This is a genomic window from Terriglobus sp. TAA 43 (genome assembly GCF_000800015.1).
In the GTDB taxonomy this organism is placed as follows: Bacteria; Acidobacteriota; Terriglobia; order Terriglobales; family Acidobacteriaceae; genus Terriglobus.
Genome location: NZ_JUGR01000002.1, coordinates 1 through 115343, shown reverse-complemented (window position 1 = coordinate 115343; position 115343 = coordinate 1). Strand labels below are relative to the sequence as shown.

79 protein-coding genes and 1 tRNA gene (1 of these 80 running past the window's edge) are annotated in these 115343 nt (G+C 56.6%); 27 read left to right on the top strand and 53 right to left on the bottom strand.

Annotation, left to right across the window (positions count from 1 at the left end; translation table 11 throughout):
* Window positions 1-728, top strand: partial view of an NmrA family NAD(P)-binding protein gene (locus tag M504_RS15120; protein ID WP_047495296.1) — the 3' portion only. Its footprint begins 139 nt before the window's first position; 728 of the gene's 867 nt are visible here — the last part of the coding sequence; the start codon falls outside the window, past its left edge; it ends in the stop codon at window positions 726-728.
* A gap of 171 nt (window positions 729-899) precedes the next feature.
* On the opposite strand, the gene M504_RS15115 is transcribed toward M504_RS15120, so the two are convergent.
* The 9 genes from M504_RS15115 to aroE form a co-directional block, all read right to left on the bottom strand.
* Window positions 900-1790, bottom strand: coding sequence for a PASTA domain-containing protein (locus M504_RS15115; RefSeq protein WP_047496563.1), 891 nt, complete (start codon window positions 1788-1790; stop codon window positions 900-902).
* Between the two features lie 155 nt (window positions 1791-1945).
* Window positions 1946-3400, bottom strand: coding sequence for a cation-efflux pump (locus M504_RS15110; protein WP_052200888.1), 1455 nt, complete (start codon window positions 3398-3400; stop codon window positions 1946-1948).
* A gap of 180 nt (window positions 3401-3580) precedes the next feature.
* Window positions 3581-5053, bottom strand: coding sequence for a D-alanyl-D-alanine-carboxypeptidase/endopeptidase AmpH (gene ampH, locus M504_RS15105; protein ID WP_052200887.1), 1473 nt, complete (start codon window positions 5051-5053; stop codon window positions 3581-3583).
* 167 nt (window positions 5054-5220) lie between these two features.
* Complete coding sequence (locus M504_RS15100; RefSeq protein ID WP_047495292.1) at window positions 5221-6201, bottom strand: outer membrane beta-barrel protein; 981 nt, start codon at window positions 6199-6201, stop codon at window positions 5221-5223.
* Between the two features lie 221 nt (window positions 6202-6422).
* Window positions 6423-7469 (bottom strand): cyclic dehypoxanthinyl futalosine synthase, encoded by a 1047-nt coding sequence (mqnC, locus tag M504_RS15095; RefSeq protein WP_047495287.1) that lies wholly within the window; start codon window positions 7467-7469, stop codon window positions 6423-6425.
* Window positions 7470-7474: 5 nt separating this feature from the next.
* Window positions 7475-7621 (bottom strand): DUF3565 domain-containing protein, encoded by a 147-nt coding sequence (locus M504_RS21850; protein WP_232296350.1) that lies wholly within the window; start codon window positions 7619-7621, stop codon window positions 7475-7477.
* Window positions 7622-7668: 47 nt separating this feature from the next.
* Entirely contained in the window at window positions 7669-8067 is a 399-nt protein-coding gene (locus tag M504_RS15090) for a hypothetical protein (protein WP_047495283.1), read from the bottom strand.
* Window positions 8068-8074: 7 nt separating this feature from the next.
* Window positions 8075-8554, bottom strand: coding sequence for a vitamin K epoxide reductase family protein (locus M504_RS15085; protein ID WP_047495280.1), 480 nt, complete (start codon window positions 8552-8554; stop codon window positions 8075-8077).
* 104 nt (window positions 8555-8658) lie between these two features.
* Complete coding sequence (gene aroE, locus M504_RS15080; RefSeq protein ID WP_047495277.1) at window positions 8659-10176, bottom strand: shikimate dehydrogenase; 1518 nt, start codon at window positions 10174-10176, stop codon at window positions 8659-8661.
* Between the two features lie 81 nt (window positions 10177-10257).
* Here aroE and M504_RS15075 point away from each other — a divergent pair, with 81 nt between their 5' ends.
* A complete protein-coding gene (locus M504_RS15075) occupies window positions 10258-10761 on the top strand; it encodes a single-stranded DNA-binding protein (protein WP_047495274.1) in 504 nt (167 codons plus the stop codon).
* Window positions 10762-10848: 87 nt separating this feature from the next.
* On the top strand, window positions 10849-11175 hold the full coding sequence (gene cyaY / locus M504_RS15070) for an iron donor protein CyaY (RefSeq protein ID WP_047495271.1): 327 nt from the start codon (window positions 10849-10851) through the stop codon (window positions 11173-11175).
* A 72-nt stretch (window positions 11176-11247) separates the two neighbouring features.
* Here cyaY and pgeF read toward each other — a convergent pair whose 3' ends face one another.
* The 8 genes from pgeF to M504_RS15030 form a co-directional block, all read right to left on the bottom strand.
* Window positions 11248-12351: a peptidoglycan editing factor PgeF gene (pgeF, locus tag M504_RS15065; protein ID WP_232296313.1), complete on the bottom strand. Its 1104-nt coding sequence runs from the start codon at window positions 12349-12351 to the stop codon at window positions 11248-11250.
* A 12-nt stretch (window positions 12352-12363) separates the two neighbouring features.
* Window positions 12364-12618 carry a hypothetical protein gene (locus M504_RS15060; RefSeq protein WP_047495268.1) on the bottom strand — a complete coding sequence of 85 codons (255 nt, stop codon included), beginning with the start codon at window positions 12616-12618 and terminating at the stop codon, window positions 12364-12366.
* Entirely contained in the window at window positions 12615-13187 is a 573-nt protein-coding gene (locus tag M504_RS15055; protein ID WP_047495265.1) for a DUF420 domain-containing protein, read from the bottom strand. Before M504_RS15055 ends, M504_RS15060 begins: the two co-directional genes overlap by 4 nt.
* A 10-nt stretch (window positions 13188-13197) precedes the next feature.
* Window positions 13198-14142, bottom strand: coding sequence for a heme o synthase (gene cyoE, locus M504_RS15050; protein ID WP_047495263.1), 945 nt, complete (start codon window positions 14140-14142; stop codon window positions 13198-13200).
* Between the two features lie 121 nt (window positions 14143-14263).
* Entirely contained in the window at window positions 14264-15376 is a 1113-nt protein-coding gene (locus tag M504_RS15045; protein ID WP_369792916.1) for an AI-2E family transporter, read from the bottom strand.
* Window positions 15377-15449: 73 nt separating this feature from the next.
* Window positions 15450-16013, bottom strand: coding sequence for a shikimate kinase (locus M504_RS15040; RefSeq protein WP_052200886.1), 564 nt, complete (start codon window positions 16011-16013; stop codon window positions 15450-15452).
* Between the two features lie 310 nt (window positions 16014-16323).
* A complete protein-coding gene (locus M504_RS15035; RefSeq protein ID WP_047495257.1) occupies window positions 16324-16596 on the bottom strand; it encodes a hypothetical protein in 273 nt (90 codons plus the stop codon).
* Entirely contained in the window at window positions 16596-17252 is a 657-nt protein-coding gene (locus M504_RS15030; protein ID WP_047495254.1) for an RNA polymerase sigma factor, read from the bottom strand. The genes M504_RS15035 and M504_RS15030 overlap by 1 nt, the downstream gene beginning before the upstream one ends.
* A gap of 265 nt (window positions 17253-17517) precedes the next feature.
* Here M504_RS15030 and M504_RS15025 point away from each other — a divergent pair, with 265 nt between their 5' ends.
* Window positions 17518-17913, top strand: coding sequence for a putative quinol monooxygenase (locus M504_RS15025; RefSeq protein ID WP_047495251.1), 396 nt, complete (start codon window positions 17518-17520; stop codon window positions 17911-17913).
* A gap of 2 nt (window positions 17914-17915) precedes the next feature.
* Here M504_RS15025 and M504_RS15020 read toward each other — a convergent pair whose 3' ends face one another.
* Window positions 17916-18965, bottom strand: coding sequence for a ThiF family adenylyltransferase (locus M504_RS15020; RefSeq protein ID WP_047495248.1), 1050 nt, complete (start codon window positions 18963-18965; stop codon window positions 17916-17918).
* A gap of 162 nt (window positions 18966-19127) precedes the next feature.
* On the opposite strand from M504_RS15020, the gene M504_RS15015 reads away from it, so the two are divergent.
* The 6 genes from M504_RS15015 (at window position 19128) to M504_RS14990 (ending at window position 30262) form a co-directional block, all read left to right on the top strand.
* Window positions 19128-22592, top strand: coding sequence for a POTRA domain-containing protein (locus tag M504_RS15015; RefSeq protein WP_232296312.1), 3465 nt, complete (start codon window positions 19128-19130; stop codon window positions 22590-22592).
* The gene (locus M504_RS15010) at window positions 22592-23386 is read left to right on the top strand and encodes a peptidylprolyl isomerase (protein WP_052200885.1); all 795 of its coding nucleotides are present in this window, start codon (window positions 22592-22594) and stop codon (window positions 23384-23386) included. Before M504_RS15015 ends, M504_RS15010 begins: the two co-directional genes overlap by 1 nt.
* Window positions 23386-27759, top strand: coding sequence for a translocation/assembly module TamB domain-containing protein (locus M504_RS15005; protein ID WP_047495243.1), 4374 nt, complete (start codon window positions 23386-23388; stop codon window positions 27757-27759). The genes M504_RS15010 and M504_RS15005 overlap by 1 nt, the downstream gene beginning before the upstream one ends.
* Before the next feature lie 45 nt (window positions 27760-27804).
* Entirely contained in the window at window positions 27805-28572 is a 768-nt protein-coding gene (locus M504_RS15000; RefSeq protein ID WP_047495240.1) for a BON domain-containing protein, read from the top strand.
* Window positions 28573-28616: 44 nt separating this feature from the next.
* Window positions 28617-29507: a UbiA-like polyprenyltransferase gene (locus M504_RS14995; RefSeq protein ID WP_047495238.1), complete on the top strand. Its 891-nt coding sequence runs from the start codon at window positions 28617-28619 to the stop codon at window positions 29505-29507.
* 77 nt (window positions 29508-29584) lie between these two features.
* Window positions 29585-30262, top strand: a complete 678-nt coding sequence (locus M504_RS14990; RefSeq protein ID WP_052200884.1) for a GDSL-type esterase/lipase family protein — start codon at window positions 29585-29587, stop codon at window positions 30260-30262.
* A 64-nt stretch (window positions 30263-30326) separates the two neighbouring features.
* Here the strand turns inward: M504_RS14990 and M504_RS14985 are convergent, their stop codons facing one another.
* Together M504_RS14985 and M504_RS22120 are read right to left on the bottom strand one after the other, a co-directional pair.
* Window positions 30327-30665 (bottom strand): CsbD family protein, encoded by a 339-nt coding sequence (locus M504_RS14985; RefSeq protein WP_047495234.1) that lies wholly within the window; start codon window positions 30663-30665, stop codon window positions 30327-30329.
* A 133-nt stretch (window positions 30666-30798) separates the two neighbouring features.
* Window positions 30799-30948 (bottom strand): lmo0937 family membrane protein, encoded by a 150-nt coding sequence (locus M504_RS22120; RefSeq protein WP_156784997.1) that lies wholly within the window; start codon window positions 30946-30948, stop codon window positions 30799-30801.
* Between the two features lie 180 nt (window positions 30949-31128).
* Here M504_RS22120 and M504_RS14980 point away from each other — a divergent pair, with 180 nt between their 5' ends.
* The 3 genes from M504_RS14980 to M504_RS14970 all read left to right on the top strand — a co-directional run bounded on the left by M504_RS14980 (window position 31129) and on the right by M504_RS14970 (window position 35428).
* On the top strand, window positions 31129-31974 hold the full coding sequence (locus M504_RS14980) for a prephenate dehydratase domain-containing protein (RefSeq protein ID WP_052200883.1): 846 nt from the start codon (window positions 31129-31131) through the stop codon (window positions 31972-31974).
* Window positions 31975-32201: 227 nt separating this feature from the next.
* Window positions 32202-34802: an endopeptidase La gene (gene lon / locus M504_RS14975; RefSeq protein ID WP_047495231.1), complete on the top strand. Its 2601-nt coding sequence runs from the start codon at window positions 32202-32204 to the stop codon at window positions 34800-34802.
* Between the two features lie 134 nt (window positions 34803-34936).
* Window positions 34937-35428: a DUF6321 domain-containing protein gene (locus tag M504_RS14970; protein ID WP_198137647.1), complete on the top strand. Its 492-nt coding sequence runs from the start codon at window positions 34937-34939 to the stop codon at window positions 35426-35428.
* Between the two features lie 75 nt (window positions 35429-35503).
* Here M504_RS14970 and M504_RS14965 read toward each other — a convergent pair whose 3' ends face one another.
* Together M504_RS14965 and M504_RS14960 are read right to left on the bottom strand one after the other, a co-directional pair.
* A complete protein-coding gene (locus M504_RS14965) occupies window positions 35504-36325 on the bottom strand; it encodes a fumarylacetoacetate hydrolase family protein (RefSeq protein ID WP_047495229.1) in 822 nt (273 codons plus the stop codon).
* Between the two features lie 4 nt (window positions 36326-36329).
* Window positions 36330-38405, bottom strand: coding sequence for a YjhG/YagF family D-xylonate dehydratase (locus M504_RS14960; protein WP_304413297.1), 2076 nt, complete (start codon window positions 38403-38405; stop codon window positions 36330-36332).
* Window positions 38406-38426: 21 nt separating this feature from the next.
* Here M504_RS14960 and M504_RS14955 point away from each other — a divergent pair, with 21 nt between their 5' ends.
* Both M504_RS14955 and M504_RS14950 read left to right on the top strand, forming a co-directional pair.
* Window positions 38427-39566: a glycoside hydrolase family protein gene (locus tag M504_RS14955; RefSeq protein ID WP_198137646.1), complete on the top strand. Its 1140-nt coding sequence runs from the start codon at window positions 38427-38429 to the stop codon at window positions 39564-39566.
* 139 nt (window positions 39567-39705) lie between these two features.
* Window positions 39706-40356, top strand: a complete 651-nt coding sequence (locus M504_RS14950) for a GntR family transcriptional regulator (protein ID WP_047495227.1) — start codon at window positions 39706-39708, stop codon at window positions 40354-40356.
* On the opposite strand, the gene trpS is transcribed toward M504_RS14950, so the two are convergent.
* Window positions 40357-41436 (bottom strand): tryptophan--tRNA ligase, encoded by a 1080-nt coding sequence (gene trpS / locus M504_RS14945; protein ID WP_047495224.1) that lies wholly within the window; start codon window positions 41434-41436, stop codon window positions 40357-40359.
* A 43-nt stretch (window positions 41437-41479) separates the two neighbouring features.
* Window positions 41480-42184 carry a site-2 protease family protein gene (locus M504_RS14940; RefSeq protein WP_047495222.1) on the bottom strand — a complete coding sequence of 235 codons (705 nt, stop codon included), beginning with the start codon at window positions 42182-42184 and terminating at the stop codon, window positions 41480-41482.
* A 74-nt stretch (window positions 42185-42258) separates the two neighbouring features.
* On the opposite strand from M504_RS14940, the gene M504_RS14935 reads away from it, so the two are divergent.
* On the top strand, window positions 42259-43479 hold the full coding sequence (locus M504_RS14935) for a tetratricopeptide repeat protein (protein WP_047495219.1): 1221 nt from the start codon (window positions 42259-42261) through the stop codon (window positions 43477-43479).
* A gap of 18 nt (window positions 43480-43497) precedes the next feature.
* Here M504_RS14935 and M504_RS14930 read toward each other — a convergent pair whose 3' ends face one another.
* A complete protein-coding gene (locus tag M504_RS14930; protein WP_047495216.1) occupies window positions 43498-44133 on the bottom strand; it encodes a lysophospholipid acyltransferase family protein in 636 nt (211 codons plus the stop codon).
* Window positions 44134-44240: 107 nt separating this feature from the next.
* On the opposite strand from M504_RS14930, the gene M504_RS14925 reads away from it, so the two are divergent.
* Complete coding sequence (locus M504_RS14925; RefSeq protein ID WP_052200881.1) at window positions 44241-46133, top strand: PAS domain-containing protein; 1893 nt, start codon at window positions 44241-44243, stop codon at window positions 46131-46133.
* A 51-nt stretch (window positions 46134-46184) separates the two neighbouring features.
* The gene (locus M504_RS14920) at window positions 46185-46949 is read left to right on the top strand and encodes a glycosyltransferase (RefSeq protein WP_047495213.1); all 765 of its coding nucleotides are present in this window, start codon (window positions 46185-46187) and stop codon (window positions 46947-46949) included.
* On the opposite strand, the gene M504_RS14915 is transcribed toward M504_RS14920, so the two are convergent.
* Both M504_RS14915 and M504_RS14910 read right to left on the bottom strand, forming a co-directional pair.
* Window positions 46946-47695, bottom strand: a complete 750-nt coding sequence (locus M504_RS14915; protein WP_047495210.1) for an ABC transporter ATP-binding protein — start codon at window positions 47693-47695, stop codon at window positions 46946-46948. The genes M504_RS14920 and M504_RS14915 overlap by 4 nt on opposite strands.
* 20 nt (window positions 47696-47715) lie before the next feature.
* A complete protein-coding gene (locus M504_RS14910) occupies window positions 47716-49119 on the bottom strand; it encodes an efflux RND transporter periplasmic adaptor subunit (RefSeq protein ID WP_047495208.1) in 1404 nt (467 codons plus the stop codon).
* Between the two features lie 263 nt (window positions 49120-49382).
* Between M504_RS14910 and M504_RS14905 the strand changes: the two genes are divergently transcribed.
* The 3 genes from M504_RS14905 to M504_RS14895 all read left to right on the top strand — a co-directional run bounded on the left by M504_RS14905 (window position 49383) and on the right by M504_RS14895 (window position 53328).
* Window positions 49383-51149 carry a GWxTD domain-containing protein gene (locus tag M504_RS14905; RefSeq protein WP_047495205.1) on the top strand — a complete coding sequence of 589 codons (1767 nt, stop codon included), beginning with the start codon at window positions 49383-49385 and terminating at the stop codon, window positions 51147-51149.
* 204 nt (window positions 51150-51353) lie between these two features.
* Complete coding sequence (locus M504_RS14900) at window positions 51354-53117, top strand: carboxypeptidase-like regulatory domain-containing protein (RefSeq protein WP_156993888.1); 1764 nt, start codon at window positions 51354-51356, stop codon at window positions 53115-53117.
* Window positions 53118-53252: 135 nt separating this feature from the next.
* Window positions 53253-53328: transfer RNA gene (locus tag M504_RS14895), tRNA-Lys, on the top strand.
* Window positions 53329-53580: 252 nt separating this feature from the next.
* Here M504_RS14895 and tal read toward each other — a convergent pair.
* From tal to kaiC, 9 genes are all read right to left on the bottom strand, one after another.
* Complete coding sequence (gene tal, locus M504_RS14890; protein WP_047495199.1) at window positions 53581-54666, bottom strand: transaldolase; 1086 nt, start codon at window positions 54664-54666, stop codon at window positions 53581-53583.
* A gap of 204 nt (window positions 54667-54870) precedes the next feature.
* Window positions 54871-56640 (bottom strand): FecR family protein, encoded by a 1770-nt coding sequence (locus tag M504_RS14885; RefSeq protein WP_047495195.1) that lies wholly within the window; start codon window positions 56638-56640, stop codon window positions 54871-54873.
* Between the two features lie 206 nt (window positions 56641-56846).
* Window positions 56847-57029, bottom strand: coding sequence for a hypothetical protein (locus M504_RS14880; protein WP_047495191.1), 183 nt, complete (start codon window positions 57027-57029; stop codon window positions 56847-56849).
* Window positions 57030-57271: 242 nt separating this feature from the next.
* The gene (locus M504_RS14875) at window positions 57272-57763 is read right to left on the bottom strand and encodes a hypothetical protein (RefSeq protein WP_156993886.1); all 492 of its coding nucleotides are present in this window, start codon (window positions 57761-57763) and stop codon (window positions 57272-57274) included.
* 33 nt (window positions 57764-57796) lie between these two features.
* Window positions 57797-58222: a hypothetical protein gene (locus tag M504_RS14870; protein WP_156993884.1), complete on the bottom strand. Its 426-nt coding sequence runs from the start codon at window positions 58220-58222 to the stop codon at window positions 57797-57799.
* A gap of 427 nt (window positions 58223-58649) precedes the next feature.
* On the bottom strand, window positions 58650-60650 hold the full coding sequence (locus M504_RS21460) for a PAS domain-containing sensor histidine kinase (RefSeq protein WP_052200880.1): 2001 nt from the start codon (window positions 60648-60650) through the stop codon (window positions 58650-58652).
* Between the two features lie 7 nt (window positions 60651-60657).
* Window positions 60658-61029 (bottom strand): circadian clock KaiB family protein, encoded by a 372-nt coding sequence (locus M504_RS14860; protein WP_084214443.1) that lies wholly within the window; start codon window positions 61027-61029, stop codon window positions 60658-60660.
* A gap of 2 nt (window positions 61030-61031) precedes the next feature.
* Window positions 61032-61379 (bottom strand): circadian clock protein KaiB, encoded by a 348-nt coding sequence (gene kaiB, locus M504_RS14855; protein ID WP_047495184.1) that lies wholly within the window; start codon window positions 61377-61379, stop codon window positions 61032-61034.
* A gap of 26 nt (window positions 61380-61405) precedes the next feature.
* Window positions 61406-62842 carry a circadian clock protein KaiC gene (gene kaiC / locus M504_RS14850; RefSeq protein ID WP_052200879.1) on the bottom strand — a complete coding sequence of 479 codons (1437 nt, stop codon included), beginning with the start codon at window positions 62840-62842 and terminating at the stop codon, window positions 61406-61408.
* 951 nt (window positions 62843-63793) lie between these two features.
* On the opposite strand from kaiC, the gene M504_RS14845 reads away from it, so the two are divergent.
* Both M504_RS14845 and M504_RS14840 read left to right on the top strand, forming a co-directional pair.
* A complete protein-coding gene (locus M504_RS14845; RefSeq protein ID WP_232296311.1) occupies window positions 63794-67246 on the top strand; it encodes a TonB-dependent receptor in 3453 nt (1150 codons plus the stop codon).
* Between the two features lie 131 nt (window positions 67247-67377).
* Complete coding sequence (locus M504_RS14840) at window positions 67378-69387, top strand: glycoside hydrolase family 97 protein (protein ID WP_047495176.1); 2010 nt, start codon at window positions 67378-67380, stop codon at window positions 69385-69387.
* A gap of 50 nt (window positions 69388-69437) precedes the next feature.
* Here the strand turns inward: M504_RS14840 and M504_RS14835 are convergent, their stop codons facing one another.
* The 8 genes from M504_RS14835 to M504_RS14800 all read right to left on the bottom strand — a co-directional run bounded on the left by M504_RS14835 (window position 69438) and on the right by M504_RS14800 (window position 86344).
* A complete protein-coding gene (locus M504_RS14835) occupies window positions 69438-71810 on the bottom strand; it encodes a glycoside hydrolase N-terminal domain-containing protein (RefSeq protein WP_084214440.1) in 2373 nt (790 codons plus the stop codon).
* The gene (locus tag M504_RS14830; RefSeq protein WP_047495172.1) at window positions 71807-74032 is read right to left on the bottom strand and encodes an alpha-galactosidase; all 2226 of its coding nucleotides are present in this window, start codon (window positions 74030-74032) and stop codon (window positions 71807-71809) included. Before M504_RS14830 ends, M504_RS14835 begins: the two co-directional genes overlap by 4 nt.
* 251 nt (window positions 74033-74283) lie before the next feature.
* Entirely contained in the window at window positions 74284-75231 is a 948-nt protein-coding gene (locus M504_RS14825) for a hypothetical protein (protein WP_047495170.1), read from the bottom strand.
* A gap of 57 nt (window positions 75232-75288) precedes the next feature.
* The gene (locus tag M504_RS14820) at window positions 75289-76377 is read right to left on the bottom strand and encodes a LacI family DNA-binding transcriptional regulator (protein WP_047495167.1); all 1089 of its coding nucleotides are present in this window, start codon (window positions 76375-76377) and stop codon (window positions 75289-75291) included.
* 110 nt (window positions 76378-76487) lie between these two features.
* Window positions 76488-77921 (bottom strand): sugar porter family MFS transporter, encoded by a 1434-nt coding sequence (locus tag M504_RS14815; RefSeq protein ID WP_052200877.1) that lies wholly within the window; start codon window positions 77919-77921, stop codon window positions 76488-76490.
* Window positions 77922-77923: 2 nt separating this feature from the next.
* Window positions 77924-81334, bottom strand: a complete 3411-nt coding sequence (locus M504_RS14810; protein WP_052200876.1) for a DUF5107 domain-containing protein — start codon at window positions 81332-81334, stop codon at window positions 77924-77926.
* A 245-nt stretch (window positions 81335-81579) separates the two neighbouring features.
* Window positions 81580-83052 (bottom strand): sulfatase-like hydrolase/transferase, encoded by a 1473-nt coding sequence (locus M504_RS14805; RefSeq protein ID WP_052200875.1) that lies wholly within the window; start codon window positions 83050-83052, stop codon window positions 81580-81582.
* Window positions 83053-83128: 76 nt separating this feature from the next.
* Window positions 83129-86344 carry a TonB-dependent receptor gene (locus M504_RS14800; RefSeq protein ID WP_047495164.1) on the bottom strand — a complete coding sequence of 1072 codons (3216 nt, stop codon included), beginning with the start codon at window positions 86342-86344 and terminating at the stop codon, window positions 83129-83131.
* A 376-nt stretch (window positions 86345-86720) separates the two neighbouring features.
* Here M504_RS14800 and M504_RS14795 point away from each other — a divergent pair, with 376 nt between their 5' ends.
* Window positions 86721-87971: a hypothetical protein gene (locus M504_RS14795; RefSeq protein ID WP_156993880.1), complete on the top strand. Its 1251-nt coding sequence runs from the start codon at window positions 86721-86723 to the stop codon at window positions 87969-87971.
* Window positions 87972-88175: 204 nt separating this feature from the next.
* Here M504_RS14795 and M504_RS14790 read toward each other — a convergent pair whose 3' ends face one another.
* The 3 genes from M504_RS14790 to M504_RS14780 all read right to left on the bottom strand — a co-directional run bounded on the left by M504_RS14790 (window position 88176) and on the right by M504_RS14780 (window position 96298).
* Window positions 88176-91091, bottom strand: a complete 2916-nt coding sequence (locus M504_RS14790; protein WP_047495159.1) for a glycosyl hydrolase family 28-related protein — start codon at window positions 91089-91091, stop codon at window positions 88176-88178.
* A gap of 1072 nt (window positions 91092-92163) precedes the next feature.
* On the bottom strand, window positions 92164-92928 hold the full coding sequence (locus M504_RS14785; protein WP_047495156.1) for an SGNH/GDSL hydrolase family protein: 765 nt from the start codon (window positions 92926-92928) through the stop codon (window positions 92164-92166).
* Window positions 92929-93046: 118 nt separating this feature from the next.
* Window positions 93047-96298 (bottom strand): TonB-dependent receptor, encoded by a 3252-nt coding sequence (locus M504_RS14780; RefSeq protein ID WP_047495153.1) that lies wholly within the window; start codon window positions 96296-96298, stop codon window positions 93047-93049.
* Window positions 96299-96591: 293 nt separating this feature from the next.
* On the opposite strand from M504_RS14780, the gene M504_RS14775 reads away from it, so the two are divergent.
* Window positions 96592-97962 carry a hypothetical protein gene (locus M504_RS14775; RefSeq protein ID WP_047495149.1) on the top strand — a complete coding sequence of 457 codons (1371 nt, stop codon included), beginning with the start codon at window positions 96592-96594 and terminating at the stop codon, window positions 97960-97962.
* 79 nt (window positions 97963-98041) lie between these two features.
* On the opposite strand, the gene M504_RS22745 is transcribed toward M504_RS14775, so the two are convergent.
* The 5 genes from M504_RS22745 to M504_RS14750 form a co-directional block, all read right to left on the bottom strand.
* Window positions 98042-98557, bottom strand: coding sequence for a DAK2 domain-containing protein (locus M504_RS22745; protein ID WP_369792912.1), 516 nt, complete (start codon window positions 98555-98557; stop codon window positions 98042-98044).
* An 8-nt stretch (window positions 98558-98565) separates the two neighbouring features.
* Window positions 98566-102114 carry a choice-of-anchor tandem repeat GloVer-containing protein gene (locus M504_RS14765; RefSeq protein WP_047495143.1) on the bottom strand — a complete coding sequence of 1183 codons (3549 nt, stop codon included), beginning with the start codon at window positions 102112-102114 and terminating at the stop codon, window positions 98566-98568.
* A 133-nt stretch (window positions 102115-102247) separates the two neighbouring features.
* The gene (locus tag M504_RS14760) at window positions 102248-104977 is read right to left on the bottom strand and encodes a serine/threonine-protein kinase (protein ID WP_047495140.1); all 2730 of its coding nucleotides are present in this window, start codon (window positions 104975-104977) and stop codon (window positions 102248-102250) included.
* 69 nt (window positions 104978-105046) lie between these two features.
* Window positions 105047-105637, bottom strand: a complete 591-nt coding sequence (locus M504_RS14755) for an ECF-type sigma factor (RefSeq protein WP_047495137.1) — start codon at window positions 105635-105637, stop codon at window positions 105047-105049.
* Window positions 105638-105754: 117 nt separating this feature from the next.
* Window positions 105755-109564 carry an FG-GAP-like repeat-containing protein gene (locus M504_RS14750; RefSeq protein WP_047495134.1) on the bottom strand — a complete coding sequence of 1270 codons (3810 nt, stop codon included), beginning with the start codon at window positions 109562-109564 and terminating at the stop codon, window positions 105755-105757.
* 195 nt (window positions 109565-109759) lie between these two features.
* On the opposite strand from M504_RS14750, the gene M504_RS14745 reads away from it, so the two are divergent.
* Window positions 109760-112882 (top strand): CHAT domain-containing tetratricopeptide repeat protein, encoded by a 3123-nt coding sequence (locus M504_RS14745; protein WP_052200874.1) that lies wholly within the window; start codon window positions 109760-109762, stop codon window positions 112880-112882.
* 3 nt (window positions 112883-112885) lie between these two features.
* Window positions 112886-113449, top strand: a complete 564-nt coding sequence (locus M504_RS14740; RefSeq protein ID WP_047495128.1) for an RNA polymerase sigma factor — start codon at window positions 112886-112888, stop codon at window positions 113447-113449.
* Window positions 113450-114349: 900 nt separating this feature from the next.
* Here M504_RS14740 and M504_RS14730 read toward each other — a convergent pair.
* Window positions 114350-115343 (bottom strand): PLP-dependent aminotransferase family protein (locus tag M504_RS14730; RefSeq protein ID WP_047495122.1); only part of this gene is annotated, 994 nt, incomplete at its 5' end.

Below are 115343 nucleotides of genomic sequence, written 5' to 3'. Positions count from 1 at the left end.
TGGAGTCTGCGTATGACGACGCGCAGGGATTAGCGAAGGCATTTGCAGGTGCCGAGGGCGTGTTTGCGATGATTCCGCCGGACTTTGCGCCTGATCCTGCGTTGCCAGATCAGAAGCGCACGATTGCTGCGATTCGTGCGGGGCTGGAGATAGCGAAGCCTGGTAAGGCTGTGTTTCTTTCTTCGATTGGTTCAGAACAGCCGAGTGGTTTGGGATTGATTACGTCGACGTACCTGATGGAAGAGGCGACGCGGACGCTATCGATCCCAGTGGCGTTTCTGCGCGCGGGCAGCTTCATGGAGAACTGGATGGGTGCACTGGATCACATTCGTGCGACGGGCGAGATGCCGTTCTTTTATGCGCCTCTGGATCGCAAGTATCCGTTGGTGGCGACGCGTGACATTGGGCTGGCCGGTGCGCAGGTGTTGCAGGAGAGCTGGAGTGGAGAGCGCGTGCTGGAGGTGGATGGACCGAAGGGTGGAACGGATCTGTACGAGGTGGCCGCTGCGTTCGGCAAGGCGCTGGGGCGCGATGTGAAGGCTGTGCAATTGCCTGAGGCCGCATGGCAGGGTGTGCTGGTGGCGATGGGTACGCCTGCGGATCGGACGGGACTTTATATCGAGATGGTGAAGAGTTTTAACTCAGGCTGGATTCACTTTGGAAATCCTGACACTGAGAAGTTCTATGGGCCGACTACGATTGAGGCGTTTGCGTACGGGATTAAGTAGTGGGCGGTCTTCGACCGCCTGAGCTTCGCGTTGTGAAGCTGGTCCCACATCTCAGAATCGAGATGTGGGGCACCCGTTTCTACGGCTGAAGTGTGTTTGCAGTTGTGCTGCTGCGATGGTTCGTCGGGATTCTTCGCTTCGCTCAGAATGACAGACCGGGTGCCTTGTGGATTAGCGCGGCTTCACTGCGGGTGGAGTCGCGTTAGCTGCGGGCGTTGGTGTGATGAGCGTCGTGGGGTCGGAGATGGCGGCTGCTGCGCTCATCTTGACCTTGGCTATGTCTGCTGCGGTGACTCGGGCGCCTGCGGTTGGTGTTTGCGAGAGGACGTAACCTGCCGGGGCCATTGGGACTGGCGGTGGCGCGGGGATGCTGGGGTCGGTCGAAGCGGGGGGCGCGGGGATTGGGACGATGGCGTAGACGCGGAGTTCGATCTCGCGCATTTTTGCGGAGGCAGCGGAGTAGCTCATGCCGACGAGGTTGGGCATGACCCATGCCTTGGGTTGCGCGGTGTAGGGCTCGGTGAGCAGGAGGCTGACTTCGGGTTTGTCGACGCCTTCAGCGTTGGCCGGCGGGGTTTGCGCGAGAACGGTGTCGGACAGGCCGGGTGAGGGAATGTGGGCCATCGCTCCGGGGTCGAGCGAGGCGCGGCGGATGGCCATGCCTGCGTCGTGCTCGTTCATGCCGACGGTGTCAGGGATGGTGGCGCGTTGGGGGCCGAGGCTCTCGGTGATCCGCATGTGCCAGCCCTTACGTACGTTGGCGCCTGCGGCGGGGGATTGTGAGAGGACGCGTCCAGCGGGGACGGTGGTGGAGTAGAAGCGGTTCTCCACGGTGAGATTGAGTTTGCGATTGTTGGAGGCGTTTGCAGCTTCTTCGAGCGTCATGCCGGTGAGACTGGGCGTTTCTACTTCGCCGGTGTGGATGGCGAGGCGCATGGTGATGAGCGCGGAGAACAGGGCCACGGTGGACATGGCGAGGACGGTGGTGCCGATGCGGAAGGCGCGGGCGGCACCAGCGGAGAGTTCGCCTGAGTTGTCGTGGTAGCGGATGCGAATCTTCACTGTGGGTATCTTAGTACTTCGTACCGTTCTCGAGTACTTCGTAACCGTTCTCGACGCTACGCGGTACTTCGTACTGTTCTCGACGCTACGCGTGGACGAACTGCGTTCGTATGAGCTTCGCGTTGCGAAGCCTGGTCCTGCGTCTCAAACGCGAGCTATCGGTCGTTGTCCGTGGCTGGTTCGGGGTGGATGAGGAGGCGGTCGACCTCAGGGCGCTCGCGGAGGAAGGCGGCTTCCATCTGCGTGATGACGCGGTGGACGATGCCCATGGGCAGGTCGTCGTCCATGGAGCAGTGGCAGCTCATCTGGAGGTGGTCGCCGCTGCGGAGGGTGACGATGTTGTGGACATCGAGGACCTCAGGGAAGCCTTCGGCGGCGCGGCGTACGGCGTCTTCCAGATCGCGGTCGTGCTGCAGGCGGACCGCGGGTTCGATGGTGCTTTCTTCGGACTCGATGTGCGTGATGACGGAACGGATTTCGGGAACTTCCTGCTTCATTTCCGACTCGACTCGGGTGACGGTGTCGTGTGCGTCGCGTAGTGGCATGTGCTCGGGAAGTTCGAGGTGGAGTTCGACGGCGAGGCCGCCTTCGACATCCTGCACGGAGACGTCGTGGATGGAGAGGTTGTTGCGCAGGGCGACAGCGCGGACGCGGTCGAAGACGCTTTCGCTGCGGCCCGCGTAGGGGATGGTGCGGATCACGACGTCGGTGCCGGGCATGGTTTGTTGCACGGCTTCGGTGGCGGCTGCGACGATCTGTTGCGAGCGCTGGAGTGTGGTATTGCGACGGATGCCGATGGCGACGTCGGCGAAGTAACGCGTGCCGGCGCGGCGCATGCGGAGGTCGTTGACGGAGGCGACGCCTTCGACGTGACGGATGGCGTCGACGAGTTGCTTGCGCATCTCCGGGGTGGTGGCGTCGAGCAGGGCATCGACCGTTTCGCGCGCGAGTGTATACGTGACTTTGAGGATGATGAGCGAGACGATCAGGGCGGCGATGGGGTCAGCGAGTTCCAGCGCGGGGATGCCGAGACGTTTGCCGAGGAATGCGGCAAGCAGGCCGATGAGGACCGCGGTGCTTGACCAAATGTCGGTGCCGAAGTGCAGGGCTTCCGCTTCGAGTGCCTGGGAGTGGGCTTCTTTCGCGACTTTGGCGAGGGCGCGAGAGCGCGTGTAGTCGACCGCGATGGAGAGCAGGAGGACGACGACGGGCCAGATGGAGGTCTGCAGGTCGAGGCTTTGGCCGTGGGCGTAGCGCAGGATGCGGTGGACTGCCTCGTAGATGATCCAGATGGACGAGGCGAGCATGAAGCCGGTTTCGATGAAGGCGGAGAGGCTTTCCACGCGGCCGTGGCCGTAGGTGTGGTCCTCGTCGGCGGGGCGGTCGGAGAGGCGAAGGCTGAAGAGTGTGAGGCAGGAGGCGACGAGGTCGATGGCGGAGTGGGCTGCCTCGCTGAGCATGCCGAGTGAGCCGGTGGATAGGCCGGTGATGATCTTGAGCAGCGTGATGCCGCTGGCGGCGAGGACGCTGCGCAGAGCCGTGTTGCGCTTCAGCTCTGAGGTCTCGGCCAGGCTTGGCTCCACTTCGGGATTGGTCTGGCCGGGACGCATGGAGTATCAGTGTACTTCGTACCGTTCTCGAGTACTTCGTACTGCTCTCGACGCTGCGCGTGGACGAACTTCGTTCGTATGAGCTTCGCGTTGCGAAGCTGGCCCCACGTCTCAGAAGCGAGACTTGGGCACCCTCCATGAGGTTTTCACCATGCTTCGGTCTGACACTGCTTTGTTCGTCTATCGCTGTTTGTGATGGACGGTGTGCGGCTTTGGTTTTGCGGTTCGAGTGCTGGCGGTGGTTCGCTTGGCCGTTGTCGACTTTGCCGGTTTTGCTGCGGGCTTTGCTGCTGCGGCGGCGTGTGTTGGTTTCGCGGACTTTGCGGTTTTGGCCGGGGCTTTGCCGTGGCGGATGCCGCGGAGTTTCGCGTTGGCGGCGCGGAGTTCTTCGGCGGAGAGTTCACGCTCGGGATCGTTCGTGTCCTCTGGGACTGGCGGCAGGCCGACCATGGCGAGGAGCATGTCGTTTGCTTCGCGGAACATGTTGCCGGCGGGGCGTCGTCCCTCGGTGCGGGCGAAGAAGATGCCTGTGTGGCGCGCGGGGTTGAGTGCGATGTAGGTCTGGAAGCCAGCGCCGCCGCCGGTCTTCTGAACGATGCGCGAGGGACCGTAGTCCTTGTTGATTTCGATCCAGCCGAGACCGAGGCCGTCGGGCAGGCCAGCGTGGCCAAGGCCCTGGATGCTGTGGAGATTGGCGGGGTCAATGACGGTTTGCGTGGCGAGTTCGTTGGCGTGGATGGGGACGCCGGGCAGGTTGAGGAAGTAGCGCAGCACCTTCGCCATGTCGTTGGCGGTGGAGTACATGCCTCCGGAGCCTGCTGCGGCCTGCGTGTCGGTGCATTCAATGGGTTCGTGCATGCCTCCCATCAGGCGGGCGCATTCGTCCGGCGTGGGGGTGAGGGTGGTGTCTTTCAGGCCCAGCGGCTGCGCTGTCTGCTGCTGGAAGAACTGGAGGTAGCTCATGCCGCTGGCGGAGGCGACAGCATCACCCAGAAGGTCAAAGCCGATGTTGGAGTAATGCGCAGCGGTGCCGGGCTGCGAACGCATGCGGTACTGCGGCAGCCACTGCCAGCGGTAGTCGTAGTCGGGGAAGGTGAAGTGGGCCGCGCCCTGCGGTGGGTATGCAATTTCGCGCGGCATGCCTGCAGTGTGTGTGGCGAGATCGACCAGTTCCACCGGTCGATCGGCGGGTCCGCGCGCTGTCATGGTGGGTACAGTCACGTTCTGCGGTGCGTATTTTTGCAGCGGGTCGTCGAGGGAGACCTTCTTCATGGCGACGAGCTTCGAGAGCAGGTCCGTCGCAAGAATCTTGGAGATGGAGCAGAGGCGGAAGAGCGTGTCGGCCTGCGGCGTGTCGTGATTTGCGGGGGAGACATGGCCGTAGCCTGCCATCCATGTTTCATCGCCACGGACGACAACGGCGATCATGCCGGTGGATGCAGTGCGCTGAAAGATGCGATAGGCGTAGTCGTTCGCGATGTCGATGGGAGGGCCGAGTGGTTCCGGCTTGGGCTTCTTCTGCGCCTTGGCTACGGCTGCGGCCTGCGCTTTCTTCTGCTTCTCTTCCTGATGGCGAAAGTATTTGCAGCCCTGAAGTGAGCTGGTGACGGCGACAAGGGCAAGGCAGAGGGAGGCAGAACGGCGACGCGACAACAGAACTCCAGAAAGATTGGACTGATTTCAGGCTAACGGATGGGATGCGGTGGGAAACGGGGCGTTGGAGGATGTGGGGAATCTGGTGGGGAACACCTTGTTGATTGCATAAAGACGAAGCCCCGTCTGTTGGACTCAGACGGGGCTCGCAAAGTTAGAAGAACAAGTTAGAAGCGGAGACCGACGGTGACCGGGATGTAGCCGGTGTGACGACGGTTGAAGGGGAAGAACGGATCCTGTGCTGCGCCTTCATCCTTGATGGGAACCCAGTGGTAGCGTGCGTCTACGAAGAGGCGTTCGCTGGAGAACTCGCTGAGCTTGTAAGTGAGACCGAAGCCGACGTTCCAGCCGAAGGCGTTGGCGCTGTACGAGTCGAAGTTGTACGTGGTGTAGAAGGTCTGGCAGTAGTAGTAATTGCAACCCGTTTGCGCGGTGGGCAGCGTGAAGTTGGTGCTCTTGCGATACCAGCCGCCGCCACCTGTGACGTAAGCGCCCACCTTGCTGCGTGGGTCCGAGAAGTTGACGATGGGGTTCACGGTCAACGAAAGTACGTGCGCATTGGCATCGAAACCGGCGAGATCATTCGGGCCGTAGCCGTACTGCGCGATGTAGTTAAGTACGTTGTTGTACTCGTAATTGATGGCTCCGCCGGTGACGCCCATGCGGTCATAGTGGAACTCACCGAGGACACCGAACATGCGGTTGAAGTTCCAGCCGCCACCAAAAGCAACTGTCCAGCTGGGGGTGTAGTACTTTGCCGTGTTGCCGGTGGGGACTGTCATGCCTGCGCCCGCCATGAAGGCGATCTTGGTGGAACCGTCAGAGTTGTGCAGGTGGTCCTGATAGCGCGAGCGACCGTACGAACGGCGTCCCGGAGGCGGCTGCGTCCCGGTGTCGAAATGCAGCGAACCGGCGGGATCTGCGGCAGCAATGGCGTCGTCAGAACTGCTGCTGATGCCGGAAGGCTGGTAGTGAAAGTCGTCGGAAGAGACGCTGACCGCGCTGGGATTGAAGAGTGGTACTGCCGCCAGAGGCTTGGGGGAATCCGGCGTGGATGGGCTTGCGGCCAAGGCGGTTGGAGCAAGCGAAATCGCTGAAAAAGCCACCGCCGCAGCACAGAGGCCATGAATGTAAAAAGATCGTCTCATAGGGATCACTGAACTCCTGTAAGTAAAGCCGTGCGTATGGCAGAAACACGCTTGTTTCGATTTAGTTGTGGGATGCTCTGTGCGCCATTTTGGCTTGCTGCGAATTAGACGTTTGGGGAAGAGAGAATCCCACGGTCTTTTAGGCCTGGATTTGCTTTGCGCATTCTTCGCTCAAAATGAGCGATGCCCAGGTGATTTGCACCTGGGCGTAGGGGAGTCGCTTAATTGAGGAAGTAGGTGGTGTAGAGGGTGTCGCGCTGAACTGGTTTGAAGCCTGCTCCGCGGATGATGCGGCGGAGTTCTTCTTCCGTGGTGCAGTTGGCGGTGCCTGCTGCCTTGACCACGTTTTCTTCCAGCATCACGGAACCAACGTCGTTGCCGCCGAAGCGGAGGCCCATCTGCAGCACCTTCAGACCCTGCGTGACCCACGAGCTTTGCACATTGTGGATGTTGTCCAGGTACATGCGGCTAATGGCGAGGGTCTTCAGATATTCGACGCTCGTAGCTTCGTCCCATCCGCGACCGCCGAGAGCGGTGTTGTGCGGCTGGAAGCTCCACGGGATAAATGCGGTGAAGCCGCCGGTTTCTTCCTGAAGCTGGCGTACCACTTCGAAGTGGTTCACGCGCTGCTCCATGGTTTCACCCACACCGAACATCATGGTGGCGGTGGTGCGCATGCCAAGTTCATGTGCGGTGCGATGGACGCTAACCCAATCTTCCGTGCGGCACTTGAGGCGCGCGATGCGCTTGCGGACGTCGTCGTCGAGAATTTCAGCGCCACCGCCGGGGATGGACTGCAGGCCAGCATCGCGCAGACGCATGATGGTGTCGCGCAGGCTGATTTCGCTGTACTCCGCAATGGCGAGGATTTCGCTGGCGGAGAGGCAGTGCAGCCAGATGTTGGGGAAGCGCGTCTTGATGCCGGTGAAAAGCTTCTCAAACCAGTCGATCTTCAGGTCGGGGTGAATGCCGCCCTGCATCAGCACGCCGGTGCCGCCCATCTCTTCGGTTTCGCGAATCTTGTCGTAGATCGTGTCGAAGTCGAGGATGTAACCTTCGCTGGCGAGTTTGCCCTTCAACGGGCGGTAGAACGCGCAGAAGGTGCAGTATTCCGTGCAGAAATTGGTGTAGTTTATGTTGCGGTCGATGATGTAGCTGACCACACCTTCGGGATGCAGGCGGCGGCGCACTGCGTCGGCTTCCATGCCGATGCCGATAAGGTCGTCTGAAGCGAAGCAGTCAAGGGCCTGTTGCCGCGTGATTCCCATGCTTTTTAGTTTACCGCTTGCTCACAGAGCTTGCAGGGAAGAGTGTGGCCCAGCATGGACTGGCGGCCTTCTTCGGTTTGTGTCCAGGGTCGGGATTGCCAGGGAGGGTCGTGGCGGACGTGTTGCGTGTGGCCGCAGGCGAGGTCGGCGATCCAGTGGCCTTCTTCATCCTGATGGAAGCCGTTGATGGGCTGTTGGATCATGCGTGATGGGTTACGAGCAGAACCAGAAGCACGATGCAGATGAGAAGAAGCACGCCTGTGAGGATGAGCAGCGTGCGCAGTGAACCAGCCATTGAGGCGATCTTCTGCTCCGAGGCGGCGATGCGTGTGGATTGCTCTTCCGTGATGGTGCGCAGGCGCGCTACGTCGGATGAGAGATGGCCGAGGCGTTCGGCGTTGGCGGCTAGGGCGTCGGATAGCTCGGCGTTATGCGATGTGATGTCGCCGCGCACCTGCGTGGTGAATTGATCGAAGGAGGCTCGCATCTCTTCGCGTGCGTTGCCGCGTGAGTTGACGAAGACTTCGAGCATGGGAACGCCGCGCACCAACAATGGCAGCGCCTTCTGCAGCAGCGGAATGATGTCGAGCCAGCCCATGTTTGCCTTAGATGGCGCGAATGTGGAGTCCGGTACGCGCTTTGTCGCGATTGGCTATCCAGAAATTGATTGCAGAGAGAATGACGATGGCGGCGATGATGCTCTGTGACCAGACGCAGTAGATGCACCACTTCTCAATGACGAATTTTTCGAGATAGGTGAGGATCAGCGCGCAGAAGCAGCCGATCTGCGCGGCTTCAAAGGTGAGGAAGTCGCGGCCAAGGAGCGCGAGGATGGCGATCAGAACGTAGCCGATGATGCCGATGGTGGCGACGGGGATATGGCCCTTGCTGTTGGGGTCTTCATCGAAGCCGCGTGCGGGGAAGACGGCGAAGCGCGAGTGGTTGACGGTGCCGCAGTCCCACTGCTCTGTGACGGCGCACGGTGGCGCGGCGTTGGGGTCCATATTGTGGACGCGCAGGGCAAGGATGGAGACGACCGTTCCGGCAACGGCAAGCAGGGCAATCAACACGCGAAGAAGACGCATACGCGTTTGACTCTATTCGGAGCAATACGGTGCGGGCAAGGTGCTTCGTACTGTTCTGGAGGCTTCGCGTGGTCGAGCGTCGCTCGAATGGAGCGGCTTTGTGGCTATGAAAGGGCTTCGACAACGGCCCATTGCATGGCTTCGCGTGGGGCCGTTTCGCCGGTCCATAAGGTGAACTGGCGGACGCCCTGTTCCACGAACATCTCTACGCCGGGGATGACATACAAACCGTTGTGCTGCGCGAGTTGCAGCAGCGGTGTTTCGATCGGGTTGTAGACGAGGTCGAAGAAGACTTTGCCGCGCATCTCATCTGAGGATATGGGCGCTTCCATGGCCTGATTCTTCATGCCGTAGGGCGTGCTGTTGATGATGGCGTCGAAGGTGTGTGCGGTGAGGTCTTCGCGACGGATGGCGTGGACGCCAGCCTCGGCTGCGAGTGCTTCTGCGCGGGCGTGTGTGCGGTTCAGCAGGTAGACGTGTGCGCCTGCATCGCGGAGACCGAAGACAGCCGCGCGTGCTGCTCCACCTGCGCCGAGGATGAGGACTTTTGCGCCTTCGAGGGGCAGTACACGTTGCAATGGACCAACAATGCCGGGGACGTCGGTGTTGTATCCAGCGAAGCCTTCGGCGGTCTTCACGAGAGTGTTGCTGGTCTGCATCTGCTGCACTGCGCTATCGCTGACGGCGAGGTGCGGCAGGATGGTTTCTTTCAATGGCATGGTGATGCTGAGGCCGCGGATGTTGAGGCGATCGACCACTGCGAGGAGTTCTGCAGGGATGTCGGTTTCGAGCGGGATGTACACCGCGTCGCGCTTTGCCGTACGGAATGCGGTGTTGTGCATGCGCGGCGAGAGCGAGCCGGTGATGGGCAGACCTGCTACTGCGTAGATTGCGGTCTGGGCTGTGATGGACTCTACGCGGTAGAGGTCCTGCAGCGTGGAGATGCTGACCTGGCCAGGCGCGGTGCCTGCGTTGCCTTCTGGTGATGCGAAGGTGAAGAGTGAGCCGAAGCGTGGGCCCAGGACGCGTGTGAGTGTGCCGCGGAAGCCCATGCTCATGGCGATGAGTCGGCCATCGGAGCCATGGGTTTCGAGCAGGTCGATGAGTTGCAGAGCTTCGGAGATCGTGGTCGCGGTGGGGACGATCTTGCGGAAGTCTGGCGCGAAGGGCGCCATGCGACCGAGTTCCGGTGCGAGCGCGGGAGTGCCCTGGAAGTCGTGCCAGGAGAGGATGACGGCGGCGCCTTTGGAGCGGAGTGTGTCGAGCGCGGCGGTGCCGAGTTCTTCGGCGGTTTCGGTCTCGATGTCGACGAGCTGGCAGCCTGCTGCTGCGGCTTCTGCGAGGATTTCGGTTTGCTGCTGCGCGGTGCCCTGGAAGCCTCCGCCGTAGGGCTGGCGGCGGCAGGTGGCGACAGCCGTCACTTCAGGATGTTCAGCGAGGAACTGGCGGAGTTGTGGCAGTTGCGCTGCGGGGTCGGGCACGGAATCGAGACGGAACTCGAGGAAACGGCAGTCCGGAAGCGTTTGTTCGGCGAGCGAGAACATTTCCGGGCTGGAGACAGCGACGCAGATGCGTCCGGCGCGTTGGTGCAGGGATTCCGGTGTGATGACGTGCGCAGGCATTTCTAAGCCATGGTACCGGGAGCGGCGGGGCGCGGGTTTCCTTTATACTCGGTCGATAGCAAAGTTGATCGGAGCGGTGTAATGGCTAAGGGCGTAAATAAGGTAATTCTGCTGGGAAATGTAGGCAAAGACCCGGAGATGCGGGCGACCCAGGGCGGCACCGTTGTGGCAAACTTCACGCTGGCTACGGCCGATCGTCAGAAGGACCAGACCGGCAACTGGGTGGATAAAACCGAGTGGCACAACCTGATTGCGTTTGGCCGCACGGCAGAGATTGTTCGCGACTACGTGAAAAAGGGGTCGCAGCTCTACATTGAGGGCAAGATCCAGACGCGTTCGTGGGACGACAAGGAAAGCGGTCAGAAGAAGTACCGCACCGAGATCATTGTGAATGACATGTCGCTGCTGGGTGGACGCAGCGGTGGTGAAGGCGGCGGCGGTGGCCAGTATTCCGGTGGCCGCAGCAGCGGTGGCTATAGCCAGGCTGGTGGCGGGAACTATGGCAATACCGCCAGCTTCGATCAGCGCACGCCCCAGAATGACTTTGCCAACGAAGGCATTACGGACGACGATATCCCGTTCTAAGTGCGGTGCGTCAGTTTGCGAGATAGCGGGGCCTTCGGGCTCCGCTTTCTGCTTTGTGGAAATGAATCGTCGTAGACTGTTTTCACCATGGTGGACGAACAGACCTTTCGACATGATTCCGATGCGGCTCTCGAACAGCTCAAGCAACGCCTGATTGATGGCGAGGACCTGGGTGGCTACGAGACGGAAGAGAACAACGGTGTGCTGAACGTGGTGTTCGACGCACCGAAGGCGAAGTTTGTCTTCACGCCGAACACGCCGGTGCGGCAGATCTGGATTTCCGCGCTCTCGACCAGCTTCAAGCTGGATTGGGCGGACGGAAAGTTTGTGTTGCCGAAGACCGGCGAGGATCTGGATACGCTGACGGAGCGCCTGATCAAAGAGCACACGGACGACGACACGTTCGAGCTGTAATTCTTCTTAGAACGCAAAATGCGCGAAGTTCCTTTTGAGCCATGGAACTCCGCGCCCGTGTGTTTTGAGAAGCTACTTTGACATGCCGATGGAGGCCATCATGCGGCCGGTGAAGCCGTCTTCCGCGCGATGCGAGAAGAAGCGGCCGGTGTCGGCTGCGGTGTCTTCTTCGAGTACGCTGATGTTCTTTTCCTGCAGGCCTGCGTCCATGAGCTGGCGGCGGTTGGCTTCCCACAAATTGAGGTGAAGCAGGGGGCCGAGGGGTGAGTGGCCTGGTGCGCGCGCGGTGAGGAAGAGGTTCGGGTACTTCTCGCGGATGGGGCCGAGGTCGTAGACGTCTTTGAAGAGCGTGTCGACGTAGGCGAATTGCGAGGAGAACTCGTAGCGGATGTCTTCGCTGACGGAGTAGCTGCTGGGGCCGATGGATGGGCCGATGGCGGCGATGAGGTCTGCGGGGTCGCTGCCGTACTGGCGGCGCATGGTGCCGATGCCGCGTTCGACGATGCGTGCGAGGGTGCCTCGCCAGCCCGCGTGGAATGCGCCGATGGCGCGACGCTTGGGGTCGAAGACAAGGACGGGAACGCAGTCTGCGATTTGCACCGTGAGCAGCACGCCGGGGACGTCTGTGAGCATGGCGTCGGCCTTGTGCTGCGCGGGTGCGAGGAAGTCGCCGGTCGCTTCCGTTGACGACGCGATGGTGCGCACGATGGGCGAGTGAATCTGGTGGAGCATGCCGAAGCTGTGGAAGCGACTGGCCTTGATGCTCTTGAGGTAGCGCGTGCGGTTGGTGCGGACGTCTTCCGGCTCGTCATGCGCGGTAAAGCCGAGGTTCAGGTCGCCGAGGATCTTGGGCAGATGTGGGCGATAGACGCGGGTGACGCCGCCGGTGCGCGTTGAGAAGCCGTGTACGAGCGATTCAGCGGCACTGAGGTTTTCTGCGAAGAGTGGCTTGGGGTTTTCCTTGGGAGTGACGGCGGCTTTTTGGGCGAGGTCTGCCTTTTTACCCACGAGACGGCGTGCGCCTTCGTTCCATGTGTTGCGGCGTGTGGCGCGGGTGCCGTGGGTGAGGCCGATGGCTCCCAGAATGTCATCGACGACGGCGATGGCTTCGGGGGATTCCAGGTACTCGGCGGTAGGCTTCTTCGTTGCTGCGGGTTTCTTACGTGCTGCGGTCACTGCTTGATTTTACTAGTCAGTGCGGCTGCGGTCGCCGAACCATTTGGCGACGCCGAGCAGCAGGAAGAAAGTGCCTGTTGGGATGCAGCCGAGGGCAATGATGAGGACGAGCCAGCCGAAGTTGTTTTTGGGCCCGTGGACGGTCATGCCGCCGCTGATCCATACTCCGAGCGCGCAGAGAATGCCGACGCTTTCAATGATGGTGGAGACGCGGAGAATGGCGCGGGTGTCTGGGCGGGTGCGGCCTTTGGTTGCAGGAGTACTCATCCGTGAACGACCGCCTGAATGACAGCGACCAGAACGCCGGTGACCGAAACGTAGAGCCAGATGGGGAAGGTCCAGCGCGCAAGTTTCTTATGCTGCGGGAAGCGCTGCGTGAGTGACAGGAAGAACGTGATCAGGATCATGGGCAGTGCGACGACGCTGAGCACGATGTGCGAAAGCAGCATGGGCCAGTAGGTGTTCCAGAGCAGGCCGGTGTGCGCGATTGGAAGGCGATATTCACCGTGCAGCGCGTGGTTCAGGATGTAGCTGACCAGGAACAGCGTGGAGAAGATAAACGCAGTAAACATGGCGGCGCGGTGCTGCTTGATTTTGCGCTGCTTCACATACGCAAAGCCGATGACCAGAGCGATGGCGCTGAGGCCATTGAAGACTGCGTTCAGTGATGGCAGGAAGAGCAGCTTCGTGTGGTTGGTGTCGGCGGGGGCGTGATAGTAGACCAGCCAGAAGAGGAAGAGGCTTGCCACGGCGGAGACGCCAAGGATGGCCGCAATGATGGACGGCGGCGTCTTGATGCGTTCCTGCTCGGGAATGGTTTGAGTGTTGGCAGTCATGGAGCCTCGGTTAGAAGAAGATGCGGCCCTGCGCGTCGAGCATCATGGCGGCCAGCAGAAGAGGAAGGTAGATGACGCTGATTTTGAGCAGGTCACGAGCGATCTTGCGGGATTCTGCGGCTGGCAGATCGCGCGTGATGCGAACGAACTTCAGCGTGTACCAGAGGTAGACAATACCGAGCACGATGGCGATGATGCCGTAGATCCAGCCAGCGGTGCCAAGGTAAACAGGCCACAGGCTAACCGGGATCATGACGACCGCGTAAAACAGCGCCTGTGCGGCGGTGGCTACGCCACTGGGCTTTGCGACGGCGGTGACTTGAATGCCCGCCTTGGCGTAATCGACGCGATAGAGCCAGCCGATGGCTTCAAAGTGGGGGAACTGCCACACGAACAGGATGGCGAAGAGTGCGACGGCGGGCCACTCGATGAATCCACGAGCGGCGGTCCAGCCGATGAGCGGAGGCAGCGCGCCGGGGAATGCGCCGACGAAGGTGGCGATCATGCTGATGCGCTTCAACGGCGTGTAGATGGCGACGTAGCTGATGGCCGTGAGCAGCGTGAGCATGCTGGTGATGAGGTTGGTGGTGACCGCAAGAAATGCTGAGCCCAGCACGATGCACAGCAAGCCCAGGATGAGGCCGTGCGCGTACGAGATGCGCTGTGCCGCCATGGGGCGGCTGGCGGTCCGCGGCATCATGGCATCGGTGCGACGTTCAATGACCTGGTTGAGCGTGCCGGAACCGGCGGTGACCACGGCCATGCCGATCATCGCTTCGAGAAATTGCGGATTGAAAGGGCTAATGCCGGAACGCAGGCAGCCGAGGTAGAAACCAGCCGCGGCGGTGATCATCACCATGAGGGTGACGCGCGGCTTCACCAATTCCTTGTAGTCGGCGAAGAGGGTGCTGCGACGAGCACTCTGCGTGGCCGATATGGATGCTGCGGTGACCATTTGGGTTCCACTGATAAGGATATCGCAGTGGTGGCCAGCGACTGCCGCTAATCGGTACTTCGTACGGTTCTCGACGCTTCGCGTGGTCGCGCGTTGCGCGAATCCGGGACGCTCTTTGTGGCTAATCCAGTACGGAGAGGCGGTTGGGGTCTTCGTGTTGGACGAGATATTCGTTTGCGAAGACGACGACCACTGCCGCGCTGGGTACTGCGACAAGTGCTCCAGGGATGCCGCTGATGGCGGTGCCGATGAGCAAGGCAATGAGTACGGTGACGCCCATCAGGTCGACGCTGGACTTCATGATCCTGGGTGTCAGGAAGGCGTTTTCAAGTTGGGTGTAAATGCCGTAGGCAAGGATTACGAGACCGGCCTTGGTGAACGAGTCCGCGGCGGCAATCAGAGCGACCAGAAGGATGGTTACGAGGTTGCCAGCGACGGGAATGATGTTGGTGAGGCCCATCAAGACGGCCAGCAGAAGGAAATAACGGACGTTCAGAACGCGGAAGACGACAACGCTATAGATGGCCACCAGCAGCATCAGCAGCAACTGGCCGATGAGCCAGCGTGAAACCCGTTCCTCAGCAACTTGAAGGGTGTTCGCCAATCGAATACGCGATTTGGGCACGACGAGGGAGAGGAAGTATTCGTAGACCTCAGAGCCTTCGAGGATGAAATAGACGCAGAGGATGGTGGTGGTGAGGATGTCGAGGAGATGTTCGGCCCACTGTGGCAGGGAACTGAATACGTAGCCCGCAAACGCCTCCATGGTGGAGGCAAGGCGGTCATTCAAGTGGGTGAGGCCGATCTTGTCGGCCATGGGAATCCGCTGCAAGCGAGCCATCAGCGCTGGGAGACGTCCGGGAGCGTCCGTCAGGAAGTTGCGGAAATCATTCAGAACCGGCGGCAGGCCAAACCAGAAGAGAAGAAACAGGCCTAACCCAATTCCGACTACGAGAGTGGCTACGGCGAGTGGTTTGGGCATGGTGCGCCCGCGAAACTGGAGATGGCTGATCTTCATCACCACCGGGTTCAGAACGACGGCCAACAGGCCCGAGACATAGACAATGCCCAGGACGTGGCGGATCTTCCAGAACAGTCCAAGCATCACCAGCAGACAGATGGTGAAGACGATATGTCGGCGCGTCTCGCGGAAGTCGCGGGAGGGGAAGCCGGTATCTGCATCGGCCCGCTGGATGTCGGCGGACTGTGGCGCGGGCTGAAGCTGATCGGTCAGAGGTGGTCTCCGGAGTTTATAAATGCACTGCTTCCCGTCTGATGCAGGGTATCCCTCTGGCGTTGATTGACGTTTACAGCAACTGCGCGCGGATAGCGGCTACCGTTTGTTCGATTGACAGGTTTTCTGTGACGATGCGGTGCGACGAGCAGCGGATGTAATGCGGGATGCGGCGCTGGAAGCGTTTTGCGGCAGCGTCGGGGTCCTGAAGATTCGGACGGACGGCGGCACCTTCCTGGAGCACGCAACGGTCGAAGAGGACGGCGAAAGGGGCGTCGAGGAAGACAACGGTGGTGTTGGGTGTCTGCTCCAGCAGAAGGCGGTTCGTAACCTCTTCGGGGGCGCCTCCGCCAAGGGCGATGACAGTGTTGCGAGCACCCAGGCTGCGGGCGATGGCGGCGGATTCCCGGCGTCGGAATTCGGCCTCGCCGTGTGTGGCGAAGATTTCCTCGATGGTGTTTCCGGCGTGGCGTTCGATCACTGCGTCGACATCGAGGAAGTCCCAGCCGAGATCAGCGGCGAGGAGGCGACCTACGGTGCTCTTACCTGCGCCCATGAAGCCGGTAAGGACGACACGTTCGGTAAGCAGGGTGGCGGGGGGTGGGATCACGGCGGATTCGGCTACGAGCGTTGTCATGATGGTCTCAGGTTTGTGTCTGGTTGTGTTTCGGAAAAGCGAAAGCCGCGACCTTTGTGGGTCGCGGCTCAGGAGGATCGAGATTGGTCTTAGGTGTTTCTTAGTGTTTCAAGACCGCAGAATCCGCCAGGGCCGCGCCTGTAAAGCAGTAGCGGTACCAAAAGGAAGCGGGCTGGGTAAACTGCGTCATCTCTGGTGAGGAGCATACACCCGGGGCAGATGACGGGCAAGCGATTTGTGGAATTTCGCTTGTGGCAAAGAAAACGGCGTCCCCGGTTGGGACGCCGCTGTTGTCGTATCTGAAATGGGTTTACTGGATGCTGTCTTTCGACGAGATCTCTCGCTCAATTTTGCCCCAGAGATCAGAAGATGGGCCTTCGCCTTCTGGTTCCAGCAGCATACGTGCGGTTTCAGCGATGTACTCAAGATCGCGGACCAGTTCAGCGGCCTGCGGACAGTCCCGCAGGATTGCCGCGAAACGCGGGTCGGCGCTCAGCTTACCGCCTTCTGCGCGTTCAAAGAGTTCGGGGAGAGCTTTTTCGAACTCCTCGCAGGTCCAGCGCTTTTCATCATGCTCCGGCATTATTTCGACTCCTGCACCAAGGCGGCATGTTCATTCTGCCGCAGAATTTCCCGCAGTTTTAGCCGCGCTTTGTGAAGCTGCGACTTGCTGTTGCCGGTTGAGCATTCGAGCATCTCGGCAATCTCGTTGTGTTCGTATCCCTCAACGTCATGGAGCACGAAGACCAGGCGGTATCCCGGCGGCAGCGTGGCCACGGCGCGTTCCAGGGCGACACGATCAACGGACCCGGACAGCCGCGGATCGCGCGAACCGAAGTCACGCTTGGGCGCGTCCTCTTCTGAGGGGTTGATGGTCTCTTCCAGGGAGACGAGTTGAAGACCTTTCTTGCGGAGATGCATCAGCACCAGGTTCACCGTAAGACGGTGCAGCCAGGTGGAGAATGCGCTTTCGCCGCGGAAAGAGCCGAGTTTACGGTAGAGGTGCAGGAAAGCCTCCTGCGTCATGTCCTCTGCCTCAGAAACATTGCCCAGCATTCGCAGGCATAAGGTGTACACACGCCGCTTGTGCAGCGCATACAACTTTGAGAAAGCATCCGGGTCGCCGTTTTTTGCGCGCTCCAGAGCGTCTGCCTCACCAGCGATGGGGGGATTCCGCTTGAAGTGCCCGGCGACCGGGGTCGTATTGTTTTGTGTCATTCCGTAGCCCTGAACTTCCATTGCAACCCCGGTCTGGCACCACCAGTATGGTGAGCCGTCGTTCCTGGAAAGACCTGCAGGCTGTACTCCACCATACAGGACGGCATCACTGCCAAAGATTTGCACTGATTACGATGCGCAAGATTAGTGGATTACTTTCGTGGGATGAAGGTTGTACGGCGAACAGAACTATCGATTACTGACCTGAGGAAAAGCAGGGCAGACGAAATGCCGAAGAATTGGGATGCCATATTTGACACGCTGTGAAGGCGCGGGAGGATGAGGTATGACGCTACGGAATCGTTTTCTTGTTTGCGCGACGATGGTGGCAGCTTGCGTTCTGCTGGCGCAGCGATCGGGTGCGTCTCCTGTGCCGGAAGAACGCCTGGTTCGCATTGCGGAACTCACGATTGATGCGGACCATTTGGACGGGTATCGGACTGCGCTGACGGAGGAGATCAGCACGTCGCTGCGCGTCGAGCCGGGAGTGCTTTCTTTGTTGGCAGTGGCAGTGAAAGGGCATCCCAACCAGATCCGGATTCTGGAGATTTACCGGGATGAAGGGGCGTATCAGGCGCACCTGCTGACACCGCATTTCAAGAAATACAAGAGCGCGACGGCGAACATGGTGAAGTCGCTGACGCTGATTGAGACGGATCCGATCCTGTTGGGGACGAAGTAGGTTTAACTGCCGATGAAGCGGGCGTAGAGAGCGCGCGCTCTCGGGACTTCGCTGGTTCCCTGGATCACGGTGCGGCCATCGGCGAAGACGCTGAGGGTGTATTCGCCGTGTTGAAAGCGCAGCATCATGCTGTTGAATCGCACGTTGCCGAGCGGGCCAAGACGCTGGGCCAGTGATGCGAAGTCCACGGGACGATGGTGTTCGTGAATCTGTACGGAGTTGCGGCCGCAGAGTGTGATGTGTGGACGACCTTCGCCTGCGAGATGACGGAAATTGTGTTGGCCGCAGACCTCGCACGTGGAACGTGGCTTGCCTGCCTGGACCTCAGAGCGTTCCCCAGTCCAGAGATCGAATGACAGGAGTGTGCGTCGCAAGGCAGAGGGTTGATCCGTGAGGAGCTTGAGCGTCTCCGTTACCTGCAGCGATGCTGTGAAGTTTACTGCGGTATTGAGGATGCCTGCGGTGTCGCAGGTTTCCACGGTGCCTCCCGGTGGCTCAGGGAAGATGCAGGCGAGGCAGGCTGTGCGGAAATCGCCAGTGGGGACGATGTTCATCGTCGCTGCATAGGAGCCGATCGCGGCTGCGTAGATCCACGGTGTTCCGGTTTGCACGGCGAAGTCGTTGATCAGATAACGCGTTTCGAAGTTGTCCGTGGCATCGAGGATGACATCCGCGTCTGCCAATAACGTGGCGGCGTTGGCAGGTGTCAGGTCCGCGATGTGGGCGTGGACCGTTACATCAGCATTAATGTCAGCGATGCGGCGTCGGGCTGCTTCGGCTTTTGGAAGAGCCTCGGCTGCGTCGGCTTCCGTGAACAGCATCTGCCGCTGCAAGTTCGAGGGTTCCACGAAGTCGCGATCGATGATGGTGAGTGTGCCGACGCCGGCGCGGGCAAGCAATCCCGCAGAGGCTGCCCCGGTGGCTCCGCAACCGACCAGAACGACATGGGATGCTGCGAGCTTTTTCTGCCCTTCGACGCCGATGGCAGGGAAGAGGCGCTGGCGTGAATAGCGATCGTCTGATGAAAATTCTTCACTGGAAACTACGGTCACGCTGAAGCAACTCCTTGCTATTTGAGTGTACGAGGTATGAAGCGAGGGTGCAGCGAACCCGATGCAGGGAACCTGCATCCAACCGCTCCATATCTGTGGTTTTGGGTGTAAAGCATTTGTTTACGTCTCGATGCCGAGCGTTACTGCTTGAAAACAGGCATCATGGCAATAAGACTGAGAGACTTTTGGGGAGCAGGAACGCTGGTGCTGGTGAAGCTGTGGACAGGTGGGGTTGCATTGCGACGAAAGGCATTGTGTTCGGCGGCCGTCATGATCCTGTCGGGCGCTGCCCTGACGATGTACGCGCAGGAGCCAAATGGCCAGCCGTCCAGCCCGGCCACCTCTGGCAATGGTCAGCAACAGCCAGCGACAGGTGCGCAACAGCCCGTTCCTGGCGGCGGCAAGACCGTCCAGGTAGTCCCCGGAAAAACGAATGCGGCTGGTGATGTAACGAGTGGCACCAGCACGGCGGCCACGACCGCAGGTGCCGCGGCGCAGGATGCCGCCCAGGATCAAAGCGAGAAGGCGGGAAAGGCTGCGGACAACGCCGTCGCGGGAGTGTGGGCGCTTCGCGGCAGGAAACTACGTTCCGTCGAGTTTGAAGGCGTTGAGTTCGGTGAGAACGATCCGTTGCCGCAGAAAGAATTGGGATTGAATCCGGGCGACACCATCGCTCCAGACAAGGTGCGCACCGCGACACGCAGATTGTTTCTCACGGGCTTGTATCGCGATATCCAGGTGCGCAGCATTGTGAACAGTGATGGCAGCGTCACGCTTCTGTATGTGGGCACGCCGCGGTACTTTGTTGGGCGCGTTCATATCCAAGGGGTGCGCTCGGAGCGAGTGACTTCGCTGCTGGAAGCCGCGTCTGAGTTGCAGCCCGGCTTGCCGTTCACAAATTCGCAGGTTCGTGCGGGCGAAGAGGGACTTCGTCAGACACTGGCGCAGAACGGCTATTACGCTCCGGTGGTGCACTCTGCAACCGAACACCTTCCTGACGGTAAACAGGTGGATGTCTTCTACCTGATTGACATCGGCAAGCAGGCGTTGGTGGGGAACGTGATCGTGAAGGGTGATCCCGGCCTGACGGTGGACGAGTTCCGCAAACGAAGCAAGTTGCAGGAAAAGAATAAGACGCTGTTTGTCTTCAAAACGAAGAACAAAGTTACGCGCGATACGGTTGGCAATGGCCTGACTCGTCTGCGCAAGTATTACCAGAAGAACGATCGCCTGGAAGCCGCGATTGCATTGGAAAAGAGCCAGTATGCTGCAGATCGTCAGCAACTGGACTACACCTTCCGCGCCTTCCAGGGGCCGCAGGTCAAGGTGAGCATTGACGGGGCGAAGGTATCGAAGTCGCGACAGAAGAAGCTGTTGCCGATCTACGAAGAGAGCGCGGTAGATAACGACCTGCTCAACGAAGGCGCGCATAACATCCGCGAATTTTTGCAGCGGCAGGGCTACTTCGATGCTGAGGTTACGCCGGATGTACGCGGAGTTCCGGATACTCCGACGTATGCAGAGGATGGCACTCCGCTGCCTCCGCCCAGCAACCTGACAGAGACAGTTGCGTTTCACGCCGTCCCCGGAAAGAAATACAAAGTGATTGCCGTGAATGTGACCGGCAACAAGTATTTCGAGACCGACAACATCAAGGAACGGATGCAGGTGGTAAAGGCAGATGCTTATGTCCGTTCCGGACGTTTCTCGCCTGTGCTGCTGTCCAACGATATTGATTCCATCACCTCGCTCTACATGGCCAATGGCTTCACGAAAGTGAAGATCACGACGGATGAGAAGAAGGGTGAGGACGATAAGAAGCTAGGCACGATTACTGTGAATCTTCATATTGATGAAGGTTCGCAGCAAAAGTTCGGCAATATTACGTTGACCGGCGTGGATACTGCGCGAGCCGAACAGATGAAGGCTCTGATCACGGCGGAGACGAATCAGCCTTTCGCGCTGGCCAATGTTTCCAATGACCGCGACAATATTCTGCAAGCTTATCTTTCAAAGGGCTTCGATCAGGCCAAGGTGGAAGTGCGGCAGGCAGTGCGCAAGGACGACGCGACGCGCACTGACGTGACCTACCTCGTCACTGAAGGCGAACAGGTGAATGTGGATCGCGTGCTGATTTCGGGCGTGCAGCATGTGCGCCAGAAACTGGTGACTGACCGGTTGCTGCTGAAGCCCGGGGATCCACTGGATGAAAGCGCTATCGTGGAGATGCAGCGCCGCTACTACGACCTTGCGTTGTTCAATGAGGCGAACGTTGCAGTGCAGAATCCGGAAGGCCTGGCCGACCGTAAGAATGTACTGGTGCAGTTGACTGAGGCGAAGCGCTGGGATGTGACGTATGGTGCGGGTTTTGAGGCGCAGCTCTCCACGCCGCAACCCAATTGCCGTGCGCAGCAATCGATTGGTAATACGACATGCTCGCCAGAAGGCAAAGCTGGCGCTTCCTTCCGCGTATCCGCAGATGTGTCACGCATCAACCTGTTCGGCACCGATCAGTCGCTTGCGTTCCATGTAACGTATGGCCTGTTGGAACGCATTGCTACAGCAACGTGGAATACGCCGAAGTTTCTGGGCCGTCCTAATTTCTCTACGCAGGTGAGCGGCGGTTATTCCAACGTGCAGAACATCTCCACGTTTAAGGCCAGCACACTGCAGGGGTTGTTCCGTTTAACGCAAAAGGTTCCGAAGGCAGATACGTTCATCTACGACTTCACCTATCGGCGCGTGTCGGTGGACCAAAACAGTTTGCAGGTTACGGCAAACCTGATTCCTTTGCTGTCGCAGCCGGTGCGAGTTGGTGGACCTGCATTCACGTGGTATCACGACACGCGTGCGCCTATTCAGCTTGATGCGCAGAAGGGCATGTATCTATCGTTCACGGATTTTCTGGCGAGCGGTGTCTTTGGTTCGCAGACGGACTTCAACAAGGTCGATGTGACTTACTCCAGCTACTACACGTGGGGTAAGAAGCGGAAGTATACGTTCGCACGTAACACCCGCTTTGGTGTGGAGACGACTTCAGGTGCAAATCCGAATGCAGGCATTGAAGGTTGCCAGGGCGAGTTGCTGAATACCAATGCGTCGTGCAATTCGGTTCCGCTGCCGGAACGTTTGTATGCAGGCGGTGCTAACTCGCATCGTGGTTTCGGCATTAATCAAGCTGGACCGCGCGATTTGACGACGGGATATCCGGTTGGCGGATCGGCTGTACTGATCAATACGTTGGAACTGCGTATGCCAGCACCCGTGCTACCGCTTGTGGGCGACAGTGTTTCGTTTGTGTTGTTCCATGACATGGGCAATGCATTTCTGCACGTGGGAGATGTTTTCCCGTCGATTGCTCGTTTCCATCAACCAAACCGCGATACCTGCCGCCAGGTCTCGGGCTTTGTCACAGTTGGCACGTGCGACTTCGCCTACTTCTCTCACGCTGTGGGTCTTGGCGCGCGCTACAACACTCCGGTCGGTCCTATCCGTCTGGATGCCTCGTACAACCTGAATCCGCCGATCTATCCCATCATCGACGACTACACACAGTCCGTGCCCACGCATCATGTGGGTCAGTCAAGCCACTTCCAGTTCTTCTTCTCGATCGGCCAGAGCTTCTGATGACGCGCTTCTATCCATTCCGTTTCGATATCGCGAATTGCCTGCTGATGCTGGGATTAGCACTTGCGGCTGCGCCGTTGCTATCTCAAAAGCCTGCGCCGAAATCGGTGGAGGAAGGCAAACCGCAGACGAAGGAGCAGGCGCGCGCGGATGCGCACAAGCTTCCTGCAGAACGAGGCGATGTGATTGATCGCATTGTTGTCATTGTGAATGGTGATCTTGTACTTGAAAGCGATGTGGAGGAAGAGGAGCGCTTCTCAAAGCTGTATCCGTACGGTGAGGATGATTCGAAGCCGATGCGCGAGCAGGCCATCACGCGTCTCGTCGATCGCACGCTTGTCTTGCAGCAGCTCGGTGGCTTTCCTGCGGTTCCTATTTCTGATGACGAAGTGAACAAGCAAGAGGCGGATTTGCGCAAGGATCTGCCTGCATGTGCCCATGCGGATTGCACCAGCGATGCCGGATGGAAGAAGTTTCTTGAAAAGTCAGGATTCACTTCCGAGGAATTGCGCAGTCGCTTAAAGCAACGTGCGCAGGTTGTGCACTTCATTGAGCAACGTTTCCGCAGCGGCATCCGCATTGGCGATCAGCAAATTGAGGACTATTACAACAACACGCTGTTGCCGCAGTATGCGAAGCAGAAGGCGACTGCGCCTCCGCTCGATTCGATTCGCGACCGTATTGGAGAGATCCTTTTGCAGGAGCAGGTAAGCACGCTGCTGGATGCGTGGCTAAAGACGTTGCGTGACTCCGGGCACGTTCGCATGATGCAACCGAATGAGGAGGCGCCCTGATGACATTGCTGGACGCAAACGCTCCTCCTCCGAACGAGAACGTACCCACACCGAAAAAGTCGCGTGCATGGCGCATCACCGCATGGATTACGGGTTCCGTGCTGCTGTTGGTGGTGCTGCTGGTTGTGGGACTCGGCGTCTACACCACGACGGATGACTTTCAGAATCGCGTTCGCACGCAGTTGATTGCCACGCTGGAAGATGCCACAGGCGGCAAGGTGGATTTGGCGAAGGTGCAGTTCAGCCTGATGCACCTGGCGGTGGAAGCAGATGGACTGGTGATTCATGGGCTCGAGGGGCCGGACCAAGCCCCATACCTTTCGGCAGATCGCATTCTGGTGCGCATCACGTTGAAGAGCCTGTTCGCGCATGCGACGAATTCCAAGGGCGCGATGAAATACATCACGCTGTCGCTGCTGCATGTGGATAAGCCGCAGATTCACCTGATCGTGAATAAGGACGGCTCCACGAACCAACCTGTTCCCAAGACGAAGAGCACCAGCAATGAACCAGTGATGGATACGCTGCTGGATTTGCAGGCGTCGAAGGTGGAACTGGCGAACGGTGTGGCGCTGCTGAATGATCGTGCGATTCCATTCGATCTGGCAGCGCGCGATCTTGGCGTGGACGTTCGTTACATCACAAGCACCGATCATTACGGCATTGACATTGGCGTGAGCGACATCCGTACGCGGATGGATCAGATGCCGGAGGCGCAGTCGCGGCTGAAGGTAAAGGCTGAAATCGGGCGCAAGCTTATTAGCATTCAGCAACTCAGCTTTGATACGGGCAAGAGCTCCCATCTGGATGCGACGGCGCACGTGGAGAACTTTGATAATCCCGTATGGAACGTTACTGTGAAGGGCAATGTGGAGGTTCCGCAAATCTCCGTCCTAAGCGGTTTCCCGGGACTTACAGCAGGCGTCGTCGATCTGGATCTGGCGGGCCATTCCTGCGCCGTTGCACCGCAGGAGGCACAGAAGAAGCCTCGCTTCTGGCAGCGTCGCAATCCCAATGCGAATCCTGCCAGCACCAAGACATTGCCGCCTGCTCCCGAATGCGAAAAGGGATACCTGATGGTGGGCAGTGCGAAGCTGCACTCCGTTGGATATCACGATGAATATGTGGTCGTGAACGGGGTGAATGGCGGCGCGTCTTTGAAAGTAACGCCGACTGAGCTTCTGTTTAACGCTATTGCGCTAGACCTTCCCGGTGGCGGCACGATTGCCGGTGACATGCGTATTAACAACTGGCTAGGAGAAGTGCCGCCCGAAGCTCCTGCGCAATCTCCCACGATTGTTGCAGGGCAGAAGACGGCGAATGCAACCGCGAAGATTGCAAATGCCAAGCCGCCCGCGACAGGCTCTCTTGCAATTACGCCGGTGGAGCGCGCCCACGCTTACGTTGACGTGAAGCTGGCTGGAATCTCGCTGCGAACGATTAATGAAGTTACCGAACCACGTCACTATTCAGACCTTGGCATTGATACTGCCGTGAATGGTCCTGTTCATGTGGAGTGGGGCGGACCGGCGAAGGATCTGCCGAGTTCGGTGATTGTCAGCGCTGATCTAAAACTGGCACCACAGAACCTTCACCGCCGCGGTGCGATACAGAATATTCCACTGACTGGTGTGGTGAAGGCGACCTATCGCGGATCGAATGAGACTGTTGCGATTCAGCAGTTGGATGCGCATACGCCTGCGTCCACCGTCCAGGCTACGGGAACACTGGGTGTGGCGAATGGCGATCCGCTGACGAGCCTGAATCTTATTGCAGACTTCCGCGACCTGTCTGAGTTCGATTCGATCCTGAACATCATTGGCTACGAGAGCAATGGCAAGAAGGGAAGCGCCGCACTGCCTGTTGCATTGCATGGTGACGCGCATTTCCAGGGTGTCGCATCCGGCCCGATTGCCGGGCTGGATATCAAGGGACATCTTCAAGCGAACGAACTCACGGCGCACCTGGGTAGCATGGGCGACGTCGCTATTGATTCGCTTGTGGCCGATGCTGAGTATGCGCCTTCCGGTGTGACAGTGGCGAGTTCCACGATTCACCGCGGCACTGCTGTATTGAATGCATCCGGCTTGGTGAAACCACATCGTGTGGTGAAGCGCGGTGTGGTGTCGTATGAGTTCGACGATGAAACGCAGGTGCAGGCAAAGCTGCAACTTGCCGATGCACAGATTCACGATGTGCTGGAGATTGCAGGCCAAGGTGCGCTTCCCGTTACCGGCGTCGTTGCTGTGAATGGCAGTGTTGACGGTACGTTTGGCAATCTTACGGGCGATGGAACATTGTCGTTGCGCAATGGTGTGGCATACGACCAGCCCTACGATGCGGTGACGGCGAATGTTTCGGTACGCGGCCAGGAGATCTCTGCATCGACGCTGGATGTGAAGGCGCAGGGCGCGGAGGTCACAGGTAACGGCAGCTACAACCTGACGTCGAAACACGTGAAGGCGCATCTGCAGGCGAATGATGTTCGCCTGTCGAATCTACTGGCTGTGCGCAAGGCGGGCACGCCGGTGGATGGTGTCTTGACCTTCCGCGCAGATGCGGATGGAACGCTGGACGCACCGGGACTGAACGCACATCTGCAGCTGGCAAATGCGACGTACCAGAAGCAGGCGTTGGGGCAGTTAACTGCCGATGTGAACAGCAGCGGCAACATGATCTACCTGAAGGCGCACAGCGATCTATTGACTGCAAAGCTGGATGCGAATGGTCAGTTGCAACTGGTGGGCGACTATCCCATGCAGGCGCATGCGACCTTCAGCAATCTGGATGTGGCGCCGGTTCTGAAGCTAACGGGATCGTCGTTCGAAGCGACTTCTGTGATTGCCGGTGAACTGAATGTAAGTGGACCGGCGAAGAAGCCGGAGGCGTTGAGCGGAACGCTGACGGTGAATCCGCTGCAGGTGACTACGCAAGGACTGACGTTTGTTTCTGCGGCGCCAGTGCATGCTTCGTTGACGAATGGCACAGTGCGGCTGGATGAGCTACACGTTACCGGCCCTGAGACAGATCTGCATGCTTCCGGCTCTGTTCAGATCTTCTCTCCGGATGGTAAGCCGCTGCCCGCACAGGGAGGCGCGATTAATGCGCAGGCAAATGGCAGCTTGAATGTCGCGCTGGCGCATCGTTTGAAGCCGCAGGTCATTGCGTCTGGCATGGTGAACTTTAACGTGACGGCCAGCGGAACGACATCGAAACCGATTCTCGGTGGCAAGATGACGTTCAGCAACACGAACATTGCGTACGACACGATTCCGAATGGGTTGTCGAACATTACCGGAACTGCAACGTTTACAGATGACCGCCTGGTGATGGACAACGTCACAGCGACGAGCGGTGGTGGTCGCATCAAGTTGACAGGATTTGTCCAGTTCCGCGGCGGCTTGTTTGCAGACATGACAGCGACGGCGACCGCGGTGCGTGTGCGTTACTACGGCGTGTCCGCAACGATGAATGCGTCGCTTCGACTCCAGGGATCGGGTGATGGTGCTTCGCTTTCGGGCAACATTCTCATCACGCGATTCGGACTTGCGGAGACATTTGACTTTGCTTCTGTTGCAGGTGGTAGCGGCGATGTGTCTGCACCTCCAGACCCGGATTCGTTGTTGAACAAGATCGTTCTGAATGTTCATGTTCAGTCGTCGCCTGCGCTGGATTTCCAGAACAGCTATGCGCGCATTGCGGGTACGGTCGACCTGTCGTTGCGCGGAACGGCCGCAGTCCCGGCAGTACTGGGCAAGGTGACCATTAATGATGGTTCTGCGACCTTCTCTGGAACGAAGTATCAATTGCAGCGTGGTCAGATTTACTTCAACAACCCGATTCGCATTGATCCTCTGATTGATCTGGATGCCACGGCACGCGTGGAGAATTACGACGTGACCATCGGTGTTCATGGCACGTCGAAGAACTTCAAACTGACGTATCGTTCGGAACCACCGCTATCGCAGGCTGATATTTTCAACCTGCTGGCGCTGGGACGCACGCAGGAAGAAGCGGCGATTAATACGCAGCAACTGCAGCAGCAGGGGCAGGACCCGACAACGAATGCGCTGCTGGGTGGCGCGTTGAACGCGACGGTTTCCAACCGCGTGAATAAGCTGTTTGGCGGTAGCGGCAAGGTGAAGATTGATCCTGCATACGTGGGAACGATCGGCGCCTCGTCCGCGCGCATCACCGTTGAGCAGCAGGTGACGCGCCAGATTACGGTGACCTTTGCGACCAGCATCAACACGTCGGCACAGCAATTGATTCAGTTGCAATACCAGTTGAGCGATAACAAATCCATTGTGGTAACTCGAGACGAAAATGGCGTGTTCTCGATGGTGTACAAGATTCGCAAGCGGTATCGCTAGGGCAACTTTGCGAGTCAAGCCGGGTTTGTTTCTTTGGAGATGGAAATGAAGGTCAGAACAAATGCGGGAATGGTCTTGGCGTTGGCAGCTGTGATGATGCCGACGCTTGCGATGCGTGCCCAGTCGAAGGTGCCGGACGCGCAGATTCAGACAGACGTGCAGAAGTCGCTGGATAACAAACAGTTCCACGATGTGCATAGCACCGTGAAGAACGGCATGGTGACTTTGACTGGCAATGTGGATCTGTACGCCACCAAGGAAGACGCGGAACACAAGATTCATCACAAAAAAGGCGTTGTAGCCGTGCAGAACCTGATCAAGGTGCAAGGCGGCGAAGTTTCAGATACGCAGTTGCGTGACAAGCTTGCGGAAAAGCTGGCGTATGACCGCGTTGGTTATGGCACAACGGCATTTAACAGCTTCACCATTGGTGTGCAGGGTGGCGTGGTGACGCTCGGTGGCGTGGCGTATGGCCCTACCGATAAGGACTCCGCCATTTCGCTGGTGTCGCACTATCCCGGCGTGAGAGATGTGGTGGACGACATTGAAGTGGCGCCGCTTTCGCCGAATGATGATCGTATCCGTTTGGCTGCCGCGCGGGCGATCTACGGATTTCCGTCGCTCCAGCGGTACGCCATGGACCCGGCAAAGCCGATTCGCATTACGGTGGTGAATGGCGACATTACGCTGACTGGCGTGGTGGATCGGCAGGCGGATAAAGATGCTGCCGGCATTCGGGCGAATGGTGTTGCCGGAGCTTTCAAGGTGACGAATAACCTGCAGGTGGCCGGGGAACCCGTCGGCGAAAAGTGACAAAGTAGATTGCAGGAGGCGTGCGGCCATACACTAAGAGGTGTATGGCCGTTTCGCTTGCACACACATGGCGCAGCACGCGCATTACGCTGGAAATGATCAAGTGGGAACACTCGATCTTTGCGCTTCCTTTTGCCTTGACCGGAGCGGTGCTTGCCGCAGGTGGTTGGCCACATGCGGTGACGCTGCTTTGGATCGTGGTGTGCATGGTGTCTCTGCGTACTGCAGCGATGGCGTTTAATCGCTGGGCCGATGCAGAGATTGATAGCCTGAATCCGCGCACCAAGATGCGTGCCATTCCCGCAGGGCTCTTGTCCAAGGGCTTCGTCGGGATGTTCACCCTCGTTTCGCTGGCGATCTTTCTGTTCGCTGCGGCGATGCTGAATCATCTGACGCTGCTGCTGAGTCCGATTGCAATTGTGGTGGTGCTTTCCTATAGCTACATGAAGCGGCTTACGCGCTGGTCGCACCTGGTGCTTGGACTGGCGTTGGGCATTGCACCTTCAGCTGCTTGGATTGCTGTACGAGGCACTCTTGATCCGCGCATCATTGTGCTTACTGGTGCGGTATTGCTGTGGGTTGCTGGTTTTGATGTGCTGTATGCGTGCCAAGACTTTGAGCACGATCGTGCGCATGGCTTGAACAGTGTGCCGCAGGCATTCGGTATGCAGGGCGCATTTTTATTAGCTCGGGTGATGCATGTGCTGATGCTCGGATTGCTGGCGTGGCTGGTGGTGCTGTTTCACCTTGGCCCAATTGCGATGATCGGCGTTGTACTGGTGGCAGGATTGCTGCTGTATGAGCACAGCTTGATTTCGCCGAAAGACATCAGTCGTATGAATGCCGCTTTCTTCACGCTGAATGGAATCATCTCCGTCGTGTTCTTTATTTCTGTCGCTGCGGATATCGCTGTGCGGAATCTACAGGCGCGATAATTGATATCGCTTTTGGGGAAGTGTATCGTTTAACCTTTCGGTGGCCGTTGGAAGCGGTTATGGCTGCGAGGAGAGCGATGCGTGTTGTTGTGTGCGTTGTGATGTTGGTGTTGTCTGGGGTTGGAATGGCGCAGACAACGCTCCCTGCGAACTCTGCTGACGCAGACTTCTCGCAAAGCCGTCGCTATCGTGATGACGACCTGCATGCGAAAGCGCGCGTGGTGTTTCTCGGCGATTCGATCATGGATTACTGGGGCAGCCACAACGGCAAGTGGTTCTCATATACGGGATGGATCAACCGCGGCATTGGCGGACAGACCACCCAGCAACTTCTGTTGCGCGAGCGGCATGACGTGCTCGACTTACACCCGCAGGCAGTGGTGTTGGAAGGTGGCAGCAATGACATGCGGCTGGGATTTTCGCCGGAGGAGATTCGCGACAACATTCTCTCCATGGGCGAGCTTGCGCAGGCGAATGGATTGAAAGTGTACGTTGTGCAGATGACGCCAGTGTGCGATTGTGTGCGTCCGTTGACCGGATTGCGCACGGTGGAACACATCCATCATCTGAATGAACTGCTCGTAGCGATGGCGCAGAAGAAACACTGGGATGTTCTGGATTTCAACTCGCCGCTGGAAGATGCTGAAGGGAAGATGCGTGCTGAGTTGACTGTGGACGGCGTGCATCCGAACGATCGTGGATATGAGTTGTTAGCTCCTGTTGTGGAGCGTGCGTTGGTTCGTTATACGAAGTAGTTTGTAGCGATGAAAAGAGAACGGCGGGAAGATATCTTCCCGCCGTTGTCATTAGCGCAAGTTATTACGCGCTGCGACGAAGCTCGTCACGCTTGATCTGCTCGCGTGTCTTCATTTCATCCATCTTGGTGTTTACGGAATCCTTAATGTGCTCCACGCCGGCTGCAAACTTGTCGCGCGCTGTTACGGGTTCTCCGGTGACTATGTCCGCATGTGTCTTGGCGGTTTTGTGCATTTCGTGCACCGTGTCCTTGGCATTTCCCCAAGTCTCCTTCGCGGCGCCCTTCACACGATCTTCCGCTCCCGCATTGGCCAGGTCTCGGCTATTTACAGCTTCGCCCACTGCTTGTTCTGCCTTGCCGAATGCATTCTGCATCTTGCCCTTGATTTGATCGCTGTTCATCGTTTTCTCCTTCGCAGTTATGCTGCGTTCTTACGCGAACGATGGGTATGATGCAGCACGCAATGAGAAAGGTCACCGCGCAAATGCGATGACCTTTCATGAGTTTTAAAATGTCGCGTTCTTTTTGTAAGTTCTAAAGCGATCTGCGTCCCGCCAGTAGATTGAAGATCAGCGAGATGATTGCAAGCACAATCAGAATGTGAATCCAGCCACCGACGGTATAGCCGCTGACAAGGCCAAGCAGCCACAATACAAGCAGAATTACGGTAATTGTCCAAAGCATCGTCGACTCTCCAGATGCCCTGGCCAGCCGGGCCGGGGCGGGGAATTAGTGTGTACCAACGCCATGCATGACATGACGTTTGCAGCCACATCAACATAGTTGCCGGGTAAACTTGGCGAGTTGTCTTTGCATGAAAACAATGTTGGTTTTCACAGAAGACACGCGCAGGAGAAGAGTGAGTTGAAGAAGATTGCCATCCAGGGAGAGCCGGGTTCGAACAGTCACCTGGCAACGCGCCAACTGTTGGGAGAAGTGGAACTAGTGCCGTGTGCGCTGTCCGTGGAAGTGCTGGAAAAACTCACGCGCTCCAAACAAGCCGATGCTGCTGTGTTGCCGGTGGAGAACAGTCTGCATGGCGCTGTCGCGGACCATTCCGATCTGTTGCTGCGCTACGGCGTGGAGATTGTGGCGGAGTGCTCCCTCCGCATCCGTCATGCATTGATGGCTGTACCCGGCGTGGCAGAAGAACAAGTGAAGCATGTGTTGTCCCATCCCGTGGCGCTATCGCAGTGTCGCAAGTTCTTCATGGAACATCCGGGATTGGAAGCGGTGCCGTTTTATGACACCGCCGGGGCGATTAAGCACTTGATAGCAGACCACATAACCGATGAAGCGGCGATTGCCGCTCCGTTTGCCGCCGAAGTGTATGGGGCGACGATTCTGCGCGGTGATCTGGAAGACGATCCGAAAAACTTCACACGCTTCTTTCTGCTGACGAGGAAGGAGAATGCGGAGAGTTTTCGACCGGCGGGTGCGGCTATCAATAAGATTTCATTAGCGTTTGACCTGCCTCACCGACCGGGGTCACTGCTGGAGGCCCTTAAGAAGCTGGTAGCGGCGGGGGCAGACCTGACCCGGATCGATTCGCGGCCGGTGCCGGGGCGGCCGTGGGAGTACACGTTTTTCGTCGACCTGCGGATTCCGTCTCCGGATGCCGCGGATGCGGTTGTGGCCGGATTACGCCAATCGTGCCGGGAAGTGGTGGAATTGGGTCGCTACGAGGCAGCGGTGCTTCCTGAGGAGTAGACTTCCGCTGCGCCTGACGCGGGCTGTAATCTGCAGCGGAAAACGCGCGTCAGCACAAGCGGCAAGAATTTGGGTTGCGGCATCCATTCTGAAGACGGCAATTCTGCCGATAGGCAGCGTAAGTCCTTACAGGTTTCCGGCTGGTTTGCAGTTTTTGACACCGGAATGAATCCGTGCGTGACTTGATGCATCAGATGTGTGAATATCTGATGGAAGGACACTCAACTATGTCAAACGATTTTGTAAGTGTGATCCAGCCGACGGCGTCGGACCCGGACCGCAAGCGCAGCGCGCGCGCCCTCCCCGTCCTTCCCGTCCGCGATACCGTGCTGTTTCCGCATGCGGTGCTGCCTTTGACCGTGGGGCGTGACAGTTCGATTCAGCTCATCCAGTCCCTGGGTGACGAAAAGACCATCCTGGTGGTGGCGCAGCGCGATGCGCGCCAGGATACGCCGGACGCCAGCGAACTGCACCAGACCGGCACGCTCGCTACGATCCACAAAGTGGTGAAGATGCCGAACCAGAGCCTTTTTGTGTTCACGGAAGGCACGGAGCGCATCCGGCTGGGAGAATTTGAGCAACGTACGCCGTTTCTGACGGCCAGCTACGAGACGATTCCGGACAACGATTCGGACAAGACGCCCGAACTGGAGGCATTGCAGCGCAATGTGGTTTCGCAGTTCCAGCAGATCGTGGCGGCGTCGCCGACGCTTTCCGACGATTTGCAGACGATTGCGCTGAATATCGAGGAGCCGGGCCGTCTGGCGGACTTCATTGGTTCGTCGTTGCCGTTTTTGACCACCGCGGACAAGCAGGAATTGCTGGAAACCACAGATGTGGAAGCCCGCATGGATCGCCTGAACAAGCACCTGGTGAAGGAGCTTGAGGTGCAGCAGCTTCGTTCGAAGATTCAGAACGAAGTGCAGGATGCCGTGCAGCAATCGCAGCGCGAGTACTATTTGCGCGAGCAGCAGAAGGCTATCAGCAAGGAATTGGGCGAGACGGACGAGACCAACAAGGCCATCGAAGAGCTGCGCGCCAAGATTGAAGCCGCCGGCATGCCAGAAGACACGAAGAAGGAGGCTCTGAAGGAGCTGAACCGTCTTCAGCGGATGAACCCGGCGCAGCCGGATTACGGCATGACGCGCAGCTACATCGAGTGGCTGGCGGTGCTGCCGTGGGCCAAGTCTAGCGGCAAGCAAGTGGATATTCCGCAGGCCGCTGCGTTCCTCGATGAGGATCATTACGGTCTGCAGAAGGTGAAGGATCGCATTTTGGATTACCTCTCGGTGCGGCGCTTGAAGCCGGACATGAAGGGACCGATCCTGTGCTTTGTTGGACCTCCGGGCGTGGGTAAGACCTCACTGGGCAAGAGCATTGCACGTGCGCTGGGACGTAAGTTTGCACGTATTTCGCTGGGCGGTATGCATGATGAGGCGGAGATCCGCGGACATCGTCGTACGTACATCGGCGCGATGCCGGGGCAGATCATCCAGAACCTGAAGCGCGTGGAGACGAACGATCCGGTGTTCATGCTGGACGAAATCGACAAGCTGGGCCGCGACTTCCGTGGCGATCCTGCGAGTGCGCTTTTGGAAACGCTGGACCCTGCTCAGAATGGCACGTTCCGCGATAACTACCTGGATCAGCCGTTCGATCTGAGCAAGGTGTTGTTTATCTGCACGGCGAATCAGCTTGATCCGATTCCGGCGCCGTTGCTGGACCGCATGGAGATCATTGAACTCACTGGTTATACCGAGGAGGAAAAGATCAGCATTGCGGAACGGTATCTCGCTCCGCGTCAGATCAAGGAAAACGGTATCGACGGCAACGAGGGCGCAGAGAAGGAACACAAAGCAGGCAACGGCGTTCCGGTGGCTGCTGTGTCCGACGATCGAGGTGATCTGCTGAGTAGCGATGCGGCGGTTGCGCATTCCACTGCGGAAAGCAGCCCGGAGGTTCCGGAGTCGCAGTTGCCGAAGCAGACGGATGAGCCAAAGATCATCTTCCCGCGTGAGTCGTTGGGCATCATTGCGCGGCACTACACGCGTGAGGCTGGCGTGCGCCGGTTGGAGCAGTTGATTGGCACGGTCTGCCGCAAGCAGGCACGCCGCATCGCTGAAGGCAAGACGGAGACGTTGACCGTGACGCCGGAGGTGATTCGCGAGTTCCTTGGTGGTTACAAGGTGCGCGTGGATACGGAGATTGCGGAGCGTACGAAGCGTGCGGGTGTAGCGGTTGGGCTTGCGTGGACTCCTGTGGGCGGCGATGTGTTGTTCATCGAAGCCAACAAGATGAAGGGCAAGGGCAGTTTCCAGATCACGGGCCAGATTGGCGATGTGATGAAGGAGAGCATGCAGGCAGCACTGACATGGGTGCGTTCGAACGCGACCAAGCTGGGGCTGGATGAAGATGTGTTGAAGGACATTGATCTTCATCTGCATGTACCTGCAGGAGCGATCCCGAAGGATGGCCCAAGTGCGGGTGTGACGATGGCCTCGGCGATCGTTAGCTTGCTTACCGATATGCCGGTGCGTCCGTTGCTGGCGATGACGGGTGAAATCACGCTCAGTGGCAATGTGTTGCCGGTGGGCGGTATCAAGGAGAAGTTCCTGGCTGCAAAGCGTGCTGGTGTGAAGGACGTGATTCTGCCGATTGATGTGAAGCCGAACGTCGAGGAAGATCTCACGGCTGATCAGACTGAAGGCATCACCATTCACTATGCATCGCGCATTGAGGATGTGTTGGCAGTTGCTTTGCCGCACACCATGACCGAACTGAAGAAGGACACTGAGGTGCGCGAAGAACTGGTGCACCAGGCAGCGTAAAACTGAATTGCAACAGCAAGACGCGCGATCTGAAAAGGTCGCGCGTTTTTCTTTTGCAGGATGGCATGAGTTTTATCGTGGCGAATCAACTCAAATGCGCTGGAGACGCTCTTATGGTTGAGAACGGAGTGTCTATGGCGAAAGCTGTTGCGAAGAAAGCGAGTGCAACTAAGAAGTCTGTGCGGCGTTCCATGCCCAAGGAGGGACGCGATCCCAAGGGCGGACTGACCGAGGCGGGGCGCGCCTGGTATGCCGCGAAGACTGGCGCAAATCTGAAACCGGGCGTGAAGGGGCCGCCGGATACGCCGGAGAAGATGCGCCGCAAGGGTTCGTTTCTGGCGCGAATGTTTACCAATCCGCGTGGGCCAATGCAGGATGCGAAGGGAAGGCCGACTCGGTTGGCGTTGAGTGCGCAGGCCTGGGGCGAGAAGTTGCCGAAGACGATGCATGAGGCACACATGCTTGCGGCGGAGGGTAGGCGTTTGCTGGCGCAGTATCAGGTGGCCAAGAAGTCTGCAGTGAAGAAAGCACCTGCGAAGAAATCCGCCGTAAAGAAATCTGCTTCGAAGAAGGCCACCGCGAAGAAGGCCGTCGCAAAGACCGCCGCGCGAAAGGTGTCAACGTAACGGAATCTCGGGAATCCTGTTTTCTTCGAAGCACAGAACTGGATTGCCACGATGAGCATGGCAATCCAGTCTTGCTTATCGCGTGGCTACCCGGTTTTCCAAAGTTCCAATGCCGTCGATGGTTACTCGGATCACATCTCCGTGGGACAGTGTGAATTCGCCAGGTGGCACAATGCCGGTGCCTGTGAGCAGAAATGCTCCGGTCGGAAAATCGAGTTCACGGTAAAGGTATTGAAGCAGTTCCACCGGATCGCGCTTTAACTCGGCAAGCGTTGTGCTGCCAGTGACAACGGTGTCATTGCCGCGCAGAATCTGCAATGCGATCGTCGTGGAGCGATCAATCGGGCCATCCCACAACAAAATGCAGGGTCCAATGGCGCAACTGCCGTTGTAGACCTTTGCCTGCGGTAGATAGAGCGGATTCTCGCCTTCAATGTCACGCGAGCTCATATCGTTGCCGATGGTCAGGCCGATGAGTTTGCCCTTGTTATTTGCCACCAGCGTCAACTCGGGTTCGGGGATCGACCACGTGGCATCGCGGCGGATACGGACTTCGCCGCCCGGATGCACCACGCGCCAGGGCGATGCCTTGAAGAACAGCTCTGGCCGTTCTGCAATGTAGACACGGTCGTAGAAATCACCACCGCCCGCGGCCTGGCTCTCTTCCATGCGCGCATTGCGGCTGCGATAGTACGTTACACCGGAGGCCCAAACTTCCTGCGATGTTACGGGTGTCAGCACGTCGCTTGTGATGGTTTCGGCGTTGCCTTTGGCGGCGTTGACTGCGGCAATCACGTCTTCGCTGTTGACCAGGGCATCCCAATCGGTTGCGTTCACGCGGTGGGTGGCGCCATTGTCGTCCACGAAGATGCCTGTGGTGGTTCGGTAGAGCTTCACGGTGTTACTCCTTCAGTGCGGCTTTCGCGCCGCGTGCAAGCTGGGTTATGACGGCATCCGCATCATAGACGCAACCACCCCACACTCCGCCACTGGCCTGCACCAGCGCGGCCCATAGTCGTGTGTCGTTGGTCATTGCGGGATGTGGATGCAGGTCGTCGCGCAGGCTTCGTATCGCCAGTCGACGCGCACCTTCCTCTGCGGAGAATGTGTCACCGTTCTCGCCCACCAGGTCGACCTCTGCGTGAAGCGTTGTGCGGTTCACGGTGATGTGAATGGTATCGCCCTCACGCACTTTTCCGATGGGTCCACCAGCAAGCGCCTCGGGTGAGATGTGGCCGATGCAGGCTCCCGTCGATACACCGGAGAAGCGCGCGTCGGTGAGCACCGCGACATGTTTGCAGAAGGGCAGGTTCTTGAGTGCAGACGTTACCTGATACACCTCCTGCATGCCCGCGCCCATCGGGCCGCCGCAGATCATCACCATCACGTCGCCATGTGAAACTTCGCCTGCCTTGATGGCGTGGATCGCATCCTCTTCGGTGAGGAAGACGCGCGCTGGGCCAGTGTGGCGATAGACGCCATCGGCATCGATGAGGCTGGGATCGATCGACGTGCTCTTGATCACCGATCCTTCCGGTGCAAGGTTGCCGACAGGGAAACTTACAGTGGAGGTCAGGCCGCGAGCACGCGCGCCATCCGGAGAGAAGATGACGTTGTCTGGATCGATGCCGTCCACGTCTTGCAGGCGTTGTCGCATGCCGCGACGACGCTCACTCTGCTCCCACCAATCCAGGTTGGCATCCAGCGTTTCGCCTGTGACGGTGTGGACGGAGGTATCGAGTAGACCTGCACGACGCAGATGCAGCATGACTTCAGGAACACCACCTGCCAGGAAGACCTGCACGGTTGCATACCCCACGGGTCCGTTGGGCAGAGCATCTACGAGGCGGGGGATCGCGCGGTTCACGGCGATCCAATCCTCCGTCGTGGGGCGGCTTAGACCCGCAGCGTGTGCGATCGCAGGGATGTGCAGAAGCAGGTTTGTCGAGCCGCCGAAGGCCGCATGTACCACCATCGCGTTGCGGATGGCAGCGTCCGTAAGAACGTCGCGCGTGCCGATGCTCAACTGCGTCATGCGCAGTATGGCTTCTGCTGACTGCGCTGCTGCACGCAGCCATACCTGCTGACCTGACGGGGCAAGTGCACTGTGTGGCAGCGAGAGTCCCAAGGCCTCACCCACCACTTGCGATGTCGCTGCGGTGCCCAGGAACTGGCACCCACCGCCGGGTGACGCGCACGCACGGCAGCCCATCTCTGCGGCCATCTCCAGACTTATCTGTCCTTGCGAATAGCGGGCGCCGATCGTTTGTACTTTGCCCGCATCCTCGCCGCTCTCCGGCAGTAGCGTGACGCCGCCGGGAACGAGGACGCTGGGATACTCGCCGGACGAGGCTAACGCCATCATCATGGCGGGCAGCCCCTTGTCGCAGGTCGCAACGCCGATGACACCGCGCCGCGTAGGCAGTGATCGCATCAGCCTGCGCAGCACCATCGCTGCGTCGTTGCGGTAGGGTAGCGAGTCGAGCATTCCCGCGGTGCCTTGCGTACGGCCGTCACATGGATCAGTGCATGCTCCGGCAAACGGGATCGCGTGACGATCTCGGAGAGTGCGTGCGGCTTCCGCCACCAGCAATCCCACTTCCCAGTGGCCCGTGTGGAAGCCCAGCGCGATGGGCGTTCCATCCGCTGCGCGGAGACCACCGTGGGTGCTCAGGATGAGGTATTCCGGGTCGCGCAGACGTGCGGGGTCCCATCCCATGCCGGCGTTCTGCGAAAGCCCGAACAGGTTGCCGGAAGGTTGCTGAAGCAACATCTCCGGCGTGATGGGAAGCGCCCCCTGCGGCCCGGCGTCGTGGGTGCGGAGTGTTTGCCAATCGTTTCCGCCGTCCAACAACTGCTGCAGTGTCATTACGTCTCCCTGTGTGCGGATTGCGACGGGATTATCGTACCTGCCAGGATGCGCCGATGGCGAAAGGCAGGCGACCGGACTCAGGAAGTCGTTGACACGCGACTGCATGTCCGCAGAGACTGCGGGGCGATGGTTAATCGTTCAACTTCGCGTGTTCAGCGCATGTTCTGCCCATTTCGAATGCCAGTTGGTTTTGGGTTACTTCTGCTTGTGCTGTGGTCTGTGCCGCTTGCGGGACAGCGGGCCTCATCGCGGATGGATGAGCTTGATTTGGCGTCGGCGATGCAGCCCATCCCCGCTACGGCTGCGTTTCGTGACCCGGGATATTTTGTGTGGTGCGGGACAATGGTGCGCGGTGAAGATGGGCAGTATCACCTCTATTACTCGCGCTGGAAGATTGCGACTGGATTTGAGAGTTGGGTGACAGCTTCTGAGGTCGCACATGCGGTTGGAACTTCGCCGACGGGACCGTTTGCGTTTCATGATGTTGCGTTGCCACCACGCGATCCGCATCTGTGGGACGGCATGGTTACGCACAATCCGACGGTGCAGAAATTTGGGAAGAAGTACTACCTGTACTACACAGGAAATACAGGTGATGGCGTGATTCTGCCCACGTTGAACTGGACACATCGCAATCACAATCGTGTAGGAGTGGCTGCTGCTGACAATCCGAATGGGCCGTGGCAGCGTTTGGATCATCCGCTGATTGATGTGAGCGCGGATGCGTCTGCACCCGACTCGCTTTCCATTTCGAATCCGAGCCTGACGCAGGGGAAGGATGGCACGTTCTATCTGTTGTACAAGGCAGTGGGGCAACAGAAACCGTTGCCGTTTGGCGGACCGGTCGTTCATCTGATGGCAACTTCGAAGTCTCCTACAGGTCCCTTTCAGAAAGACCTGACGCCGATGTTCACCATTGCTGGAAATAACTTTCCGTTTGAGGATCCCTACTTCTGGTTTGATCGCCAGCGCAATCGTTACTTCGTGATCATGAAGGACAACAAGGGAGCAGTTTCGGGAACAGGCCGCTCGTCGCTGGTTCTATATGAATCAGTGGATGCCAAGGACTGGAAAGCAGCGAAGCATCTGTTGGTGTCTGACCTGGTTCTGCACTGGAAAGATCGAGCTCCGCAAACGGTTGCACGGATGGAACGACCGCAGATCCTCTTCGATGAACGCGGCAGGGCGCAGGTATTGCTCGTGGCAATTTATGAGGATTCAAAGACCACCTATAACGTTCGGATTCCACTGAAGACCGAACCATAATCCCCGGTTGGCGACTTAGTAAATTTTGGCCCAAATTGGGAATCAGGTGAGGATTCGCCCGCTGACCCAGAGAAAACTGGGAAACGCCGTGTAATCTGAGTGGCACTACCCGAACAGGAAGGGATGGAGACAAGGCTCTATGACAGCCCCCAAGCCAAAGACTGCCTCCAGTCTTACAGAACACGCACATCAGAGCATTAAGCGTCACATCCTGAGCAGTGATATGACACGAGGAGAACGGCTTACAGAGGAGTTTTTCGCGCGCGAGTTGGGCATCAGCAAAAGCCCTGTGCGTGAAGCCATGAATTCTCTCGAACGCGAGGGCTTGCTAAGGATTGAGCCGAGGCGGGGTGCGTTTGTCAGAACGTTTTCTGAACGGGAGATTGCGGACTTGTATACCGTGCGCGAGATTCTGGAAGTGTATGCGGCGACACATGCAGACCTGACGGAAGAGTTTGTTGACGGGCTGCGTGCCAGCGTGAAGCGGACAAAGGAAATTCTGCAGCGCGATGACAAGGCTGCGCACATTGAAGAAGACATTGCGTTTCATGCCCGGATTGTGGAGGCGGCGGGGAATCCAGAATTGACCCGCGTTCATGCCAACATTCAGGAAAAGTTGTGGCTATGCCGCTGCCACACGTATCAGATCACTTCGACGGACACACCCAAAGCGCACGGAGAGATTGCAGAACGTTTTGCTACAGGTGACCGCGCAGGAGCCGTGGAGGCCGTGCGCGGTCACATACAGTTTGTGTCGAAGGCGCTGCAGCGAGCGCAGTTAGCGTCGTAACTACAGGCCGATAGCAGCGCGGACTTCCACCATGGTGGCTTCCGCGAAGTGGCGGGCTCGCTGTGCGCCCGATGCGAGGATCTCCGTCACCAGTTGCGGTTGCGCTTCGTAGTGAGCGCGGCGTTCGCGGATGGGTTCAATCTCGCGCAGGATGCTATCGGCAGCCCATCCTTTGCACTCAATGCAACCGATGGACGCGCTGCGGCAACCTTCGTAGACCTTCGCCATTGTCTCGGGTGTCGAGAAGACTTTGTGCAGATCGCCAACGGGGCACACGTCAGGATTTCCGGGATCTGTACGGCGAACGCGTGCGGGATCGGTGACCATGCCCTTCAGCTTCTTGCGTACGTCGTCTGCAGGTTCGGTTAGACCCAGCGTGTTGCCATAGCTCTTGCTCATCTTGCGGCCGTCGAGACCGGGGAGCTTAGGCGAAGGCGTGAGGAGAACTTTCGGTTCAGGAAGAATCTGGCGTTCGAGAACGTTTTCGCTGATCTCAGCCTTCATCAACTCCTTGTCGGATTCTGCCGCTGCCACTTCGGGCGTGGTGGCTGAGCCGTAGAGTTGATTGAATCGACGCGCTACTTCGCGCGTGAGTTCCACGTGCGAAACCTGATCCTGTCCAACGGGAACAAAATCCGGCTTGTACAGCAGAATGTCTGCCGATTGCAGAAGGGGATAGCCGAGGAAACCGAAGGTGGCCAGGTCCTTCTCGCGAAGCTGTTCCTGCTGATCCTTGTATGTGGGCACGCGTTCCAGCCAGCCGAGCGGAGTGAACATGCCGAAGAGCGTGTTCAGTTCGCTATGCTGCGGCACGTCGCTCTGTTTGAAGATGGTGCAGCGTTCGGGATCAAGGCCCGCACCCAGAAAGTCGAGTGCGACTTCACGCGACTTGGCGCCGACGTTGCCGGGGTTGGCATAGTCGGTGGTCAGAGCGTGAATATCTGCAATGAAGAAGTAGCAGTCGTACTGCTCCTGCAGACGCACCCAGTTGTACAGGGCACCCATGTAGTTGCCCAGGTGAAGACGCCCGGTGGGGCGCATGCCGCTCAGGACGCGACGCTTGCTCAGTTGTTCGGTCATTCCTCTTTGAGGATAGCTGAAACTGCGTCGTTTCAGAGATGCATCAGGCCAGCACGATCAGATGATCGAAGATGGAGAGTACCGGCATGTAGAACCAGCCGAGGATGGGTGTACGGATGAGTACCAGAAATACGACAATGCTGATAATGCCGGTCATGCTGTCGTAGCGCTGCTGGATGTTGTATGGCAGGAAATTACGCAGAATATGCGAGCCATCCAGCGGTGGAATGGGAACCAGGTTGAAGATGGCCAGCACGATATTGATGACGACCGAGCAGTAAAACAGAAGCGCCAGTGGATAGATCACCGAAGTGCCCGAGAGAGAGGCGTCGACCAGTCCATGGCGGAAGTCAACCGCATTGAACACGGCGTCCGTTCCGTTTTTGAAGATGTGCTTGATGGCCAGCAGCAGGATGAGCGAAACGATGGCCAGCAGCAGGTTCGATGCGGGACCGGCAAGGGTGACCAGCATGTCGTCGCGCTTGATGTTACGGAGATTGCGCGTGGTGACAGGCGTCGGCTTGGCCCAGCCGAGAAGCGGCATGTGGGTGAAAGCAGAGAGCAACGGCAGCACCACGGAACCAATTGGATCGAGATGCTTGATGGGGTTGAGCGTGACGCGACCCATCATGCGCGCTGTCTGGTCGCCAAAGTAGGAGGCCGTCCACGCGTGTGCAAATTCGTGGAAGGTAAAGGCGAAGATCAACGCCACAAATTCAAAGAGGACGAGTGCGGTTTCCTGGCTCATTCCATGCCGATGTTAGCATTCCCGGCCGGCAAAATATTCTTTGCCAAAGTGGACGGGCTGGTGTCTAAAGGAACATGCTTCGGTTCGCTTCTTTCCTTTTTCTGGCCTTGGTCAGCGTTGAGCCTGCTTCCTTTCTCGCACAAGCGATCGTTCCACCGGGAACCATTCAGCTTCCTGTGGGCAAAGGCCCGAAAAGTGATGCTGAGGTTCAGGATGAGTTCCAACGCGCAAAAGCGTTGCGAGAACAAAACAAGCTCAAGGATGCTTTTCCGTTGTTTGAGGACGCGTTGCGACAGCGCCCAGAGAATGGGGTGATTGCGGAAGAGTTTGGTGGTCTAGAAGTTCGATTGGCGGCGCAAGCATCCGGAGAAGAGAAGCAGAGGCATCTGGAACGAGCGCAGACACTCTTTGACCTGGCAGCGAAGAACGGAAACAACTCTCCACATGTGCAGGTCATGCAGGAAGCGATGAGAAACGCGCTTGCGGCAAAGCCTAATTCGGCCTCTGAAACACCAGCCAAGACTGTTCTTAACGAGGCTGAGAAGCATTTCAACCAAGGCGATATGCAGGGTGCGATCGCTTTGTACGACAAGGCTTTGGAACTCAACCCAAACGACTACGAAGCGGCGCTTTTCGAGGGTGATGCGTTCTTCAAGATGAAGCAGCTCGACGCGGCTAAACGTATGTATGCCAAGGCTGTTGCCATTGACCCGAACCGCGATACCGCGTATCGCTTTTGGGGCGATGTCTTGATATCGGAACAAAAGTTTCCCGAAGCGGAAGACAAGATCATCGAGGGGATATTGTGTGAGCCTTATACACGCGCGACCTGGGCTTACCTGGACGGATGGGCGCGTGCTTCCGGTCATACACTGGGCTCTCCACAGATCAAGACACCGGCCGCCCCGTCAACAGACAACAAGAAACCTGGCAGTATTACGATCACTGTCGATCCAGGAACAGACAAAAATCCCGCTGCGGGGGCATGGATGACCTATCAACTTGTCCTCGCAGGTTCCATGATCTCGAAGGATGGAAAACCGGTAAGGCACTCGCTAGAGATTGAGACGACCGCCTTGAGAGCGGTGTTGCAAAGTGCGAAAGAAGCAAAGGTTGTCGACAAAGACCCATCTCTTAAAACGCTTGCGGCCTTAGATAAAGACGGGATGCTGGAAAGTTGGGTATTGCTCAATCACGTGGATGAGGGCATTTCTCATGATTTCCGAGCCTATCGTGATGCTCATCGTGAATTGATGCACGGTTACGTGGCTAAATACATCGTTCATGGCCCATAGCTATTACAGGCGTTCAGGTCATTGAGAGGGCGTTTCTGCCTGGTTTACTGCTTCGTTCAGCAGTTGCTGGAGTTGCTGCGTTGTGGTTAAGGAAACCGGGTCTTGCCAGACGATGCGGACGCAGCTGAAGGGCTTGGGGATGAGGAAGCGGTCCCAGCTTTTCAGCGTCCATGCGCTTTCGGGGTGAAGGTAAAAGCAGGACGCGGTGCTTTCGCTCCGGTTGGCGATGGCGGCTGCGCCTTCCTTGGCGATGTAGTTAGGGCCGCGTGGGCCATCGGCCGTGATGGCGACCTTGTAGCCTTCCGTGCGGGCACGTGTCGCTGCCAGGAGCGCTGCTGCGCCTCCACGCGAGGATGAGCCGCGGATGGGAACGAACCCAAGGCGCTGAACCAGCCTCGCGATCAACTCTCCATCAAAGGAGTCCGAGATCAGGATGCGGATGCCGAGGTGCCGATACCGCCATGCTGCCAGTAGAAGACAGCGGTGCCAGAAGACGTAGACGTCGGGTTCGGTGGGATAGACATCGGCGGGGCGTGCAAGTGGCGTGTAGGTGGTCTGCCACCGCAAGGTAGCGCCCACAAGATGCAAGAGGCCGCTAGCCACGCGTGGAACGATGGCCAGAAGAATTCGTTGTTTTTGGGTGAAGTCCGCCACCGCGATTTATTGTATGTCGATAGCTTGTCGATTCTGTTTTTGACAGGTGACTTCGTTCTGCAACAGGTGTGACATAGACTGTGTCCAGTTATCCCCGGAAACCGTTCATGAAAGATGGCGTTGAGGACAATCAGAAGTCTGAGGCGAGACCGTCTGCGTGGGAGCAGGCGGTGATGGCTGCGGATGTCACCACAGACCTTCGCGAGGTACTGGACAATCTGCCCGACGGCGTTCTGTTCATGGATCGGGACTGGCGCATTACCTATGCCAATGAACTGGGAAAGAAGATCAGCCGACTGCATCCGGAAGACCTGAATGGCCCAACGCACTGGGAGCTGTTTCCGGCATCGGTAGGAACCGACCAGGAACAAAAATACCGTCGCGTGATGGAGCAGCGCGTGATGGAGGAGCTGGAGTTCTTCTATCCGCCGTTCCAGGTCTGGATTCATCTGCGAGCCGTGCCTATTTTCAGTGGCATTGCTGTGATCTTCAGCGATGTGACTGAGCTGCATCAGGCACAGGATGAGGCAGCCAAGCTCACTGTGCAATTGCAGCAGGTGTTTGAAGCGACATCCGACGGCGTTGCCGTGCTGAACCAGGAGTGGCGTTACACGTATTTGAATCGCCGGGCGAAGGAGATTCTGCAGCGCGATGGCAGGGAATTGTTAGGGCAGAACGTTTGGAACATGTTTCCTGAAACGATCTACGAGAAGTCGCCCTACGTTGAGAACCTCTACATCACGATGAACGACAGGATCGCCACGACGTTCGAGGCATATTATCCCGAGCCGCTCAATGGATGGTTTCGCCTGGAGTCGCAGCCGGCGCCGGATGGCGTCGTATTGTTTTTTCGCGACATTACGCGTTCGAAGCAGGCTGAAGCCGCGCTGTTGGCGGAGAAGGCGGAGACAGAGCGACAGAAGGCGGAACTAGAAGCGGTCTATCGAACAGCTCCCGTTGGGCTGTCCCTCTTTGAGCCGAAGGAGTTTCGTTATCTGCGGGTGAATGACCGTCAGAGCGAAGTGGTAGGCATTCCACCGGAACAATTGATTGGCAAGCGGATTGAAGATGTCGTGGTAGACCCTGCTGTCCCCAATCTGTTTCGGGAGCGCGTGTCAAAGGGCGAGTCGATTCGCGACATGCTCTACGAGACGGAGTTGCGAACCCGGCCTGGCGAATTTCGATCTTTCAACGTGAACTACTCGCCGATCATGGATGAGGCGGGTGAGGTGCGTGCGATCAGCGCGGCTGTCCTGGAAGTGACGCAGTTACGCAAGGCGGAGAAGGCGCTGGTGCAGAGTGAGAAGCTGGCAGCGGTAGGACGACTGGCTTCGTCGATCTCTCATGAAATTAATAACCCGCTGGAAGCCGTAACAAATTTGCTGTACCTGGTGCAGGGAGTGGACGGACTGCCGGAAGAGGCTCGTTCCTACCTGTCCCTGGCGCAGGATGAACTTGTGCGGGTCTCGCAGATTGCCACGCAGACACTGCGTTTTCATCGTCAGGCAAATAAGCCAACGCGCGTGACATCGGCGCAGCTGGTGGATGCTGTGCTGAACCTGTTTGCCGGCAGGCTACTGAACAGTGGCATTCATGTGGAGGCCGGATACAGTACGGTGGCTCCGATCCTATGCTTTGAAAACGATATTCGGCAGGTGTTGAATAACCTGATTTCGAACGCGATGGATGCGATGCGAACCGGAGGGCGGCTGTTCGTACGAGCTCACGATGCAGTGAACCCGCAGACGGGTGCAGCGGGCGTGAGAATCTCCGTGGCTGATACCGGTACAGGCATGTCTTCCAGCACACAGCGGCGGTTGTTTGAGCCGTTCTTCACCACCAAGGATTTGAACGGCAACGGGCTTGGGCTTTGGATCTCAAAGCAGATTGTGGATCGGCATCATGGTCGATTGACGCTTCGATCGGCGCAGGGAACGATGTTGCACGGTACGGTATTCGCGTTGTTCCTTCCTTGTGAATCGCCTGAACTTCAGGCCTAGTGCTGCGTTAGCATGATGCTTGTGCTGCATGAGGAGGCGGCTGGCCCAACTATGGATCTGACGCCGATTCCATGCTGCACTCTGGTCGTGCCCTGCTATAACGAAGAGCTTCGTTTTTACGCGGACGCGTTTGCTGCATTTCTTGCGACGCAGCCCGATGTGCATTTTTTGTTTGTCAACGACGGCAGCAGCGATGGCACGCTGGCGCGTTTGCAGGCTTTCTGCGCAGAGCATCCGGGACAAACTTCCTTGCTGGATATTCAGCCGAATGGCGGTAAGGCCGAAGCCGTTCGCAAAGGCATGTTGCACGCCATGGAGACGGTGCCCGGAAACACCGTGGGCTTCTGGGATGCAGATCTGGCAACGCCGCTGGATGCCTATCCAGAGTTTCGCGAAGTGCTGGAAACGCGGCCCGAAGTCGAGATGGTATTTGGAGCCCGCATTCGACTGCTGGGGCGGCATGTTGCCCGCAATCCCATGCGGCACTATGCAGGACGCGTCTTCGCAACGACGGTGTCGATCATGCTGAAACTGGCTATCTACGATTCGCAGTGCGGCGCGAAGGTGTTCCGCGCTACACCGCGATTGGAGCAGGTGCTGCGGCAACCCTTTGTGTCGCGATGGATCTTCGACGTGGAGATACTGGCTCGGTTCCTGAACTCGTGGCGAGCAGAGGGGCTGAACCCGGATGGACGCATCTACGAACTGCCATTGCAGACGTGGATCGACGTACCGGGTTCGAAAGTGAAATTGAACGACTTTATCCGTTCCTTCACCGACCTACTACGTATCCGTCAGAACTTTCCCAGTCGCTAGTGATTCGCGGCTACGGGAACAAGTTTGTGTGACGGCTTGTCGCTAGCGATGACACCGTCGCGGATGGTGACAACGCGGTTCGCGTGTTCTGCGATATCCGGCTCATGCGTCACAAGCACAATGGTGTTGCCCTGGCGATGTAGTTCCTCGAAGAGATTCATGATCTCGATGGAGGTCTTCGAATCAAGGTTGCCGGTGGGTTCGTCGGCAAGGATGATGGAAGGGCTGTTGACCAGGGCTCGTGCAATGGCCACGCGCTGGCGCTGACCGCCGGACATCTCATTGGGCTTGTGATCCATGCGGGTACCAAGGCCAACGGATTCCAGCACAAACTTCGCGCGTTCAATGCGCTCTGCGGCGGGCGTGCCGTTGTAGATCAACGGCAGTTCCACGTTGTGCAGGGCGGATGCGCGTGCCAGCAGGTTGAATGTCTGGAAGACGAAGCCGATTTCCTTATTGCGAATGCGGGCCAGTTCGTCATCTGTGAGACGCGAAACGTCATGACCGTTCAGGCAATAGGAGCCTTGCGACGGTGAATCAAGACAGCCGATGAGATTCATCAGCGTGCTCTTGCCGGAGCCGGACGGACCCATGATGGCGGTGTATTCGTTTCGCTGGATTCGCAGGTTGACGCCACGCAATGCGTGTACCTCCTGCTCGCCCATGATGTAGGTTTTCCAGAGGTCGTTGGTGACGATCACATCATTCGGATCGCACGTTACGCCGGAATTTGCTACTGAACCCATAGTGTCCTTCAGTGTAATGCTCAGGAGCTCTTGGCTTCGTTGCCGGAGCTGTTGTCGCGCTTGATGGCTGTGCCGCTGGTGAGCTCTCTTAGAACCTTGTAACGGCCAGTGATGACTTCGTCGCCCGGCTTGAGGCCACTGAGTACTTCAATGTCTGTCAGAGCGGTGATGCCGGTCTTGATGGGCGTGAAGTAAGCGCGGAGCTTGCCGTCCTGATTACGCAGAACGTAGACGCCCTGGACCTTGGGCGCGGCCTTAGATGCTTCCGTTGACGCTGCCTCGCCGGAAGTCTCCGCTGGTTTCCCATGGTTCTTGGCCAGCGCAGCCTCTGCAGCCGTATCGCGAGAAACGAGGGCTTGCAGCGGTAGAACGGTGGCCTGCGTGACGGTGGCAGTGCTGATCTTCGCGGTGGCAGAAAGACCGGGACGAAGCTCCTCGTTGTTCTGGCCGTCGATATTGTCGAGGGTAACGACGATCTTGAAGTCCTTGGCTTCTTCCGTACCGGTCGTGGACTGCGAGGTGGCAATGCCGGTGGTGCGCAACAACGCCTGGTCGCCCACTTCGGTGACGTGACCCTTGAAGACCTTGCCGGGCAGGGCATCGACTGTGACGTCTACGGCCTGACCGTTTTTCACGAAGACAACATCCGTTTCGTCAACCTTGACTTCGGCTGTGACGACAGACATGTCGGCGACGGTCATCAGCGTGGAACCAAGGGCGTTTTGGATGCCGGTGACCATCGTCTCGCCTTCGCGGACGGGGACGTTGGTGACCAGGCCGTCAAATGGCGCGCGTGAGATGGTGCGGTCGAGCTGGTCGTAGTTCACGCGCTGCGAGGCTACCTGCTGGTTCACATGGCTGACGGCCGAAGTCGTTTGCGCCTTCGACTGCGCGAGCGAAGCCTCACGCTGTTGCACCGTGGCAGAGCTGACATCGTAAGCTGCCTTTTTCGCGTCGTAGTCCTGTTTTGCGATCAGCTTCGCGTCGTAAAGCTGCTGCGCACGATCCATGTCGAACTTTTTCTGCACGAGATCGGCCTTCGCCTGGACGAGGTTGGCTTCGGCAGTCTTCTCCGCGGCGGTGTAACTGTTGACATCAGTCTTCATGGAGGCGATGTTCGCCGCCTGGGCGGCGACTGTGGCCGCTGGCTGAACGCTTTCAATGGTGGCGAGCGTCTGGCCCTTCTTGATGTGATCGCCCTCCTGCACGTAGAGGCGGGTGATACGACCGAAGGCAGTGGCGCCGATATTTACGTAGTTCTTCGGCTTGATCTGACCTGTGCCGGTGACTACGGAAGTCAGGTCCTGCCGAGTGACTTTGGCTGTGGTGACGGCGGTAACGCCGGACCGGCTGTGGTAAATGGTTCCTCCGATGATGGCAGCGAGGAGGATGACGCCAAGAACAATCAACAGGACTTTTTTCATAGAGATTCGTCTATCCGTCAGCAAACGGTTTCAGCACGGATACGGATGGATTCGCGGGAAGGTTCCCTGAATTACACCCTGGAATTGCGCTGGGTAGTGGTTCGGACCGGTCGCGGAACCATCATAGCAGTCGTAAATTGACGCGGTAGCACCGATTCGGGGACGGCTTTGAGAGCATCCAATGCGTCGCTTGCCCCGCTGGTGCTAGGTCTTTACAATACAGTTACCCGAAATATCGTTCGGGTTGGCGGAGCAGCAACAGCATGAGCAAGGCAGTCTGGCAGGGAAAGATCGGTGCAGTGGCGCTGATCTGTGGATGGATGGTAATGACCGGAAGCGCTCACGCGCAGACCTCGACCCCGCCTGATTCGCAACAACAGCAGCAGGAAGCTGTCCCCTCCGTGAACAAGAGCACGCCGCCGGAAGAGCGACCGGACCCGATGAAGCGCCGTCTTTCTGACCGCGAACGCGTGCAGCAGCAGAAATATCTTAAGAACGAATTGAAGCCGGACGGCACCTGGAAGAAGTGGCTGGACCAGGACGTGGTGTGGATCATCACGGACCAGGAAATGCAGGCGTTCAAGCAGTTGAAGAACGACGAAGAGCGCGAAAATTTCGTCGAAAATTTCTGGCTACGTCGCAATCCAAACCCGGATTCGCCAGAGAACGAGTACAAGGACGAGCACTATCGCCGCATTGCCTACGCGAACGAGCATTTCGCAGCGGGTAAGCCAGGCTGGAAGACCGATCGCGGCCATATCTACATTGCTTTCGGCAAGCCGGATTCCACGGATACACACCCTTCGGGTGGCACATACCAGCGTCCGATTGAAGAAGGTGGCGGTACCACATCGACCTTCCCATTTGAGACGTGGCACTACCGCTACATCGAGGGCATCGGCGACAACATTGATCTGGAATTTGTCGATACCTGCCAATGCAACGATTACCACTTGACCATTGACCGTTCTGAAAAGGACGCGTTGAAGTATGTGTCCGGTGCGGGTTCCACGCTGTATGAGCAGATGGGTATTGCCAAGCGCGAAGACCGTATGAACAACGGCCTGGAACAGCTTGGCAACGGCCCGATGGCGACCTCGCAGCAGTCGAAGCAGTTTGACCGCATTAACCTGTACGCCAAGATCATGGCTGCGCCGCCTATCAAGTTCAAGGACATGGAGCACTACCTGACCACGTCTGAAATTCTGAAGGGACCGCCGTTCCTGTTCGACGTCCGCACGGACTATGTGAAGGTCACGAACGACACCGTTCTGGTGCCGGTGACTCTCCAGATCCGCAATAAGGACATGACGTTCAACACCAAGGAAGGCGTATCCACCGCGACCGTGAACATTCTGGGCCAGGTGTCGAACATCAACCACCGTGTGGTGCAGACGTTTGAAGACACGGTAAATGTGCAGGTGCCCAGTGAATTCCTGACGAAGACGCAGGAGCAGCGCCAGCTCTACTGGAAGGCTTTGCCGCTGCGTCCGGGCATGTACAAGGTCGACATCGTCATTAAGGACGTGAACAACCCCGACCATGTAGGTACGTGGAAGCGGTCTGTGAACGTTCCGAAGTATGACGACGACCATCTGTCGGCATCTTCTCTGATTCTGGCTTCCAGCATGACGCGCGTGCCGTCGAAGGAAATCGGCGCTGGCTCGTTCGTAATCGGCAATACCAAGGTGATGCCGAGCGTGACCACGGGACCTGGCGTTCCGGCTACGTTCAAGAAAGCCAGCAACCTGAACTTCTGGATGCAGGTGTACAACCTGGGTATTGACGATAAGAGCAAGCAGAACAACGCGGAAATCCAGTACCAGGTGACCAACCTGGACACGAACAAGCAGGTTTTGGACACCACAGAGTCCACCGTGAAGACCAATCCGAACGCCGACCAGGTAACTCTGGAAAAGAGCCTCCCGCTGGGAAGCCTGGCACCCGGAAAGTACCAACTCGCCATCAAAGTGAATGATGGCATTTCGAAACAGCAGATTTCGCAGACAGCGAACTTTGTTGTGGAGTAAACTGCTGGGCAGACTGGTTCGCCAGGATACGGCTTCGGCTGGTAAGTGCATCGGACGGATTCCGTAAATGGGAATCCCGTTCTTGGGGACGAGATTCGGCAAGACAAGACATGGCCGCTCACCCGCAGGTATTTCGTTTTCCCGGGTTCGCACGATGAGAATTTTCCGGGTGAGGCTGATACGCAGAGAAGGCACACCTACGCAGTGAAGCAGTCGACGTTGCAATCCGGAATGCTCCTTACGCTGGCAGCGCTGGCGTGTTCGCCCTTGGCGGATGCGCAGTCGCGGCGCGTGGTGGATGCGGCAGGAAGCGGACTGCTAACCGGCGTGATCCGCGACGCGGAAGGCGTTCCACAGATGGGTGCGCTCGTGGAGGTGATCCTGCCGGACACCGGTTTGGTGGCCTCTGCCGTGACCGATACACGCGGACGCTACCGGTTGAATCTGCGCCCGGGACAATACAACATCAAAGCAACCGCGGCATTGCTGATGCCTGCGGTTCGTCACCATCTGGTGTTGGCACGCGGTGGGCGCACTGTTGTTGACATGACATTGTCTACGTTGCTGGCTCCCAGCGGCTGGATTCCTGCGTCGCGTCGCACCGTGAATGAACCGAGCGATGACTGGATGTGGACGTTGCGTTCCTCGGCCAGCCGCCCCATGCTGCGATATGCGGATGAGAAGACCTACACAGTCGATACAGAGGACGGCGGCCAGTTAAGCGTCTCCTCGAGCCAGCAGGAAAGCCGCCGTGGAGCAACGGGCGGCAGCGTTTCGTTGAAGGCCAGCGATGGTGGATTTGGACGCGGCGGCAGCCACCAAGTGCTGGTTCTGACACGTGTCGATGAACACGGCAGCGGCTCTGTTATGCGTGCTGATCTGTCCGGACCAAGGACGCCCTATCCCGTCTCTCCATCCGCTGATGTGAGCGTTGGGTTTCAACGCCGCACCATCCTGAACGGATATGCACGCACGGTTCTGAGCTATAGCGGCCATCCGGAATTGACTTCCGGTGTGGGACAGACCGGCTTGCAGGGAGCAGTGCTTCGTTCCGCGGAACGGATGGAGCTGGGCGACATGATCCGCGTGGACGTAGGATCCGTTCTACGCGAAGTGAATCTTAGCGGGAATGCGGTGGCTATGGAGCCGTTCCTGCGAGTGCAGGCGCATGGTCCCGGTGGCCTCATACTTGCCTACGGAATGACGCGGTCGCGCGGTACAGAATCGATTGAAGATCTGGATCGTGTCCAGGCTCCGCTTCCGGTTGCCGTGATACGCAAAGGGCATCTCCGCATGGAGACGGGAAGCCATCACGCGATATCCGCTGCAAAGAAGATTCGCGGCGAAGGTGTGATTGAGGTGGCGCTGTATCAGGATTCACTGCAGAATCCATTGATCAGTGGCACGGGAACACTGGCTGTTGCTGAGATTCCTGCAGAAGGTTTTATTGCAGACCCAACGACCGGAACCTATCGTGCGGCAGGTAGAGATTATTCCAGCAACGGAGTGCGTGTTTCGTTCCGCCAGCCTGTGACACACAGCTTGAGCCTTGGAGCAGAAGTCGCTACAGGACGTGCTTTGCGCGCAGCCTTTGTGCAACAGCAGGGAAGTTTGAACGACGTCCTCGCAGGGCTTTCGCCGGATCGCATGTATGCCGGAACAGCTTTTGCAGATGGAAAGATTCTGCGCACGGGAACAACACTGCGCGCGTCTTATCGCTGGCAGCCAGCGCGGACATTGACGGCTGTAGATGCTTATCGCGTCAGTGATGATGGAGCCTATCTCTCGTGCTCCGTGCGCCAATCACTGGGACGTTTGCCGGGATTGCCGCAGGGATTGGAAGCAGTCGTCGATCTACAGAATTTGTTAGCGGAAGGCTATCAACCGTACCTCTCCACGGACGGACAGACGCTTTATTTAGCGCAGACACCGCGTGCTTTGCAGGCCGGGCTGACGTTCACCTTCTAAGATGTTTTCCTCATTTGTGAACGCTTTGAGGCATGCCCCAGTGTGTGCTATAGTTACGAAGTAACGCAGCTGTGACGGAGCTCTCCGCTCCCTGCCGGTTTTTTCTTCGGTACGTTCTCAGCGTGTTCCCAACCTGGACGCGTAGCTCAACTGGCAGAGCATTCGACTCTTAATCGACAGGTTGTAGGTTCGATTCCTACCGCGTCCACCATTCAATCAACAACTTAAGAAATTCTGCGCTCCTTTTGTCCCAAAGGTAATATTGGAGACGCTTCTAGCTGCTGTTGTCATCTCATCCGTGACGACATATCCGAAGACGTTGAAAGTTGTGCGGACATCCGTATGACGCATGAGTTTCTGTTGAACGGTGACCTTCGCACCAACCGCTTCGAGCCAATGCATATTCCATGCAAGGTTGTTCTGGACACTAGACGATCGCAGTCTAGTGGATACCTATGCAGACTCAAGAAGGGATTCCCGATTCCTGTCTCTTGGATTCGATCGCCTGGAGCAGTTTGTCCCACGACTCAGTAAATGATCGCGCACCCTGCGATTGAAGATCTGAGGCAAGTTGCACCAGATCAACTCCGGCTTTTCGAAAGTCGGCCAGAACAACTTCACAGTCTCCTCCATCGCGCGGAATGGCTCGAGTCACTCTGCCGTGATCACGGAATGCTGCCAAGGTCTTTTCAGGTATCGTGTCGATCGTGTTTGGCGCCGCCAAAGCTTCGACATATAGAACATCCGATGCGTTAGGATCCTTCGTGCCGGTACTTGCGAACAGAAGTTTCTGAGGGCGGGCTCCAAAATTGGCCAACCGTTGCCACCGGTCGGACTCAAGGATATCCCGATAGGCTTTGTAAACCTGTCGACCAATTGCGATACCGAGAGTATTCCGTAATTGAGTCGGAACCCTGTCCATTGTTGCTGCGTCCCAGCGGCTAAGGAAGACCGAAGCCACCGAGTGAACTTCGAGACTCTCTCCGGCGGTCACACGCCGCTCAAGCGCGCGCAGATAAGCCTCTGCCGATGCGAGGTACTGTTCGCGGGAAAACAGAAGAGTGACGTTGATCGGTATGCCAGCAACAATAGACTCCTCAATCGCCGCATTTCCTTCTTTCGTTCCAGGTATTTTGATGAAGAGGTTGGGTCTGTTCGCCATGCCGTGTAGCTTTTTTGCCGCATCTACAGAACCTTTGGAGTCATAAGCTAGGAGGGGCGAGACTTCGAGCGAGACAAAGCCGTCGACGCCAGCAGTCTGGCGATGAGTTGTAGAGAAGAGGTCGGCGGCTCGTGTGAGATCCTGCAACGCGAGTTCGAAAAACAGGTCCTCACCCGAAAGACCTTCAGACAAGAGCTTGCCGATCTCCGAGTCGTAGGAAGTACTCTTTGAAATCGCTTGCTCAAAGATCGTGGGGTTTGACGTTAGCCCTGTAATCGACCATTCGTCGATGTAACGTTTCAGTGTGCCGCTCTGGATCAAATCACGCGTAATGTTGTCGAGCCATAAGCTTTGTCCTAGATTGTGGAGTTCTTCTGTCCCGCTCATTTGCCCTCCTGTTGGCCTTACCTGCTGACGCTCTTTATCCCCGTCGCACCGCGGGTGCTGCTTCAAGCGCCGCTGTTGTTCCTACTAGTGCACGCGCATCTCGATGAATCCGAGAGAATCACGAATCAAGCAATTACAAACACACCGGGAAACGCCTGCAATTCGGACACGACTTCCCCTATCCCAAGCGTTTAACCGCACTCGCTAACGGTGTCCACTCGGGGCGGATGATGGAGCAGTTGAGGGGGCTGGCGCAGGCGCGGAAACGTGGGGGGCGCCTACACCTCCACCTGAGTATCCACCGCCGCGAGGACCACCGACAGGCCCCCCAGAATATCCGCCTCCGGTTGGATGGGGACCGCTGGAGTTGCCGCCACCACCTCCCGAGTACGTGCTGGGATGTGAGCCGCTGGAATATCCACCTCCGCCGCCCGAGTAGGCATTGGCATGTGGGCCGCTGTTATAGCTACCGCCATTGGCGGGGCCGACATTGCTATGGCTGCTGCTGTCGCCTCGCGCTGCATAGGTGTTGTGCATGCCAGGAGTTTGACTGACAGGGCGATTGAAGACTCCAGTATTCCCAATCCGAGTTCCGGGTGTCCTGGCGTCATGCGGAGCGAGAGTGTTTTGGCCGACTGTCGAAGGGATGGCTTGATTTGACGGAGTGAAAAACACAGGAACGTTGCTCGATCCAGTTTTCGCTGCTGTTTCCGAGAGCTTATTCAGCTTGCCGAATTCGCCTCGCGGAATCCCGAGCCCTGCCGAGTCATTGCGGAAGTTGAACGAGCTCGTGGCGCGATCGACATGGGAGAATGTGAGCCGTTTCGCGTTTACCGCAATCAGAGAGCTTGTCTGACCGGGAATCGGACGAGGATGCGGCGGGTTGGGGTGCAGATGAATTTGATTGATAAAGCGATGGCGAGCGTCGCGGTCCCAATACGGGTTACGGCCGCCGAGTCCGTACCAGTTGCCACCGGGCTGCCATCCCCAGCCCCCGCCGCATTGCAGCCATGAGCCGTAATGGAATGGAGCCCATCCCCAGGGATACGGCGACACCCAACTGTAGCCGCTTCCCGGATACAAGGCCCAAATGCCACTGGCGTAAGGATCCCATGCTGCGGAAGCGAAATAAGGCCGCCAGACACGACCACAGCCATCTACATCGGAGAACGCCCCGTAGTAATTAAGGTCTGCAAGACCGTAGGAGGAACCAGAGCCTGCAAGAGCGTTTCCGTGGAAGTAACGCTTGTGGTATTCGGTCTGCTGCTCGTCCCATTCGTCAAAGGAGGCATCTTCGATACCTGCGATCAAGTCAGCGGATACATGGGTGGTTGTGTTGAAGATGAGGCTCTTCATCTTGCCGACTTCGTACGAGCCGGCTGTGTTCGTGAAGTCAACCGAGCCGGAGATGACGGAAAGGCGACTCTCCGGATCTTTCACTTCTAATCGCAGATGCGCTCCCGGTCGCGGCTTGATAACGCCGTCGCCTGAGGTCAGGTCGAACGTATTGCCCTTGGTCTTGTTAAGCGAGACATAGACCGTTCCTCGAAGCACGTTCATGGACGAAATGGTGGCGCCTATGGTCGTACGGCCGAGCTGGGTGAAGTCCACTTCTGTCTGCGGGATCAGGCGAAGTGTGGTGCCGTCTTCGAACTCCACTTCTGCAGAGCCTTCATCTGTCTTCAGTCGTGCGCTCTGTGTGATGGGAAGGTTGTTGAAGGCGGCTTCAAAGCCGCGGCCGATATTGCGATCCATCTCAACTTTGCCGTTTGCCTGGCTCAGCCGCACAATACGGATCGCATTCGCTGCGTCGGGTTTTTCATCTGATTGAACATCGTTCGTACCGGCATGCAGTGTAGCCTTGTCTGCCGAGCTCGACGGGGCAGTATTGGAGGGTGTCTGCGCTGTTGATGTTGAGCAATAGAGCGCGACTGCCAGCGTAACGGTAAAACCTGCAACGATTATTCGATTCATATCCGCCTCGCAACGTAGGTCGAATTGATGTGCCTGCTGCGAACTGCTTAAGGCAGGCCTCAAGAAACGGAATGAGTATAGGCCGCAGCCAAAGCTTTGAGCAAAGGCGGCGGTGCGTCTTTTGACATCAACCCGGGACTATTCTTTACGCCCCTATCTTCTTAGATGAGCGATCAACGCTTTTTACTCGATCCGCTGCAAGAAGATTAGTAGCTATATACCGTTCCGCTATTGCGATGCGACAACGAGAAGCCAGCAGGCACGCGACTGCCAACGCGTAGGACCGCCGCACCGTTCAAAACGAAATAAAAATCAGTAGAGAGGTTGGCTCGGATGGTCTGAAGTTCGTCCGTGCGACCGCCCATTGCGCTGCTGGCCGTTTGTTTCATCCTTATCGCTTCATGCATCTGACCTAATATGTGCCGTCCATTCAAACGAGGTTCGGACAAGCTGCGCGTCGCGGATGTCTTCAAGGTTACGGCTGACCTACATGAGACGATCTCCGATGATGGAGACGATCAGTCAAAGTCGAAAATCGTGTCTGGATTCGTTGGTGTCAGGGCGTTTAAGAGGTGGCAGTCAGTCCACTCCATAAAGTGGCGTCCGTTGATGGCTGTTGCAGCATAGGCTGCTAGTTTCGAGATCGTCGCGTTGGGCATGATTTCGGCGTCTTATTCCCGTTCACCACAACCCAGCCATTATCCGCGGTGGGGTGTGTGGAACAGTGCACGTCATGGATGCCTGCAACCCAGAGTCCGCTAGTGGTATAGCCCTCCCCGTAGGCGAACACCGAGTCTCCAGGCTTCGCAGATACAACGCCGTCAAGACTGTCGTTAATGGCAATCTGAATCTTTGCCGCCTGTCCATCGGGGAGCGTTACATTCAGGGTGATGATGTGGTGAGAACCATGTTTGCCACCACTGTTCACACGAGTGCCCGCAGAGATGCCGCACGCCATGACGTTCTCAACGTATCCCTTCGGATGTTCCTGAATCATGGTCTGCAGTTTTGTATTGACCTGAGGAGAACAGTTTGACGGTACGGGGACATCGCGCCCCTGGGCATGCATCATGACGGGACCTAGGGCCATTACGACCGCCGCTGAAAATAGCTGGACACGCATATTGCAAATTCTCCTCTTCTTGGTATCAGAGCCTCATGAAATCGCGGACATCGTTGCCCAGGGCAGGATTTTCCAGGAGCCGTCGCTGCGCTCCAGGACGACCCAACGCCAATTCCCGCAAAGCCCACCGCAGTACATACCAATCTCGGTCATGGCTAACGTGTGTGCGCGATTGAAGTAGACAGCCGTAAAGCTGTGCAAGCCAGCCGCTCCTTTGAACTCGTCTGGAGTTGGTGGCGCCTGCATGATGTTGTTCTTAGGTGGCAGATAACCCGCAACCTGTCTCCTATATCGGTTCTGAGCGTCTTCGTCCAAAAGATGAACCGGCACCTTCAAACGAAATTCCGTTGCTTCGAGTTGATAGCGATCATGGCAGTGAGCATCGTAGTCGGCCAACACTTCGGCGAAGTCTGCTTGTCGAGGCTCGGGAGACCGAACAGCCACATGAGGGTTCATCATGCCAGCGGTCTTGCAGGAGCTATCCAGCGGCAAGGCTTTCGTTGTGTTCTCGAGTAACCAAAATGCTCGAGGTACGTTACCCCACTCAATTTCTCTCCCGGGTAGAAGCTTTGAGTAGATTTCGTAGGACTCCGTCATACGATCTTGTGGGACTCGGAGTGGGTGGTGACTGCGGCGGAGCCGTCGTAGCACTTTGCGCAAAGCCAGTTGCCAAGGCAAGGACAAACATGAAACCGATGCCCCAATGTCTCATAGCGAATGCAAGACCCTTCGTTCGCATGGTGTCGATCATAGCGTGTTCCGATTGGGCGGCAAGTCGTGATGCCTGGTGGTGGAATGAGCCTTGAAATTCCAAACCGGTCGTAATGCCGCGTAGCCCCTGGGGTCGCCATAAGTTGTTGGGCGTTATCGAAAGGAGAAATCGAGGTCAACGTGCAGCGTCTAACGGGCTTTCGCAGGGGAGGAAGAGAGAAAACACGCAGCCGTGTTTGGTCGACGAGGTATCTGTTCGAAAGATGAGGCGACCTCCGTGCCGTTGGACGATCTCTTGGCTGATCCAGAGTCCGAGTCCTGTACCGTTGATCCCTTTGGTGGAATAGAAGGCGTCGAACACTTTGTCGCGAACCTCCGTAGACATACCGGATCCGTTGTCGGCTATGGTGAGCCAGATGCCTCTGATCGGACCCCGATGTCCATCTCGGCTGCGGACGAGCATGCACCCGCCAGGCTGCATGGCATCGATGGCATTGCTCACCAGGTTTGTGAGCACCTGTCGGATCTCACCATCTAGGCAGCGGATCGTACCTGTCGATCGTGTTTGGACACGAACTTGGACGCTACTATTCTCAAGACGCCTTTGGAAGATCGACAAGACACTATCGAACAACTCGCCGCTAGTCACTTCCTTGGTCCTGCCGGACTGACGATGAAACCGGAGTGTTTGGTTCGTGATCGCGGCAACTCTACGCAATTCAAGGTCAGCGAGCGTGAGATGTTCCTTGATCGCACCCAGGTCATCCGAGCCATGTGCGATGTACAGCAGATTAGTCACGGACTCCAACGGGTTGTTGATCTCATGGGCAATGGAGGATGCCAGTCGTCCCACGGCCGCGAGTTTCTCCGATTGCAGCAGTGCTTCCTGGGCTTTGTGGCGGTCCGTCACATCGAGAGTGAACCCCGCCATGCTCACAGGCGTCCCTGCATCGTCGTACTGCGCTCGACCGGCGGCAACCACCCAATGAATGGACCCATCGGGCCAGACATTTCTGTACTCCGCGCGGTAGAGTTCACGACTTGCGATGGCCTGCGCCACGACCTCCGCCACGAAGAGTTCATCTTCGGGATGAATGGCCGCCCGTAGATCCGCATAATTGAAGTCTCGATCGAGAGGCCAACCATAGTTCTTCTTGCATTGATCCGAGCAGATCATTCGTCCCGACAAGAGATCGAGGTCCCAGCTTCCGAGGTTTGCAATTTCCGCCGCCGTTCGAAGCCTCTGTTCGCTCGCCAAGCGGGATTGTTCTCCCTTCTTACGCGCGGTGATATCGGTCAGGGTCAGCACACAACCTGCGGCCCCTTCTTCGTTTGATATCTGGCCAGAACTCAGGAGGAGATACCGATCAGAACCATCCGATGCGCGGTAGCGAACTTCCTGTGATTGCACGGAATCGTGCAACGCCATTGCGATCCGGAAAGGAAACTCTGGGCCTGCCTTTTTCTCCATCAGGAGAGGAAACGCTTCATCGAAATGTTCGAGAAGCGGGTTTCGACCGGACATCGTCTTCAACAAACTATTGATGGATTGTATGTACCCGTGGCGATCGCAGACGACGATTCCCTCGGCGGAGCTCTCAAGGATGGACTGGGTCAGCTTGCCTGCAGCCACTAATGCTTCCCACCTCTTCGACTCCGTCAGATCACTTGCCACAAGACATAGCGCCGTTGGTTCTTCGATCTTCATCTTGCTTACGGAGAGCTGAATCGGTACAAGGTGACCATCCAGCGATCGCAGGTTCAGCTCTGCTTTGCCAGGGATTCCAACGAGTGCACGGGCAATAAGGGCCTGAGTCACGGACATTGCGTCAGCATCCAGGAATTCGTCGAGGCGACGTCCCATGATCTGATCGAGCGGGATATCGAGCAACGATGCGAGTTGCTGATTACAGTACAAGAGAGTGCGATCAGCCGAAATCGTGGCGGCGCCTTCATTCATTGCCTCGACCAATTCGCGATAAGCCGCTTCGGCACCACGGAGCGTGAACACCTGCTCTCCATCAGGGCCAGACACAACAACGGCATCCACTTCGCCTGAACGTATCGCCGCGATCACTTCCTGCGAATCGGCTAACTCGTTCTCGAGTTCCGCGATCCTCGCATGAAGCTGTTCAACTTCCTGCGGTGAGATTTCGTTTGGGTGTTCTGTCGGCATCGTTTCTTCAGCTCCTCAGCTTCAGGCCCACAACGATTCGCTCGGTGTCGGACATATCGCCAACGAACTTTTTCGGAGGAAAGGGTAATTCTTTGATCAAGGTGGGAAGAGCGATTACATCAGCGTGCTTCGTGACTTCCGGCTGCTGATAGACGTCCACGACATCCAACTCGTAGTTGCCGGCGAGATAGCGTTCACAGATTTCGCGGACGTTCGTGATCGCTTGACGGGACCGGTTGCTGTTTCCAGCGACGTAGAGCCGGAAAACGTACTTCGGCTGAGACAAATCCGCAACCAAAGCCTCAAACTCGCGCAGCGTCTGGCTCGCAATCTCTCCTTCAACATCCTCGTCGTGGGAATCGCCAGCTGGGTTAGGCATCGTTAATCTCTGCCGCCATCGGCCTGCGCCGATTTGAGATCAAGTCCAATCAGGACCCGTTCTTCTTTGGCGAGATCGCCAATGATCTTCTTCACCGGTGGGGGAAGCTGGCGAACCAAGGTCGGAACAGCGACGATCTGATCGCCCTTCGCGAGTTGCGGGCTAACCAGGAGATCGACAACCTCGATCTGATAGAGACCCTTGAGATGGGTCTCACAGATGCGCTTCAGGTTCGTAAAGGCCGCAATGGACTTCGCGGTTTGCCCCGCGACATAAAGACGAAGGAGCCACGTCTTGCTCTTGTCCTCTGGCTCTGCTATTTGATCCGTTCGTGGCGCTCTGGGCGTCATGGATACCTTCCGCGCTTCATGGGGCGCTATGAGAGACGTCGTTTCCCGTACACTTCACCCAGTTGGATGCCGCTATCGCTCAATATGAACGACCGAAGTTCATGTGAGTGGGACATGCCACGAGACTTGAGCACATATAGCCCATAGGTGCGCTGGCCCTCATGCTCAAGATCGCGCAACAAAATCCAGGTATCCATAATGGAAGAAACATTCTCGTCGCTGCGTTCTCCTAAAACACCCATTGGGGTCAAATGCGTGAACATGGCCGTGATCTGTTTCATCTTTAGGAAGTCGACCAGTCGGATCAGCATTGACTTCACGCCACTCTGATCAGCGGTGCTGATGAAATTGGAAATGGGGTCGACAACGACGACGGTTGGGTTCACGTCTTTGATGATCTGGTGCATAGAAGCAAGGTGTGCTTCCAAACCAAGATTGCTCGGTCGAACCGTATGAAAGTGGAGCTGGCCACTCTCGGCTGCCGGGCGGAGATCAAGACCGATGGACGCTGTATTCCGTATGATTTGGTCCTTCGACTCTTCAAAGCCAAAGTAAAGTGTCTTTTCTCCCCGGTCACACGCCGCTTTGAGAAACGACAAGGCGATGCTTGTCTTACCCGTTCCCGGTGTGCCGGATACTAAAATGCTGCTGCCCCGGAAGAATCCTTTCCCTCCGCCGAGCATGTCATCGAGAGCGGTGATCCCGGAAGAGATACGCTTCTCGGAAGCTCCGTGGGTCAAGCCAACCGACGTCAGGGGAAGTACCGAAATCCCCGTGCCGCTCATGAGGAACGGATATTCATCCGTGCCATGCGCGCTTCCGCGGTACTTCACGATTCGCAAACGACGCGTTGAAATCTGGTCGTTCACGCGATGGTCGAGAAGAATGACGCAGTCTGCGACGTATTCTTCAAGGCCATACCGTGTGAGCTGACCCTCGCCCCGTTCACCGGTAACGATAGCCGTCAGACCTTTGTCTTTCAGCCAGCGGAAGAGACGGCGCAGCTCGGATCGGATCAACGACTGATTCGTCAGGCCAGCGAAGAGCACCTCGAGGGTGTCGAGCACCACGCGCTTCGCTCCGATTGCATTGGCCGCACTCTCCAGTCGGATGAAAAGACCTTCGAGGTCGTATTCCCCAGTCTCTTCGATCTCGCTGCGTTCGATGAACACGTGATCGATGGAGATCTTGCCAGCCTTCTCAAGTTCTTCGAGGTCGTAGCCAAATGATGCGATGTTCTGCGTCAATTCGTGCTCGGTCTCTTCGAAGGCCATGAAGACACCGGGTTCGTCGAAGTCTTTGGCGCCATGCACCAAGAATTCAAGCGCCATCACAGTCTTGCCCGAACCGGCGCTACCGCAAATCAGGGAAGTTCTGCCGGTGGGCAGGCCACCCGCGGTGATCTCGTCCAGACCTTCGATTCCGGTCGGGGTCTTTTGAATGGTGGCTAAAGCAGAAGGCATAGGTAAGTTCTCAGGAGTACGGTATGTCATCGAGCGGAAGGAATGCGCTGGGGAAACTTCCAAAAAATGATTGTACTTGCCGAACGATTAGTTGTGAGAGTTTCAGCAACGTAGCTTTCGACAATGCTGTGGTGTTTTCTACTGCCATCCACATCCTTCAAACCGAAGGGGGGATACTTGGCGGGCTTGTGGGGGATGTTCTTCAGGACTGTGATACGAGTTGGCTCTTCCAATCGATGGCGTCGTGTGGCTTGTTCGTCGATCTTTAGAACTGACCAACTACCGAGAATGCAAATTCCAAGCTCGCTCTAGTGGCCTGCCGCCCGTCACAGACACCAATGCCAGATGCGCCTCCAATGGCAGCGTTCCAGATGCGAGTGCCACTGGGATGACGAACCCCTAATTGTGTTTGTGTTCCGCTGAACGGAGGATCAGCCTATAACCTTGGACCGTCTGAAACAATCTCTCGATTTTGGCCGACGTCCTGTGTCGCTGCCAACGAGCGCGGATCCAAGTCCCGGCTCTCCGATCACTCAGCATATTTGAAGCCCGAGCGTCGGGAGCAGATTCTGCGCGGCACGGGGCCACTCCCTATCGCAAAAACACGTCTCCCCACATGTCATAATCCCTGGCTTCCATGGGTAACAATGGTGACGTGTTTTCAAAAACGTTATCGTACACGGCTAGGAAATACTAAATATCGGGCTATTTTAAGGATTTATTGATTCTTGTTGACACTATGTTGCGGTAACGTATACGTTTTTCGGCTGTGAGTGGTTACCGGGACGCGCAGGTGGCCATTTTTGAGAGGCCAACATGCAAACAATGAAAACTCAGAGGCGTGGTGCGACAGAGGCTCGGTTTTTGGGCCTGTTGCTCGCTTTTTTAGTGCTCTTCCTTCCTGGGGGAAGACTCTTGGCCCAGGTCGACCAAGGAGCAGTTACGGGAATCGTGTACGATTCCGAAGGCCGCGTCGTTCCTGGTGCAACGGTCACTCTGACCGCTGTTGATACCGGACTTGCGCTCACACAAACGACAAATTCGGCGGGGCTTTATACCTTCCAACCGGTAAAGATCGGCAGTTATTCCATCACTGCAGCTGCTGCCGGATTTGCGACGACCACACAACAGAACATCAAGGTGGATATTCAGGCTCGCGTTGCGGTCAATCTGTCTTTGAAGGTTGGCGGAGCGTCCGAGACAGTGACAGTTTCAACGGCTCCTCCACTTCTCGAGACGCAAACAGGTGCCGTCGGCCAGGTTGTCGAAGCTAAAACAATCAATGAAACACCCCTCAATGGTCGCAACTGGGTATTCATTGCACAGCTGACGAACGGAGTTACTCCTTCGCTTGGCAATACGCGCGGATCGGGTAAGGGAGATTTCATTGCCAACGGACAGCGTGCTACGCAGAACAACTTCATTCTTGACGGCGTTGATAACAACACAAACCTGGTGGACTTTCTCAACGGTTCCACTTTTGTGCAGCGTCCGCCACCGGATGCTTTGGCTGAGTTCAACATCCAGACCAGCAACTATTCCGCGGAGTTTGGACACTCCGCCGGCGCTGTCATGAACGCCAGCATCAAGTCCGGAACGAACCAGATTCATGGGAATTTCTGGGAATACTTCCGTAGCGACAAGATGAATGCGAAGGACTGGAATGCACTTTCCGTTCCGCGCTTTCATCAGAACCAGTTCGGTGCAACGATCGGGTTCCCGCTGATCAAAAACAAGCTGTTCTACTTCGGCGACGTTGAGGCAAACCGTATTACCAATGCGCAGGTGAACCGCCTTAATGTGCCATCTGCGTTGGAGAGACAGGGTAACTTCACGGAGTTGTTGAATCCAACCGTGAGTGGCTTCAACCAGCCGATTCACTTGAAGCAACCGAACACCAATGGGTCGGTACCTTTGGGGGCTCCATGTGGGAACGCAGAAAACGTAATGTGCGCCGCAGATATCGATCAGAACGCGTTGAAGATTTTGAATATGTATCCCACTCCGAACAACGGATCGGGACTTCAACAGAACTATGTGCAGAATGTTCCCCGCCTGGATAGCACAACACAGTTTGATCAGCGTGTGGACTGGAACGCTAGCCCCAAAGATCTGCTGTACGGACGCTTCAGCTATGTCCATCAGATCGTGAAGAGTGCACTTCCTCTTGGTCCCGTTCTTGACGGTAGCGGCTACGGTGGATATATCCAGAGCAATCTTGCTGAAAACGGCATGGGATCTTATACGCATACCTTCACGCCGTCGTTGATCAACGAATTCCGGTTTGGCTACAACTGGGGCGTCTTCAACTTCGATACGCCGAACGGTTTCAATGGAACTATCGCCAGCTCGCTGGGCTTCGGCAACGTTCCGTGCGTCCCGGGATTCTGTGGTCTGCCGCTGGTGCAGATCGGTGGCGCTGTTGGCTTATCGCAATTCGGTTCCACGGGCACATCGCGCGAATCACAGAACGTGTATCAGATTCTGGATAACCTGACCTATCTCAAGGGCAAGCACTCCATGAAGTTCGGTGTGGCATTCCAGAATGTTCGTTTCTATTACACCTATGCGGATAGCCCTCGAGGCAACTTCACCTTCAACGGTCACTACACGAAGATCCCGGGAACTTCTTTAAGCTCCGGTGTCGCGGATTTCCTTTCCAGTCGCGTGGCGAGCGCCTATATTACGAATGCTCCAGGCATTCATGATCAACAGTGGTACAACTCCGCCTACGCGCAGGACGACTGGCGTCTCACACCGAACCTAACCCTTAACATCGGCTTGCGCTGGGACTTCTATCAGCCTCTGGCGGAGTCGCGGGATCGTCAGGCAAACTTCATTCCCACAGCAGTTGGAGCGGGAACTGGAGCTGGCGTATTCCAGTTGCCAACGTCACAGAAGAGTGTGACGCTGGCACCGGCATTCATCAATACACTGGCTGCAAACAATGTGCAGATTCAGTATCTGGGAAATAACCGCTTGGTCAGTTCGCAAAAGACGAACTTCGCTCCCCGGTTTGGATTCTCATATAAGGCGAACGATAAGACCGTTCTACGTGGCGGTATCGGTATCTTCTACGGTGGGCTGGAAAGCAATGGCAATGGAAACCTGGGCGCAAACTATCCGTATAGCCTCTCCCAGAGCTTCCCTGAACAAAGTTGCACTGCAGGAAACTGTTCTACACCGTTCCCCTACACATTGGAAACGGGATTGCCGACATTGACGCCCGTTACCGCGGCAACAGGTTTCCCGGGATTCCATTCGACACCTGCAAACCTGAATACGCCATATACCCAGAATTACAGCCTGTCAGTACAGCACGCATTATCGAATAACCTGGTTAGCTCCATTGCGTATGTTGGCAACGAGTCTCGTCACCTGACAACTTATTTCGCGCAAAACTCCAATGTCGCGCTCTATCAAGCGGGATTGAATACACAGCCGTATCAACCCTTCCCAACGTTGGGCGGTATTGGTGCAACGGTGTACACCGGCTACAGCAGTTACAACTCTTTGCAGGCCAAACTGGAAAAGCGATTTTCTGACGGGTTGAACTTCCTGGCCACTTATACCTGGGGCCATGCGATGGACAACACCAGTTCTTCGGGCGGTCTATCCACGGCAGTTGGTACCCGCACGTACTACCTGCTTGGTGGTCCTAAGTTCGAATACACCAACTCGTCGTACGACGTGCGCAACCGCGTCACGCTGAATGGTCACTACGAGCTTCCATTCGGACGTGGACGGAAGTACATGAAGAGCAACCGTGCAGTGGATCTCGTACTTGGGGGATGGGAGATCAGCGACACCTTTACTGCACAGGGGGGAACGCCTTTCGGTATGGGAACAACTACATCGAATGTCGCTGGTGCAGGTTCTCGCCCGGTACTGGTTACCGATGCGTTCCGCACAGGAGATCCGGGCATTCCTGGAACGTTGGGAAGCAGCAGCACGCCATGCCCAACGCAGGTGAAAACCAAGGCGCATTGGTATAACCCATGTTCGCTGGCCGAGCCGATGGGAATGCTGAACGCTGGCAATCTGATCTGCGCGCCGGGTTCACCTGTTGGTGCGGTGCAGAATGGTGTGGCCTGCCGTTATGCGTCAGGCGTTACCGATCCCAACTTGGTGGCGCAGTTCCTTGGAGGCAAGCAGAACATCGTCTATGGCCCTGGCTACTGGCGCAATGACGTATCGCTGTTCAAGAATTTCACCATCTGGCGAGAGCAGAGCCTCCAGTTGCGCGCCGATATCTTCAACGTATTCAACCACCCAACCTGGGGCAACCCCGGTGTGCAGAACGATGATCCGGTATCAGGCGGCCGTATTGACGGTCCCAAGAACTTCGGTGCAAACACACCGGATGCTCGCTTTATCCAGCTTGCTGCGAAGTTCTACTTCTAAGCAGGAGTACCTCCAACTTGGGACAGAACGTAACGAGTTACGTTCTGTCCTTTCTTTGAGGTGGAATGCAAGTCAGTTTCTGCAACTGCTCCGACTTCATATAGCAACTGCGTAACGTGAGAGGACACGCAATGACGAAACACTGGATCTTGATTGGATTATTTACCTTGGGGGTGGTACAGCAGACGCATGCCCAGGACAATCGTTTGCAGTCGCCCGATGGGCGATTGGTGATGACGTTTTCCGTAAACACATCGAAGCCGCTTTCAACGCAGGGAAGCGGACAGTTGCAGTACTCCGTTACATTCAAGGGCAAGCCAATCATCGATGCTTCCGCAATGGGGCTTGCACTGGATGATCAGCTTTCGTTGGGAGAGAACATAACAATTGAGGATGCAAAGACATCGAGTGGGATCGATGACTATCCGCTCATGTTTTCAAAGGTGAGCCATGTTCACGATGCCTATAACGCACTTTCGCTGACGTTGAGAGAACCCGGTTCGAACGGGCGTGGCCGCAGTCTTGTTGTGGAGGCGAGCGCATACAACAGCGGTATTGCTTTCCGCTATCTGCTTCCTGCTCCGCCGCGTGGCAATACAGAACTTCGTCTGCGGGATGAAGAGACAGAGTTTCGCTTTAGCCAGGACGATACTGCGTGGGTACTGGCGCTGCCGAATTATCGATCCAGCTACGAAAGCGAATATGTCCGCTACAATCTATCCGCGTTGAGCAATCAGGGTGGAGTTTCCAGCCACTTCCTTATCGGCATGCCTACGTTGCTGCACCAACCGGGTGACGCATGGATTTCATTGATGGAAGCTGATCTGGAAGGGAACAGCTCCGCCTATGTTACGAATCCGACTGGGAACTGGGCAGGACATATGTTGCGCGTCAAGTTATCACCGCGGTGGGATGATCCGTCGTTTGCTGTTACCGGAACGCTACCGCATCATTCCGCGTGGCGTGTGCTTGGTATCGCTGATACGCCGGGAGAACTGCTGGAGAGCAATCTGCAAACAGATTTGAATCCACCCAGCCGTGTGAAGGATACAAGCTGGATCCGGCCAGGCAAGGCTTCGTGGAACTGGTGGGTTGATAACGTGAACGCGAAAGGCGAATCCGGTAATTCGCAGTTCACTACGGAGACGATGAAGTATTACGTGGACTTTGCGGCGAAGTCTGGCTTCCCCTACTTTTTTCTGGATGCGGGATGGTCTGGTGGTGACATCACCAAGATGAATGGAAAAGTCGATATTCCAGAACTGGTGAAGTACGCTGCGACGAAGCACGTGAAGGTGTGGATTTGGCTCTACTCCACTGCAGTGATGGAACAGATGAAGGAAGCCTTTCCGTTGTATGAGAAGTGGGGCGTCGCTGGGATGAAGATTGACTTTGTCAATCGTGACGATCAGGAAGGTATTCAGTTCTTCTACGACGTGGCGCGCGAAGCAGCCGCTCACCATCTGATGGTGGATTTTCATGGATGTCATACGCCGTGGGGCATTATGCGCACCTATCCCAACGTGATGAGCTATGAGGCAGTACTGGGACTCGAGAACAACAAGGTAGGCCGGCGCGACAGCCCTGTGGATCGTTCAGTCTTTGCATGGACACGAGCGCTCGCTGGTCCTTTGGACTACACGGCGGGCGCATTTGACAGCCAGACAGAAGCCAGCTTTGTTGCGCGCAATGCATCGCCTCAGGTGATGGGAACGCGTGCGCAGCAGCTTGCGTTGTATGTCGTGTATGAAAACCCTGTCCCGATGGTGTCCGACAGCCCACAAAACTATGAAGGCGAAGCCGCTGCCGCGTTCCAGTTTTTGAAGGATGTTCCCACAACGTGGGATGAAACTCGCGTTCTAGGTGGAGATGTTGGCGAATACTCTATCGTTGCGCGACGTCACGGCAACGAGTGGTATCTGGGCAGCACGACCAACTGGACACCGCGAGAGCTGAAGGTGCCACTGAAGTTTCTTGGCAACGGCAACTATACGGCTGAGGTGTACGAAGATGGCGCCGATGCGTCAACGCAACCAAAGCATGTGAGCATACGGAAGGCTTCCGTCACATCGAATTCGACGCTCAATCTGAACCTTGCGCCAGGTGGCGGAGCGGCAATACGCTTCCTTCCTGCAAAGTGAAGTTAGAGTGCCACGACAGCAAAGCGCGGCTTTAGGGCCGCGCTTTGCTGTTACTTGAACATCGTGGGACGCAGTCGTAGCGTCTCGTTTGCCGCCATGTTGAACGATTTCACTGAGTCACGATAGCGAACGGGGATAGCTCCAGAAAAGCGGCTGCGAACGGCTGCGTGGATCAGCACGCCGTTCTGCCATGCAATGTCGACGGTATAACCTCCACGTGCGCACAGGCCTCGCACTTCGCCATTGGGCCATGCGTCTGGCAGAGCAGGCAGAAGTTCAATTTCGCCTCGTTGCGATTGCACCAGCATCTCTGCAATTGCAGCTGTTCCACCGGTATTGCCATCGATTGCGAAAATGTTTTGCTCTGCTCCAGCAACGCCACCCTGAGAGAAGGTGAGCAGGTTATTGCCCGTGGCATGAGAGAGCAAATCGTTAAGATAGTGAACTGACTCATCACCCTTCAACAGCCGAGCATAGAACGCCATGAAATTGGCGCGACCCCATTCCGTCTGTTCCCAGTCTGGTGCCGCGACGCGGCGTTGAATTGTTATCTCCGCTGCATGTGCCAGGGTGGGAGTAGTTCGGACATCGACTTGTGATTCGGGATAGAGAGAGGTCAGTTGAGAGGTGTGGCGATGATTCGGATAGGCATCCTCAACGTCCTTCAGCCATTCTTGCAATTGACCATGGCTGCCAATTTGGAGTGGAGGTAGTTTTGCCTTCGCCGTCTTTACCCGATCGGCGAGTGGCATATCGGAGTTAAGAGCTTTGCATGTCTGCTCGCAGATATCGAAGAGCGCGAACGTCATCACCCGATCCACAGCGGGCATCATGCTTTCACTGGCGTTGCCGCCGCGCGGATCTTTGAATGCGTTTTCTGGCGATTCAGATGGTCCTGTTACCAGCCATCCATGCGTTGGCTCTGTAGCCATATATGCTAGGAAAAATTCGGCGGCGTCGCGAAAGATAGGAAAGGCTGTTTGCCGCAGGAACACTTTGTCGTTCGTGAAGCGATAGTGTTCCCACATCTGCAACGAAAGCCAGACACCTGCAACCGGGAAATTACCCCATCCCACATCGCCCGGAGCAGTGTAGCCCCAAGGGTTGGCAACGGTATGTGCAATCCAGCCAGGAGCGTCATACATCTCTCTTGCTGGCTTCTGACCTGCGATGCGCAGGAACTCAAGGAAGCGGAAGAGCGGCGTCTGGCACTCTGATAAGTTGCAGACTTCCGCGGCCCAGTAATTCTGTTCTGTGTTGATATCCAGGTGGAAGTCATCGGTCCACCCCATCGCAGCAGCGAGGCCGTCATTCCAGATGCCCTGCAGAGCCAGCGGAAGATGTGAGTCAGCACGTGATCCAGCGATTGTGAGATAACGCCCAAATTGAAAGAAGAGTGCATGCAATCCAGGATCGCTTGCACCCTTCTTCACATTGCTGATCCGCATATCCGTGGGCGTGTTCTCATTTGAATCGCTGCCCAAGCTAAACGACATTCTTCGGAAGAGCGGGGCATAATCTGCGATGTGCGCTTCTTTCAGCTTCTCGTATGACAAGCTGCGCGCGGTTGTCAGAGTTTGTCGGCAGGCTGCGTTTGGATCGTTGCCACGGAAGGATGTTGCGATCGCGATAAGGATGGTTGCAGTACGGGCTTTCTTGACCGTTATGCCATTGGTGTTAGGTTCGGTATGTCCGTCTTGCGTGATGACTTCCACATGGATTTCGAAATTAACGCCAGACTTTCCGTCGCTATGCTTGGTTTCAACCGCCCTGCCCAGCAAGACCAAACGATTGCCTTCGGTGTGCACCGTAAACGGAAGTTGTGACGCGGCAAAGTGAACACGGAACGAGCTAGGATGCGCAATGCGATAGGCAATCAGCCTGTGAGCATGCGATGCAAATGCTTCTCGCGAGTGACTCTGTCCTCCAGATCGGAAGGATACTTCTGCCACGGCGTCATCCAGAGTGAGCGTACGGTGGTAATCCGTAATGGGATGAGACGGCGATTCGAAGTCGATTAACACATCGGGAAGCGGCAGGTTCGTGCCAAAGTTCGTGGCGTGGCCTGCGACATATTTGCGACTTAGCTGCGTCGCTTCGACATATTTTCCATCAAACAGCAGCTGCCGGATCTCAGCAATATGCGCTTTCGCTTCTGGATTGACGGAATGCTCGTTAGGAGCCCCGGACCAAGCAGTGGAGTCGGAAAGTGCAAGCCTCTCCTGTGTTACTCCGCCAAAGATCATGGCGCCTTGATTGCCATTGCCCAGCGGCAAAGCCTCCAGCCACTGTTTTGCTTCCTGGCTGTACCAAAGGGTAGTTGCTGTGTTTGCGTTGGATGATGCTGACGCGTGAAACGGCTTACCAGTGGCAATTGCGGCCGTAGCCGCAGCGCCTGCAATGAATTCGCGGCGCGTACTCAATGGCTTACTCCTTGCAACACAAATGCAGCCGCTTGAAAGTCACCACGCAGCTCAATGTCGATTCCACGATGCATCCAGTATGAACCCGTTGCCGATGCAGCCGTGTCAACGCTGGTTTTGCCATAGATCGAACGAAGGCTATAAACACGATCCGGATCCAGGCCACGAAGAAAGACGCGCGGATAAGGATAGAGTTCCGCGCTCGAATGCAAGAAAGTGAAGAGAACCGCCTGCTGCTTGTCGCGCGACACGGATTCGGTCACGGATTCTTCGCTGCCATCCGTTGGAAATGCCAAACGATAAAGGTCACCTCGCTGCACAGTCTCGCGGATGTTCTTATACTCTGCGATCATCTTCTGCGAGGTGTTCAACTCTTCTGTAGTGAACTTCGTAAGGTTCGCGCCAATGCCAAGCGAACCCTGCATCGAAGACAGGAAACGATAGGGTAGCGACAGTGTGCGTTGGTTTACCCACGTGGGCGAATCCGTAACCCAGGCCATCATGATGCCCGGAGCGTAGGCTTGGGTGAATCCATTCTGAACTCGCAGACGGTCGAAAGCATCAGTGTTGTCGGAAGGCCAGACTTCATCAGTTAAGCCAATCACTCCTAGATCCACGCGACTGCCACCGCCGGAGCACGATTCGATCTCGACATTTGGATGCTTCTTCCTTAGTTCCGTGAGAATGCCATAAAAGTTGTGAATGAAGTCCACATAGACATTCTTCTGTTCCTCTGGAGCAACAGCGGGCCAGCCGGGCTCGGACCAATTGCGGTTGTAATCCCACTTAAGGAAGGCAATATCATTTTCTGTAAGCAGTTTGTCGAGAAATGTGAAGACATACTGCCGCACGTCTTCGCGTGCAAGATTCAGCACAAGCTGGTTGCGGCCCTCTGTACGTGGGCGTCCAGTAAAGTTCAACGCCCAATCAGGATGCTTGCGATACAAATCGCTATCGGGATTCACCATCTCTGGCTCAACCCACAGCCCAAAATCCATGTGCAGAGAATGAACCTTGTCGATCAGCGGTTTCAGGCCGTTGGGAAATTTCTGCGAGTTCACTGTCCAATCACCCAGTCCGGCATGATCGTTGTTGCGCGCACCGAACCACCCATCGTCCATCACGAAGCGTTCCGCTCCTATGGCTGCAGCTTTCTCCGCAAGTACTTCCTGTCCGGCTTCGTTCACCTTGAATTCGGTTGTTTCCCACGAGTTGTACAGCACCGGTCTCAGCTTCTCGTGCGGTGCATGAGGAACCAGCGTATCCATCTCAAGACGGTGCATTCTTCGTGATGCATCGCCCAGTCCGTGTGAGGTATGACCCGCGTAGAACCATGGTGTTTCCAGTGTTGCGCCTGCCTTAAGGTGATAACCGAAGTCGAAGGGGTTGTAACCGCCGGTGACGCGCACTTGTTGTACGGCATCCTGTTCCACCGCGATCTGCCACGAACCACTCCAGGCCAGGCCACCAAACCACACGTTGCCGTTCTCTTCCGTCGTGTCGTTCTTACGGATGGAAAACCACGGATTGTTCTGCGCACCGGTGGTCCCGCGACGGCTTTCGAGAATTGTCTTTCCTGGTTTTACATTTTGGTCGTTCACTGTCCACTCCCCAGCCCAACGGCCAGAGAGATATCGCAGAATGTAGTTTTTCCCGCGTGGCAGGTTCCACGTCGCAGAGCTCGCAGATTCTATGATGAATGGCTTGCCAGTCCCGTTTTCAATGAGAGCGCGACGCCCCACGATTCCCGTTGCGTCATCGACCTTGTATTGCAGAGTGACGAGCACTGGCAGAGAAATGTCTTTCATCTGCACGGAGAGCACACCATCATGCATGCTATGGCTTACGTAGCCTAGGTCAAGGTCGCGATTGCCGTCCGGGAAGGTGATCTTCAGATCTGGTTCGACATAAAGTCCACCACCCCATGCATCGAATTCCTGAGGCGTGGTATTCCGCGACGAATCGAAGGACGACATTCCCTGAGCCGCCTTCGGAGTCTGCGGATGATCTTTCTCGGAGAGCTGTTCTCCCCAGTAGATCGTCTGGAGCCGCTTGTCTTCATTCACGCCGAACTCATAGGTCGTGTCTCCTGCGTCAATGCGAAAGACATGGTTCACGTCGTCCACGTAAATGGCGTCGGTTGGGCGCTGAGCACATGCAGTGGCTGCAAGAGTGGCAAGGCAGGCAAAAGAGCAGAATCGAGCGACAAATCCGCGGTGCATGAAAGCTCCTGTACGGTCGTTCCGCTTTTTGCGTAAGAAAAACGGTAACGTACACAATAATCCGACAACATAACGCTCGACAACCACTTTCAGGTAAAAATGCGTATGCCTGACATCGCCGCGTTGTGTCGGCTAGTAGGCTGTCGAATAATAGGTGTGTCAGTCTTTCATCGCCCGTCCGTGTTCGTACACGATTAAGACCTAACTCTCGCGGCGGCTCTAGTGAAAAACAACCTTCCTCAAGGGTTACTTCATTGTTCTGGAAGCCGCTCGGGAGTATTGCGCACACGGAACGAGATCGAAAACTTGAATGCTTTTCCCGACTGGAGGGACTTCGCTGCCTGCGCTTGTTGCGCTGCATTCAGGCTATTGTGTGGGGATGTAGTTGGTTCCAGTGCCACGGCATATTGAAGGTTGTCTCTTGCATCGTCCGGCCATCCACCGTAGCAGAGCCAGATTCCGAGATAGGGAAGCGTTCCGGGATCGAACAGAACGTCAAGTGACTGTCCTGTGGAGCGGCGGAGGACGCTGCACATTCCGTTGTCTACTCGGTCCGTATAGAACATATCCGCGTGCCCGGTGTCTGCACTGCCGGCTTTGTCCAACCTGACTCCTGATGCCGTTACGGGCCATGAAACCACATCGCCGTGGTTTCCCAGTCTGTTGCCGCGCGAGTAATCAAGCCGCAATGAATGAACGCCAGTTGGCAACACGATGTGGTCACCTTCGTCCACCGCAAACAACGGGTGGCAGGCGTAAATGAAGGATTGCGACCTACTGCCGATGTTCGTTACGGAATAGTCCACACGGAGCGTATCGTCGTTGACCGCAAGATGCTTCGTGAAACGCAGTGTGCGGCTGAAGCCGTCGGCGGAAAGCGTGATACTGCGGTCGTCGATATGTTTCACATCCCAAGGGAGCTGCCAGAAGTCACCATGGTCGGGGGCAGCTCCTCCTTCCGTGGAAGCATCGCAACTAGCTACGGTAGGAAGGCACTCTTCAATTCCGGCGCATGGACCATTGCGAAAGTCCGCAACCAGGCTCGGCTCGGGCGGTACGTGGTCCCGCTGCGCTTGCGTGAGAAATTCCAGCCCGGAGTAGAGACTACGCAATGATGCGATGCGGCCACCTTCTTGCAGTCGCACTTCGATTGCGAGGTGATCCGATTGCAGGATGTGGTGATGGGCATGAGATGGCATAGAGAGCTTTCACAAACGGAAGACGGGAGACAATACAGCCCTATTGCGACGTGAGTGCTACGGCAATTCGCTTTCAATTTCTTCGTCGATATCGACGATCTGACCGGAGAACAGAGGAAGATTGCTTCGAAAAACGACATGCGGGGCAAGCCGCACGTAGGGGTGCGACTTGTCATCGCCTCGCAGATATCGAAGCAACGCTTCAAACGCGACCTTACCTTGGGTATATGGGCGTTGATAGAGAGTTGCCATCACCTTGCCAAACTCGATAAGAGGGACCAACTCCTGAAACAGATCCGTTGTCACGATTTGTACTTTGCCGAGCAAATTCAATTCATCAAGCGCCTTTAGCACGGGCATGCTATTCGCTGTGCTCAGATAGACACCTTTGGGATGATCCTTACCGCGCATTAGAGCGAGCGCCTGCTGGTATGCCTGCTTGGGTTGTTCGTGGCTTTCCAACGCCGGTAGCAGCATCAAGTGAGGAGCCTGTACCGCGAGTGTCGCAGCAAATCCACGCAGTTTCTCCGCATGGTCCATGGTGAATAGATCGCCACTGAAGACGGCTACGTTGGAACGTTGAGGGAGTCGCATCGCGAGTAACTCTGCCGCGATGGAGCCGCTGACGTAGGCATGAGCGGCAACGGATCCCATGCGATCAGTGTTTGGTGCATCGCTCCCGACACACATCATTGCCGTGCCACTACGCGAGAGCGTACGGATTAGAGAGTCGAATTTGCGCGTGTCACCAGGGAGAAAGATGATGCCATCGTAGTGCCGCTTCAGAGCGCCTTCAAAAGCCTCCACATCACCTACGCCGAGCCGCGGATACTCGTGGAACTCAACAGAAACCTGAACGCCAACCGTAGCTGCAGCAGCAGCGCGAATGCCGGCACGCACAGGGTCGAAGAAATGCGAAATATGTTTGGGCAGAATCGCTGCAATGGATAGTTTGCGATTGAGCTTTAATGCCTGAGCAGCAAGGTTGGGGGTATAACCAATTCGCTCCGCCATCTGCAACACGCGTGTCTTTGTCTTTTCGCTAACGCCGGTTCGGCCGTGCAATGCGCGGTCGACAGTGCCGATGGACACGTTCAGTGCTCGCGCAATTTCTTTGATTCCGGCTGTTCCTTTTGATTCAGACATGCTCTTCCTTGCTTACATAGCAATTGACGGGATGGGTGACATTGTCTCATTCCGCCAGAGAAGATATCTCGAAATTTCGATTCCCGAGATCCAAAGTGCCAAGGCAATTCTCACTGTCGGGCCAGCGCCCGCTCGATCTGTTCCAGGCTTCGTCCCTTGGTTTCAGGGACGAAGACAAACACCAGCGTCCATCCCAGAAGGCAGATCACACCGTAGGTCCGGAAGATGCCGCCCGTCCCCAATGCCCGGTTTAACAAAGGAAAGGTATACGTTAAAGCGAATGAGGCAAGCCATAGCGCGCTGACTGCTATGGAAACAGCTTGGGAACGAACACGATTCGGGAAGATTTCCGCGATCAAGACCCAAGTTACTGGTGCAAGTGTCAGAGCATAACAAGCGATGGCGCTGAGCGTCAGAAACAAAATTGCGATGGCTGGCCAATGAGCCGCGTACGCAAACGAACATGCCAGATGCGATATGCCTATACCGACACAGCCAAACAGCATTAACCAACGGCGTCCCACGCGGTCTACCAACAGCATCGCGATGATGGTAAACACTAGATTGATTGCGCCTGTGATGACGATGTTCAGAAGAATTTCATTCGCGCCATAGCCTGCGCTCTTGTAAACATCTGCTGCGTAGTTGAAGAGGACGTTAATACCCGTCCACTGCTGCAAAACGGCCAACGCGATGCCAATGAAAACAATCCGACGCACAGAACGCTGGAGAAGTTCACTCCAAGTGGAACGTCCGGCTGCACTTTCTTGCTTGATGACAGTCTGAATGTTGAAACATTCAGCTTCTGCGTATGATCTGCCACCGATCTTCGCGAGAGTCTTCAGTGCCTCTTGGTTACGGCCACGTGTCAACAGCCAACGCGGGCTCTCCGGTATAACGAGCGATGCTACGGTGAAGACCAACGAAGGTATCACCACTGCCGTAAACATCCATCGCCAGCCATACTGGACATTCCACGAGGTCATCAGTTGTACTACGCTCAAGCCCGCGGGAATGGGACGAGCGATGCGCCAGTTCACAATCTGCGCTAGCAGAATGCCGATGACAATCGCGAACTGATTGAAGCTCACCAACCTCCCGCGAAGGTCTGCAGGACTGATTTCCGCAATGTAAAGCGGCGAAACATTGGAGGCGAGACCGATGGCAACGCCACCTACGATGCGCCAGGTGATGAAGGCCGACAGTGAATAAGACCATCCGGTGAGGGCAGAGGAGACTGCGAACAGCACCGCTGCGACAAGGAGAAGGGGTTTGCGTCCCAGTCGCTCAGCGAGTGAACCTGCTGCGAGCGAGCCGATGAGGCACCCTACAAGGGCGCAACTGTTCACCCATCCAATCAGCGAAGGAGATACGAGATGAAAGTACATCTCGTAGAACTCGCGCGCGCCACCGATGACGACCCAATCATAGCCAAAGAGAAGTCCGCCGAGCGCCGCAACGATCGCAATAATCCAGACGTAGATGCTGCGTTCCGCCGGTACAAGGATGGAAGACTCAGTTGTGTGTATGGCGGGACCTTGCATGATCAGCCTTCTTCCGACGCAAGGGTTGCAAGGAGATCAATTGCGCCAGAGTGGGCGCGATCTTTTTCGAGCACTTCTGCTAAAAGATGCTTTGCCTGCGTCTTGTTGCCCAATCCAAGCTGTGCTTGCGCATGCAGAAACTGTGCCGTGATGTTCTGGCGTTCCTTCAAGTCTTCGTCAAAGAGCAGCATTGCCGGAAGTGAAGTTGCGAAGTAATCGATCTTCGGCATCCCTGATTCGAGCTTCGTCGCATACGCATCGATTGCATGAAAGAGGTTGTCTGCCTCTCGCTCGCGTCCCAGCGCACGCAATGCATTGGCAGTCCAGTATGTTGTCTCAGAGATGGATTGCACCTGCATTTGTTGGAAGTCACCCTTGTGATTCGCTGCTAGTTCCAGTGCGCAGGTTGCGCGTGCGGTATCTCCCACAGCCGCCAACGCAATGCCCATCCAGTAATCAATCATGCTCAGGTTCATCAACAGATGCTTGGCTTCACTCAGATTTTGTGGTGGGTTTGCTGCCAGTTTGAGTAGGGCGACTGCGGTGGAAGCATTTCCATCGTTCAGTGCCTGTTGCGCCAGCAATAGGTTGGAGCGGACGTACTGCGTCAGCACCTGGCCTTCGCCACCCTCCCAAGGGCCGAAGCTACGACCGAGTAACAGATCGAGCGCACGCGCAGGTTGGCCGGTACTGTTTAGCAGCGTCGCTAACTCGTTGGAAAGGTCATCGCGCTGCTCTACCAGATCTGGGTGATCGAGAAGATTCTTCAGACGTTCTTCCAACGGTGTGCCGATGCGCTTCCACAACTGATCCTGCTCGTATGCGATACGAGCATCGTGGGGTGCAAGCGCGCGGGCGCGCGCAAATGCGTCAGCAGCACCCGCAGCGTCATGCTTCACGTTGAATCGTGCGAAGCCAAGGTTACGCCAGGAAGTCGGAAACAAAGGATCAAGCTCAGTAGCGTGTTCCCAATGTGTTATCGCTTCGTCGTAACGGCGACGGTCATATAGAAAATTTCCAAGATAGTAGTGCGCATGCGCATCAGCAGGGTTTTCAGCAATGACGCGCTGCAATAGGAGCAGCTCTTCCAAGCGATTAGGGAAGACATAAGAAGGATCAGCGAGAGTTGCACGCTGGCTTGCCGTTTTAGCTTCGTCATCGCAGCCAAGTTGCCGGAGGATATCCGCACGGAGATAGAGACGAAGCGTGGTTCCTCCGTCGAAGTGATCTGGAGCGTTTTCGTTGATTGTCTGAAGAGCTTCTTCTAGAAGGCCTGCACGCATCAAGTCGAATGCCAAATCAATCTGCCGTTGTGCGTCGGCTGGTGCATGCCCGGATTGCAAAAAGCGGCTTGTTTCATCCAATGGATCGAGCGAACGTACCTGCGCAATGAGTGCCGCGGATTCATCAATTCGATTCAATCGTTCTAATACGACAGCTTTTAGATTGAGCGCGTTTAGATTGTCACCATCGGCAAGCAGGGAACGGTCAAGATGATCCAGCGCCTTTGCCCACTCCTTGCGCGTGCAATCAATTTCGGCCAGACGATGATAGCCCGGCCCGCGCCATGCTGCATTCCAGGTGCTCTTGTAGAAGGCATCATAGGCTTCGTCGGTTCGGCCCTGGTATCCCAGAGTAAGCCCGAGATTGTAGAAAGGCTCGCCGTCATTCGGGTTTGGATTGCGTCTTGTTAAGCGGGCAATCGTAGCGCGCAGATATGCCTCGGCACGTTCAAACTCGCCGCGGCGCATAAAGGAATGACCAAGCGCGTGATTTGAGCGGCTGTCGCCAGGATCGCGGCGAATAGCTTCCAACCAGTACGGTTCAGCAGCGCGTGTGGGATGACGATACTGTTCCAGGTGTAGACCGTTCAAAAACAGTTCGTCATTGCTTGTTACCTCTTGCGGTAGAGGCGGTTCCGTGGCCACGTCAGGTTGTTTCCCGGGGACAATTTCTGCCGGGGCATACCGCATGAAGACGTTGTTTCCTTGCGACACGCGAACCTCAAGTGCATCAATGGAACCGTCTACCGCAGCATGAAATTGCCGGGGCTCTGTCGCGAGAAGATCTGCGTCCCAAGCTGCTAATTCAACACCTTCTCGAAGCACTGAGATCCTGCTTACAGGACGATCGGAAGTCACTTGCAGATAGACAGTGATATCTTGCGAGTTCATTTCAAGACGCAATGCACCGTCAAGATTTGCAAGGTCCGGTGTGCCGATTTCGCTGATGGGATACCAGAACTGGCTGAAGGTTTTCGTCTCTCCGGGAGCGAGAAAGCTGAAGTCCGGTTGGTTGTCGGTATACACGCCCGACATTAATTCGATGTACGGCCCATCGTTGTCCGTCAGGCTGCGATCCCACGCATAGCCGAACTCGTGATTGCCCCACGTCCACTGCTTTTTGCCGGGAGAGATGTGGTGATTTGCAAAGGCTACCGCGCCTGCGTCCGCGGAGTGATCGTAGCCGCCGAAGAAGTCTTCGCGTGATCCCACGATCATGTAACTGGTAGGAACTGGGATGTTCGCATACCAGCCGAGGTCGTTGGCGCGATAGGAGCCATCTGGTATGAACTGCGAGGGAAGCTCGTCGGCGGGAACACCGTTGCTTGCTCGTTCTGCATAATCCACGCCGTAGTAATGGCCTTTGCTCAGTGGATATTCCGTGATTGCGCGCTTGGCGTGGTCTGCAGCGAATCGAACGTCATGCGGGAAGAACGATTGATATCTCTCGTGCACACGCGTGGCTACATTTGCCCACCATAAAAACGTCTGCGTGTCCTGTGTGCGGTTGTAGAGACGCACCTTCACCTCAACGTAGGCCCTACCCGGATGAAGGCAGACACCGTGCATGCCTTTCATGCGCGCCATGGGGTCGTGGTCGCTGCACCAGATGGTTACTGAGCCGTCATCCGACCGCTCGATCGAAACTTCCACCGGCATAAAGGTGGCAGGGCGGTGATGCTGTGGCCAATTAAACTCCACGCCGCCGGAAATCCATGGTCCTGCAAGTCCCACGAGGGCCGGTTTGATCACATTCTGGCGATAGAAGAAGTCGTAGCCCGTGCGCTTGTCCAAGCCGACATGAATACGGCCACCAATCTCTGGCATGACCATCAGACGCAGAAATTCATTCTCAATGTGAACAGCCTGCCACCACCGCATCTCCGGCTTCGTTGAGACGGAGTCAATCACGGGCAGGGGATACACTCGTCCGCTGCTGCCTTGATACACGCGCTTCTCAAGGAACAGTGGATTTGTATCTGGCTTTGCGGGGAGATAGGTGAGCATGTCGACCGGCTCACTCCACGCCTTCACCTTGCCTTGTTCCGATGATGGGGCAAGCGGCAGTTCAAGCTTTCCCGCAGTAGCGGAGTCAGGCGACGTCTCCTGGTTGAAGATCCGTTGCGTCATCGTTCAGAGACCTTCCCAAGAGCCAAAATCAATCCAGCCAGTTTCGAAGAAATCATTCGGAAACGTGCGTTATTTCATAACGTGTACGTTACCGTTAGCTGAATATAGGGGGTGGCCGTCGAACGTGTCAAGAAAAAAGCAGGTGCGTCCCGTATCTCATACAGGCGTCATCGGAACCGTGATCATAGCAATCTTTGTCTCTAGGAACGAAAAAGGAACGCATCCCATGCGTTCCTTTCCGTTACTCAATCACGACGGTTTTCCGGCTCCCATGCCCATGATGGCAATGGCCCTTTTACGATTCTCGGGACGGCACCCGGTGGCGTTGTCACACTGCATACGCGGCCTCGCATCTCTTGCCACGCCTTGATCACGTCGTCGGGGAAAGTTGGAATAAGCGACTTCAACTCTTCTCGCAGCCGCGCCACCACATCAGGGTGCTTCTTCGCTACGTCGTATGCTTCTGTCGGATCCAGATCAAGGTTGTACAGCTCCGGATGAGGCAGCAGGTAGTTTGTTGTGGAGCCGGGCCGGTCATTGATATAGATCTGGCCGTCCGACTGCGCTACCCGCAGCTTCCACGATCCCACGCGGATGCAGTGAATGTTCGCGTTTCCCACGGTGGAGAAGTAAATCACTGGTTTCTCCGGGGCAGGTGCACTGTGCAGGAAGATTGCACTTGAATCCACGCCATCCAGCAGCAACTTCGGTTTTTGTAGTCCGCACCATGCACTCAATGTTGGAAGCAAATTCAGATGATTCGACCACTCCTGACTGACGGCACCCGACGGAACATGTCCTTTCCATCGCAGCAGGAAGGGAACACGCGAGCCGCCTTCGAATGTGGAAGCCTTACGACCGCGTACCAGCCCCGGATTGCCTTGAAACCACGGTCCATGATCACTGGTGAAGATGACTACGGTGTTGTCGAGTTGGCCGTTGCTCTTCAACGTGTTCATCAACTGGCCTACGCTCCAGTCGATCTCTTCGATTGAGTCGCCCACATCGCCAAAGTTTGACTTACCGCGAAACGCCTTTGATCCGCGTGCGGGGTCATGCGGATAGGAATATGCAAGATAGAGGAAGAAAGGGCTTTTGCCTGCTTCGTTTAGTAGCTTTACAGCCTCTTCTGTGTAACGCGGAGTCAATTCATCACGATCGGTATCTGCCTCAAGTGGTGTAGTGCCTCGCACGAGGGGGAGCGGCTGCATGTCGTCGCTGTAAGGAACGCCATAGAAGCTGTCGAAACCGCGATCTGTAGGCCAGTGTCCGGCGATATCTCCCAAATGCCATTTGCCAATGCAATGCGTCATGTACCCGCCCGCGCGAAACAGGTCGGCCATGGTTTGTTCTTCGCGATCCATGCCTTCCTGCTTCGGAAACAATGCACCCTTGGTATGGCTTCGCGTGGCATAGCGTCCCGTCAGCAACGATGCTCTTGATGCCGAGCAGATGGGATGGCCAGAGTTATGCCGCATGCAACGCATGCCGTCCGCAGCCAAGCGGTCCAGATTCGGCGTGGGGATCTTTGATCCATAACACCCCAGATCGCCGTAGCCAAGATCATCACAGATCATGAGCAGCACATTGGGCCGTGCCTTCGTCTTTGTTGCTTGTGCTGCGGCTTCCAGCGTGGGGGAAACGGCGCCAGCGGCTATCGCCGGCGACACTATCCCCGCGGCCATTGTCTTCAGAAACGTACGTCGATCGTTGCTCATGCATCCTCGAAAATTCGACAACGGGAAACGGTGCAGGCCCGCGCAAACTCGCACGGGCCCACGCACTTCTTTGTTATTAGAAGGTCAGCTTCGCGGCAAACTGGAACTGTCGCGCAGCGGAACCCGCAGCAGTCGATGTGGTTACGCCAAAGTTTCCGCTTCCAGTGGCGATGTAATTGCCAGATGCGTCCGGTGTCGAAGCATAGCTGGTGATTGTGCCGCCAGGCAGAGCAAAGTTCGCCGTGTTGGAGATGTTGAAGCATTCCGCACGAAACTGTAACGCAAGCGCTTCATGAAGAGGGATCGTCTTAAAGAGTGACAGGTCGGCGCGACGCTGATTCGGTCCATACACCACATTGCGACCCACGTTTCCCGCCGTGCCAATCGGCTGTCGCGCAAACGCTGAAGGATTCAAGAAACCGGTCAGAACATTGCGGCTGGACGAGTACAGTGACACTCCCTTGACCCGGTTTGGACGATCGGAAGTCACCGTGGGCAGGTTGATGTAGGCTCGTCCGTTCTGTGTCACGTTGCTTGTGATTGCAAGTGGAGTTCCCGTCTGCCAGAACACTAATGCGTTCACCTGCCAGTTTCCAAGGAACATGGTTGCGACTTTGCCGCCATGGAACGGAATGGCATAGTTTGCGGTAGCAGCAATACGGTGACGCACATCCAGTGTGGAGTTGCCATAGTCATACGTGCTGATGAGTGCTGGCTGTAGACCGTATCCGCCATCGCCTTCAGTGCCCTGGTTGTTGGTGTTGTCCATCGCGTGTGCCAAGGTATAGTTCGCGTTCAAAGTCAGACCATGGCTCAAGCGTCGCTCGAAACTGGTTTGCAACGAGTGATACGCGGACACCGCAAAACTGCCGAAGTATTGGATCGTATTTACGTTCGGCAATTGCGTGGCATAACGCAGCGCGGGCACAGTGCTGCCTCCGCTTGGAGCAGGTAAGTCGTAATTGCCGATCTGTGCATTCAGGTGACGGCCAAGCTCACCCACGTAACCCACGGTGATTACATTGCCGCCCAGGTCTTTCTGGAGGAGCAGATTGAACTGCTCCACATAAGCGTTGCGGTAGTTATATGGTTTGGCCCACACAGCACCAGACAGTGCGGTCGTGGAGACCGTGCTGGGAAATGCCTGAACTCCTTGTGACACTGGTGTGGTGCTGGTCAACGTTCCTGTAGCGAATGCGTATGGCGGATTCTGCAGATAGAAGGCGTTCTGCACGTCGTTTGCGTAGAAGCTCACGCCGAAGCCGCCGCGCAGCACGAGTGTGGGCCTCGCTGTGTAGGCGAAGCCAAATCGAGGAGATACATTCGAGTAGTTAGTTCGAATGCCGCCGGTGCTGTTTACCGTCAATGTTGCTGTGGTCAGGTCCAGATTGCTGAAGTAGCCATCCTTCTCGTTTGGCGCGGTGAAGATGTCATACCGCACACCCATGTTGAAGGTGAGATTTGGCAATGCACGCCAGTCATCTTGCACAAAAGCGCTTTCTTCCCACGTCCTTACATGCGGACGCCGCGTTAGACCCTGGCGCTGATAGTTGAATGGCTGGCCGTGGAAGAAGTTGGTGAGCGTGGCAATCGGTGTCGATCCGTTAAAGCTGATGGCTGGTTTGCCATAGTTCTGTTGCAGGTTGCTCACCTGTCGACGGATCAGCGCATCGCCAAACTTGATGGTGTGATTGCCGCGTACCCAAGTGACATTGCCTGCGTATTGGTACGCACCTTCGTTCAACAAAATGGGAAGGAATGTGGCGTCGCCGAGTCCTGTCCATCCACCACCCGGCGAAACGGGAGCCAAACCATCGCAGCCGATGCAGCCATTTGCATTCGGAATGTTATACGCGCCGCCGGTATTCAGGTTCTGTCCAGCGTTCAACTGGTTTACGTGATCGCGGAACAGAGTATAGCCAGCTCGCAGTTCGAGCAGAAGATTGGGAGTGAAGGCATGGGTATAACCCAACTGACCGTTATGCGTAGTGATCTCTGAGAGTCCTGGATAGGTTCCAGCCTGTCCGCCTGGACCAATGTTCCCGACAGCGGGCAGTTGGCCTGGCATGAACGTGTTCACCTTATTGTAGCTGTACCGGCCAAACAGGGTATCGCCGTTGTGGAAGTGCTGGTCGATACGCAGGTCACCCAGTGTCGTATTCTGCGTTCTTGCAGGGTTGTAAAGGTAGTTGTTGGTTGGCACGCTCGTGCCGGGGATATAGCTACTGCCTGCCTGATTTGGCTTTGGATACAGCTTGAAATAAGCCAGTGCCGTTGAATCCAGCCCTGTCACTACAGGGCCGCCCACGTCAGAAAGGTCGCCCGGATGGTCAATCTGGTAAGCCGTCGGCACTGTGGAGGTATATACCGTTCCGGTGGCATCCACTTGCCGAAACTCCTCCAGATCCGCGAAGAAGAATGTCCGATCTTTAAAGATGGGACCACTGATACTGCCCCCGAACTGGTTCTGACGTAACTCCGGCTTGCGCGGCAACACGTTAGTCCGAGCAAAGTAGTTGCGTGCGTCGGTCTTGTCGTTGCGGAAGAACTCATATACCGAGCCATGAAATTTGTTCGTTCCGCTCTTCGTCAGAATGGTGATCGCTGCGCCCGCCGTACGTCCGACTTCTGCCGTGTAAGTGTTTGTGTCGACGCGTACGGTTTGGATCGCTTCTACCGAGGGCCGCAGAAGGATCAATCCCTTGAAACGCTCGTTATTGTCCAGGCCATCGATCAGGTTGTTGTTCACCAGCTCGTATTGACCGTTTGCGGAAACTGATGATGATTGCCGCCGGTCATCCGGTCGCGTTCCGCTTGTCAGTGAGTTCGGTGCGCCCGCGTTCACACCAGGAGCTACCTGTACCAGTCCATAGACATTGCGCCCATTCAGCGGCAGGTCAGCCACCGCTTTGCTATCGATGGTCGAGCCTACGTTCGTGCTGTCAGTCTGCAAGGCAGACGGCTGGGTGGTAACTTCTATCGTCTCGCTGCTGCCGCCGGTTGCCATGGCTGCATCGACACGTGCGCGGTCTCCGGCCACCAGATCCAGGGACGAGTTGCTGAAGGTCTTGAAGCCCTGCACCGTCACTGTGAGTTTGTAGTTACCCGGCTGAAGATGGGTGAAGATGTATCCGCCATTGTCACCGGACTTCGCCTCCTGTGCGGCGTGCGTCCCTTTGTTCTCAATGCGTACCGTCGCATTCGGGATCACGGCCCCGGTGGAGTCGGTTACGGTGCCAAGGACATCGCCGGTGACTACCTGCCCCGCAGCGGTCAGGGCTGCTGCGGACATGAGGCATACGGTTGATAGCGGGAGGTATATACGACGTGCTAACGTCAGTGCCACTGCCATTCGGGTGGCTTGATTCATGATTCGGGATGAAATTGGTCTACGGGTCAACACAGCCTCCAAGGGGTGAAGAGTTACGTCTGCCGGAACTTCCCATCAAGGAGTTGCGGTTCTCACGACGGAAATACGTTCGGTTACGAAGCGATATGAAGTCTTCGTGAACAGCACTGGGATGTGGAATGGGAAGAAGAGGAGAATTCAAGAAGTTCTCGGGGAAGAACCGAGAGGTTGTTGTTATTAAGGGAGATAGCGCACGACTATGAATGTTATGGGCGACGCCGTTTCCCCGGGAAAACTGCACTCGGAGCAGAAAGAGGCCATGCTCAGGTTGGTGGGAAGCAACACGTTTGCTTCGGCTCCCCGCCTGAGGTCGGTGCTGGAGTATCTGCTTCAGATCATGGATGAAGGCTCCAGTGAAGACGTCACGGAGCAGACTATTGGGCAGGCAGTCTTCCGCCGTCCGGCGGGTTACAACGCTAGCGAAGACAACATTGTGCGTGTCACGATCCGCCACCTGCGTACGCGCCTGGACGAGTTCTATGCAACAGAAGGCGCTTCGGAGACTCTGGTTCTGGTCATCCCGAAAGGGAAGTACGTCCCCTCATTCGTCCAGCGCGATGTGGTTGCCATTCCTGAACCCGTTGCCGAACCGTTATCCCTTCCTGACCCAGTAGTCTCTGCGCCGCCGCCTTCTACCGCCGTGAGGATTCCTCATCGACCGAGCCGTTTGGTTTGGACATTCGCGGCGAGCGTGATCCTCGCGTTCGCGATTGGCCTCGGCGTGCGGTCTTTCTACGTGGCGAGCGCACCCGCGCAGGGCGTCCTCGGTGGTCTTCTCCATAAGGGGGATACCGTCACCGTTGTCGCCGTTGACGGAAACCTTCAGGCGTATCGCGGGATCTTCGGGCATCAGATAACGCTGGATGACTATATCCATCGCGTTTATTCCCTGCCTGAGGAAACGGACTCCAATCCTATCCTTACGGGCGCTCGCCATATGGCGACGAACTCAGACCAGACGAACATCTCCTCTGCGATCATCGGTGCCGCTATACAGAAAAGTCTCGTCCAGCAACGCGTGTTGATTCGACATCCACACGAACTCTCCGTCCGCAATTTCCAGGGACCGGGAATGGTCATTTTGCTTGGTGGTCCGTGGAGCGATCCCTGGGGACAACTCTTTGAGAGCCGCTTCAACTTCCGATTGGTGCCGCAGGCAATGAACCCGGCAACGCCGGACGTCCTAAATCTGCACCCCGCATCCGGCGAGTCGACTCTCTATCATCCGCACCAGGATGGCGCACTGACTGTGAATTACGTTCGCATTGCCATCATTCCCAATTTGGATGGCGCAGGCAATGTCATCCTTCTGAGTGCAACTAGCGCGGAGTCGCTTGAGGCCGCGGGAAGTTATCTGCTCTCAACTGATTCCAAAGACGAGTTGCTGCAGCATCTTGGTGTGCGTTCTGCTTCGGAGCTTCCTCCTTCAGAATTTCTTCTGGAGGTGAGTGGCCTCAACTCGGTCCCTGAGAGTCACCGGATTCTGGCTTCTAGACACGTTCACTCATAGCAATCATCCAGACCATTTTGTGTCAGATCTTGGTCGCACGCACATGAGAGAGCGGGCTGACGACCCATTTGCCCAATCCTCTCGCGAAGCTACTGGAATCGTCCGCAGCCCATCAATCTGCAGCCGCCGGCAAACCTGCTTGCCCGCGCGGCAGAAGCGCGGATTAATATCAAGCACGCCGTCGCTGACGACTCGTTTGTCGAATCAGTTCGTGGTGGAAGACTTCAGTGCGATGCTGTACAGCGAAGATCGTGCCCCAATGTATAGCGTCTTGCCGCTGATGGCCAACGAGGAAGGACGCTCCGGTACCTCCAGAGTGCCCAGCGGCTTACCTGCGCGGTCATAGACGAAGAGTTGCGCGCCGGCCACGTACACGTTTCCATCTTTGTCCTGTACCACGGAGGTTCCACTGCGCGGGATGAACGTCGTTGCCGTGAGATGTGTCAACGCGTCCAATGAAACGCGGTACACCTTGTCATCTTCTTCGCTGACTGCAAGCGCGCTGTCGCCTACGTGGAATGCTTTGAGTTGCACTGACTGCTGCACGCCCTTCCAGCTTCCACCAGCAATCACTGCCGTGTTTGTGCCTAGGCCGTAGAAGTAGCTGCGCGGCTCGTTCTCGGTTGCGCTGACCAGCGCCATGTTGCTGCGGCCAGAATATACAAAGCCCTGGTGCGCCACCATGCGCTGGATGCTGCCTATATCGTTGTGAAAGCCGACCGGAATCAGCAGCTGGACACCTTGTTTCAGGCCGCCGTCTGTCAGCTTTGCTGTTGCTCCGGTCTTCGTGTTCACGCTATAGACAGCCTTGTCGCGATCGACAGCAAGGAGCGTGTCACCGCTGCCCGGCCACGCGAGCGCCATGGGCTCCGGCACGTTCTTGGTCAGCACTTTTGCGGTCCCGGTGGTCTCATCCCACTGTGCGACAGTCGCCAACGTTGCATCTGCAAAGTAGAGCGTGCCCTGGCCATCGATGGTAAGACCCGACAGATCGCGATATCCCGAGATGAGCTTCTTCAACTCGGACGTGAAGAGCGGCAAACGCACGGGCCTCATCGGCGATTGAGTTGCCCTTGCACGAAGCTGGAAGCTGGTGAAATCATGCGTCCGGATCCTTGTATCGTTGTCCTCGTCGATCAGACTGTTGTCGAAAGCCAAACGCGTCATGCTGAACACGTGGACATTCGCGAAGCGGATGTTGTCTGAACCCTTAGCCGTTGTGGCCGCGAGCTTTGGGATGACGTTGCGTGAGACGCGATAGTTGAACAGGTTTGCGAAGGTGATGTTCTTTGCGTTGATCAGCTCTAATGCTGTGGCGTCCGCACCGTTGGGCTTTTCTTCCTCTGTCTGTAGGGCGTAGACCGTCCAGTTCGCGGCGTCATGGAACTGCACTTCGTTCTGCATATGGTGCTCGCATGAAACCTGGTAGGCAACGGAAGGTGTTCGTGTGTGTTCCACCAGCAGGCCGGAGCGAGCTGTCGTGTCCGCCGTCCACACATCACGGAATAGTCCACCGCCCCCATCGCGCACCCACAAGCTAGGGTATTGCGAAGCGCGCATATCTGGCCGCTGCGCAATGGGCACGGTCGAACGCATAAGCTTCGGAGCGATGACCGGCCTTGCTCGCAATCCGGCAGGGAAGTTCACGTCATGCATCAGTGAGCGAGGTCCACTCCGCCACACCACGCCTGCTGCACGCGGTGCGATGTCTCCGGTGAATACACCAAGACCGCTGACGATCTCGTGCCCGTTCGGTGCGGTCTCCAGTAAAGGCACCGCCGCCCCAGCGCCTATGAAATTGGCATCGCTATCCTGGACCATCAGCACGGTCGTTGCGGGATTCAGTCCCACCAACACGGTGTCAGGTTTGGTGTGCAGTGTGCCTCTCAGCCGATACATCCCGGTTGGGAAATACAGCACGCGATGTGAATCGATGGCGTGCTGCAGTGCCGCAGTATCGTCTGTGCCACCATCTCCCGCTGCACCCAGCGTGCGTACGTTTATCCATTCGCTCACCGGCGGCATGGTTGGAATGTCACTCAGTGGAAGTCTTGGGGCGGACGTCAGACGCTTCTTACCGGACAGGGTCAACGTCAGAGCGCCTTCGCGACCGTCTCCAAGAATCTGCTGACCGGCAGTCATGCTCGCGACGATGTAGTACCGATCCCCACTGCGTGGTGAAGCGGCAGACTTCAAGCCTCCAACTGGGTCGGCGACCAACGCTGCTACGTGATCGCAAAAGATGTTATCGAGTGTGACCTGGTTGTGCTGGCTTGTGGTGTCACCCAGGACGAAGGCGGTCCCGCTGATGTTCTTCAGCAGTAGGTCCTTCGCATACAATTGTTCCGGCATGTACCGCGGTGTCTCGATAGCGATGGGCGCATCGCTGATCTCATCGCGCACCAGCGTCATTCCCACTTCCTGCGTATGGATGGCTGCGCGTCGCTGGCCATGGATGCGTGAGTCCATCAGCAGAAACTGCCAGGCCGGAGCGGTGCGGACACTCACTATGCCATACTCGCCGCCTTTTATATCCAGGTTTTCAGCCTGATTGCCGACGTCCTCTAACGCCGCGCGCCCCTCACCGACGCTGAAGTGCATGTGATCCAAAAACGAGTGCTGCGCGACGTGAAATCGCACTGCAATTGCTGCGGGATTACCGGCACCAATCTCGAAGTCAATGTTGCTCAGTCCGCTGTAGAACGTGAACTCGTTCGCGTCCATGATCGCTGCGCCCGCCGCGGGTTTGTTTGCAGCGAACTGCAGCATGTATCGGCCGGTGCCGAGGAAGTCGTGGCCGCTTTGAAATCCAGGCGTATTCGGCGCCAGCACCATGACCGGCCGCTGCGCTCCGTATCCGAAGATACGAACGCCAGACCATAGGTAGACCGTCTTCGTTATGCGATAACGCCCCTGTGGCAGGAAGACGATGCCGCTGCCTGTGGTATCCGCAACCCTGTCAATGGCAGCCTGTAGCGCTGCAGTATCATCGGCAACGCCGTCGCCGCGCAGGTCACTCGCCGTCACGGCCAGAGCATCGACTGGCTTTGTGAGGTAGACGGATTGTGCCTGGGACGTTGCAGTGACGATCGACAGAAGAAGCAAAAGCAAAACGCACATGCACGCCCTCAGAACCTAAAGTCCGAACAGCATACGGGCGCGATGAGAGAGGGGTAAAGTCTTATTGTGGGGCCGAAATAAATAGGCTGTCACGCCTGACGCGTAGGGACGTCAGCGATGGCTTTTGGGGCCATGATGGGCGCGAAGAAGATGTCTTCGCTGAGGCAGCGTAATTTTGGACGCGGCCTCGAAAGCCACCTCGAAGTAACGCCTCCGGGGCAAGTCTTTCGAGTGGAAATTCTCTTCTGTGAAGGCTTGCCTCTCGAGCTGCAGCTTTGGTTTCAGCCACAGCCCAGCCCACGATAAGAATCGCTCAGAGAGAGAAGCATTATAAACTCTGTAATAGTCTCCGCCTCCATCATCGGTGCGGCATGCCGTTGTTGGACTGGTCGTTAGAGGCTGGACGGCCAGTCCAACATCTTTCACCTGAGGGAACCCGGCTTTCCTTTCTGGGGAGGCGAGTTACACCGTTCATCACAACCTTCATCGCTTCGGAGAGCTTGTCGCGGGCAAACTTCCAAAGACTCCCAATCGCCTTGTCCCTCCGCAATGCGGCGCACGAATCGTAATGGGAGCATTGAGCGGATCGGCGGTTGGTCTCTCCAAAGGACACTTCGCGATCGGCCTGATCACGGGAATAGTCGGAGAGTGATCGGGACTCTTGCTGGTTCCAAATGAAGAAGTCTCGCGGCGAAATCGTTTGGTCAAGACCTGCTCGCAGCCTTAGTCGAGGATGTGATCGCGATCACCCTGGCTTTTATTGCTCCTCGCTGCAGGTACGAACGATTCTTCTCGAGTCGATCACATGAAGTAATGCTTTTCAAAAACGCAAAGACAATGGAGCAATTCCTGTCCCCCAATGCTAGGTCAAGGGCGCTACGCGCCTTCTGGTTCCAACAATCAACGGTGGCTTTTGCGGGGTGTTCCTGATCTGTTCACTACAGAATTGCGCCGCATTTCGCTCCCTTCGTTAGAGGGACGCAAGTATTCGCCCTTCTTCTCGCTTCTCATCGAAGAAGTTAACTTTTTCGATGAGAAGCTCGTTCGCCATACGGAAGAGGTAGAAGGCTCGCTACCTATGATTGAGTGCCTGGGTTATACCTTGCTCTGCAAGCGGCGCCATGATCTCGTAACCCGCTTCTGTAGGATGGACTTCGTCTGAAGACAGGCCTGGTTTCATGCCTCCCGCATCGTCTGCCATGGCAGTGTAGTAATCGACGAAGACGAAATTATTTTCAGTGCAGAATGTCTTGAGCCATCGGTTCACTTCGCGGATATCCGTAACTCCATTGACGCCCGGCCTCCAGCGGTATCGTGCAGCTGGCAAGATAGATCCAATCACCAATCGGATTCCGTTGTCCTTTGCGATTGCGGCCATGGATCGGAAGTTGTCCTCAATCATCGCTGGCGACGAGGGGCCGGTGTTGCGTGCGATGTCATTTGTGCCAGCCAATAAGACAAGCACCGAAGGATGCAGGCGTACGACATCTTGCTGAAACCGAAGTAGCATCTGGGGTGTGGTCTGGCCGCTGATGCCGCGGTTGATGTAACCCTTGCCAGGAAAGAATGTTCCCACCTTGCGGCCCCAACGGTCCGTTATGGAATCGCCGAGGAACACGACGCGTTGTTCGTCTGCACTCGGTGGTGGTATTGCTTCATCTTCCGCGCGATAGCGTGTGAGGTTGGGCCAGTCGGCAAGCGGTGTGCGCATCCGTTCGACATCGGCTGGTGAAGGTGCAGCAACCGCCTGCGTTGTGGTTGTAGCTTGCGGCTGTTGAGCTAAAGCGGCAGAAGCGCACAGGGACAGAAGTGCGAAGACGATGTGTCTTGTGTTCATTACATAACTCCAGGGAAGTGAAGCGAGGAGAAGCTCGCGCGACCATCGGCGCGGAACTCCGCTTGGAGAACATCGCGTGGTTGATGCCTATGCATCAGCCACGCGGATGATTGTTGCTTTAGAAGGAGTAACGAGCGGCGACCTGGATGATGCGTGGCGAACCCGCGCTTGTGATCTTGCCGAATTGTGCGTTGGTCCGTGTGGAGTTCGGGTTCCCGAGGTTCGCACTGTTGAACAGGTTGAAGAACTCGCCGCGAATTTGCAGTGAGTGTTCATGCCACACAGTGATGTTCTTAAAGGCAGAGAAATCCACGTTGGAATAGCCGGGACCGACTAGCGAGTTGCGAGCGACAGTTCCATATGGGGTTCCGGCGGGAACTGCAGTGAACGCAGCCGTGTTGAAGTACTGCGCAATCTTCTCGTCGCGGCTCCGGCCACTGGGCAGATTGGGATTGCCGACCTGGTTGGGGCGGTCGTTGTTGTTCCCGTTCAGGTTGGAATCAACGCCCGACAGTACATTGATGGGAGCACCACTCCGCAGTTGCACGAGAGCGTTCGTCTGCCATCCACCGAGAATACTGCGACCAATAAAGCCAAAGCGATGGATAGCTGGTAGCGAATAGGAAGCGGATGCAACAAAGATCTGCGGCACGTTGATGTTCGAAATGCCGCGGTCGCGCAACAGGTTGGTGTCATCCACCAACTGTGAGCCGGAGATGCTTGCCACGTCAGCGGATGCAATATCGATGCCCTTTTGCCAGGTGTAATTGACCAGGATGGAGAAATTGTTCCGGAAGCGGCGATTCAGTGTGACTTGCAGAGCGTTGTAGTTGCCATTGCCAATGGGGGCCAATTCATAGATGCCTGCAAAGACGTACTGCGTGGGCGTGGGTTGATAGGGGCGTCGATTATTGATACCGGCAGTAGTTGTAGCAGCGCCGGGCGCATAGATGGGAGCATTTGAGTCGCGGACAACATATTGCTTACGCGAGCTGCTGCCCACGTAGGCAATCTGCGTCTGGAAGCGGCCAGGGAGTTGTTGCTCCACATTCAGGTTGTATTCCTCAACATACGGCGTGCTGCTGTTGCCATTTGCCGGGATGCTGGCGATACTTGCACCGGATTGAAACACCGGATTCGTGCTGCTCACGATGTAAGGAAACGGATCGGGTGTGGAACCGTATGGATTCACAAGGTTTGGTGTTTTGCTGATGGTGAGATCCAGCGCATAGGGCTGCTGTTGCAGGTTCTGATTCAAGCCAGTTTGCAGGCCTTCATAAAACAGTCCGAAACCACCGCGCAACACTGTCTGTCCTGAGCCGAAGGCATCGTAGGCGAAGCCAAGTCGCGGAGCGACGTTGTGCCACTGTGTGCGCAGAATGCCATTAGGTATGCCAGGATCGTCGGAGAACAGTAGTCCAACGGGAGCAGTCGGGAAGCGGGTTGAATGCGCATTCGGGACGAAGGTGCCGAAGGTGTGATTCGCGGTCATGGGCGAGTAAATTTCCCAACGAACGCCTGCATTCAAGGTGAGCCGATGTGTCATGCGCCAGCTGTCCTGCGCATACAGCGCAGGTTCTGTGCCATGCATACGGAAGTAGGTACCAGTGTTCTGTCGGAACGTGGCTGCGTTCCCCAGAAGGAAATCCGCAAACGCGTTTCCTGTGACGGCTCCGGTGAAGGTTGATACCGTAGACCCTGCGAAGACGCCGGTGTCCTGATACTTCTTCCAGACAAAACTTCCGCCCATCTTCAGCTGATGATTGCCATGCGTCCACAAGAAGTTGTCGAAGATGGCCATGGCCTGCTGCGTCTTGTCATCGTTGCTGCTGGAGCCAGAGCCTGCTGTGAAATAGCCAGTGATGGAGACGAAAGGTTGCGTTTGCAACAACGCACCTTCGTTGATCGAAGATCCCAGATCAGACAGGTAGTACTTGTTGAAGATGTTTCCGATGACACTGTGGTTCAGCGAGAACGAAAGATTGAGATTGTTCAGCTTGCTCGGAGACACGATCCACGCATCGTTCAGGATCAGGTTCGTTACGCCATTGGATTGATTCGTTCCGCTGTACGAGAGGATGGTGTTGCCTCCAGCAGTAGGCGTCAGCGAAAAACCGCGGTGAAAGAACGTGGACAGTGAAAGTCGATGCGATCCCGTCAGTTGTGTATCGAAACGGGCAAAGCCCTGGTTGGCGGTGCTGTTGCCGCTTGTGACCTGTTGCGGTGATACGCCGGTCAACGCATCAGCCTTTGGAATCAGCTTAAGGATGTTCTGTGCCACAGGGTCAAGTAAGTTCGGGCAGATGACGCCCTGAACGCCATTGCAGCTATAGACCGTCCCGTTCGCCTGTTTTGGATAGCGTGATGCTGCGAGCGTCGAGAAATCTCCTCCTGCCTGTGCCGGTGTGGGTAGCACGATGCTTGAACTTGTGACCACTACTGGCGATGCGATGCGGATGCCCTCGTAGGAGACAAAGAAGAAGTCTTTGTTGCGCAGGATGGGGCCGCCGAAGTTGGCGCCAAACTGATTCTGCTTCAGCGGCGTTACGCCGTTCACAAACATCTGTTGTGAATTCAGTTTGTCGTTGCGCAGGTAGTTGTACAACAAGCCGTGGTAGGCGTTGGTGCCAGATCGAGTGATCACATTAACGACAGCACCGGGAAGACGGCCAAACTCAGCATCAAAGTTGCTGGTCAGTACGCGGAATTCCTGCAGTGCGTCTGGATTTGGGATCAGGTTGCCACTATTACGGAAAAACGATGTGTTGTATGCGCCATCCAGATAGAACGAGTTGTCGTTATTGCGTCGGCCGTTCACGCTGAACAGCACTCCGTTGTAGCTTCCGGTCGGCGCCGTCCCGGAGTAGTTCGTCACACCGGGTGACAGAAGCGCTAAGCCGTAGGCAGAACGACCGTTCACAGGAAGATCCTGGATCTTCTTTTGGTCGATGGTCTGTCCTAGCTGTGAGTCAGTCGCGTTGATTTCCGCTGTCTCAGCGGTGATGGTCACAGATTGGTCGACGGATCCTGCCTTCAGGGCGAAGCTGACGTGGGCGTTCCCGTTTACGTCCACCACAACGTTGGTCTGGTGCTGCGTCGTGAAGCTGGGGGAGACGCACGTCACCTCGTAGCGACCTGGGGGTAGCGACGGAAAGATGTAGTTGCCAGACGCGTTGCTTTGAGTCGTAAGGCTCTGCCGAGTGTCCACGTTCGTGATGATCACTTGTGCATTCGGGATGGAGGCTCCGCCTGAATCCTCGATAGTGCCGGAGACAGCCCCAGTGATCGACTGGGCGAAGGATACGGCGGACAGAGCCAGCGAGGCGAACAGAAGTGTGAAGGTGAGCCGGGCACCTCGTCCCAGTCCCAACCGGGTGCGGATGCAAGGGGGTATATGGGAATGCGTCGGGGACGATTGCGGAACGGACACTGTATCCTCTTATCTCTTCACGGCAACCCGGGTTTCCGGCTGCGAGTGAACGGTTGCGATAGCGCAACCATAGGGGAGACTATGACCGAGCCGTACGCCTTTCACCGTGAATCGCCCGATGCAGGAACATGTGCCCTGTAATGAGGTACTTGCCATCTATTAAAACTGGGCTCTTGTAACGGTTACAGGTAGGTTTTATGCGCCATTCATCGAGTTCCGTTCCACTGGGAACGATGGACGCTGTTCAAAATCCGACGATCGAAACTGCTAAGGCGGAATTTACGGTCGATGATCCCAGGTGGCTGCTAGTCCGGCGCATCGCGCGTTCAAATACGTTTGCCAGGGCGGACCGGTTGTCGAAGCTGTTGCTTTACGTCTGCAGGATGCACCTCTCAGGGCTTGACGGCGAGGTGAATGAGCAGCGTATTGGTATTGACGTCTTTCGTCGGTCTCCTAGTTTCGACTCAGGAGCCGACACCATTGTGCGCACCCACGCCACACGGCTCCGGCAGAAACTGGAGCTCTACTTCAGCACCGAAGGAGCAGACGAAGTTCTGCGGCTGGAGATCCCTCGTGGCGGCTACGTCCCGCGTTTTGTCGAACATGTTCTACCCACGGTGCCCGCTAGCATTCTCTCTCAGCCATCTGAGGAGTCTGCGCCGCTGCCGATACTGCCGTTGCACGTTTCCACGAATGCTGTTCCTGAAAGTAGAAGTCCATTCGTTTGGGTGATGGGTGGGCTTCTCGCCGGTCTACTCGCTGCTCTGATGATCGCCGTTGTGCTTGTCCGTTCCGGCCACACAAGTGCTCTATTCGGTTCGCAGAAAACATCGGTACAGACGACGGCCGAGCGGCGCTTCTGGAATGGTTTGCTCCAAGGGAGTGAGCGTAGCTATGTGGTGGTGGGGGATAGTGGCCTAGTCCTGTACCAGACCTTCGCTCGCCGTGAGATCACGTTGTCTGATTACATTGCAGGTCGCTATCGCCGACCTGAGGAGAAGAATGAGGTGGCCGCGGCGAACGTGTGGGAGAACGATCTTCCTGCGCGCCGTTACACGTCGGTCGCTGACCTGAACCTTGCCGTTCGATTCACACATCTGCCGCAGTGGGAGGATCAGCGAACAGAAGTGGTTTTCGCTAGGGACCTGCGGCCTGTGGACGCGGCCAAGTCGAACCTCATCCTCATCGGATCGCGTGTTGCAAATCCCTGGGTCTCGCTTGTCGATTCTTCGATGAACTTCACATTAGAGCCAAGCGGCGACGGACGTTTTGCATTTCGTAATCGTCATCCGCTAAAGGGCGAACAACTAACGTACGCGCCGTCCGACACAAATAGCGGGACTACCGATTCTTCCGTGTACGCACTGGTCTATTACCGTCCTGAAAGCGACGGGGTCAAAAAGATTCTGCTGCTGAGTGGTCTGTGGCAGTCTGGAACCGAGGCTGCAGGTAAATACGTTCTGACTGATCCGCAGTTTGCTACTTATCTCGCTAAGATCGAGCGACCAGATGGGACATTTCCCCAATTTGAGTTGCTGGTGCGTGTGCATAGCGTGGCAGGAAATGCGTTCGCTTCCTCCATCATCGCAAGCCGCGTGAGTTGAGTGCGCGTCATCATCTCTGCGATCGCGGGTCGTCGCGGCGAACCACGACCCTGACAGCATTCACAACAACGGTTGAGATTCAATCAAGTTCCTTAGGGGCACGCTTCCAAACGAGAACGGCAACTGCGCCGGCATCATGAGAACCAAGAGCGTGAGCTCTGAGATAGGTTGCTCGACCAAGGCGAGGGCGCATGGGCGCGGTTGCATCGGCGCCTTTTTGTGCTGCATGAACTGCTTTGCCCCACGCTTCGTGCAATGATGCGCCGTTAGCAACCGCATTGGTCATCGCTTCGACTGCTGGCGCGAGTGCATCGAGCACTGTGTGGCCTCCAACCTTTGCCCCGCCGATTTCCGATATGGACTCGATCGCGGCAGAAAGCGCTCGTGCCCAGATCTCCGCCTCAATTTCTGATGTGTCGAGTTCCCGAGACGCTCGCAGAAGCGCGGTTGTGTAGAAGGCCAGAGCTCCCGGCAATTGCCGCGCGTAGTGCGTTGTCGATTTCGCGGAACGCAACGCTCGGAGTGGCAAAGCTCGACTCCGTCGCCTAGATGGCAGTACGAGTTGGCAGACGGACGCCGTTCTGCCAACTCGCACTAAGCCGTTTACTTGACTACGACCATGGCGTTGATTGTCTGAGTGGAAGCACCAGATAAGGTAAGCGTCACTGGAACCGTGTATGTCCCCGCACTTGCATTGGGGCTGGTTGAACCACAACCGGAAAGCCCAGCCATTGCAACGAACCCGCAACAAACAAAGCCCAACATCAACAGGCGCGGAAGCAAGCGCCCTCTCCGCACTCCGAAGAGCGCAAACATGGAATACGGCAAGAGCAGCGCCAGTGCGAGGAGACTGCTTCCTCGTGATCCTGGATGGTCTGCGGTGGTATCCAGCATTGCCGTGGTTGCGGTTGATGCCGTGTTGATGGTGAGTGTGTCGGTTGCAGTTGCCGTGCTGGACGTTATGGTCACCGATGGTGGAGCGAAGGAACAGGTGACGTGTGCGGGTAGCGTGCCGCAGGAGAAGGTCACCGTTCCGGTGTAACCACCTGTGGGCGTCAGGGTGAGGGTGAGCGTCCCCGAAGTTCCGCTCGTGATTGTCAGGTTGCTTGGACTGAACGCAGCAGAGATGCCAACGGCGACGACAGTCTCCGATAACACCGCCGAAGTGCTACCCGTCGAGGTGCCATTTCCTGCATAGACCGCGGTGATAGGAAAGACGCCTGCGCTGGTAAATGTAGTGGTGAAGGTGGCAACGCCAGAGTTGTTCAGAGTGCCTGTGCCGAGAGGTGTGCTGCCGTTGTAGAAGGTCACCACTCCATTGGGCACGCCGGTTGTTGCGCTTACCGTAGCGGTGAAAGTAACGCTTTGCCCAACCGCTGTAGAGACCGCAGAAGAACTGAGCGTGGTTGTGCTTACAGCCAGTGCAGCCGCCGCGATATTGATGTTGAAGGTCTTGGTTGCGGCAGCGGGTGTGCCTTCGTTATCGAGGATTTGGATGGTGAAGGTGGAGACCTGTTGCGTGGTGGGTGTGCCGGAAATAACGCCGCTGTCGGCATTGAAGGTAAGGCCAGCAGGGAGTGCACCGTTGATGATCGACCACTTGTAAGGCTGGGTGCCGCCAGTGGGCGTCAAACCCGCAGAGTACTGCGTTCCTACCTTGCCGTCCGCAACGGTCGTGTCGGTGATGTCGAGTCCTGAGATGACAGTGAGCGGGTAAGTTGCAGAATCAGTCATCTGCGGTGTGCTGGAGTCAGTGACTTTAACCGATATGGTGACGTTGCCAAACTGTTGCGGCGTGCCGCTTAGAATGCCGCTTGCGGCGTTCAAGGCGATGCCCTTAGGCAGCGTGCCGTTCGTCAGGCTCCAGGTGAAAGGGGCGGTGCCGCCGGTCGTCCCTAGAACAACGGAATAATTCTTGCCAACCTGCCCGGTGGGGACGGTCGTCGTGGTGATGGCGAGGGTGGGCGGAACGACGTCGAGGCTGACGGAGCCGGAGACGATTGCGGGTGTGCCCTCGGAATCCTTGACCTGAACGGAGAAGCCAGCGGCTGCGGGCGTGGTGGGTGTGCCAGAAAAGACGCCGCTGGATGGAGAGAAGACGATACCGTCGGGTAGCTTGCCGGAAAGCAGCGACCAACTGTAGGGAGCCTTACCTCCGGACGCTGAAAGGGCCTGTGTGTACTTGACGCCCACGGTCGCCTTGGGCAGCGAGATGGTGTTAATGATCAGGCCAGACTTTACCGAAAGTGTGACGATGCCATTTGCCGTGTTGGGCTGGGAAGCTGTGTCTTTGACCTGAAACGAGAGGCTTGCGTCGACAAACTGATCCGGTGTGCCGGAGACAACACCAGTCGTGGGGTCAAACGAGAGACCGGAAGGAACAACGCCGGAGAGTTGTGACCAGGTGTAGGGCGGTGTTCCGCCGGTGGCTGCAAGAGCCTGTGAATATGCATTGCCAACAGTCGCGCTAGGTAAGGACGTCGTCTGTACCGTCAGCAGATTGCCGACGACGAGTGTTCCCGTTCCGGTTTCTGTTCCACCGCAGTTGAGCACATAGGTGTATGTGCCTTCCTGGGTTGGGGTGAGGGTCGTACTACCACCGAAGCCTGCGCCAGTAATCGCGCCGTACTGCGGTCCACTCCATGCGCCGGACCCGGCAGGCATCCCGAGTACTGAGGCGTGGCACTGCTGTGCCGTCGTGGAGTACGCGTTGGAGACCGACCACTTCAACTGGACAGGCTGGTTGGCATTGACGGTAGTCGGCGAGAAGGTGATCTGGATTGGCCCCTTCAACGCAGGCTTGAGAGCGAGATTGAAAAACGAGCCGGGGACGTAGTTCTCTGTTCCGGTAAGACCGAGTTCGTTGGTGCCGTAGAAGCTACCGTCGTTCGCTTGTACGAGTGGACCGTAGGGTATGCCGGAGTCCTTCGTGCCGAGGAAGCTGTACAGTACGGTTTCCGTACCTGAAGGCTGCATCTGGAACAGAACACCACAACCAGAGAAGGGAGCGCAGCCGGTATTGCTGCCCGCGTAGCGCGTTGCGCCATAAAAGTTTCCGTCGCTGCCCAGGGTGAGGTAAGGGCTGGGGTCTCGACCGTCAGCCTGACCGGTGAAGTTGTATAAGACCTGAAAATTGCCGGTGTTGGAGATCTTGTAAAAGTTGCCGTTGGTTTTGTAGGTATCAAGCGGTGCAGGGAGTTGGGCATCAGGCGTACCGGTATAACCGAAGGCCTTATTCGTTCCGTAAAAACTGCCATCAGGGCCTTGGGTGAGTGGGCCGAAGGGTTGTGTTCCTTCGCTGCCGTCAATGGCCAGGCTATGCAGCGTGGTGAAGGATCCTGTGGAGGAGATGGAGAATATGGTGCCCAGACCGAGGAAGTTTCCTTTGGAATCCTGGGGAGATTGCAACGTGGTGCCGTAGAAGTTTCCGTCCGCGCCCTGGATGAGCGAGATGGGAAGCAGGCCATCAGGGAAGTTTCGGGCATCGCCTACTCTGGAGCCCGGAAACTCATGAAGAACGGTCATTGCGCCCGTCTTGCTTACCTTAAAGATCGTTCCGTAGTCAGTGCCGACCGGGCCACCAATCTGCGTTGTGCCATAGAGGAAACCGTCACTGCCTTCGACGAGCGGACCAGGATAACCACCGTAGGGAAGACTGGTTTCGACACCGTTTTGGTATGCGTGAGTAAAGGTAAAGATCACGCTGAAGGTTCCTGCAGGAGTGATCTTGAAGATGGTGCCGATGCCTCCAGCGCCTCCCATCAGCGCAGAGCCATAGAAGTTGCCATCGCTGGCTTCGATGATCGGGTTCGGCGACATGCCATCGACGTTCTCCTGACCGTCCACCTGGTGAAAGGTGTGGAAGATGGTGGCAGTGCCATCGGGCTTGATTTTGGTGATGTAGCTGCAGGTGTCGGCAGGATTGTCTTCGCAGGAATAGGGTGTTGAGACCCGCATGGTGATGATGGACGTGGTGTAGAAGTTCCCATCGCTGGCCTGGATGGCACCTTCCCAGGTGTCGATCACATTGGAAGAAAGCGTGGTCAACTTCGGTTGTGCATACGCCGGCAGGCTCAGCACAAAGAAGCTGATGAGAAGACCAATTGAGAGAACGATGGCATGAAAAGTGGGACGGACCCGGGCAGAAAGCATGGAGCACCTCTTGGAGTTCTCGCCGCTCTTGCAGAAACTGCTATGCGTCGGCTACTGAGAGGTGCGGAAGAAAGCCAAACAATGACTCACCGCTTTCGAATTTTTTCGAGATTATTTTCCCCGTTGAGACTGGCTACTTCAATTCAGCTTCCAGAAGACGCCGGGTGCGCGTCATTCCTTCACCTGGGCGTGCCGGAGCGAGCAGGGACAAACCTGCCCGAGCTGCGTCATGTGCCCTGTCCACATCGCCGACGGAGCGATAGGACTGCGCCAGAGTGAGGCGATAAATCGGCTTCTGCCCATTCAGAGCAACGGCTCGCAGTGCGTACTGAATCTCTGCCTGCGAATCTCGTTGCGAAAGGGGTTTGATCCGAAGCAGATCCGTCGAAATCTGATCCAGAAGGAACACGGGAGCGTTGGCAGGCTGAACCAACTCACGCAATGTTCCCAAGCCTTGCTCTACTTTGGCTGCGCCTTGCGCCCGTTGTCCATTTGCCTGCTCCAGAACGCCGAGGCGCACTTGGACATCTGCCTGAGCTCCCTTCGATGTTTCGTCATGCGGGTTCCGCTTCATCAGAATCGAGTAGTTTGCATCCGTTTGTTCCAATAAGGCGATCGCACGTGCTCGATGCTCTGGGCGATTCGCATCGACGGGATTAAGCAACGGATTCATTAGCGATTCGTAGGAACCCGCTTCGTTTTCCAGAAAGGCATTCAGGTCCGCCAGCGCCCGATCATCTGTCGGGTCGGCTTTCACGTATGCAGCCATCGCGGGGCGATATGTCTCTATTGTTTTGATTGAGCCGGCATAATCGCCGGTTTCCGCCTGTGCTGCTGCATATTTGCGCGCGATTCCACCGTATGTGCGCGTGTAGGCAAATCCTTTTTTCAACTCCGCGGGATAGTTCTCCATTGCCTGCAGGCTGGCCTGGTATTGCTCCTTGGCTACCCACGGGTCGCGGTCAAATTCTGTGTTGCCTATCTTCATCATCGAAATGGGAAGACTGCGGCGCGCCCGCGCAGAGTGCGGATCAGCCTGAAGAGCGCTCTGTTGAAAGCGAAGAGAAGCACGATAGGCGTCCCGCGCACCTTGTGAGTCTCCCAGACTCAAGCGCCCTGTCTGTCCCAACACGTCGCCCAACCCACCGTAAGCAGTGGCAGCTTCGCTCATCTGCAACGATGTCGCTTTGGGTGCAAGCGCGAGATCGCCGAAGGTGACACTGGCATGGCGCAAGGACTCAACCGATTCCTTGAGGCGTCCCATACCGAACAGGACTTCTCCTCGTGACTGCTCTGCCAACCCGTAGGCATGTTGCACAGCAGGATCGTTGGGATGCAACGTCTTGAGCTTCTCCGTGATCACCACGGCCTTGTCAAGACTCGCGAGCCCACCTACTGCATCACCAATGTTCTGGTCATATTGATTGCCCTGTAGATTGCCGATCCTTGTGTAGCCATCCGCCACATCAAGCTGCGTCAATTGATCGTCAGCACCGTCTGCCGACATACGATCCAGGTGTTCCAACACACGCGTCACCAGCAGCTTTTGTGCGGACGTCGATCCTGGCAATTCCTTGATCGCATCGTCTAGCTCAGACAAGAGACTGGCGCTGAGCTGGCGCAGATCCTCAGACCGGGCTTCTGCCTTGCGTCGTTGCATATTGGCTACGCGAGACTGCCATGCCACTCCCGCAGCACCCGCGATCACGCTGACAAACAGCAGGCTGGCTGCTCCGATAGCAAGCTTATTGCGACGGACGAACTTACCTGCGAGGTAGCTTCTGTTTCCACGTCGAGCCCGGACTGGCCTTTGCTCCAGATACGCCTGCACATCCGCCGCCATCTGGTCGACCGTCGCATAGCGCTCTTGTGATTCCTTGCGCAGTGCCTTCAACACGATGCTGTCTACATCCGCATCAAGCTTGCCCAAAGAAGCGCCGGCCGCACTGGGCCTTCGTGGCTCCTGCCCACAGATCACTCGCACCATCTCTTCCGTGGTGAACTCATTCAGTTCGTAGGGAGGGCCACCGGTGAGCAACACATACAGCAGAACACCAAGAGAATAGATGTCGGAAGCAATCGTTATTGGCTGTCCCAGTACCTGCTCAGGGCTGGCGTAGCGCGGGGTAAACGTTTGAAACCCAGCTTGCGTCAGATCTCTCTCAGCGGTCGCCAATGGCGTCAGAATCTTGGCCGTGCCGAAATCCAGCAGATGCGGATTACCGTCCGCATCCACCAGGATGTTGTCTGGCTTCAGATCGCGATGTACGATCAGGTTCTGATGTGCATACTGAACTGCCTCGCAGACCTTGTGAAACAACGCGAGTCTCTGATCGACATTCAGCGCATGCGCTTCGCAGTATTGTGTGATCGAAACACCTTCGATGTACTCCATCGCAAGGTACAGCTCACCATCCGGACTCACGCCTCCATCGAGCAAGCGCGCAATATACGGGTGCGACAGGCCAGCAAGGATCTGGCGCTCCGTGCGAAATCTGTCTCGGAAAAGATCGGTTGCAAGGGGCAAGTCGATTATCTTGATAGCGACTTGTTGCTGGAACTGGCCGTCTACCCGATGAGCCAGATACACGGCACCCATGCCGCCTCGGCCAAGGAGCTTGTCCATGGCGTATGGGCCAATTCTGTGCGGCTCATCTGCGACCGGTTGTTCTGCCTCAGCAGCGTCTCTCTGGTAGCACTCTTCTGCCTCGTAGGCGACCACTAACGAGCGTATTTCCATGAGCAGTGCGTCATCGTCGCCACAACGCTCCTCAAGGACTGCGCTACGTTCAGGTTCATCGATTGCAATGATTTCGTGGAAGATCGTTTCCGTGCGCAGCAACCACTCGGCAGAATTATTCATTGGCCTCTTGTGTGAAGTATTTCTTAACGCTTCTACATTGCTGTCTGCGTAAAACAATAGAAAAGTGACTCATTCCGCAGTTGTGGCCGCTACGGTCTCCGGGTACAGTCGGCGATATAACCAGGCCTTCACAAAGCGTAGATCGCGATCAACCGTCGCCTTCGACACCTGCAACAAGCTGGCGGTCTCTTCTGCGGTGCAACCAAGAAAGAAGCGCAACTCGACGAGTTGCACTTTGTAGGCATCCACCAGTTGCAGTTCTTCTAACGCGATAGAGAGCTGGAGAATCTCAGGGCTACCGACATCCACCCAGAGCATGTCGTCACTCAACGGCACATGTTGCAGACCACCTCCGCGCCGTTGCGCCTTGTTACCCCGGGCATGATCAATCAGGATGAGGCGCATGACCTTGGCGGAAAAAGTATAGAAATGCACACGGTCTTCCAGCACCGCCCGGTTCTCGCTCAGCAAGCGCAGATAGAGCTCGTGAACCAGCGCCGTTGCCTGCATCAATCCGGGTGTTCGCTCACGACGAACGTAAGCGGCCGCGACCTCTCGGAGGTGCGGGTAAACCAGCGGCATCAACTCTTCAAATGCCTGAGGTTCGCCGTCTTTCCACTTAATGAGCAGCTGCGTAATCTCGCCCGGTACCGCCTTCATTCAGCCCAACCCGCAATCGACTTCTAGTGATGATCCAATCTACCCTCAAACGAGGAGCGAATCATCCAAAGAAATCCGATGCATAGCAACTTCCAGTGAGCTCACCCCACGATGGAGTCACTGGATGTTGACGGTCCATGCCAACGGAGCCGGGGGTGACGAAAGGCCGGGGGAGGTAGCAGTGATGGTCAGGTTCGCTGTCGTCGCCGTGCCGGTGGAGCCGTTTGTAGCAGGAGTGCTGCTGCCGCAGCCCGGCAACACAAACAGCATGGAGAGCAAGCTAAACGAGAGTAGCCGCAAGCCATAGCGACGGAATCGGGTGAACGAAACGCCGATCCCGAGGATTGTTGGCAGACCAAGCAAAGAGAGCAAGACAGTAGAGGATGCAGGCCGAATTGAAGCGCTGGCACTCGTTTGCAGCGTTATCGTTGCAGTCGAAGCAGTCGTACCATTCGGCGTAACAGAAGCAGGATTGATCGTGCATGTCGAACCGGAGGGAGCGCCGGTGCAGTTTAGATTCACCACTGCACTAAATCCGCCCACAGGCGTAATGGTCAGAGTGTTTGTAGCAGATGAACCACGCGTAGCAGTGCTCGTGCTTTGAGCTAACGCAATGGTGAACCCTGGGGGAGTAATTGTCACGGCAACTGTCGAAGAAGCCGATGCTGTAAAGATCGCCGCTGAAGTGGTGGCCCCCGCATACGATGCGACCACAGAATGTGAACCCACGCTAAGCGCTGCCGTCGAATACGTCGCCTTACCTGTCGCATCCAGGTTTGCAGTGCCCAACGTTGTCGATCCATCGGTGAATGTTACCGTTCCCGTAGGTATCGCAGCGCCCGTAGCAGGCGCAACCGTAGCAGAGAACGAAACAGTCGTTCCAGAGAACACATTCGAAGCAGAGGCGTTTAGTGTCGTCGTGGTTGCGATAGTCGGTACAGAGGCCGTAACTGCTACCGTAACAACCGAAGATGTCGACGTACTGTATGTGTTATCGCCTGAGTACACAGCCGTGATCAAATGCGATCCAACACTTAGATTTTTCGCTGTCAATAAAGCACTGCCCGAGGCTAGTGTCACCATACCAAGCGTGTTTGAGCCATCCAGAAACTTCACCGTCCCCGTCAGTGTCCCTGCAGTTGTCGACGTTGTCGTTGCGGTCAACACAACCGAACCATTTGCAGGAATGGTTGATGCATTTGCTGTGAGTGCCGTGGCCGTCGTTGCAAGCAGGCTTGGAGCGGAGCCATACATGTTCAGCAGCACAGTACTGCCTGTAAGAATGTCGAGCTTCCCATCCTTGTTCAGATCTAAAGCAGTCGAAGCGCCACCGCCTGTAAGGTTGATAAGATCGCGCGGATAGGCGAGATTATTGCTCACAACATTCGTGAATGTGCCGTCTCCGTTGCCATAAAACACACCACTTACGATGTTGCTGCCGATCAAGGCAAGATCTGCCTTGCCATCGCCATCGAAGTCAGCCGCTGCAAGGCCTGCGATCATTACGGCGTCTCCACCGCTCAGATTGTAGGAATGATTGCCTCCAACGCCACCGTTTCCATTACCCAAAACAATGTTGAGTGTCGCCTGGCCACCGTTCACTGCTTCCGCAACGTAGGCGATATCAGGATGTCCATCGTTGTTGAAGTCACCGATGGTCAGGTCGTTCAACTTCGCAGCAGTTGCCAGCACCGTGGGTGTCGCGAAGGTTCCGTCACCATTACTTAAAAAGGCGCTGTACGTCGTGGTGATCACACCCGTGCCGTTCACAATAGCGAATGTGCTGTTGTACACAACCAGATCGTTCTTGCCATCGCCGTTTAAGTCGGCATGCCCTGCGACGTAAGGCACAACTGCAGTGGTCGGCGCGGTGGTGCTTGAGTAAAGGCTAGTCAACACGCGCGTAGTGCTGAACGTCCCCGTGCCTGTGCCAGCAAGCACGACAATACCTTGCTGGTACGGATTGATCGCTGGCTGTCCAAAGGCGGTCCCTGCAATATCGTTGTAGCTCGCTACCAGATCCAGCTTGCCGTCGTTGGTCACATCCACCAGCTGGAGATTGGTGACGGCGAGTTGGTTATCAAAGTCAAGCGCGGGTGCAATCTGAGGGAACGCATTTGGCACAGGTATAGCAAACGTGCCATCGCCGTTTGAGTGCGCGGTGAAGTACACCGGATATGGATATGTGACGAGAGAACCACCACTGCTCGTTGCAGTCAGGCCATTCGCAATAAATACAAGATCAGCTTTACCATCACCATCGATGTCGCCAAGGGCATAGGTAGGCACTTGCGCAGTCGAAAGACTACCTGTAGCGAAGCTGTAGCCATTCAGAGAAAAGGCGCTCGGCTGCGGCACAGCAGAACCAGCGGTGAAACCTCCCTTGCCGTTGCCAAGCTGAACGGTGAAATTGGCAAAGAATCCATTGTTGGCCTGAGAGCTGGTCGCGGCCACCATGTCTGGTATGCCGTCGCCATTCACATCGCCAACATTGGTTCCGTTATACGTTGCACTGCCGGAATACGCTCCCTGAAAGCTACCGTCACCATTGCCCATCAGGGCATACGACATATTGTTGAAATCCCCGTCGCCTTCATCGACGCCGTTGTTTCCCAGCCCGACATAGATGTCGGCATTTCCATCGCCGTCGAGATCGTCAATCGTGACAAAGCCAATAGATGGGATGGAGTCGTAACTCTGGCCGGTCGTAAAGCTACCGTCGCCCTTGCCGAGGTACGTGTGCACAACGCCGCCACCACCCACAACAAGGTCCAGGCGGCCATCCTTGTTAATGTCACCAAGGGCAAGGTTTGGTCCGGGGCTTCCGCTGGCTATGTTGTAAGGAAACGCATACGAGCTTAAAGCAGTAAACGGCGTAGAGCCCGATGCTGCCGTATTGTTCAACAGGACGAGTCCGTTGCTGCAAACAATGTCCTTCGTCCCCGTCCCGCGCAGGTTCGCGGAAGCAAGGTTCGTTACGGGGGCTGAAGACGAGGTGGTTCCCGCGACCAGCGGCACATTCATGTTCGCTGCAGCGGCGAACGTGCCATCGCCCTTGCCCTTCAGGAACGATAGGATTTGCGCATCGCCCAAATTAATACCGTTCGAAATCGCGACGACGTCCAACACTCCATCGCCATCGAAGTCGTCTACAACAGATGCGACCGTAGCTGAACCGCCCGTGTTGTACGTAACTCCAGAAGCCGGAAAGCTTCCGTCGCTGCTACCGAGCAGAACAGAGATAGAGCCGGTGCTAGTTCCGGTGCCACGCGAAACGACGATGTCTCCAACGTGGTCCCCGTTCAGATCTGCGGTGGAAAGCGCGGTGGCGCTTGAGAAGCTGTAGACCTTCATGCCGTACCCGGTAACGGTACCCTCCACGCCGGAAAGCACATAAAGAGCCTCACCCATCGAAACTGGCGAATAGTACAAGCCCGCGAAAACATTGATATTTGTCGGCGTCCGTCCAAGAAACAGGCCGGGCCGCGATCCAATTCCCACGGGATAGTTGCGGCATCCAGCAGCGTAAACCGATCCAGCGGTCGTACTCAGGCCCGCATGCGCGTGCAGTGTCTGATCGTATTTGGTGGCAATGCTGGTGCGCGTATAGCTAAAGCTCGTGGTGGAAAGGCTGTAGCTGCCGGTATAGAAGTTCAGCGAGCAATCCGCCTCGCGGGCAAGACCCACCGCCTGCCCTGACGGCGCGGAGATTGCCGTAAAGTTTCCCTGAAAGCTGGCTGTCCCTGAAGTCGTGCCGTCGGTCCCAGTGATCACGCTAGGCCGAGCTTTGATCTCGCTCACCTGTGCAACAGCCTGGGGAACAAGCGGCGATACGGAAAGGCTGGCGGTCAACATCGCGATAGCTACACGCGCGAACGATGTCCGGCTGACGCCGACAATCCCTTGGATCGAAGTTGCGAACGACATAACAGACTCTCCGGAGAACCTTGCAATGGCAAAAGAAACTGAATCGGCTCTAAGCGCCTCTTCACAGCGAACAGATGGTCTTAGTTTTTGGCTTTCACAACCTAATGAGCCGAAGTGCAGAAACATCACACATTTTTTTTCGAGAGTTCGAATGCATTGGTATTCTGACCGCATTGCCGTCCCAAACGAGTCGACATGAAACGCGGTGGCTTCTTCTGTGTCCTTGCATCCTTAGCATTTACGGCAGGGTTCGCGCATGCGCAAACGGCCATCCCGTCCGGCGGCTCGGTTCAAAGCACTCTAAAATCCGGCGAAAAGCGGGCCTATCAGATCGCGGCTCAGCCCGGCACGATCGTGCTGCTGCAGTTACATCTGCAAGGTGGTCTGCTCTTCGTCCAATCCACAGAGACACCACGTCGCATCCTGGATCTCGGTAATGGTGGCGAGCTCCTTTACGCGGTCACCACCGCTAACGACGGTCTCGCCCACATTGAGCTCTCCTCGGCAGAGCAGTCGCGACAAGCCTCTCTTGTCCTCCAAGACGTTACCCCAGCTCACTCAGCGCTAGACCGCGAACACCTCCTGGCAGCAGGCATTGCCTTGGCCCGCGCCGACATGACGAGGAGAAAGATGCCCGGCGCCCCCGACGGCCCCACTGCGCTCACCCTCTACGACGCTGCGGCGGCCGAAGCGACTGCCGCCCACGACGTCGCGCTCGCTCGCTGGGCCATCACGCAAAAGGCTCGCTATCTCATCTACCAACGCAGCCGATACGTCGAAGCCCGCGCATTGTTGCAACAGGCGCTCACCCTCCCTGATGCCTCCGATATAGCCGTGCAGGCACTCGTCTGGAAAACGCTTGAAGCCGACGAATACTTCCTCGGCAATCTCCAGGCGTCGATCGAGGACTCCGAAAAGGCGCTTGAGCTCTACCGGAAAAACAGCGATGTCTATTGGCAAGGGATCGTTCTCGGCAATCTCGTTTCCCTTTACGGCGAAGCGGGCCGCGCCGACGACGCAGTAGCTGCAGGACAGGAAGCACTCGCCGATTCCGAAAAAACAGAAGATCCCGCAGGCGTTGTATTCACGCTCAGCGAACTTGGCACTCTCTACCGCGAGCAGGGACGCTTTGAAGAAGCCTTCTACGCATTTCGCCGTGCCATGGCCTGGGGTGAAAGCATCCACTACGCTCCGCTCATCGAAGCAGAAATTGAAAAGGACTTCGGCGGCTTCTATCTCGATCTTGGCATGAACAGCGAGGCGGAAACACAGCTTCGTCTCTGTCTAAGCCACGCATCGCCAGACAGCCAGGTCGCGCTCGATGCACGCGGCATGCTCGCCAGTGTACTCGAACGCAACGGAAAACCGCAGGATGCACTCCGCGAATACACCTCCGCCATCGCCGTCGCTCAGAAGCTCGAACTCAAGCCGGAGGAAGCATCTCTACTCCTTCGTCGGTCAGCAACCTACTTACACATCGATCAAAGAACCGCTGCGCAAAACGATGTCGCGGATGCCGCGCGCCTTGCAGACGAGCTCAAACTCCCCGCTCTTCGTTTAGATACCAAGCTCGCTCAAGCTGCTATCTACCAGCACACATGTGCATCGTGCCCACAAACTGAAGATCTTTACAAGCAGGCGCTCACGCTCGCTCAGGATTTGGGGGAACGCGAACAAGAAGCCACAGCCGATGCTGGTCTCGCTCTGGTCTACGAGCCACGGCATGATGACGAAGCCGCACTCAATGCAGTAGCCGCGGCGCTTAACATCGTGGAGCACTCTCGGTCCTCTCTCTTGACACGAGACCTCGCCGCAAGCTACTTCACTGGTCGTCACAGCTGGTACGAACTCGCTGTCGAACTCTCTATGAGACTCGACAGACGATCGCCCAATAAGGGCTTCCGTGAAACAGCCTTTCGATACGCAGAGCACTCGCGGGCACGCACCATGCTCGACGCAATTGGTGCTCAGAACTCCATGCAAGCAGCAGATCTGCAACCCCAACTACGGCAACGAATTCTCGCCAACCATGTACAACTCGAAAAGCAGAAGTCAGCACTCCTCACCAGCACTGACACCAAGAACATCGCCACAATGCTGCGTTCGCTCTATCTCGAAGAAGAAGCTCTCAACGCAGAGGCATCGAACCACCCCGGCAAACTCAGAGGCGATTGGATAGCCTCAGCCCACGATGCTCAGCAGTCGCTCCTTCGTCCCGGCGAAGCTCTCATCTCCTTCTCATACGGCTCCAGCCACACATATCGCTGGCTCATAACATCGTCATCAACAACCGTCGCGCCTTTGCCTGCAAAGAAAGTGTTGCAGCAACATATTGCACCTCTATTGAAGATGATGCGCGACCACCAGCCAGCCCTCCATCCGGGGGAAGATGCGCAGGCATACGCCACACGTCTCGCTCAATGGAATCGCAGTCGTGAAGAGGCCCTTTTCACAGTCGGGCAATTACTCCTCCCCGGGCTTCCACACTCCATTCATCATCTCTATATCGTTGCCGAAGGTTCGCTGCTCTCCATCCCGTGGAGTTCGCTCCGCATCCCATGTGGAGCGAATACCTGTTACGCGGTTGAACGTTTCGCCACTTCGATTGAGCCCTCAGTATCCGTTGCCATCTCTCTCTCGCGCGGGCAACATACAACGTTCGCAAAGAACGTCCTTCTCGTCGCCGACACGATCTCGACGCAACCCCAAGCCACACCGCAGTGGATGCGCCTGACTGCGCTTCCCGGCACGCACCGAGAAGCCGATGCCATCGCGCGCCTCGTACCGACGATATATCTAGAGCAACTCCGCGGCAGACAGGCCACCGTTAATAACGTCCGCTCCGCTCTGCGAACCGATCTCGCGATCCTCCATGTAGCAACGCATACGCTTCTGGTCAGCGGCCATCCCGAGCTTTCCGGTATCGCACTCTCTTCAGGCGATACACATGGCGCAATGCAAAGCGTCCTCTGGCTTCGAGATATCCCATCGCTCCACGCCCCGCCGCTGGTCACGCTTAGCGGCTGCACCACAGAAGGCAAAGCGCCTTCTGGCGAAGAACTCGCCACACTTACACAAGCCTTCTTTTACGCGGGTGCGCAACAGGTCATTGGGAGCCTGTGGGATGTCGACGACGATGCAACCGCTACCCTGATGACCGCCTTCTACCAGAATCTCTTCAAGAACAAACTCAGCACCGCTGAAGCAATCCGCCAGGCGCAGCTCTCCATGCTGCACAACCATGCAGCGGTGCCCGACTGGGCAGCGTTCGTGGTCAACGGCGTACAACCTGCAGCCCCACACACCGGGGGCAACTGACAAATGCAGGAAGGATCACTCAGTGCGCTCCTCAACCTGCTTGGCGATGGCCCGGAGTCGTCCGGTACGGCCTACGGCAGCCTGCACCAACGCCTCACGCGCTACTTCCGCATCAATGCATGCGCTGACCCGGAACAACTCTCCGACGAAGTGCTGAATCGCCTTGCGAAAATCGCGGCGAGCGACGCCGCCTCCATTGCCTCCCCAACGGCATTCGCTCTGGGGATCGCCCGCCACGTACTGCAGGAAAACATCCGGGCAGAACTTCGCGAAGTAGAGGCAGGTCGAAGCTGGCAATCCTCAAGAAAGATAGCCGATCCTGATGAGGAGATCGTCCTGCAAGCGATCGATGTTTGCCTCGCAGATATGCCAGCCGCAAAAAGCGATCTCCTGCGCACCTACTACGAGTCCATTGGCAAGCAAAAGATAGAGCACCATCGCCAACTCGCCAAGCGCCTCGGCATCTCGATCAACACTTTGCGAAACCGCCTGATGCGAGCGCGCCGCGAGCTTGATGCCTGTGTCCGCAAGCAACTGTCTGATGTTTCTTCGAAAAATCGCACTTAGATTAAGAAAGAGAGAGTCACGCTGAACGACGCGCACCCCAAAACGAGAGAACATCTACTCCGCTACCTTCTCGGCGCTTTAACGCCAGCACAGCGCGAGACTTTCGAGCTGCGCCTCATCGAGGACGAGGAGTTCTCACAGGCAATCGAAGCAGAAGAGTTCAACCTCATCGACGAGTATGCCGCAGGTACACTCCCACCTAATGAACGCAAGGGAATAGAAGGCTGGATCAAGGCATCCCCCGAACTTCGCACTCGAGTCCTTATCGCGCAGCGACTCCATCGCGTCAAACCAGCACGTCAGCCTTGGCGCTGGTGGCTCCTCGGAGCGGCAGCAGCAACCGTTTGCCTCCTGCTACTCACCATCACTCGCACACCAAGTCACCCAGTTCCTGCGCCCACCTCACCGACTAGTGCAGTAAGCCCCGCTCCAAGCAACCAGCAGGACACCATCCTTCTTGCAGCAATCCGCAACCGTGGCACCGCTAATGCAGCCGCATCCGTCGTCTACACCGTGCATCGCGCAAATGCGACACGCTTGCAAATCTTGTTGCCCCCCTCAGTTCGAAGCGCGACATACACGGTGCAACTACAAAACGAGCAACCGATCACCAACGTCAAGCCTCAGGGGCCGACGGACGCCCCCTACCTCGAACTCACATTTCCCCCAGGCACCCTGCACGAAACACACAATCGGGTAACACTCGACTCCCCATTCGAGCACTACGAACTAGCCTTCCGTGTTGTCATCGAGTAACTCACGCGGACTACGTATCAAATCAACAATGCGTCTTGCTCAGGCGAGGGTCCTGGCTCATCGTGGTCAGAATGGGATGACTGTTCTGACAGATTGAGGTTGGTGACGGTCACATCCGAACAGGTCTCAACGTCCAACTCTTGGTCAAGTCCACGCACGGGCGAGTTGCATGAGCGCTTTCCGAATGGCCGTCTCATTATGCGCAGCAAAGCCCAGGAGCACACCCTTCGGGTCGGCTCGTTTCAACGTGTAGCGGTCGATCCCGATGGCCTCAACTCCTCGCGCAGCAGCTGCTTTTTCGGCTTGTCGCGATGTCATCCCATTCTTCAGCAATCCGACTGTGTAGAGTCCCGCCCTTACGTTGGAGATTTCGAGCAATCCACCGAGGTATTTATTGCCTCCTTCAATCAATGCTTCAAGGCGGCCAGCGTAAAGATCACGCATCTTCCGAAGATGCCGCGCAAGATGTCCGTCTACGATGAAGTCGCAGAGCACCGCCTGATCAAAGCTTGCATTGCGGAAATCTGTTTGATAGCGGAAGGCCATGAAGTAATTCACAAGCGACGGAGGCAAGACGACATAGCCCACACGTAAAGATGGGAACAATGTCTTGCTGAACGATCCGATGAGAATTACGTTTGAATTTTCATCCAGGCTTTGCAGCGCGGGGACTGGCTGACCCTGGAACCTGTACTCGCTGTCATAGTCGTCCTCGATTACGAAAGCGCCGGTACGAGATGCCCATTGGAGCAGGGCGATCCGTCTCTCCAAAGACATCGTGACTCCTAAGGGAAACTGATGGGCCGGTGTTAAATAAACCCCCTTGGCATGCGGGGAAAGTTTCTTGCCGACAGCAACCGAGAGTCCTTCTTCATCTACCGGCACGGCGACGATTCTTGCGCCGGCGTTGTTAAACGCAATGCTCGCTCCAAAATAGCCAGGGTCTTCCATCCAGACCGCGTCCCCACGCTTCAGAAGCACGCGCGCCAACAGATCGAGTGCCTGCTGTATTCCAGAGACAATCACGATCTGATCCGAGCTGCAGCGCACGCCACGCGATGTCCGCAAATAGTGCGCGATGGCATCGCGCAGTGGTGGATAGCCACTTCCATCTGCCGGTGTATCAAGCCATGACCTG

Coding starts and splice junctions, on each gene's coding strand:
- M504_RS15110 (WP_052200888.1), bottom strand. CDS start 3,400: ATGCGTCCCGGCCAGACCAATCCCGAAGTGGAGCCAAGCCTGGCCGAG.
- M504_RS15100 (WP_047495292.1), bottom strand. CDS start 6,201: ATGAGACGATCTTTTTACATTCATGGCCTCTGTGCTGCGGCGGTGGCT.
- mqnC (WP_047495287.1), bottom strand. CDS start 7,469: ATGGGAATCACGCGGCAACAGGCCCTTGACTGCTTCGCTTCAGACGAC.
- M504_RS15090 (WP_047495283.1), bottom strand. CDS start 8,067: ATGGGCTGGCTCGACATCATTCCGCTGCTGCAGAAGGCGCTGCCATTG.
- M504_RS15085 (WP_047495280.1), bottom strand. CDS start 8,554: ATGCGTCTTCTTCGCGTGTTGATTGCCCTGCTTGCCGTTGCCGGAACG.
- aroE (WP_047495277.1), bottom strand. CDS start 10,176: ATGCCTGCGCACGTCATCACACCGGAATCCCTGCACCAACGCGCCGGA.
- M504_RS15075 (WP_047495274.1), top strand. CDS start 10,258: ATGGCTAAGGGCGTAAATAAGGTAATTCTGCTGGGAAATGTAGGCAAA.
- cyaY (WP_047495271.1), top strand. CDS start 10,849: ATGGTGGACGAACAGACCTTTCGACATGATTCCGATGCGGCTCTCGAA.
- M504_RS15060 (WP_047495268.1), bottom strand. CDS start 12,618: ATGAGTACTCCTGCAACCAAAGGCCGCACCCGCCCAGACACCCGCGCC.
- M504_RS15055 (WP_047495265.1), bottom strand. CDS start 13,187: ATGACTGCCAACACTCAAACCATTCCCGAGCAGGAACGCATCAAGACG.
- cyoE (WP_047495263.1), bottom strand. CDS start 14,142: ATGGTCACCGCAGCATCCATATCGGCCACGCAGAGTGCTCGTCGCAGC.
- M504_RS15040 (WP_052200886.1), bottom strand. CDS start 16,013: ATGACAACGCTCGTAGCCGAATCCGCCGTGATCCCACCCCCCGCCACC.
- M504_RS15035 (WP_047495257.1), bottom strand. CDS start 16,596: ATGCCGGAGCATGATGAAAAGCGCTGGACCTGCGAGGAGTTCGAAAAA.
- M504_RS15030 (WP_047495254.1), bottom strand. CDS start 17,252: ATGGAAGTTCAGGGCTACGGAATGACACAAAACAATACGACCCCGGTC.
- M504_RS15025 (WP_047495251.1), top strand. CDS start 17,518: ATGACGCTACGGAATCGTTTTCTTGTTTGCGCGACGATGGTGGCAGCT.
- M504_RS15015 (WP_232296312.1), top strand. CDS start 19,128: ATGGCAATAAGACTGAGAGACTTTTGGGGAGCAGGAACGCTGGTGCTG.
- M504_RS15010 (WP_052200885.1), top strand. CDS start 22,592: ATGACGCGCTTCTATCCATTCCGTTTCGATATCGCGAATTGCCTGCTG.
- M504_RS15005 (WP_047495243.1), top strand. CDS start 23,386: ATGACATTGCTGGACGCAAACGCTCCTCCTCCGAACGAGAACGTACCC.
- M504_RS15000 (WP_047495240.1), top strand. CDS start 27,805: ATGAAGGTCAGAACAAATGCGGGAATGGTCTTGGCGTTGGCAGCTGTG.
- M504_RS14995 (WP_047495238.1), top strand. CDS start 28,617: ATGGCCGTTTCGCTTGCACACACATGGCGCAGCACGCGCATTACGCTG.
- M504_RS14990 (WP_052200884.1), top strand. CDS start 29,585: ATGCGTGTTGTTGTGTGCGTTGTGATGTTGGTGTTGTCTGGGGTTGGA.
- M504_RS14985 (WP_047495234.1), bottom strand. CDS start 30,665: ATGAACAGCGATCAAATCAAGGGCAAGATGCAGAATGCATTCGGCAAG.
- M504_RS22120 (WP_156784997.1), bottom strand. CDS start 30,948: ATGCTTTGGACAATTACCGTAATTCTGCTTGTATTGTGGCTGCTTGGC.
- lon (WP_047495231.1), top strand. CDS start 32,202: ATGTCAAACGATTTTGTAAGTGTGATCCAGCCGACGGCGTCGGACCCG.
- M504_RS14970 (WP_198137647.1), top strand. CDS start 34,937: ATGGCGAAAGCTGTTGCGAAGAAAGCGAGTGCAACTAAGAAGTCTGTG.
- M504_RS14960 (WP_304413297.1), bottom strand. CDS start 38,405: ATGCAGTCGCGTGTCAACGACTTCCTGAGTCCGGTCGCCTGCCTTTCG.
- M504_RS14955 (WP_198137646.1), top strand. CDS start 38,427: ATGGTTAATCGTTCAACTTCGCGTGTTCAGCGCATGTTCTGCCCATTT.
- M504_RS14950 (WP_047495227.1), top strand. CDS start 39,706: ATGACAGCCCCCAAGCCAAAGACTGCCTCCAGTCTTACAGAACACGCA.
- trpS (WP_047495224.1), bottom strand. CDS start 41,436: ATGACCGAACAACTGAGCAAGCGTCGCGTCCTGAGCGGCATGCGCCCC.
- M504_RS14940 (WP_047495222.1), bottom strand. CDS start 42,184: ATGAGCCAGGAAACCGCACTCGTCCTCTTTGAATTTGTGGCGTTGATC.
- M504_RS14935 (WP_047495219.1), top strand. CDS start 42,259: ATGCTTCGGTTCGCTTCTTTCCTTTTTCTGGCCTTGGTCAGCGTTGAG.
- M504_RS14925 (WP_052200881.1), top strand. CDS start 44,241: ATGAAAGATGGCGTTGAGGACAATCAGAAGTCTGAGGCGAGACCGTCT.
- M504_RS14920 (WP_047495213.1), top strand. CDS start 46,185: ATGGATCTGACGCCGATTCCATGCTGCACTCTGGTCGTGCCCTGCTAT.
- M504_RS14915 (WP_047495210.1), bottom strand. CDS start 47,695: ATGGGTTCAGTAGCAAATTCCGGCGTAACGTGCGATCCGAATGATGTG.
- M504_RS14910 (WP_047495208.1), bottom strand. CDS start 49,119: ATGAAAAAAGTCCTGTTGATTGTTCTTGGCGTCATCCTCCTCGCTGCC.
- M504_RS14905 (WP_047495205.1), top strand. CDS start 49,383: ATGAGCAAGGCAGTCTGGCAGGGAAAGATCGGTGCAGTGGCGCTGATC.
- tal (WP_047495199.1), bottom strand. CDS start 54,666: ATGAGCGGGACAGAAGAACTCCACAATCTAGGACAAAGCTTATGGCTC.
- M504_RS14885 (WP_047495195.1), bottom strand. CDS start 56,640: ATGAATCGAATAATCGTTGCAGGTTTTACCGTTACGCTGGCAGTCGCG.
- M504_RS14880 (WP_047495191.1), bottom strand. CDS start 57,029: ATGAAACAAACGGCCAGCAGCGCAATGGGCGGTCGCACGGACGAACTT.
- M504_RS14875 (WP_156993886.1), bottom strand. CDS start 57,763: ATGCGTGTCCAGCTATTTTCAGCGGCGGTCGTAATGGCCCTAGGTCCC.
- M504_RS14870 (WP_156993884.1), bottom strand. CDS start 58,222: ATGATGAACCCTCATGTGGCTGTTCGGTCTCCCGAGCCTCGACAAGCA.
- M504_RS21460 (WP_052200880.1), bottom strand. CDS start 60,650: ATGCCGACAGAACACCCAAACGAAATCTCACCGCAGGAAGTTGAACAG.
- M504_RS14860 (WP_084214443.1), bottom strand. CDS start 61,029: ATGCCTAACCCAGCTGGCGATTCCCACGACGAGGATGTTGAAGGAGAG.
- kaiB (WP_047495184.1), bottom strand. CDS start 61,379: ATGACGCCCAGAGCGCCACGAACGGATCAAATAGCAGAGCCAGAGGAC.
- kaiC (WP_052200879.1), bottom strand. CDS start 62,842: ATGCCTTCTGCTTTAGCCACCATTCAAAAGACCCCGACCGGAATCGAA.
- M504_RS14840 (WP_047495176.1), top strand. CDS start 67,378: ATGACGAAACACTGGATCTTGATTGGATTATTTACCTTGGGGGTGGTA.
- M504_RS14830 (WP_047495172.1), bottom strand. CDS start 74,032: ATGCACCGCGGATTTGTCGCTCGATTCTGCTCTTTTGCCTGCCTTGCC.
- M504_RS14825 (WP_047495170.1), bottom strand. CDS start 75,231: ATGCCATCTCATGCCCATCACCACATCCTGCAATCGGATCACCTCGCA.
- M504_RS14820 (WP_047495167.1), bottom strand. CDS start 76,377: ATGTCTGAATCAAAAGGAACAGCCGGAATCAAAGAAATTGCGCGAGCA.
- M504_RS14815 (WP_052200877.1), bottom strand. CDS start 77,921: ATGCAAGGTCCCGCCATACACACAACTGAGTCTTCCATCCTTGTACCG.
- M504_RS14810 (WP_052200876.1), bottom strand. CDS start 81,334: ATGACGCAACGGATCTTCAACCAGGAGACGTCGCCTGACTCCGCTACT.
- M504_RS14805 (WP_052200875.1), bottom strand. CDS start 83,052: ATGAGCAACGATCGACGTACGTTTCTGAAGACAATGGCCGCGGGGATA.
- M504_RS14800 (WP_047495164.1), bottom strand. CDS start 86,344: ATGTCCGCAGCAGCCCTGACCGCTGCGGGGCAGGTAGTCACCGGCGAT.
- M504_RS14795 (WP_156993880.1), top strand. CDS start 86,721: ATGCTCAGGTTGGTGGGAAGCAACACGTTTGCTTCGGCTCCCCGCCTG.
- M504_RS14790 (WP_047495159.1), bottom strand. CDS start 91,091: ATGTGCGTTTTGCTTTTGCTTCTTCTGTCGATCGTCACTGCAACGTCC.
- M504_RS14785 (WP_047495156.1), bottom strand. CDS start 92,928: ATGAACACAAGACACATCGTCTTCGCACTTCTGTCCCTGTGCGCTTCT.
- M504_RS14775 (WP_047495149.1), top strand. CDS start 96,592: ATGGACGCTGTTCAAAATCCGACGATCGAAACTGCTAAGGCGGAATTT.
- M504_RS14765 (WP_047495143.1), bottom strand. CDS start 102,114: ATGCTTTCTGCCCGGGTCCGTCCCACTTTTCATGCCATCGTTCTCTCA.
- M504_RS14760 (WP_047495140.1), bottom strand. CDS start 104,977: ATGAATAATTCTGCCGAGTGGTTGCTGCGCACGGAAACGATCTTCCAC.
- M504_RS14755 (WP_047495137.1), bottom strand. CDS start 105,637: ATGAAGGCGGTACCGGGCGAGATTACGCAGCTGCTCATTAAGTGGAAA.
- M504_RS14750 (WP_047495134.1), bottom strand. CDS start 109,564: ATGTCGTTCGCAACTTCGATCCAAGGGATTGTCGGCGTCAGCCGGACA.
- M504_RS14745 (WP_052200874.1), top strand. CDS start 109,760: ATGAAACGCGGTGGCTTCTTCTGTGTCCTTGCATCCTTAGCATTTACG.
- M504_RS14740 (WP_047495128.1), top strand. CDS start 112,886: ATGCAGGAAGGATCACTCAGTGCGCTCCTCAACCTGCTTGGCGATGGC.